Below are 115,343 nucleotides of genomic sequence, written 5' to 3'. Positions count from 1 at the left end.
TCGGTGAGGTAGTCGCCGCGTACATCGACATCCATCACTTCATCGTTGCGACTGAAACGCCAACTGTTATAAGGCCGACCGTTGCGCAGGTAGAGCAGGGCGCTGTGCTCGCTGAGGTCCGCCGGGGATTTCGGCGTGCCGCTACGTGCGAGGTATTCAGGACTGGCGCAGGCCAAACGACGATGACCGGGCAGAATCGGCACGCCACCAGCGTCGAATCGCTGGGCACGCCGAAACGCAACGCGACGTCGATGGTTTCGCGGAAGATATCGGAGTGACGGTCATTGAGCAGCAACTGAAGCTGGATATTAGGGTGCTCGCGCTTGAAATCATCCAGCCACGGCAGCAACACATTGCGCCCGAAGTCCGACGGTGCAGCCAGTTGCAACACGCCGCTCAAGCCTTGGGTTTGATGCTTGAGCGCTTGTTCACCTTCCGCCAGCGCGGCCAGGGCCACACGCACACTTTCCAGATAACGCCGGCCTTCTTCGGTCAGGCGCAAGCTGCGCGTCAACGCGCGAACAAGCGGCTGCCGAGGCGGGGTTCGAGGCGTTTGAGGGCAATGCTGGCGGCGGCGGGGGTGAGCTCCAGAGAGCGGGCGGCGGCGGAAATGCTGCCGGAATCGGCGGTGCGGACGAAGGTCTCCAGATCGAGGATCGAGCTCATTGGTAATAATCCTTTAAAGATCTGTCGGTTTTGCCGGGGTTTTTTGTTGATTGGCAAGGATTTGAGTAGAAGACGAGGTGGCGCGTTGCTCTTTGTTGGGGCTACCACTTGTCGGAAACGCTGTCCTACCTGTTATTTCTGACAGTAGCTAACACCCACGCTGCACGCCTTAAATGACCCCGTCGCCCAGCCCATTCGACAGGAGTCTCTCTCATGACCCGCCAACCCCCGATCTCCACGGACGCCGCGCTCATCCTGCGCGAGCTGGACATTCCCGGCCGCACCGGCCCCTACTTGGACAAATGGGGCATCAACATTGCCGCCGTCCGCGACAACTTCCCGCGTCAGGGCCTGCAATGCCGTGCGGGTCCGTGGGGCGTCATGGGGGTGGGCGACCTGCTGAAGATTTTCTGGGGCGACGGCAATCAGGTGCTGCAGAAGAGCGTTGGTCCGGATGAGAAAGACAAGCAGCTGACGCTGTTCATCCCGGCGGCACTGATCACCGACGGGCAATATAACGTTTCGTACAGTGTCACCCGCCTGGGCGGTACGCCCGAGCCGTCCGAGGTCATGAAGGTCTTCGTCAAACTCACCCGGCCCGGCGGCCAGGACCAGAATGGCGACACGCCCGGCCATTCCGAGCTGCACATGGTGATTCCTCAGGAGATTCTCGACGGCGGCATCGACAAGGACAACGTCGCCGCCGGCGTGGCCATCACCATCTTGCCTTATCCATACATGGCCGTCGGCGATGTGATCCAGGTGACCTGGGGCGGCCTGTTCGTGCTCAGCGACCCTCTGACCGAGGCGCAGGTCTCGGACCCGGCGAACAACCCCATCGTCGTCTGGATCAAGGAAGCCATCCTGCGTGCCGCGGGGGATTCGGACGGCAACGGCCTGGGGGTGGCCTTCGAAGTCTACGACGTGGTCGACAACCGCTCCGAAGACTGGAGCGCCGAGCAACGGGTGGTGGTGGCCGTTGACCAGACGCGACTTGAGGCGCCCATCCTCGATGAGGCCATCAACAACGTGCTGGATCTGGACAAGCTGGGCGACGCGGATGCCATTGCCAAAGTCTGGGCCGCGGGCGCCAACTTCAAACCGGGCGACATTATCGTCCTCCGGGTCCGGGGCACCCCGGTGGAGGGCCCGCCGATCGATATCGAGATCTCCAGCGAGCCGCTCGTCAGTGTTCCAAGTGTCCCTGAGGTGAGCGTGCCCAACGCGATGCTCAGGCAACTGGCCAAGGCCCAGGTGGCGGTTTCCTTTCGCCTGAAAAAAGCCGATGGCAGCGCCGACCTGCAGTCCAAGGGCCAGTTCGTGCGGGTCATCGGCGAGATCCAGCGCCTCAAGGCGCCCAACGCCGAAGACGCCGATAAAGACGCCATCGACCCGGCGCTGACACGCACGCGCATCGAAATCCCCTTCGATCCTTCGTTCGCCGCCGGCCAGGCCATCAAATTGTTCTGGCTCGGCAGCCGGCACGATTTCAGCATCTACCTGCCTGACCTGGGGCTGCACCCGATCACCAACGGCGATATCGAGGCCGGTGTGTCGCTGTGGATCACGGTCGCGGGCGAACACCTCGCGGCCATCAACGGCGGCAAGCTGGAGCTGTATTACCAGCTGTGGATCGACGATACGGTGCTGGCCAGCTGCAACCGGGTCAACTCCACCCATGCCATCCGCGAATCGATCCACGCGGATACGCTGAATGTCGGCAAATCGCGCAAGGAACTGCCGGCGCCCAAGGTGGGTGATGTCATCGACGGCTTTCTCGACCCGGACCTGTCGGGCACCACACTGATCGTGGAGTACTTGCAGACAGTTAAAAATGACGAGGTGGTCTATGAGTGGGTGGGCTCCAAGACCGGCACGGCCAGCGATTCGGTCACGCTGAATGCGTTCACCGCCGGCCAACCGGTGGTGTTCACCATCAAGGCGGAACTGATCAAGGGCAATGAGGGGGGGACGGTCAAGGCCTCGTATTTCATCAAACGGGCGGTGGGTGGGATCAGTTATTCGGACACGCTGGAATTCAGCGTGGGGGCGGCGCTGGAGTTGAAGTCGCCGACGCTGGTTGCTCCTGCCATCAACCCCATCGACGCGCTGAACTATCCACTCGGCGTCAGCGTACGGGTCGAGTTTCCAGAGGCGCTGCCAGGCGACGAGGCTCAGTTGTTCCTGCGTAACCCGTTCCCGAACTCACCGGCATTTGCGGCACTGCCGCTCGATCAGACATTCGCCACGTTCATCCTGGACGCAACGTTTCTCGGTCGATGGCATGGCCACGCTGCACAATTAAGCTGGAAGTTGATTCGGGGCGGGCAGTCGGTGGCTGAGTCGGAGCCGTTGGTATTGACGGTGAATCGGATAGCGGATGGCGATGAGCGGTTGCCGATATCGACGATCGATGGCGCGACAGAGGGGGAAGTCCTGAATGTAGCCGAGATGCAGGACAGTGCTCAGTTGAGAGTGGCCGCGTGGCCGCTTCAGGTGTCCGGACACTGTGTGTCGCTGCGCTATGACGGGTTCGATAAAACGGGTCAGCCGACGGACAAGGTAGTCTGGGAAGGGGCGCCACATGCATCGGCTTCGGGGCTGATCACGGCCGCGGCCAAGGCGTGGCTGCAAACTCTTGGCGACGGCTCGAAGGTGACCATCACGTTTGGTGTCAACTTTGGCAAGGAGCCTGATGCGGTCATGATGGTGAGGTTTCCGTTGCAGGTGTACACCATTCAGGTGCTGGTAGATCTGAAACCGGAGATTACTTCGGTTACCGGTTTACCCAGCGGGGAGGAAATCCCCAATGGCGATACGACCACCGAAACCAGCGTGACCCTGACCGGCACCGCCAGCGCAGGTCAGAAAGTCGAGATCTTTGACGGTGCGACCAGTAAAGGCACCGCAGACGTGGGAAGCAATGGTATCTGGACGTACCCGGTGACCGGACTGTCGGTGGCATCGCACAGCTTCACCGCCAAAGCGTTGTATGGCAGTGGCCAGACCTCGGTCGCGCGGACTTTGACCGTGACCGCCGTGGTCGCCCCGACCATCAGTTCGGTCAAAGGCTCGTCGAGTGGAATTGAGATCCCCAATGGCGGCACTACGGTCGAAACCAGCGTGACCCTGACCGGCACCGCCAGCAAAGGTCAGAAAGTCGAGATCTTTGATGGTGCGACCAGTAAAGGCGCCGCAGACGTGGGAAGCAATGGTATCTGGACGTACCCGGTGACCGGACTGTCGGTGGCATCGCACAGCTTCACCGCCAAAGCGTTGTATGGCAGTGGCCAGACCTCGGTCGCGCGGACTTTGACCGTGACCGCCGTGGTCGCCCCGACCATCAGTTCGGTCAAAGGCTCGTCGAGTGGAATCGAGATCCCCAATGGCGGCACTACGGTCGAAACCAGCGTGACCCTGACCGGCACCGCCAGCAAAGGTCAGAAAGTCGAGATCTTTGATGGTGCGACCAGTAAAGGCGCCGCAGACGTGGGCAGCAATGGTATCTGGACGTACCCGGTGACCGGACTGTCGGTGGCATCGCACAGCTTCACCGCCAAAGCGTTGTATGGCAATGGTCAGGTCTCCACCCCCCCACGGACCTTGACGGTTGCAAGGGAACTGATTCTGGATCCGACCCCAATGGTTCTCAACGGCTTAAACATTTCTATCGCAGGCACCGGGCTAAATTGGGCCCTCACCGGCAGTGACCCAGCCGGCACCGCCAACAACCGCGTCCCTACCGGGGGCACGCCGCCATACACCTACGGGTCCTCCAACCCCAACATCGCATCAGTCGATAGCAATGGCCGGGTACGCAGTGAAAGAAATGGACAGGCCACTATTTACGTATCCGACCAACATCAAACCAAGGAGTACCAAGTCACCACCTCCAACGTGATTACCTATCTTCATAATCACGTCCTCATGAATCATACCGAGTACCTCAACTGGGTCAGCCACGTCGGCGGTTTCCCCATCACCAGAAACGACTTCCCCACACACATCGACACGCTCACCCACAAATACAGACCCAACAACCCGTTTGTCCTACGGGCCACTGACATCCAGACTACCGTACCCCCGAACACCCCCGGCCACACAGGAATCCAAGTGGTATCACCAACGTATTTCTTTTACTCAAAGGGGCTCCTCGACACCGAAACCCTGAGCGGCATCTGCATCTCCCCACGGTGACCTTGACTCGCACCATGGGTTAGTACGAAAAAACGTTAATCCACCTCAGCCACTTCCCTGTTAGGGGCAGTGGCTGAGGCTTACTCCTACAAGCAGGGGGTGAATTTTCAATGTTAGAGCTGGTATTCGAGGCTAGTGGCGGAGTGCTTCGCCAGCTCGCTCGAAGAAAAACTTAACTTCGTATCCGGGACTAGTTGACCACTACAATATGGTGAAACTTTGTGGAGAGGCTCGGCTAGTCCTTCGTTCATTTGAGTACAAAACCAAACCCACGGAGTAGAAAAATGCCTATTTCAGATTCAGACATCACAGCAGCAGTGCCCGGCAACGTCGATTTGACATTTGGCCAAAACGGTTGCGTAACCATCCAGGTGCCTGGAGCAACGGAATCAGAGGTACGGTGTGTTGTCAGCAGTTAAGGGGACAGATCTATTTACGCGCCTTCGCCGTCAAAACTGATCTGAAATGGAGAATTAAACGGAGATGTTTAACGGACATCTCCAGACACTCTCTCAGGCTACACATCCTTGCGCCGTTGCCTACGACTGCGCCAGAATCGGCCGGCTTGTGCGCCTTGGGCCTGGGTTTTATCGTTTCCCCGTCGCTGAAAAACAGCGATGGGGTTTGGTAGCCCCGGGGTTGATCGTAAGGTGCTAAGCATCATGATTCGCAGTGTTTGTTCGACTCTGCTTTATGGTGGTCATGCACAGGGCGCTTTCGGGCGCGCCGGTTTCTTACGTCCCGGTCTACCAACCTGAGCATGGCCGCCACCTATTCGTTTGGTAGCGAGAGTGATGGCCTTAATTTAAATGACGTAAGAGGTTTTCATCTATGTTCAAACCAACACCAAACCCACCCGAAGCGGACGACGTTTCCCCCTACGAAACCGCCGATTCCAAAAAACTCAACGAGGCAGCCGAGCGTGCGCTCGACTTTCACTTCCCGTCGAATGCCGACATCAAAGCCACCCCGCGAACCCGCAGTACCCTGTTTTCCGTGGACCCAGAGGCCACGACCGAAACCCTGGCGGTTTATCTGGTCGAGACACTGGCCTCGGTCGATGTGATGGTGCATCAGTTGGTGGATCATCTGGAGGGTGAGTCGCGTTATGCGCTTTTGGGCATTTCGAACAGCATCATGGTGGCGGAGATTGCGGCTAATAGGGTGCTGGATAACGTTGGGCCGCAGGGTTAAAGCAGATTCAGAAGAGAGCACGACCTGTGGCGAGGGAGCTTGCCGGAACGCCGCACCGTCCCGCTCGGCTGCGCAGCAGTCGTAAACCGGATTACGCGGTGTGCCTGAAAGCTCGCGGTTGCAGCTTTTGGGACTGCTTCGCAGACCAGCGGGAGCAAGCTCCCTCGCCACAAAAGCTTGGGTGGGCGCAAAAGTGTGTCTGACCACAAAAGCCTGTGCGTACGTGCGAAATAAGAAACGGCCCGAAAGGGCCGTTTTTGCACTGATCGTTCCCACGCGCAGCAAAGGAAATGGGGACGTATTTATTTACTGTTAATTTTGCGCCACCTCCGTGAGGTGGGAAGGCCGGTCAGATGATTCTCACATCTATTTTTCGCATCCCCCCGACCATTCGTCGCCACTGTCAGATCTGACAGTAGCCAGCCCCCCGCCAAACCCTGTGTGATAGCCCCATCGCCCGGCCTCGTCCGCCAGCCCAAGGAGCCTCACCATGACCACCCCGTCCCCCGTCGAACCGAATAAAATCACCGCCGTCCTCCGGTCGCCCTATATTCCGGCCAGGACGGACATGCAGAACCAGCCGCCCTACCACGGCGGTATCCCGGCGCGGGCGCTCGAGGGCGGTCTGCAGGTGATCATCAACGCCTGGGAAACGATGAACATCGGCGATCTGGTCGAGATGTTCTGGGGCAACAGCAGCGCGCCGGTGTGGAGCAAAACCATCGAGCTGGAGAGCGAACTCAACAAGGACGTGGTGTTCCGCATCGCCGAAGGTTTTATCCTCGACGGTGACGCCAGGTCGGTGTTTTACCGCATCACCCGTCCGACCCAAGGGCCGCAGGATTCCACGCCGATCTTGACCCTGCTGGTCAAACGCACTCGTCCCGGCGGCCTCGACGACAGTCCCGAACCGGGGCACGACGGGCTCAAGTACACGTTGACACCGGACATTTCCAACGGCGTCGACCCCGGCATGGCGGAGCAGGGCGTACAGATGCGCATTGAGCCGTACGAAAACATCACGGTGTACGACCGCATCATCGCGCGCTGGGGCAGTCAGGAAGTGATGCATTACCCGGTGACCCCACAGCAGGTCGAAAACTCGGATCCGATCGTCATCACCTTCACCAAAGCCGTGATCGAAGCCGCCGGCGACGGGACGCGGGTGGCGGTAACCTATCAGGTGATCGACCGCTGCAACAACTACCCCGACGAGCGTGCGCCGTGGGCGGCCAGCACCCATGTGCTGGTCGATCTGGGCGGCAACCGCTTGAACGCCCCGCGGGTGCTGGTGGAGGGCAGACCGACCGACACGATCGACCTCGAACTCCTCGGAGAGGCCGATGTCATTGTGCGGGTTTATACACCTGAAACTGACTTTGCCGTCGGCGACAAGATTGTCATGACCTGGTCCGGCACCCCGGCCGAAGGCGGCCCGATTGTGGTCGGGCCGCTGGAGCAAACGGTCGAGTTCGTGCCGTTTCAGTGCGACTTCATCATCCCCAATGCCTCGGTCAAGGCGATCGCCAAGGGCTGGGCGACCGTGTCGTATGTGCGTGTGCGGGACGGCGTGGCCAATCGGCCGTCGAAAAATGCCAGCGTCGATGTGGTGGGCGAGATCAGCCACTTGCTGGCGCCGAGTGTCAAGGAGGCGCCGGGTGGGGCGCTGCCAACGGAAACGCTGTGGGCGACGGTGAATATTCCGTGGTATCCGGGGCGTCAAAGCAGTGATCAGGTGACGCTGATCTGGGAGGCGTCACGCCCTGGCAGTGGAGCGGAGTACTACGAAGATCCGCGGCCGGTCGGTGACGTTCCAGAACACGATCCGATTCTGCGCAGTGTGAGCAATGCCGAGATCCGTCGGTTCGATGGGCTCAACGTGAAGGTCTATTACCGCGTGGCCAACGATAAGGCGTTGGTCAGGAGCGTGCGCGAGTCGAAGCCGTTCTGGATGCAGGTAGGTGATGTGGCGCCGCAATTCGTCCGTCCTGAAGTAGACGAAAAGGAGCCTGACAGCAACGTACTGGACCCGGAAAAGGTGCCATCCAGCGGTGCCACTTTAGAAGTGCCACATTTAGATACGCAGCCCAACGACATTGTGAACTACCGCTGGCGGGGTTCAGCCCTCGATGGCAGTACCAGCGGCTCTGTCGAGCTGACCACGCAAACTTCGGGAAAACCGGTGAAGTTCACCATCGCCAAGTCCTTCGTGATTGCCAACCTGAACGGCACGGTGGTCGCGGACTACACCATCGTGCGCAACGGGGTGACGCTTGGGCAATCGTTTGAGTTGAGATTGGGCATTGGCTACATCGAACCGGAGATTCATTCGGTCAAAGATCTTGCAAATGCTGAAATTCCCCACGGCGGCACTACTCTTGAAACCACCGTGACACTGACCGGTATCGCCAGCAAAGGTCAGAAAGTCGATGTGCTCGATGGTTCTGTTTCCAAAGGACAGGCCACCGCCGACCTGACGACGGGGATCTGGACGCTTCTGGTGACGGCACTGAGCGTGGCAGCCCACAGCTTCACTGCCAAGGCGTTGTACGGTCCGGGGCAGAGCTCCGCGGCACGAACCTTGACCGTGACAGCGGTGGTCGCACCGACTATTTCCTCGGTCAAAGGCAACCCGAGCGGGGTCGAAATTCCCAATGGCGGTGCGACGATCGAAACCAGCATCACGCTGACCGGCACGGCCAGCAAAGGTCAGAAAGTCGATGTGCTCGATGGCGCTGTCTCCAAAGGTCAGGCCACCGCGAACCTGACGACGGGGATCTGGACGCTTCTGGTGACGGTACTGAGCGTGGCAGCCCACAGCTTCACTGCCAAGGCGTTGTACGGTCCGGGGCAGAGTTCCGCGGCACGAACCTTGACCGTGACAGCGGTGATCGCACCGACTATTTCCTCGGTCAAAGGCAACCCGAGCGGGGTCGAAATTCCCAATGGCGGTACGACGATCGAAACCAGCATCACGCTGACCGGCACGGCCAGTAAAGGTCAGAAAGTCGATGTGCTCGATGGCGCGGTCTCCAAAGGTCAGGCCACCGCGAACCTGACGACGGGGATCTGGACGCTTCTGGTGACGGCACTGAGCGTGGCAGCCCACAGCTTCACCGCCAAGGCGTTGTACGGTCCGGGTCAGAGCTCCGCGGCACGAACCTTGACCGTGACAGCGGTGATCGCACCGACTATTTCCTCGGTCAAAGGCAACCCGAGCGGGGTCGAAATTCCCAATGGCGGTACGACGATCGAAACCAGCATCACGCTGACCGGCACGGCCAGTAAAGGTCAGAAAGTCGATGTGCTCGATGGCGCGGTCTCCAAAGGTCAGGCCACCGCGAACCTGACGACGGGGATCTGGACGCTTCTGGTGACGGCACTGAGCGTGGCAGCCCACAGCTTCACCGCCAAGGCGTTGTACGGTCCGGGTCAGAGCTCCGCGGCACGAACCTTGACCGTGCTCCTTGCACTCGAGCTGGATCCGACCCCAATGGTTCTCAACGGCCGCAACATTTCTTTCGCAGGCACAGGAATCGATTTCACATACACAGGAAATGACCCAGTCAACACCGCGGAAAGACGTACCCCTTTCGGTGGCACCCCTCCATACAGTTACAAGTCATCTAATCCTTCAGTCGCCACAGTCGACAGTGCCGGCATAGTACGCAGCGAGGGGAATGGCACGGCTACCATCTCGGTATCCGACCAAAACGGATCATCAAAATCATATCAAGTCAACGTTTCTAACGTCAGCCAGTGCCTTTACCGACGCGACCTTATGACATACTCGGCCTACGTCCAATGGGCTTCCAGCGCAGGCGGACGCCTTCCGGCTTACAACGAAATCTATGAGAACTACAAGCTCATCGACGAAAAATACCGTTTTAACCTAGGATCCACAAACATCACAGCATGGTTTGGGGCACTTCGCAGCGACGGCAGGGCCCAGTGGCTCTATATCAAATCGACCAACACTAGCCATGGTTCCGGTCCTAACGAGATCCATGGCCCTAATGGCGGCCTCGCGTTTAGGAACTCATGACCGGCTCCGAGGGTACGAAAAAAAGTTCATCCGCCTCAGCCATTTCCCCGTCCGGGGAAGTGGCTGGACGGATAAGGGGACGTATTTATTTAGTCGATCTACCTATCCACCCCTTCGTGGCTGAGTTCTGGCCGGTTTAAACGAAGGTGTTTAGCACAGATCTCCGGAGAGAAAAGGAGAGAAAAGGGGACGTATTTATTTATCCGCCGTGTGCTCTGGTGAATAAGCTTTGGATGAAAATTAAACGAAGGTGTTTAACACACATCTCCAGACACTCTCTCAGGCTACACATCCTTGCGCCGTTGCCTACGACTGCGCCAGAATCGGCCGGCTTGTGCGCCTTGGGCCTGGGTTTTATCGTTTCCCCGTCGCTGAAGAACAGCGATGGGGTTTGGTAGCCCGGATTTTCACAAGAGTGCAACGCACCATCAATTGAGGCGTCTTTCGTCTCAGCTTTTATGGTGGTCATGCACAGGGCGTCTTCGGACGCGCCGGTATCCTTGTGCCCGGTCTACCAACCTGAGCATGGCCACCACCCTTCGTTTGGTAGCGAGGGTGATGGCTCCTTTTTGGTAGCACAAGGAGTTTCATCTATGTTCAAACCAACACCAAACCCACCCGAAGCGGACGACGTTTCCCCCTACGAAACCGCCGATTCCAAAAAACTCAACGAGGCAGCCGAGCGTGCGCTCGACTTTCACTTCCCGTCGAATGCCGACATCAAAGCCGCCCCGCGAACCCGCAGTACCCTGTTTTCCGTGGACCCAGAGGCTACGACCGAAACCCTGGCGGTTTATCTGGTCGAGACGCTGGCCTCGGTCGATGTGATGGTGCATCAGTTGGTGGATCATCTGGAGGGTGAGTCGCGTTATGCGCTTTTGGGCATTTCGAACAGCATCATGGTGGCGGAGATTGCGGCGAATCGGGTGCTGGATAACGTTGGGCCGCAGGGTTAAAGCAGATTCAGAAGAGAGCACGACCTGTGGCGAGGGAGCTTGTCGGAACGCCGCACCGTCCCGCTCGGCTGCGCAGCAGTCGTAAACCGGATTACGCGGTGTGCCTGAAAGCTCGCGGTTGCAGCTTTTGGGACTGCTTCGCTGCCCAGCGGGAGCAAGCTCCCTCGCCACAAAAGCTTGGGTGGGCGCAAAAGTGTGTCTGACCACAAAAGCCTGTGTGTAGGTGCGAAATAAGAAACGGCCCGAAAGGGCCGTTTTTGCACTGATCGTTCTCATGCGCAGCAATGGAATGCTTCTAGGGACGCTACGCGTTCCAGCTCAGGAAAGGGACGCGGAGCGTCCCGGGCTGCATTCCCACGCGGAGCGTAGGAACGATCATTAAACGATCATTAAACGATCATTACACCCGCAACGTCCGCGTCATACGCAGCGCCAAGATGCTCCCGCAAACAATCACACCCGCCAGCAAATAAAGCGCCGCATCAGTCGACCCGGTGCTGTCCTTGACCCAACCCACCAGGTACGGGCTCAGGAAACCCGCCATCTGCCCCATGGAGTTGATCAATGCCAGACCACCCGCTGCCGCGCCTGCGCTCAGCATTGCTGTTGGCACTGGCCAGAACATCGGCAGGCCGGTGAGGGCGCCCATGGTGGCGATGGTCAAACCGAGGATCGCAATGGCCGGCGTGGTCGCGAAGTTCACGGCAATCAGCAGACCGACCGCGCCCATCAGCATCGGCACCACCAAGTGCCAGCGGCGTTCTTTGCGCAAGTCCGCCGAGCGACCGACCATCAACATGAACAGCGCCGCCAGCAGATAAGGGATCGCACTCAACCAGCCGATCACCAGGTTATCGCTAAAGCCCAGGTTCTTGATGATTGACGGCAACCAGAAGTTGATCGCGTAGACGCCGCTCTGGATGCAGAAGTAGATCAATCCGAACGCCCAGATCGCCGGGTTTTTGAACACGGCCAGCAGCGAGTCGGTGGTGGTTTTCGGTTTGTTGGCAAGGTCTTCGGCGTGGTCGGCTTCCAGCACCGAACGCTCGAATGGCGTGAGCCATTTGGCGTTGGCGTAACTGTCGCTCAGCAGGAAATAGGCGAGGGCGCCAAGGATCACGGTTGGAATGCCTTGCAGCAGGAACATCCACTGCCAGCCGGCCAAACCGCCCTGGCCGGCGGCGAAGTGGTTGAGGATCCAGCCGGAAAACGGGCTGCCGAGCAGGCCGGACACCGGGATCGCCGACATGAACAGCGCCATGATGCGGCCACGGCGGAAGGTCGGGAACCACTGCGAAAGATAAAGCACCACGCCCGGAAAGAACCCGGCTTCGGCCGCGCCGGTGAACAGGCGCAGGGTGTAGAACTCGGTCGGGGTGGTGACGAACAGCAGGCAGGTCGAGAGCGTGCCCCAGACGATCATCATCAGCGCGATCCAGCGCCGTGGGCCGAATTTGGTCAGGGCCAGGTTGCTTGGCACACCGCACAACACGTAGCCGATAAAGAATATTCCGGCCCCGAGGCCGTACACGGTTTCGCTGAATTTCAGTGCGTCGAGCATCTGCAGTTTGGCGAATCCAACGTTGACCCGGTCGAGGTAGTTGAACAGGTAGCAGATGAAGATGAAGGGGATCAAACGCAGGGTAATGCGTTTGTAGACGGCGTTTTTGTCGTCAACGATGGCCTGGGTAGCGGCGGCGCTTTGTGACATGGCGGGCTCTCTCTTTATTATGATTTTTTGCGATGCGCAGGGTAACGTTGATCGCCCAGAGAGTCTCGGCCACCCTCGGGGTTGCTGTCTTTGTGCCTGAGCACAGGGTTTGCAACCAAGCCCTGTGCGGGTGAACAACCCCGTCCCATCACGCTTTCAAGGATCCCGATATGTTCGAACTCGATCACGACCTGGCCCAGGACATCGTCGACCGGGCGATGGCCATCCTGCCGTACAACGTCAACGTCATGGACAGCCAGGGCTTGATCCTCGGCAGCGGTGAGCCGGAGCGCATCAACACCCGCCATGAAGGCGCGCAATTGGTGCTGGCGAACGGGCGGGTGGTGGAAATCGACGCGCAGACGGCGATTCATCTCAAAGGCGTGCAGCCGGGGATCAACCTGCCGCTGTTGCTCGATCAGCGCTTGATCGGCGTGCTGGGGATTACCGGTGAACCCGAGCAATTGCGCACCTATGCCGAACTGGTGCGGATGACCGCCGAGATGTTGGTGGGCCAGCGCAATCAGCAGGCCGAGCAGCAATGGCGGCGTCAGCGTTGCGATGATCTGCTGGCGTTGCTGCTGAGCGAGGCGGGGGATTCGCCGCGCTTGCTGGACGAAGCGCAGCAGTTGGGCCTGAAGCCGCAGATGACGCGGGTGCCGTATCTGTTTGAGTTGGGCATGGAGCACGGTCCGGGGCAAACCGTCGATGCGCTCAGTGCCTGGCTGACGTCACGTTACCCGGACAGTTGGTGCGTGAGTTCGGCCAAGTCGTCGTTGCTCTGGTGCCGCCCGGCGAGTCAGGCGATCGAGAATGATCGACTGCTGGAAAAACTAGACGGTCTGGGCTGGAACATTTTGCGCATTGCCGTGGGCGGGCAGGCGGATGGATTGTCCGGGCTGCGTCGGTGTTATCGACGGGTCGGCGACTTACTGGCCTATGGGCGCGATGTGTTGCCGCGTTCGCGGTTGCTGACGCTCAACCGTTATCGACTGCCGGTGATGCTGTGGCGCCACCGCAACGATGACGCGCTGGATGAGCTGCTCAAGCCGCTGCGCAAAGTCATCGCCAAGGACGGCAACGGCCAACTGCTGGCGACCTTGCGCAGTTGGTGCGAACACGACGGGCAGAGCCAGGCGTGTGCCGATGCGTTGGGGATTCATCGCAACAGTTTGCGTTATCGGATGGAGCGGATTGCCGAGTTGAGTGGGGTTGATCCGCTGAAGCTTGATGGGATGCTCGCCTTGTACCTAGGCGTCCAGCTCCTCCCGCAAACCGACTGAGCTCCCCCAATCCCGTAGCAGCTGCCGAGCAGCGCGAGGCTGCGTTCGGCGGCGAAGCCGTCGTGAAACCATCCGCTGCGGTGAATCAGACGAACCGCATATACCGGATTTGCGAGGACTTCGTCCTCGAACGCAGCCTCGCGCTGCTCGGCAGCTGCTACAAACAAGTGTATTGGTCGGGTTTTGTGGAAATGAACAATAAACGCCACCCCCGCTTGTGCAGCGGACCGGCGTTATTGTTCGGGGCTGCTGGCAGCATGGAACGCATTGGAACTGGAGAATTCGCATGAAAATCGTCATCGCCCCCGATTCGTTCAAGGACAGCCTGAGTGCCCAGGGTGTGGCCGACGCCATCGCCCTCGGTTTGGCGCAGGTCTGGCCCGATGCGCAACTTGTCAAATGCCCGATGGCCGACGGTGGCGAAGGCACGGTCGAGTCGATTCTGGCGGCGTGTGAAGGTGAGTTGCGCAGGACGCAAGTTCGCGGTCCGCTCGGCGTCACCGTCGATGCCGCTTGGGGATGGTTGCCGCACAACCACACCGCGATCATCGAAATGGCCGAGGCCAGCGGCTTGCAATTGGTTCCGCCGGGGCAGCGCGACGCGTGCGTCAGCAGCACCTTTGGCACCGGCGAGCTGATTCACGCGGCGCTGGATGCCGGGGCGCAACGGGTGATCCTGGCGATTGGCGGCAGCGCCACCAACGACGGCGGTGCCGGGGCGATGCAGGCGCTGGGCGTGAAGTTGCTGGACGCCCAAGGGCAAACGCTGGCACCGGGCGGTTTGGCATTGGCGCAACTGGCTCGGATCGATCTGAGTGAAATCGATCCGCGCTTGGCCAACGTGCGCTTCGACATCGCGGCCGACGTCAATAATCCCCTGTGCGGTCCTCACGGCGCTTCAGCGATTTTTGGTCCGCAGAAAGGTGCATCGCCCGATCAGGTTCAACAATTGGATGCCGCCCTTGGACACTTCGCCGGGCTGTGCGCTCAGGCGTTGGGCAAAGACGTCAAGGACGAGCCGGGAAGCGGTGCGGCGGGTGGTCTGGGGTTTGCGGCCAAGGCGTTTCTGGATGCTCAATTCAAGGCCGGCGTGGAAGTCGTTGCCGAGTTGGTCGGGTTGGCAGAGGCGGTCAAGGGCGCCGACCTGGTGATCACTGGCGAAGGACGTTTCGACGCCCAGACCTTGCGCGGCAAGACGCCGTTCGGCGTGGCGCGGATTGCCCGGGAACAGGGCGTGCCGGTGATTGTGATCGCGGGGACGTTGGGCGAGGGGTATCAGGATTTGTACGAACATGGCATCGATGCGGCGTTTGCCTTGGCCAGTGGCCCTATGACCCTGGAACAGGCGTGTGCCGAGGCACCGCGACTGTTGCAAGATCGGGCGAGTGATATTGCGCGGGTTTGGCGAATCGCCGCTCGCAAATCCTGAAGTTCAATCCATTCCTGTAGCAGCTGCCGAGCCTGCGAGGCTGCGTTCGAGGACGCAGTCCTCGCCAATCCGAAACATGCGGTTTGCCTGAATGACCGCGTTGTCTGGTTTTACGACTGCTTCGCAGCCGAACGCAGCCTCGCAGGCTCGACAGCTGCTACAGGGATTGGTGTTTCAAGGTTGAAACACCTGCAGCCCCGCGAAATATTTTTCTCAATTCCCCGCATAAAACCTCATCCCCAGCCGATACCCCCAATAGGCGCACACAAACCTATTACAACACCGGCGCCAAGCTGACCCCGCGCGCCCTAACGCCCGCCAATCAGCAATCCCCGCAAGGACGCTCGCCGCCTCAATCACCCGAGTATCGTCCTATGTCCCTGCGTAATCTGAATATCGCGCCTCGAGCTTTCCTGGGTTTTGCCTTCATTGCCTTGCTCGTCATCGTGCTGGGTGTGTTTGCGGTGAATCGCATGTCGATCATTCGCCAGTCCTCGATCGACATGGGCAGCACCCAACTGCCCAGCGTCAGCTACCTGGGCAATGTCACCGAAAACATCCTGCGTATGCGCATCCTGTCGTTCCGGATTCTGGTCAACCGCGAGCCAGCCAGTTTGCAGGAGGCTGAAACCCGCATCGGCGTGCTCACCGACAAGGCGCGCAAGGCGCAGGCCAGCTATGCCGAGTTGCCGGCAGGCCCTGACGAAGCGGCGCTGTATAAGGTGTTCAGCGCGACGCTGGACAATTACATGCAAGCGCAGCGCGAGATGATGGACCTGTCGCGCCAGAACAAGGTGGATGAGATGCGCACCTTGATCAACACGCGGATCAAGGAAGGCACCGACCTGATGGGCGAACAGCTCAATAAACTGGTGGCGTACAACAATGATGGCGCGAAAGCGGCCGGTATTATCGCTGAAGAAAACTACAACACCGCCGTGAACGGAATCATTGCGGTGTCGGTGGTGGCTTCGCTCATGACCGTGCTGCTGGCCTGGCTGTTGACCCGCAGCATCGTCACGCCGCTGAATCGCGCCGTGCAGGCAGCCGAAACCATTGCCAGCGGCAACCTGACCAAAGCTATTGAAGTCGACGGCAAGGACGAACCGGCGAAGTTGCTCGGCGCCTTGTCCGTCATGCAGGCCAACCTGCGCAAAACCATCGAACAGATCGCCGGTTCCGCCACGCAACTGGGTGCCGCCGCTGAAGAATTGAGCACCGTGACCCAGGAAGCGTCTCGAGGCCTGCAACAACAGAACAACGAAATCGAACAGGCCGCAACAGCGGTCAACGAAATGACCGCCGCCGTGGAAGAAGTCGCGCGCAACGCCGTGTCGACCTCCGAAGCCTCGAACCAGTCGACCCAGGCCGCCCGCGAAGGCCGCGACCGCGTGGTGGAAACGGTCGACGCGATCCAGACCATGACACACGACGTGCAAAACACTTCGTTGATGATCGAAGGCCTGGCCGCTCAGGGCCGCGACATCGGCAAAGTGCTGGACGTGATCCGCGCCATCGCCGAGCAAACCAACCTGCTGGCCCTCAACGCTGCGATTGAAGCGGCCCGTGCCGGTGAAGCCGGACGGGGTTTTGCCGTGGTCGCGGACGAAGTCCGGGCCCTGGCCCATCGCACCGCACAATCGACCCAGGAAATCGAAAAAATGGTCGCCGGCATCCAGAACGGCACCGGCGAGGCCGTCTCGTCGATGCAGCAAAGCAATCAACGCACACAGAGCACCCTGGAAATGGCTCGAGCCGCCGGTGTGGCGCTGGAGCAGATCACCCAGTCGATTCACTTGATCAACGAACGCAACCTGGTGATCGCCAGTGCCTCCGAAGAACAGGCCCAGGTGTCCCGCGAAGTCGACCGCAACCTGGTGAACATCCGCGACCTCGCCACCCAGTCCGCCGCGGGTGCCAATCAGACCAGCGCCGCGACGCACGAACTGTCGCGTCTGGCGGTAGATTTGAATGCGATGGTGGCGCGGTTTGTGATTTGAAGCAGGGATATTTCCGAACTCGCTTAAGCGTGCTTAGTGAGCCAAACGAAAACTGAAGCGGTTAAGCGCTTCAGTTTTCGTAAAGAGGAGTGCTCTAATGCCTCTCGCGTGCAGGGCGCTCTTCATCAAAGCAAGATATCAATGCGTAGAGGTTGTGACGAGGGTCCGACGTTACCGGCTCGATCGGCGAGGGTGTGGAATGCTAAACGCGCGCCGCTACCTACAGCGCGAACAATATCGCCACTGATGATTAAAGTAGTTGCCGAGTCGGCGTCGTGAACCTTTTTAATCAGAACAGGATCACTGACAACGTCACCCAGGAAGAAGCGGATCAGATCACCTGGTTGTTGATCCAGATATCGCTCTACGGTGACTACCACCTCATCGTTGTGGGCGGCCAAGTAGGCAGAGGTAATGCCTTTTTTCATAATCTCTTCTGGCCACACTGCGCGAGGAGGAGGCTGGCCTGCGTTCGGCGCAGTGCGATCGACTGTGAAGTGATTAGTTTGCGACGGGCCGCTCGTGTTTCCGCCAATGATCAGTTGGTAAAAGACTTCGTATACCCCTTCTGCATGAAAACGAGCGGGTTCGATTTGAACGGGAAAGGGAAACAGAGCGGGATCAATGGGAGTTTCAAAAGCATAGGTACTGGCAGGCGACGACGGTAACCCCACCATTCCAATGTGCAGTTGGAGAACTACTTCCATGTGGTCCGGAAGGGAAGGAAATTGCGGAACAGCCAACTTAAGCGGTTTGTAAAGCGCCTCAAGCGGCAATATATTGGGCTGGCCGCCTGGAATGTTTGGCAACGCGTCAACGATGTAAAGATGCGCGAGTTTCTGGCGTTGTTCGTTGAGATTCGACATTTCAAAAATCCTTCATTGATTGAGTTCAACAGGAAACGGCATCAATAAAACGAAATTCCTCGGTCTATTGAGCAAGCCCCGTGCCGCCTCCGTCTACTGTCAAACCTGACAGCTAGACACCCCATAAAAAGTCAGCCACATTGCAATCTTCCCCGCGATCGCCTCGCCGTAATACCAAACAACTGGCGCGTTTCGTGATTTGAGATAGGGTTGAGTCTGGAAGTCCGCGCGCGACAGGAGAAACACATGCGCTATTCAGCCTTGACCCAACGAATCGCCGGCGACGGAGCGGCAGCCTGGCAGATTCATGACCGAGCGCTGGAAATGCGCGAACAAGGAATCGATGTGCTGCTGTTGTCCATCGGCGATCCGGATTTCGACACGCCGCCGCCCATCGTGCAGGCCGCCATCGACAGCTTGCGGGCCGGCGACACGCATTACCCGGAAGTGCGCGGCAGCCGCGGGCTGCGCAATAGCGTTGCGCGGCGCCATCGACAGCGCAGTGGTCAGGCGGTGGACGCCGATCATGTGATCGTGTTTCCGGGGGCGCAATGTGCGGTGTATTCGGTTGCGCAATGCCTGCTCGATCCGGGCGATGAAGTGATCGTCGCCGAGCCGATGTACGTGACCTACGAAGGCGTGTTCGGCGCCTGCGCCGCAAAAGTGGTGCCAGTGGCGGTGCGGCCGGAGAACGGCTTTCGCGTTGATCCGGCGGATGTTGCGGCGCTGATCACGCCGAAGACCCGCGTCCTGTTGCTCAACAGCCCCAACAACCCCTCCGGCGCCAGCCTGTCCTTGAAGACCTGGCAAGCGCTGGCCGCGTTGTGCGTGCGCCATGATCTGTGGCTGATCAGCGACGAGGTCTACAGCGATCTGTTGTTCGAGGGCGAACACATCAGCCCGGCGAGCCTGCCGGGCATGGCCGAACGCACTGCGACGATCAACAGCCTGTCCAAATCCCACGCCATGAGCGGCTGGCGCGTCGGTTGGTCGATCGGCCCGAAAATGCTGGCCGAACACCTGGTGCATTTGTCGTTGTGCATGCTGTTCGGCATCCCTGATTTTGTGCAGAAAGCCGCGCAAGTGGCGCTGGATGAAGACCTGCCGGAAGTGGCGCTGATGCGTGAGGAATATCGCCAGCGTCGCGATCTGGTGTGCGCGCGCTTGAGCAATTGCGCGGGGATTCGCCCGATCCGGCCGGATGGCGGGATGTTTGTGATGGTGGACGTGCGCCCGACCGGGTTGTGCGCCCAGGCGTTCGCCGAGCGCTTGCTGGAGGGTTACGGCGTGTCGGTGCTCGCCGGTGAGGCGTTCGGACCGAGTGCGGCGGGGCACATCCGGATCGGGTTGGTGGTGGATCAAGTGAAACTGGCGGATGCGTGCCGGCGGATTGCCTTGTGTGCGGCGGACCTTCTGGAGGCCCGGCGAGCCTGATAGCTTTGTGTTGTTTGTGCTGGCCCCTTCGCGGGCAAGCCTCGCTCCTACAAGGATTTTGTGAACACCACAAATCCAGTGTAGGAGCGAGGCTTGCCCGCGAAGGCTGCCTGACAGACGACGAAAATCTTACGCCTCGGACCACGCCCCAACATTCACCAAATTTGCAGGCCGCTCCCCAGCCAACGCGGCCAGCAGATTATCCACCGCGCACCGGGCCATCGCCTCCCGCGTCTCATGCGTCGCCGACCCCATGTGCGGCGTCGCCACCACGTTGTTCAACGCCAACAACGGCGAATCAACATTCAGCGGTTCACGCTCAAACACATCCAGCCCGGCCGCGCGAATCTGCCCTGTGCGCAACGCTTCGATCAATGCCGGCTCATCCACCACCTTTCCCCGGGAAATATTGATGAAAATGCTCTCCGGGCGCATCAAGGCGAATTCCTCAGCGCCAATCAACCCTTCGGTCTCAGCCGTCAGCGGCAAAGTCAGGCAAATAAAATCCGCCTGCTGCAATAGCTCGTTCAGGCTGCGGTACTCAGCATTAAACCGTTGTTCAACCGCCGGTTTTGGCGAATGACTGTGATAGATCACCGGCATGCCAAAGCCGAAATGCCCACGTTGCGCCAACGCCTCGCCAATGCGCCCCATACCAATGATGCCCAACGTCTTGCCGTGCACATCGGTGCCGAAATGCACCGGGCCGATGTTGCGGTTCCAATGACCGGCACGCACCATATTGGCCAGTTCCACCACCCGCCGGGCCGTCGCCAGAATCAACGCAAACCCCGTGTCAGCCGTGGTTTCGGTCAGCACGTCCGGTGTGTTGCTGAGCAGGATGCGCCGCTCGGTCAGGTAGTCGATGTCGTAGTTGTCGACGCCCACGGAGACGCTGGCGATGGCCTGCAGATTCGGCGCCCGGTCGAGTAATTCGGCGTCCAGTTTCAGGCTCGCGCCGAGCAAGCCGTGGGCCCGGGGCAGGGCGTCGCGCAGTTGTTCGATACCCTCCGGGCTGAGGTTGTCGATCAGTGTCACGTCGGTGTGCTCATGCAGGCGAGCCATCAACAGCGGCGAGAGTTTCTTGTACAGCACGACCTGCTTTTTCATCGTCATCATCTCAACTTCAATTCAAGGGTGAGCCGTCACTGGCCGTTGCGCAGCGGCCTTGGCCACGACCCGGTCACTGGCGCCGGGCTTGAGGAAAATCGTCAGCACCACCGAGAGCATCAACGCGCCGCTCATCAACAAATACGAAGCGCCGGGCGACCCGGTGGAGCTGTTCAGGTAACCGACCAGATACGAACCGCCAAACGAACCCAGCGCGCCCATGCTGTTGATCAGTGCCATGGCACCTCCGGCAACGTTGGCCGGGAGGATTTCCGGGACGATGGCAAAAAACGGTCCGTAAGGCGCATACATGCAGGCACCGGCGATCACCAGCAGGGTGTAGGACCACCAGAAATGTTCGGCGCCCAAGGCGTAGGAGCCGTAGAACGCAATGGAGGCAATCAGCAGCGGCGGCCAGACGAAGCGTTTGCGTTTCTGCAATTTGTCCGAGCCCCAGGACACCAAGAGCATGCCGATGACCGCGGCCAGGTAGGGCAGCGCCGAGAGCCAGCCGGCTTCGATCATGTCCATCTGCGCGCCGGCCTTGAGGATCGACGGCAGCCACAACACAAAACCGTAGACCCCAATGCTCCAGCAGAAAAACTGCAACGCCAGGATGATCACTTTCGGCGAACGAAAGGCTTCGGCGTAGTTCTTCACCGCTTTGATGCCGACCTGTTCAGCGGCGAGGGCGCTTTCCAGATCCTGCTTCTCCTGGTCGGTCAGCCACTTGGCCTGGGCCGGACGGTCATCGGCCAGACGCCACCAGATAAACGCCCACAGCACCGCTGGCAAACCTTCGATGATGAACATCCAGCGCCAGCTGTAATGCTGCACCAGATAACCCGACACCACCGACATCCAGAGCATGGTCACCGGGTTGCCAAGGATCAGAAAGGTATTGGCCCGCGAGCGTTCGGCACGGGTGAACCAGTGGCACAGGTACACCAGCATCGCAGGCATCACTGCGGCTTCGACCACGCCAAGCATGAAGCGTATGACGATCAGCCAGTAGGCGTTGGAGACGATGCCGGTCAGTGTCGCCAGGCCGCCCCAGAGGATCAGGCTGACGAAGATCAGCTTCTTCACGCTGTGCTTCTGCGCATAGATCGCGCCCGGCACCTGGAAGAAAAAGTAACCGAGGAAGAACAGCGCGCCGAGCATCGACGACAGGCCCGGCGTGATCATCAAGTCGGCGGCCATCCCGGAGGCGGCGGCGAACCCGTAATTGGCGCGGTCCAGATACGCCAGGCTGTAGGTGATGAAGACGATGGGCATGATGTACCACCAGCGGCGGGTGGCGAGTGAGGCGGTTTTCATGGTGGTGCTCCTGAGCTTGTTGTTTTTGTCGCAGCAGGTAACGGGTCAAAGATCTTCAGTGACTGTGCGGGCCTCATCGCGAGCAAGCCTCGCTCCTACGGGTACCGCGTGATCCTGTAGGAGCGAGGCTTGCCCGCGAACAGCGGTCTCAAATTCGGCAAACATCTCGGCTCGGGTAGGCAACCCCTCCATATCCCCCCGACTCTGCACCGCACGGCTACCAATCCAGTTGGCCCGCTGCACGGCATCGGCAAAGCTGTGGTTTTCCAGCAAGGCGCTGATCATGCCGACGGCAAAGCTATCGCCGGCCCCAACCGTGTCAACCACCGTTGCCACCGGCACACCGGCGACAAACCCCTCATCCTGATGCGTGCGGTAATACGCACCATGCGGCCCGAGCTTGATGGCCACCGCTTCTGCACCCTGATCGAGATAAAACGCCGCGATATCCGCCGGGTCTTCAAAGCCAGTCAGTAACCGGCCTTCACTCAACCCCGGCAGTACCCAATGGGCGAGGGCGGCGAGGCGATTGATTTCGCGGATCATCAGTTGCTCACTGGCCCACAGGCTCGGGCGCAGGTTCGGGTCGAAGGACACGCTACGCCCGGCCTTGCGCATGCGGGTCATCAGTTCAAACGACATTTCCCGGGCCGACGCCGACAGCGCTGGAGGAATACCGGTGGCGTGCAAATGCCGAGCGTTGAGCAATGCCGGGGAGATCGACTGCACCGACAAATGACTGGCCGCCGAACCGCGACGGAAATACTCGACCGCCGGATCGCTGCCATCCTCAGTGCGGGACTTGAGCTGAAACCCGGTCGGGTGCGCCGGGTCGATGGCGACGTGGGTGCAATCCAGGCGTTCTTTTTCCAACGTGTCGACGACAAACCGCCCCAGCGAATCAGCACCGACACGGCTCAACCACGCCACGTTGAAACCCAGCCGCGACAGGCCAATCGCGACGTTGCTGTCCGCCCCGGCAATGCGCTTGTGGAATTGGCTGACGGCCGCCAGATCACCGTTCTGCTCGGCGACAAACATCGCCATGGTTTCGCCGAACGAAAGGATGTCGAACTCAGACATGAGCATTCTCCAGGCGGGATTGGCCGAGGCGGGCGAGGGTGGCGACGTGGTCGGTGGTCAACTGCACCAGGTCATCGCCTTGCAGCGGATATTCCGCTGCCCGCATAACGCCTTGGGCCATGTGCCGCAGCAGCTGTTCCCACAGATGCACATCGCTGGCAGCCGGCGGCACGGCGACCAGTTTGCCGTCGGCCCGGCGTGCAACGGCTTTGCAATGCACATAGCCGACATGCCGGCCGAGCAACCGCGCAGCGCTGGCGGCGGACTGGTCCTGCCATTGCCAGTTGCCGATGTCGAAGGTCATTTTGATCGGCAGATTGTGCTGCTCAACATCGCCGAAGAAGCGTTGAAACGGTTCGATCCGGCCCCCGTGCAAGGTCTGGTCGTTTTCTACCAGCAGTTGCACCGGGCTTTGCGCGAGGATTCGGCTCAAGGCCTGTAGATCGTTGTTGTCGGTGAAGTAACCCAGGGAGACTTTCAGCCATTTTGCGCCGAACGTTTCGGCGCGCTGGAGGGTGGTGATCAGCTCCGCATTGGGCTTCGACTGGCCGGCCAGCCACAGTTCCATCGGCGAGGAATAGATGCTTTCCAGACCGTGGGATTGGGTAGCGTCGGCCAGTTGCGACGGGTTTTCATGGGTCATCAATTCTTCACGCCATTCAATGCCCGTGGCACCGGCCGCGGCCAATACCTCGATAAAACTGCCTTGGCCGCGTTGACGGACCAGGTCGGCGCCGTAGCTCGACAGGCTAATGGAGACGGGTGGTTTATTCATTGCTGTGCACCTCTGAAACCGGTTTCATTTTTGTTCAAAAAAAATGGCTGCTTAAATTATGTGGTGCTTTTCAGGGCCTCTTCGCGGGCAAGCCTCGCTCCTACAGGGGTATGCGGTGCTCTTGTAGGAGCGAGGCTTGCCCGCGAAGGCGTCCTCAAACTGAAACACACAACGCGGTCGACCCTCGCACAATCAACTGCGCCGAAAAATCCATCGTCCGCACCGGCCCGTCATCCCCGCGCAACCGCTTGAGCAAACACTCAAACGCACGCGCGCCAATCTCCGCCGTCGGCTGGGCAAGCGCCGTAATCCCGCTACCCACCAGCGGATACCAATCCAGATCATCCAAAGCGATCAGCCCGATATCCTCAAACAGATTGCACTGCAACTCACGCAACGAATGAGTCGCGGCCAACGCCGCAATGCCATTGGCACAGAACAACGCTTTCGGACCAGGGCCAGGTGTGTCGAGGAAGGTTTTCAGCTGCGCAGTCAGCTCACTACCGGTTTCCACCACCGTGCCGGCCAGCGTTGGCCGCTGCGCGATCTGCGCCTTGAAACTGCTGACCCGCTCAATCCGCGAACTGGTGCCGTCAAACGGTTCAGTCACCATCAATACGTCGCGATAACCGCGTTCCTGCAAATGGGCGATGGCCATTTCCACGGCGGCCGGGTTGTCCAGACCGACCAGATCACTCTCAAGCTGCTCGACCTTGCGATCCACCAGCACCATCGGCATTTCCCGATGCAGTTCTCGCAACTCATCGCGGTGGTGGCCCAGGGTGTTCACGATCAAGCCTTCGATGTTGTACGAGCGCAGCAACGCCAGATGCTGGCGTTCCTGCTCGTCATCGCGATCGGTGTTGCACACCACCAGGCTGTAACCGTGCTGACGGCAGGCGGTTTCCACGCCGTGCATCACGGCAATCGAATAAGGGTTACGGATATCGGCCACCAGCATGCCGATCAGGCGAGTGCGTCCACGTTTCAGGCCGCGGGCCATCTGGTTGGGTCGGTAGCCGAGTTGGGCAATGGCTTGCTCGATGCGCAAGGCAATGGCATCGGAGAGCAGGGCGCGGTCGTCGCCGATGAAGCGCGAGACGCTGGCCTTGGAAACGCCGGCGTGTTCGGCCACGTCGAGCATGGTGACGCGGCTGCGCTGGGCGGCGGAGAAATCATTCACGGTCTGAAACCTTCTTATTGGGTTTATACGGTTAAGTGCCAAGCACTGAAACCGGTTTCAGAAGACACCAGAAACGAATACGCCGTCAAGTAGTGAATGGGCGATGAGCCGATGAGCGCCGACGGATGGAGGTCACACCCAGACACTCAACCAGGCCGATACCAGCAGCAATAAAGCCATGCAGCGGTTGAAACGTTGCATCGCTCGCGGCGAGCGTAACCAGCGTGTGGAGCCTGCGCCAAGCAATGCCCACGCGCCAAGGCAAGGCAGGGAAATCAGGAAAAATGCCAGTGACAGATACGCCACATGCGTCAGCCGATGTTCCCTCGAACCGGCAAACACGCTGACGACGGCAAGCGCCAGCATCCAGGTTTTCGGGTTGATCAATTGCAGGCCGGCGGCGCCCAACAAACCAAGTCGCGCCTCGGTGTCCTGCGTGGCAAGGGCTTGTGCCGGGGTGCTGAAAATTTGCCACGCGAGGTAGCTCAGCCACGTCACGCCGATCCATTGCATGGCGGTTTGCACGGCGGGCAAAGCGCTCAGCGAAGAACCGGCTCCGGTGCCGACCACCAAAACAAGGGTGGCGGCGCTGGCACAGGCACCGAGGATGATCGGCAGGGCGGCCGTGAATCCGTATCGGGCGCTGTTACTCAGCACCAGAATGTTGGTCGGACCGGGCGTGATCGAGGCCACGAAAGCAAACAACAGGAAGGGCAGGAATGTCGGGAAAGAGGGCAGCATCGCGGGCAAACTCCGGAGAAGATCGGTGATGACGATCTTCACAATCGGCGCGTTACCTGTCTGGAAGATTTGAGCAGCGCTTGCGGTACAGCGCGGGAGTCAATCCATAGGCGCGGACAAACCAGCGGCCCAGATGACTTTGATCGGCAAATCCCAATTCCATGGCAACCGTGGCCGGTAGTTCACCGCGGGCCAGCAGGCGACGCGCCGTGGCCAGGCGTAATTGCACCAGATAAGCATGAGGCGCCATGCCGTAAGCCGCCTTGAACGCGCGGGTCAAACGGAAGCGGTCGACGCCCGTAACGGCGGCCAGTTGGTCGAGACCGATGTCGTGTCGAGCGTTGGCGTGCATGTACTCCCGAGCTTTCTGCGCCACCAGCGGCAGGCGCGGGTCTTCGCCGTAACGGGTGCGCCAGTGCAAGTGACTGGTCAGGCGTTCGAGCAAGCCGTCGATTGCGGTCTGGCGGACGATTTTCAGTTCGCCGCCATGTAAGGCTTGAAAGGCGAGGCTGGTGGCGTGAGCCAGTCTTTCATCACTGGCCAGCGTGTTGGCGAAACTCAATTGGCTGTTGTCTGGCGCATTGTCGAACACTGCGCTGAGTTCGCGCTTCAGCCACTGCGGATCGAGGTACAGCATGCGGTAGGTGAATCCGTCCTCGGTGGGTGCTTCACCGTCATGAATGTCCCCCGGTTCGAGCAGGAACACCTTGCCCGGCGTGCTCTGGTGCTTCGCCCGCCGGCAATTGAATTGCTGAACGCCTTGCTCGGTCACACCCACCAGATAACTGTCGTGCCAGTGTGGATCGTAAGCATGGCCTTCGAAATGCGCGCGCAGGGTCTCGATGCCGGTGTCGGCGTCCTGGGCCAAATCGAGCCAGTTGTGAGTGGTCATGCTGCACCTGCGAGACGGATTGCCGACTTATTTAACGCCCATGCCGGGAACAATGACTAGAACGTTTGTGCAGCGGTCAGCCAAATAACCCTGCCGCGATGTTGATCGAGAACCCGAGAATTGCCGTGTTGAACAGGAAGCCGATCAATGATTGCGCCAGCACAATCTTGCGCATGCTCCGTGTGGCCACGCCCACATCCGAAGTCTGCACCGCCACGCCGATGGTGAAAGAGAAATACAGAAAGTCCCAGTAATTGGGGGTTTCCAGGCCTTCAGCAAAGCGCAGCGCCAGGTCCTTGCCATCCCAGGTGTAGAACAGACGAGCGTAGTGCACGCTGAAAATCACCCCGATCAACAACCACGACCCGATGACGGTCAGCGCGGTGTAGCCGTAATGCAGCAGTTTGATATTGGTTTCCAGCTCTTTGCTGCCGGCCAGCTCGAAGGTGATGGTTGCGAGGCTGGCAATCGCGGCGATGCACACCACGAACAACACCAGCCCGGCGTTTTCGTCTTCGACCTCGGCAATGCGTTTCACGTCAGGCGCCTTGGCGCGCGCGGCGAGCCAGAGCATCAGGATCAGGTAGGTCCAGACCCCGACATTCCAGCCAATGAGGATTTTGCTGATGACCGAATCGGCCGGCGCCAGAATGCCTGCCGCAACACCAAGGGTAGCGGCGGCGGACAGACGAGGGTGGGTGCGGGCGAGGAAGGGCATGATTGCTCGATGGGCCAAGGTGATGCCAATACCTTAGCCCAGCGTCATGCGTTGTGGCCATAACGTTCAGGCCGACGATAGACACTGTAGGAGCGAGGCTTGCCCGCGAAGAGGGAATGTCAGTCGACCTCCAGGCTGAATGTAACGACCTCTTCGCGGGCAAGCCTCGCTCCTACAAGGGATGTGTGTTGTTTAGGTGACTTTATGGCGTTTACGGACCAGCTTCATTACCACCACAAAAAACACCGGCACAAACACCACCGCCAGCGTCGCCGTGATCATCCCGCCAATCACCCCCGTACCAATCGCTTGCTGGCTGGCCGAACTGGCGCCCGTGGCAATCGCCAATGGCACCACGCCAAGAATGAACGCCAGCGACGTCATCACAATCGGCCGCAACCGCAGGCGCGCGGCTTGCAGTGTGGCGTCGATTAAGTCATGGCCTTCGTCGTAAAGGCTCTTGGCGAATTCGATGATCAGGATCGCGTTCTTCGCCGACAGGCCGATGATGGTGATCAGCCCGACCTTGAAGAACACGTCGTTGGGCATTCCGCGAAACGTCACCGCCAGCACGGCGCCGAGCACACCCAGTGGCACCACCAGCAACACCGAGGTCGGAATCGACCAGCTTTCATACAACGCTGCCAGACACAGGAACACGATCAACAGCGACAACCCGAGCAGAATCGGCGCCTGGCTGCCGGATAAACGTTCCTGCAACGACAACCCGGTCCACTCCTGGCCTAACCCGGCAGGTCCCAGTGCAACCAACCGCTCGATTTCGGCCATGGCTTCACCGGTGCTGTAACCGGGCGACGGCTCGCCGGAAATGCTGATCGCCGGATACCCATTGTACCGGGTCAACTGCGCCGGGCCCTGGGTCCATTTCGCTTGAACGAAGGCCGACAACGGCACCATTTTTCCGGCTTCGTTACGCACGTGGATCTTCAGCAGATCAGCGACCTGACTGCGCTGATCGCCTTCAGCCTGGACCACCACCCGCTGCATCCGCCCCTGATTGGGGAAGTCGTTGATGTATGAGGAACCGACCGCCGTAGACAGCACATTACCAATGTCGGCAAAGGACACGCCTAGCGCGTTGGCCTGTTTGCGGTCGACTTCCAGCTGCACTTGCGGCGCTTCGGCCAGCGCGCTTTCGCGCACGTTCATCAGGATCGGGCTTTTTTCGGCGGCGGCGAGCAACTCACTGCGCGCTTTCATCAGCGTGGCATGACCGAGGCCGCCACGGTCCTGCAAGCGGAATTCGAAGCCGCTGGACGTGCCGAGACCGTCAACCGGCGGCGGCAGCACCGAGAAGGCCACGGCGTCCTTGATCTGGCTCAGCGCGATGTTGGCACGGTCGGCAATCGAACTGGCCGAGTCATCGCTGCCCCGATCCGACCAATCCTTCAGCGTGGTAAACGCCAGCGCCGCGTTCTGTCCGCTGCCGGAAAAACTGAAACCGAGGATCACCGTGCTGTCGCCAACACCCGGTTCCGTGGCGTTGTGGGCTTCAATTTGCTCCACGACCTGCACCGTGCGGTTTTTACTCGCACCCGGTGGTAGCTGAATGTCGGTGATGGTGTAGCCCTGATCCTCAACCGGCAGGAACGAGGACGGCAGGCGACTGAAACACAGGCCCAGACCGATCAACAGCACGCCGTAGATCAGCAGATAACGACCGGTGCGTTTCAGCGCATAGGCGACCCAGCCTTGATAACGCGCGGTCAATCGTTCGAAACCACGGTTGAACCAGCCGAAGAAACCGGTTCTCTCGTGATGGTCGCCCTTGGCAATCGGCTTGAGCAGCGTCGCGCACAACGCCGGGGTCAAGGTGAGCGCCAGGAACGCCGAGAACAGGATCGAAGTGGCCATCGACAGCGAGAACTGGCGGTAAATCACCCCGACCGAACCCTGCATGAACGCCATCGGAATGAACACCGCCACCAGCACCAGGGTGATGCCGATGATCGCCCCGGTAATCTGTTTCATGGCCTTGCGTGTCGCCTCTTTGGGCGACAGGCCTTCGGTGGCCATGATCCGCTCGACGTTTTCCACCACCACGATGGCGTCGTCCACCAGAATGCCGATGGCCAGCACCATGCCGAACATGGTCAGCACGTTGATCGAGAAGCCCAGCGCCAACATAGTCGCAAACGTGCCCATCAGCGCCACCGGCACCACCAGGGTGGGGATCAGCGTGTAGCGGATGTTCTGCAGGAACAGGAACATCACCGCAAACACCAGCAGCATCGCTTCGCCAAGGGTGTAAACCACTTTGGTGATCGAGACTTTGACGAAAGGCGAGGTGTCGTACGGGATCTTGTATTCGACGCCCGCCGGGAAGTAGCGCGCCAGTTCATCCATCTTCGCGCGCACCAGGGTCGCGGTGCTGAGCGCATTGGCGCCCGGCGCCAACTGCACGCTGACGGCGGTGGAAGGCTTGCCGTTCAGGCGCGTGCCGAACTGGTATTGCTCGCTGCCGATCTCGACCCGCGCCACGTCCTTGATGCGCACACTGGAACCGTCGGGATTGGCCTTGAGGACGATCTCGGCGAATTCTTCCGGGGTCGACAATTGGCCTTTGACCAGAATGGTCGCGGTGATTTCCTGGGTGGTGCGCGTCGGCAAATCGCCGATGCTGCCGGCCGAGACTTGAGCGTTCTGCGCGACGATGGCGGCGTTGACATCGGCCGGCGTCAGGTTGAAACCGATCAGCTTCTGCGGGTCGATCCAGATGCGCATCGCTCGTTCGGCGCCGTACAACTGGGCCTTGCCGACACCGTCCAGGCGCTTGATCTCGTTCATCACGTTGCGCGCCAGGTAATCACTGAGCGCCACATCGTCGAGCTTGCCATCGCTGGAGGTCAGGGTGATCAGCAACAGGAAACCGGCAGAGACTTTCTCCACCTGCAAGCCTTGCTGATTGACCGCTTGCGGCAGACGCGATTCCACCACTTTCAGGCGGTTTTGCACGTCGACCTGAGCCATCTCCGGGTTGGTGCCCGGCTGAAAGGTGGCTTTGATGGTGGCGCTGCCAAGGCTGCTTTGCGATTCGAAATACAGCAGATGATCGGCGCCGTTGAGCTCTTCCTCGATCAGACTGACTACGCTCTCGTCGATGGTTTGCGCCGAGGCACCGGGGTACACGGCATAGATTTCGATCTGCGGCGGAGCGACATCGGGGTATTGCGCCACCGGCAACTGTGGAATGGCCAACGCGCCGGCCAGCAGGATGAACAGGGCAACCACCCAGGCGAATACCGGGCGATCGATAAAGAACTGCGGCATAAAAAGCGTCCTGCTTACTGACCAGAAACCTGGGCAAGTGGAAGAGGGGTGTTGTCGATCTGGACTTTTTCACCGGGCTTGGCATGTTGCAGGCCTTCGGTGACGATGCGGTCGCCGGGTTTCAGGCCTCCGATGACGATCCAGCGATCGTTCTGCACCGCGCCCAGTTCTACCGGTTGCTGGCCGATGCGCTGCTCGGCGTCGAGCACCAGCACTTGAGCAATACCGGCGCTGTCACGTTGAATGGCCCGCTGCGGCACGCTGATGCCTTGCTGATTCACCGCTTGCTCCAGGCGCACCCGCACAAAGCTGCCGGGCAGCAAGTCGAGGTCCGGGTTGGGGAACTCGCTGCGCACGATGATCTGGCCGGTGCCCGGGTCGACGGTGATGTCGGTGAACAGCAACTTGCCCGGCAGCGGGTAGAGGCTGCCGTCATCCTGAATCAGCGTGGCTTTGGCCTGACCCTGACCCACCTCCTTTAACTCACCGGAGCGGAAGGCGCGGCGCAAGTCGTTGAGTTCGCGGGTCGATTGGGTCAGGTCGGCATGAATCGGGTTGAGTTGCTGAATCAGTGCCAGTGGCGTGGTTTCGTTCTGCCCGACCAGCGCCCCTTCAGTCACCAGCGCACGGCCGATGCGTCCGGAAATCGGCGCAGTGACAGTGGCGTAACCGAGGTTGAGTTTCGCCCGGTCCACAGCGGCTTTGCTGGCGGCTACATCGGCGGCGGTTTGCCGGGCACTGGCCCGAGCGTTGTCGTAATCCTGGCCGCTGATGGCGTTGCCTTCGATCAACTGGGCGTAACGCTGTTCTTGCAGTTTGGCCTGGAACGCATTGGCTTCAGCCTTGCGCAGCGCGGCTTCGGCGCTGTCCAGGTCTGCCTTGAACGGCGCCGGGTCGATACGGAACAGCACATCGCCTTTTTTCACGTCGCTGCCTTCGCGAAAGGCGCGCTGCAACACCACGCCGGCCACCCGGGCGCGGACTTCGGCAATCCGTGGTGCCGCAATCCGCCCGCTCAATTCGCTGGTGATCGACAGGGGCCGGGCTTCGACGGTTTCGACGCGAACCGTGGCCAGAGGCGCTTGTTCTTCAGCGTTCGAGGACTTGTCACAAGCGCTCAGCGTCAACGCCAAAGCCATCAGGCTGAGCTTGGCAAGCAGGTTCTTTGACATGTAAATACCCCAATAATGACTGCCCGCATCCTACGGGGAGGCGAGGAGAGTAGCGGTGAAGCTTTGTTGGTGCTGTGTGAAATTGTGTAAGGGTTTTACTCACGGGCGTGTGTGGGCGTATATCCTTCGCAGCTTGAAACTTTTTGCGACGGTCAGCCCGCCATCGCTAGTAGGCTAGCTCCCACAGGGGTTTGATGTGAGCACAGATGTTGTGAACATCCCCAATCTACTGTGGGAGCTAGCCTGCTAGCGATGGCGGCATGACAGTCGCCACTGCACTTTCTGGAAACACCCCATGCCCAACATCCTCCTGGTCGAAGACGACACCGCGCTCTCCGAACTGATTGCCAGCTACCTGGAACGCAATGGCTACTCAGTCAGTGTGATCAGCCGTGGCGACCACGTGCGTGAGCGGGCGCGGGTCAATCCGCCGGACCTGGTGATCCTCGACCTGATGCTGCCGGGGCTCGATGGCCTGCAGGTCTGCCGCTTGCTGCGCACGGATTCGGCGACGCTGCCGATCCTGATGCTCACCGCCCGCGACGACAGCCACGACCAGGTGCTGGGCCTGGAAATGGGCGCCGACGACTACGTCACCAAACCCTGCGAGCCCCGCGTGTTGCTGGCCCGGGTGCGCACGCTGTTGCGCCGCAGCAGCCTCAGCGAACCGCAGACCGCCAACGACCGCATCCTCATGGGCAACCTGTGCATCGACCTGTCTGAGCGCACCGTGACCTGGCGCGAGCAACTGGTGGAACTGTCCAGCGGCGAATACAACCTGCTGGTGGTGCTGGCCCGGCATGCCGGCGAAGTGCTGAGCCGCGACCAGATCCTGCAACGCCTGCGCGGCATCGAATTCAACGGCACCGACCGCTCGGTGGACGTGGCGATTTCCAAGTTGCGGCGCAAGTTCGACGATCACGCGGGCGAGGCGCGAAAAATCAAAACCGTATGGGGCAAGGGCTACCTGTTCAGCCGCTCCGAGTGGGAATGCTGAGACGATGTTCAGGATCCTGTTTCGCCTGTACCTGGTGATGATCGTCTCGTACAGCGCGGCGATTTACCTGGTGCCTGACCTGGTGATCAAGGTTTTCCATGAGCGGTTCGTCACCTACAACCTCGATTATTCGCGCGGGCTGCAAACCCTCATCGTCAAACAGTTCCACGCCGTGCTCGAAGCGCAGTGGCCGGCGCTGGCGACCGAGATGGACAAGGAGTTCGACCCGCTGCGCATTGTCCTGACCCGCAATGACGACCCTGATTTCACCCTCGATGAACAAGAACGTTTGCAGCGCGGCGAGAAGGTCGTGCGCATTGGTGACTGGGGCTGGCGCACCCTGGCAGTCGCACCGTTGAACAAAACGACGGTCGTGCAAATGGTCGTTCCGCCGGACCCGATGGACGTTAGCCTGTTGTACTGGAGCATCAACGTGCTGATCGGTGCGACCATGCTCGCCTGCCTGTTGCTGTGGCTGCGCCCGCACTGGCGCGACCTGGAACGCCTTAAAGGCGCCGCCGAGCGTTTCGGCAAAGGCCACCTCGGCGAGCGCACGCAGATTTCCCCGCATTCCAACATCGGCAGCCTGGCCAATGTCTTCGACACTATGGCCGGCGACATCGAAAACCTGCTCAACCAGCAGCGCGACCTGCTCAACGCCGTGTCCCACGAACTGCGCACACCGCTGACGCGTCTGGATTTCGGCCTGGCCCTGGCGCTGTCCGACGACTTGCCGGCCGCCAGCCGCGAGCGGTTGCTAGGGCTGGTCGCGCACATTCGGGAACTGGATGAATTGGTCTTGGAGCTGCTGTCCTACAGCCGATTGCAGAACCCGGCACGCTCGCCCGAACAGGTCGAAGTGTCGCTGGATGAATTTATCGACAGCATTCTGGGTAGCGTCGATGAAGAGCTGGAGTCGCCGGACATCGTGATCGACGTGCTGCTGCATGGGCAGCTTGAACGCTTTGTGCTGGACCCGCGACTGACCGCTCGCGCGATTCAGAACCTGCTGCGCAATGCCATGCGCTATTGCGAAAAGCGCATTCAGATTGGCGTACAGGTTTGCCCTAAAGGCTGCGAAATCTGGGTCGATGACGACGGCATTGGCATTCCCGATGATGAGCGCGAACGGATCTTTGAACCGTTCTATCGGCTGGACCGCAGCCGGGATCGGGCCACGGGTGGGTTTGGTCTGGGGCTGGCGATCAGCCGTCGCGCACTGGAAGCGCAGGGTGGCACGTTGACCGTTGAGGCATCGCCCTTGGGCGGGGCGCGGTTCAAATTATGGTTACCGACAACCGCCATCGCTTGAGGCAGGTTCGCCTAGCATTCCGGACCAACGGTCGCCATTCAAGCTGACTGAGTGGCTTTACCTGTCAGATCTGACAGTAGCGGTCATTGGTTGGGCGGTGTTGAATGAAAAGGGCGTGCTCCTTTCCCATCCAGCCACCGGAGCCCGGTCTTACAGGGACTTTCCAATGAATACGATGACCGCGTTGACACTCGATAAACCCGTCATTCCTGGATCGAAAGATCATATTCCGGGACCGGACGGCGCCGAAGTCGCTCTGCCACTGGCGCTGACCTACTTGTATCCGGAAGGGGTCAAAGTGTTCATCGAACCTTCGGCCAGTGCACAGGCGGGTGACACCTTCCGGTTGCGGCTGAACGGTGATGAGGTGGCCACACACCTTGTCGTGGTAGGTGAAGAGGACCAGCGTGCGGCGGTTTATGTGCAAACCAGGCACTGGAAGGACGGCATCAACACGCTCGACTACGTGCTTGATCGCACAGGCACCGAGATCGACACTTCGGCGCCGTTGCGAGTGTTGTTTCACGCACAGCGCCCGGGCCTGGTGGACCTGTTTCCCGGCGAGGAGGGGCATTCAGAGCTATTGCTCGACGTCGACAAAGAAGTGCTGGATCAAGGCGTGGACCCTGAGCGGGCGCGCCTGGGTGTTGCCGTCACTCTGTCCTATCCATTGATGAGGTCGTTTGACCAGATCCGTCTCGATTGCCATTCCATTGTGCTGAACCACACGGTGACCCAGGCTGAAGTCGATCAGGGTCGCATCGAGATGACGATCGACGAAGCGACATTCGTTGCAGCTGGCGACAATCCCCGTTTCGCCCTCCAGTACACGGTGATCGATCGCGCGGGTAACGGGCCGGATGTCAACAGCCCGTACTCGGCCAGTCTGTACCTGTACGTCAACCTGAACGGCACGTGGTATGACCCGCCGATCGTCAGCGAAGACCCGGCCAATGCCGAAGATGACCCCAAGACCATCGTTCTGAAACTGCTGGCCGGCAAACCGGCCACGGCACAGATTTACGTGCCGCGAGGTTGGATGAAAGATGACGAAATCCACCTGACGTGTCGCTTCCGCAGTGCCGACGCATCGGAACCGGAAGACGTGTTGACGCTCATTGAAAAAATCAGGAATGTCCCGTTCATGTATTCGCTGTTCGTTCCATACGAACGATTCGCCCGGGTAGCGGGCGGGACTGCCGTGTTCAGTTACACCCGCATGAGTCAGGGCAATATGTTTGATCGCTCGCTTTCATTGAAGGTCGACGTCATAGGTGAGGCCGCCTCCCTGCTGCATTCTCCAACGCTCGTTGGGGCCGGCACGACACTGGACCCGCTGGGCTTTCCTAACGGTGTGACCGCTCGTGTGGAATATCTTGAGCATCTTCCCGAAGATAAGGCCCGGCTGGTGGTCGAGGGCAAACCCGGTCTCGGCTCGCCAGCGTTTGCTGCCATGGCTTTCAACAAAAATCATCGGGCAAACTTTCTCATCAAGCAGCAGGTATTGATGGCCAATCATGGCAAAGTCATGAGCCTGTCCTGGGAGTTGCTGCGCGATACCCCGGCGCAATCCAGCGACGCACTGGACGTGACGATCGAGCGCACAACTGACAAAGATCCGCGCTTGCCGACGCCGTCGATCCCTCAAGCCGTCGACAACAAGGTGCTGGACCTCGGCTCATTCACGGGCCCCGCGCAGGCGAAATGCGTGCCATGGCCAGGGATCGCGGTTGGTCAACTGCGATGGTTTCGTGTACACGGTGTTGATATGGATGGCGCCGAATACGTTATCCCTCTCGCCCAGGGCGCTCCTGTCACAGACGTGGAACTAAGGGGCCTCGACAATACGCTGCCCCGGGATCTGCTGCTGAAGTTCAAACCCGGCAGTAAGCTGCGGGTGGTGTTGAAAGTGGCGTTCGACGGCAAGGACGACGAAAGCGCTGCCGTGGTATTTGCCACCCGGGAACTGACGGTACTGAACCTGCCCGCTCAGTTACTGGAGGATTTTGACGGTGTACCCACCCAAACAGTGCGGCAGGGCGGTGCCATCAATCTGTCCAGCATGCAGATCACGTTCAAGTCGGGAGAAGGCGAGGTGGCCGTGACCCCTCGCACTGAAATTGGCGAATCGTTTCCCGGGCAGGTGGAAGAGCAGGTGTTGAGCATCGGCCGCGAGTCGTCCGGCGCAGCGCCGGTGGACGTCGAATTGAAGCTCAAGAACAGCTGCTCACGGATCAGCTTCTGGCATGTCAGTTCCAATTACGACAACAGCACGGTGTCGTACTACACCGCCACAGGATCCTTCCTGGGCACACAGTACCTGGGGACATCGTATGGTGGACCGGTGAATGTTTCGTTCAGTGCGCCGGGTATCGCCCTCCTGCTTTTTCATTGCCCGACACCGGACTGGCTCTCCATGGATAATTTCAGGGTGGCTGATTAGCGTGTAGATCGGAACGGGGCGGACTTATTTCCAACAGGTGTAGCAGCTGTCGAGCCTGCGAGGCTGCGTTCGAGGACGCAGTCCTCGCAAATCCTGTGTACGTGGTTTTTCTGAAAGAACCGGTTGCCTGGTTTTACGAGTGCTACGCACTCGAACGCAGCCTCGCAAGCTCGACAGCTGCTACAGGGGTTAGCCTTGTAATTCGGTGGAGGGAATCAACCCCACCCCGGCTACCTGCATCCGCTCGATCGCCGCGGCCAACGATCCGTCCAGGTCAATCGCCCGGCACGCATCCATCACCACATGTTCTATCGGCTGGACCGCAGCCGGGATCGGGCGACGGGAGGCTTTGGTCTGGGGCTGGCGATCAGCCGTCGAGCGCTGGAAGCGCAGGGTGGCACGCTGACCGTGGAAGCGTCGCCATTGGGCGGCGCGCGATTCCGGTTGTGGCTGCCCACCGCCTGATCCAACACAGAACCTGTGGCGAGGGCGCTTGCACAACGAACGCCCCCCGATGTCCATTGATCAAATGAAACAGATCGGCCAATCTCGCAGGAAGTGATTCTTCAGGGCTTATAAAAAGAGAAAGATGAACACAAAAAATGCCCGATGTGGTGCATCGGGCAAAGAAGTAATACTTAAATAAAATGTAAAAATAGGATGTTTTTATCGTTTATTTTCTCATTAATACCACCCATCCGAGGCCACCAGTTTTAACTTTTAATTCTGGAGACTTAAAATCAATCTCATCGCCCTTAACTGTCATCTCAGTATCATTTGACTTGACGGTTAACGTATCCTCCTTCTTGTCAATTGATTGGATGATCCCTTCTACTAAGTTCCCATTTTTAAGCTTGAGATGGACTTCTTGACTAACGGAAAATTTAGACAAGTTTTCAGTGCTCATTTTGGTGTACTCCTTTACGAATTTTATCCTGAGTGGAACGTGGTTATTGTGTAGCTACTACACAGTTGTATCAGACTGCGTAAAAAGAATAATTGATTTTCTTGGTAGGTGTACCTGTTAAATCTGACAGTTTTTTATACTGTTTTGGGATAGGTGATATGCCGTTACAGCCAGCACCGTTCTGGCAGCTAGCTGCTCCAAAGAAACGCGGCGCCGCAAAAAAAACGGGAGGGATTTATCAACAACTTGACCTGACCCCACGCCGTCTCTGTGGCGAGGGCGGTTCCCTCGCCACAGGCTTTCACTAGCCAAAGACTCAGTTCAGGCTTCAGCCCTGCGCCCGAATCTGCCGACCCAACACATCCATCACATCACACCCATCGCGCAGCAACATCGCCGCTGCGTGAGCAATCTGCTGTGCGTCTGCGCCACTGGCACTGGCACTGGTGATGTCGAGGTTGGCCAGACTTTCCATCATCTGCGTCACAGCCAGAAACCGTGTGGCCGCGTTGCTGTGCAACACATCCAGCGGCGCTTGAGTGGCGACCAGCAACACAGGGATGTCGCAGTCATTGTTGGTCATCGGCATATGCGTGTTCATACATCACCTCCAGCTTGGGTCGCGTGCATCCCGTCGATGGATGCTTGAACCAACGAGCGCGCAGTACCGAGCATTTGCTGGCTGGTCCAGCGTAATGAAGCTTTATGTTCAGGGCGGGTGGCGGTGGGGGCTTGATGGGCGAGGGCTTCGGCGCAGCTGAGGTAGACCGAGGCGTGTTCGAGGGCGTCGAGAAGCGGGATGTCGGGTTGTACCGCGAAGAGGTGGTGGTCGACGTGGTCGCAGCGGGCGAAGGGGGTGGATTTTGTGGTTGCGTTGGTCATCGGCGTAGCTCCGTAAGATTCAGAAGAGCTGCCACGAAATCGCCGTCAAACGAAATAGGGTGGCAACTGTACGTAGGTTGACGGACCGGCTCTCACGTACACCGGCGCACCCGAAGGTGCCCCACGCACAGTTACCATAAATGCTGCGGGCATAAGAATGCACGAGCAGAGAAAGGCTATGCGCGATGTGAGAAAAACCCGAGCCGTCAAACCCGATCACGAATGAGTCGTGACAGGCGCGAGGATAGGGAGTGAGGTAAAGGCAGTCAACAGGCTGAACGCCTGAAACAGGTGGTTCGCTTGTAGGTTTTTTCTGAACCTGAGCGGCGGCCCTGACACCCGTAACACCTGTGGCGAGGGGACTTGTCCCCGTTCGGCTGCGAAGCAGTCGTAAATCCGTACAACTCGGTGTGTATGAACGGACGCTGGGGGCCGCTTCGCAGCCCAACGGGGACAAGTCCCCTCGCCACAACGGCAGCTGCAGGGGTTAGCCTTGTAATTCGGTGGAGGGAATCAACCCCACCCCGGCTACCTGCATCCGTTCAATCGCCGCTGCCATTGATCCGTCCAGATCAATCGCCCGGCACGCATCCATCACCACATACGCATTGAACCCCGCGGCCCGTGCATCCAGCGCCGAAAACATGACACAAAAATCCAGCGCCAGCCCGACCAGGTAAACGGTGTCGATGCCGCGCTCTTTCAAATAGCCGGCCAGCCCGGTGGTCGTGGTCCGATCCGCTTCCAGAAACGCCGAATAGCTGTCGATGTCCGGATTGCAGCCCTTGCGGATGATCAGTTGTGCGTGGGGCAGGTCCAGATCCTTGTGCAACTCGGCTCCGGCCGTCGCACGCACGCAATGATCCGGCCACAGCGTTTGTGCGCCGTAAGGCAGCTGAATGACATCGTAAGGCTCGCGGCCGGGGTGGCTGGAAGCGAAGGAGGCGTGGCCGGGCGGGTGCCAGTCCTGGGCGATGATGACCTGTTTGAACTGACCGCCGAGGCGATTGATCAAGGGCACGATCAGGTCACCCTCAGGCACCGGCAGCTGGCCACCGGGAATGAAGTCGTTCTGTACATCGATGACCAGCAGGGCTGTGCGCGAAGCAAGGGGCATGGGTAGTTTCCTCCTTGGAAAAACAGACGCCAAGCATAGGTCAACTTCACTCAAGCGCTAAGTCGGCTTCGCAATGACTTCGCCATGACCTCCAGTTCCGCCGCCGGGTTATGCCCGATCAGCATCCAGGCATGTTCCATGTCCGCCCAATAAACCACATTCATCCTGTGTCGAACCTCATGGGCAAAATGCCGGCTGCCGCTGTTGGAACGCTTGGCGCACAAGGCAATCGGACCGTGTGCCGGGTCCAGATAGGTAATCTGCGCGATCGGCATGCCGTCGTATTCGAGGATTTGCGCGCGCTTCAATTCGGACCGTGGCAGGGCCAGTTGCGCAGGTGTCAGGCTCAGGCCCAAACGCGCGTCGATGGTGCGCAATTGCGCCCGTTGCGAAGTTTCATCGACGGGCAAGTGCTCCAGGGTCTGCGGCACGTACAGCGACATATAGTCGGCGACCAGGCCCCGCCAGTTGCTTTTTTCCTGACTCAATTGCCAGCCGAGGAACAATCGATCCGCCACCACACCGCCCACTACCAGACTTGCTGCAGCGGCGACAAACCAGCGCCGATTCATGGCCGGGCGTTCAGGCGAAGGCAAAGTGTCGAGCATCGATTGCAAGCGGTCCACGGGCGCTTGTTGCGCCAGTTCGTCGTAGGCTTCTTTGAACGGCAGGCTGCTGCGGGCCAGCCATTGCAGGCGCAGGTTGAGTGTCGAGTCTTCGGCAATGGCCGCGTCGATGCGGGTGCGCTGGTCGACATCGAGTTGATCGTCGAGGTACGCCACCAGTTGCTCGTCCGACGGTGTCGCGCGTTCGTTCATCGACGTTCTCCCGTGAAAGGGTTCGGTACCGTGTGCAGTGGCGGGTATTCGGCCAGTTTCACCCGGGCAGCGGCGAGGCGGCTCATCACGGTGCCGATGGGCACTTGCAATACATCGGCGACTTCGCGATACGACAGGCCTTCGACGTAAGCCAGGTACACCGTTTCCCGCTGCGCTTCGGGCAGGGCGTCGACGCGGCGGATAACCTGGGCGGCGAACACATGGGTCTGCGCCGCGGATTCTCCGTCAAACGACAACTGGCTCTCGGCGTCGACCAGGCCTTGGCCCTGGCGCACCCGTCGGGCGCGCACTTCGTTGAGCCAGATCGAATGCAGAATGCTCAGCAGCCAGCGGTCGATGCGGGTGCCGGGGACAAACTGGCCGGCACGCTCAAGTGCCCGCACACAGGTGGCTTGCACCAAGTCTTCGGCCACATGCCGTTGCCGGGACAGCAGCAGGCCGTAACGCCATAAACGCGCCAAATGCTGGCCCAGCTCTGCTCGTATTGCCTGATCGCTGGCGATAGCGACCTCCGTCTGTTCGGCGTGTCAGGTTTTCGATGAATCGTTGATGGCTTCGGCCAGGTCCTGGTATTCCTCGCACGTGCTGCCACAGATAGATTTGATCTGCTGCAACTGCTCTTGCGCCAGGTCCAGTCGACCTTTGATCACATAGGCCTCGCCGAGGTATTCACGCACTTGCGCATACTGCGGGTCGAGTTTGACCGATTGCAGGTAATAACCGATGCCTTCGTCGGTACGCCCCAGTTTACGCGTAGCGTAGCCGCGGTAGTTCAGAGCCTTGGCGGTATTCGGATTCTTGAGCGTGTCGAGCAGCGCCAAGGCTTCTTCGTAACGACCGTCCTTGGCCAGGCGATAAGCGTAGTCGGTGCGGTCGGCGTCCGGGACCAGGCTGCTGGTTTGCATCAGGCACTTCTGTTGCTTGCTGTCCCAGACCTGGCCTTTGGGGCAATTGGGTTTGGCCGGTTCTTCTTCGTCACCATCTGCCCAGGCGAGCGAACCGGACAAAGCGACGGCGAGCAGCAGCGGAGCGGTGAAAACAGCAATACGGATGTTCATGAGCAATTCTCCGCAGTTGAATTCGTTTCAGTTCGAACCACGCCCCGGCAGCATCCGGCGTAAGGTGTCGTCCCGCAGGCCGTAATGGTGAACCAGCGCGATGACCGCATGCAGGCCGGCCAGAATCACGATGGCCCAGGCCACTTGTTCGTGCAGGCCGCCGAAGACCGAACGCATGCTTTTATCGAACGTCAGCAACGTTGGGACATCGAACAGACCGAAAAAGTTGAAAGGTTCTGCCTGAGCCCAGCGAAACACAAAACCCAGCACAATCTGGCTCAGCAGCAAGACATAAAGCGCCCAGTGCGCGGACTTCGCCAGCACATTCATCACGCCCTGATTGGCGGGGGGCAAACGACGCCCGCGAGACAGGCGCCAGAGCAGTCGGCCGATCACGATCACGGCCAGCAGGATGCCGCAGGAAATGTGCAGCGACTGCAATTCCTTGCGCAGCGGCGTGCCTTTTTCCAGTTGTTGCCAGACCTGTGCGCTGGCGAACATGCCAATCACCAGCAGGGCGGTCAGCCAGTGCAGGGTCATGGTGAGGCGGTCATAACGTGGCGGTGAATCGACGTTCAGGTTGTTCACGGACAATACTCATGGGGCGTTGATTGGAGAACACCGCAGGGTGAACAATTATTCATTTCTTTCTGGCGATCTTTGCAGGGAAAGCCCAAATCCAGGCGCTATGCTCGACAGCATTCGTTGTGGGAGCACTGCCATGAAAGATCAGGTCCATCACTCTGCGGCTGCGGGCTATAGAGTCGCCGCCGACACCTATGTTCTCGGCCGTCCGGACTATCCGCCGCAAGTGGCCGAGTGGCTGAGCGCAACCCTTACGTTGAACGCGGACAAAACCGCCATCGATCTGGGGGCGGGCACCGGTAAATTCACCGGGCGACTGGTGGCGACCGGGGCACAGGTGATTGCCGTGGAGCCGGTGCCGCAAATGCTTGAAAAGTTGTCCGCCGCATTCATGTGGTGACGGTGCCTTATGAAACCGTGGCGTTTGTGGCGGTGAAGGGCAGTTGATTCGGCGTTGAGGCCTTCGCGGGCAAGCCTCGCTCCTACAGGGTATGTGGTGCCTTTGTAGGAGCGAGGCTTGCCCGCGAAGAGGCCGGACGTGACACTAGATATTCTGAAACCAGTCCCGCTTTTGGCCGAACCACTGCCTTACTCCCTCAGGCAATGCCTTGTTATAGTCCGGCCCTCATTTTCTACCCCGGTAAAGGATCACTGCCATGTCTCAGTACACCGCGTTCACCGTTGAACTGGCCGATAAAATCGCCCATGTGCAGATCAACCGTCCGGAAAAGATCAATTCGATGAACGCCGCGTTCTGGAGCGAGATCATCGAGATTTTCCAGTGGATCGATGACACCGATGAAGCGCGGGTGGTGGTCCTCAGCGGCGCCGGCAAGCACTTTTCCTCCGGCATCGACTTGATGATGTTGGCCGGGGTGGCCAATGAACTGGGCAAGGACGTCGGCCGTAATGCCCGCCTGCTGCGCCGCAAGATTCTTGCCCTGCAAGCCTCGTTCAACGCCGTCGATAATTGCCGCAAGCCCGTGCTGGCAGCGATTCAGGGTTATTGCCTGGGCGGCGCCATCGACCTGATTGCCGCGTGCGACATGCGTTACGCCGCCGAGGATGCGCAATTCTCAATCAAGGAAATCGACATCGGCATGGCCGCCGATGTTGGCACTCTGCAACGCTTGCCGCGGATCATCGGTGACGGCATGCTGCGTGAACTGGCTTACACTGGTCGCACCTTCGGCGCCGAGGAAGCGCGCAGCATCGGCCTGGTCAATCGCGTTTACAGCGACAATGCCAGCCTGCTGGAAGGAGTGATGGGCATTGCCCGCGAAATCGCCAGCAAGTCGCCGATTGCGGTCACCGGCACCAAAGAGATGATCAGCTACATGCGCGACCACCGCATCGACGACGGCCTCGAATACGTCGCCACCTGGAACGCCGCCATGCTGCAATCCACCGATTTGCGCGTGGCCATGGCCGCCCATATGAGCAAACAGAAACCCGAATTTCTGGATTGATTAAAAATGATTTCACGCTGGACCACCGCAGTACTGGACACCGATCAACCCGGCGGCTGGGCCGTAGCTCGCAGCCCCGAAGGCTTTCTGTTCGATGACAATGGCGCGCTGTTCCCTCGCGAATGGCTCAAGCGTCAGGACCTGTCGATCCTCGCCGAACATGGCATCGGTCACCTGGATGGCGAACCGGTCTACTTGCTGGAACTGCGCAGCCACAGCGACGTACCGGGCTGCAACTGGAAGGGCTTGCGGGCGTTCATGCTCGAGGGCGATCACACGGTCTACAAGGTGCTCGGTTATGCCGCGCAAATCGGGACGTGGTATCGCGAGCACCGCTTCTGCGGCAATTGCGGTCAGGCAACCCATCAGGTGCCGCGTGAGCGGGCGATGTACTGCGAGCCGTGTGATTTGCGTTATTACCCGCGCATCTCGCCGAGCATGATCGTGCTGGTGACCCGTGGTGACGAGATTCTGCTGGGTCGTTCGCCGCGCTTTGTGCCTGGGGTCTACAGCACGTTGGCGGGATTCGCCGAGCCGGGTGAGTCAGCCGAGGACTGCCTGATTCGCGAGGTTCGCGAGGAAGTGCAGATCGAGGTCAAAAACATCCAGTACCTGGGCAGCCAGTGCTGGCCGTTCCCGCATTCGATGATGCTCGGTTTTCACGCCGAGTACGCCGGGGGCGAGATTGTCTGCCAGGAAGACGAGATCGAAGACGCCCAGTGGTTCAACGTTCACGCGTTACCGCCCTTGCCGGCGTCACGCTCGATTGCCCGTTACCTCATCGACGTCTACGTGGCGCGGCGCTTAGGCCACGCTGAACCAGTGTTGCCAGGCTAACCGCACGGTCAAGCCCAGCACCACGGTGATGAACACCGGGCGGATGAACTTCGCACCGCCGCTGATGGCGGTGCGAGCCCCGAAAAACGCGCCGACCATCACCGACAGGCCCATGCTCAGGCCGATGATCCAGTCCACCTGCCCGGAAAACACGAACACCGACAGCGCCGCAATGTTGCTGACGAAGTTCATGCTGCGCGCTACGCCGCTGGCCTTCACCAGGTCAATGGGATACATCAGCATACTGCTGACGGTCCAGAACGCGCCGGTACCCGGGCCGGCCACACCGTCGTAGAAACCGAGGCTGAAGCCTTGGGTCGATTGCCACTTTTTCTTGATCGGTGCATCGCTGTCCAGCGGCGCTTTCGGCGTGCCGCCAAATAGCAGATAGAGACCGCAGGCAAAAACGATCACCGGCAGCATCTTGTTCAGCCATTCGGCCGGCAGGTAATGCGCGACGACGGCGCCGGTCAGCGCACCGACGAGCGTGCCGACGATGGCGTGCACCCACTGCCGTGGATGGAACAGCTTGCGCCGGTAGAAGGTGAAACTGGCGGTGGCAGAGCCGAAGGTCGAACTCAGTTTGTTGGTGCCCAATACCAGGTGCGGCGGCAGGCCGGCAGTCAACAGCGCCGGAGTGGTCAGCAGACCGCCACCGCCGGCAATGGCGTCGATGAAACCGGCGATGAAGGCAACGACGGCCAGAATGGCCAGGGTGGTGAGGTCAACGCTGAGTTCGAAGGGCATGGAAATCGGCTTATTCGGCGGGGAGCAGCAAGGGGCTGCGGGGAAGGGCCGATATCTTACCTATATCCAGACTTTGCGGCGACCCGTCTGGCCTCATCGCGAGCAGGCTCGCTCCTACAGTTGAAATGCATTCCCCCTGTGGGAGGTTCCTTGGAACGGCAGTGGATGCCAAGGGGATTGCACGGTCCATGCCTGGCGCTTCTGGCGAGGTTTTGCGCGGTGTGGTCGATTTCCAGGTGTGCCCAACTGTTGCTCAGCCAACAGCGCATCCGCAAATTGCCTCAGACACACCGACATCTGTGGCGAGGGAGCTTGCTCCCGCTGGGCTGCGCAGCGGCCCCAGAATTTTTGTGAGCGCTGCGCACTCAAGCGGGAGCAAGCTCCCTCGCCACAGGTCTCTCGCAAGTAACCAGCACTGGCACGGTTGCTGCTCTGACCCTGGGACTTCCCAACGTCCCGAGGACATGCCAATGAGTCAGCAAACCGTCAAATTTGCCTACTGGGTACCGAACGTCAGCGGCGGGCTGGTGGTCAGCAAGATCGAACAACGCACCCATTGGGGCATCGACTACAACCGCAAACTGGCGCAACTGGCCGAAGAGGCCGGGTTTGAATACGCCCTGACCCAGATTCGTTTCACCGCCGGTTACGGTGCCGAGTTCCAGCACGAATCGGTCGCCTTCAGCCATGCGTTGCTGGCCGCTACGACCAAACTGAAAGTGATCGCGGCGATCCTGCCGGGGCCTTGGCAGCCAGCGTTGGCGGCCAAGCAACTGGCGACCATCGATCAGCTGACTAACGGCCGGGTGGCGGTGAATATCGTCAGCGGCTGGTTCAAGGGTGAATTTCAGGCGATTGGCGAACACTGGCTGGAACACGACGAGCGTTATCGCCGTTCAGAGGAGTTCATCCGCTCGCTCAAAGGCATCTGGAGCCAGGACAATTTCACGTTCCGCGGTGATTTCTACCGATTCGACAACTACAGCCTCAAGCCCAAACCGCTGGGCCAGCCGGAAATCTTCCAGGGCGGCAGTTCGCGCGCAGCCCGGGACATGGCGGCGCGGGTGTCGGACTGGTACTTCACCAACGGCAACACGCCTGAAGGCATCAAGGCCCAGGTCGACGACATTCGCGTCAAGGCTGCAGCCAACAATCATTCGGTGAAGATCGGGGTGAACGCATTTGTCATCGCTCGGGATACGGAAGAAGAGGCGCGGGCCGTGTTGGCGCAAATTATCGACCAGGCCGATCCAGAAGCGGTGAATGCCTTTGGTGATGCGGCTAAGCAAGCGGGCAGGGCATCGCCAGAGGGTGAGGGCAACTGGGCCAAGTCGACGTTTGAGGACCTGGTGCAATACAACGACGGCTTTAAGACCAACTTGATCGGCACGCCGCAACAGATTGCCGAGCGCATCGTGGCGTTGAAAGCAGTGGGTGTGGACCTGGTGCTGGCGGGGTTCCTGCACTTTCAGGAAGAGGTGGAGTATTTCGGCAAGCGGGTGTTGCCGTTGGTGCGGGAGCTGGAAGCAAAAGCAGCGGCCAAACCTCAGACTGCGGTCGCCTGAACACCCAGCCCCTGTAGGAGCGAGCGGTGCGGCGATCCGACTTGCCCGCGAAGGCTGACTCACAGTCAACAAATAAGTTGCCTGATACATCGCCTTCGCGGGCAAGTCGGATCGCCGCACCGCTCGCTCCTACAGGGGACTGTGTTTACAGACCCAGGTCCGACAGGCTCGGATGATCGTCAGGGCGACGACCCAGCGGCCAGTGGAACTTACGGTCGCTTTCCTTGATCGGCATGTCGTTGATGCAGGCAAACCGGTTGGCCATCAACCCGTTCTCGGCGAACTCCCAGTTTTCGTTGCCGTAGGAACGGAACCAGTTGCCCGAGTCGTCGTGCCATTCATAGGCGTAACGCACGGCGATGCGGTTGTCGGTGAAGGCCCAGAGTTCCTTGATCAAGCGGTAATCCAGTTCCTTGGCCCATTTGCGGGTCAGGAAACCTTTTGCCTCTTCACGGTTGTAAGCGAACTCGGCGCGGTTACGCCACTTGGTGTCCAGGGTGTAGGCCAGCGACACGCGTTCCGGGTCGCGGGAGTTCCAGCCGTCTTCGGCCAGGCGAACTTTTTCGATGGCCGATTCACGGGTGAAGGGCGGCAATGGCGGACGAACTTCGGTGTTGGACATTTAAAGTCTCCCTCTCAAATTAAAGTTCAAGCAAGTTGTCGGGCTTGGTTTAAGTGTTACAGGTCCAATAACTTTCGCGCCATGCATTGCGCATTATCGGCGGCACTGTGATCACCCATGACAAGCGCCACGGTGATGGCTCCGTCGATCAGGATCAGCAGCTGTTTGGCCACTTTCTCCGGGTCGGCAGCGCCATGTTCGGTGCAGAGTTCGCGCACGTAGTCGAGCAGCTTTTGTTTATGGTCTTTGGCGACCAGGCGAACCGGGTCTTGCGGGTCACCGGTTTCACCGCTGGTGTTAATGAACGCGCAGCCGCGGAAGCCTTCGGAGGCGAACCACGCCTTGAGCACGGTAAACAGGTTGAGCAAGCGGTCAGCCGGGGTTTCAGCCTGGTCGACCTCGCTTTTGTACCAGTGCATCCAGCGCACGTCGCGGCGTTGCAGCGCGGCGACGGTCAGCTCCTCCTTGTTGGCGAAGTAGCGATAGATACTTTTTCTGGAGACGCCGGCGGTTTTCACCAGAAGATCCATTCCGGTGGCCGCGATGCCACTTTTGTAGATCAACTTTTCAGTGACATCCAGAATGATGTCGCGTGTGTCGTTGCTAGTGATTTCGTTCATGCTGCGAACAGTAGAACGATCGTTCTCCTTGGTCAAGCAGATATTTTCTTGTTGATTGGAAAGCCATCGCCAGCAGGCTAGCTCCCACATTTGAAATGCATTCCCCTGTGGGAGCTAGCCTGCTAGCGATGGGGGCAGTACAGACGCCAACAAGACCCAAGCTGATCCATGGTGTAAGCTCTCGGGCTATTCGGAATTGACCCTTTGCGAGCCCTATGCCGTCGCTTTTCAAACGCTCTCTGCTGCCTAAACTGCGCAGTTTTCCGCTGACCGCCGATGCCGTCACCATTCTTTCCGGCGCTGCCGAGTTCCGTCGTTGCCTGCTGGAAAAAATCGCCAGTGCCACTCAGCGCATCTATATCGTCGCGCTGTACCTGCAACAGGACGAGGCCGGTCAGGAAATCCTTGATGCCTTACACGCCGCCAAACTGGCGCGTCCGCAACTGGACGTGGTCGTGGTGGTGGACTGGCTGCGCGCCCAGCGCGGCTTGATCGGTGCCGGCAAACAACCGGGCAACTCGGCCTGGTATCAAGAGGCAACGCGCACCCACGCAAGTGAAGTGCCGGTGTACGGCGTGCCGGTGCAGACCCGCGAGCTGTTCGGCGTGCTGCATCTGAAAGGCTTCGTGATCGACGACTGCGTGATCTATAGCGGCGCGAGCCTGAACAACGTTTACCTGCACAAATTCGACAAATATCGCTACGACCGTTATCACCTGCTGCAGAACCACGCGCTGGCCGATTCCATGCAGCACCTGATTCAGCATGGCCTGGTCGCCTCCAAAGCGGTGCATCGCCTCGATCTGCCGAATCTGCCGACCACCCGCAGCCTGCGCAACGACATCGGCGATTTGCGCAGCCGCCTCAAGCACGCGACGTACGACACCACGGCCGGCAGCACGGCGAAGGGCGGTTTGTCGGTGAGCCCGTTGCTGGGCGTGGGCAAGAACAACCCGTTAAGCCGGGTGATCTGCGAATTGATCGCCAGCGCCCAGCATCAGCTGACCATCTGCACGCCGTACTTCAACCTGCCGCTGGCGGTGACCCGGGAAATCAACCGGGCGCTGGGCCGTGGCGTGAAGATCGATATCGTGGTGGGCGACAAGACCGCCAATGACTTCTTCATCCCGCCGAGCGAGCCGTTCAAGGTGATCGCGGCGCTGCCGTATCTCTACGAGATCAGCCTGCGGCGCTTTGCCAAACGCCATCAGCACAGCATCGACAGCGGCAAGCTGAACCTGCATTTGTGGAAGGACGGTGACAACACCTATCACCTCAAAGGCATGTGGATCGACAAGCGCTACACCTTGCTGACCGGTAATAACCTCAATCCACGGGCGTTCCGTCTCGATCTGGAAAACGCGCTGCTGATCGACGATCCGAAGGGCGAACTGCTGGAACCGCGCAGTAAAGAACTGGGCGAAATTTTCCAGAACACCACGCGCATCCAGCGTTATCAGGATCTGGAAACCCTGCTGGAATACCCGGCGGCGGTGGCCAAGTTCCTCAAGCGCGTCAGTCGGGTGCGGATCGAGCGGTTGCTCTATCGGATTCTGTAAGGCTCAGTGCTGCCGGGGCTGTGGCCATACCGCCACCAGCAGCAATAGCCCGGCAGCCACCAGATAGGGCAGGCGCGGTTCGATGTCGTAGATCAACGTCGCCGCCAACGGTCCGATGACCACGCCAAAGCCCTGCGCGGCGCCAATGGAACCGGCGGTGGCGCCTTGTTCCGAGGCGTCGACCGCGTTGGCGGCCAGGGCGGCGAACGACGGAAAGATCAGCCCCATCCCGCCCGCCGACACGAAAAAGCACAGCCACAAACCCCACGCGGTATCCGCCAGGATGCTGCCGGCAAAACCCACGGCCGCCACTAGTGCGCCCGCGCGGATCAGCCGCAGCGGCGGCCATTCGAGCCGACGCACCACCAATTGCGAACAGATCAGTGCGAAACCGACCATGGTCAAGGCGATGCCAGCGGTTTGCGCGGCGTCGGCCGGGCTCATGCCTAATCTGTCGAGGGCAAAGAAACCGACCGTGATCTGCGCAATCGAGACGCACAGCATCGCCACGAACGCGACCGCCATCGGCCGACGCAGTCGTGGATCGTTCAGATGAACCTTGCGCGGCGCTTGTCGCAGGTGCAGTTCCTGACCTTTGAGCTTGTAGCGCAGCACCACGAAGGCCAGTAAGGGCAAGATCGCCATGGCATAGAACGGCAGGCTCAGGCTGAAGCGCGACAACAACGCCGCGATCGCCGGGCCGATCACCAGGCCACAGGCGTTGGCCGCGCCCAGGGCGGCCATGGCTTTGGCGCGGTGTTGCGGCTCGATGTTGTCGGCGATCAGCGCATTGCCACCCACCGGAATCGCGGCATAGAACACGCCGATCAGGCCGCGTCCGATCATCAACCCGATAAACCCCAGCAGCGCCGATGGCAGAAACCGCAACGAGGCGTCGATGAACAGGCACAAGGCCCAGTAGGCGAGAGTAAAACCGGCCGTGGCGATCAGCAGAATCCGTCTCCGGCCATAGCGATCACTGGCCTGGCCCCAAGGGCGGGCGAGCAACATCCAGATCACCCCGGACACCGTCACCGCCGCCCCGGCCTGCCAGGTGGCCAGGCCCAACACCCGGGCGATAGGCCCGATCAGGGAAACGAACGCCATCATCGACATGGAACAGGCCATGTTGGCAACCATGAGTGGGCGCAGGTCGAAGGCAGGGGTGGTCATGGGCGAGTCTTCCGTGAGCTTTTGTTATTGGCGGGGGATGTTAGCGCGAGTCGGGTGAGCCAGGAGGAATATTGGTAACTGTGATAATGCCTTCGCGGGCAAGCCTCGCTCCTACAGGTCGGAGAGATCCGTAGGAGCGAGGCTTGCCCGCGAAGAGGTCCGCACAGACGCTAAAAAAACGTCAATTCAAACCCAGCTTCCCACGCAACGTAGAAAGGTCTTCAGCCAACGTATTCACCGGCCCAACCAACGCCTTGCGGTCGTTTTCCTTCACCTTGTCATACGTCTCAAACCCACCGTCCCTGGTTTTGTACTTGGCCAGAATCTTGTTCACGCTGGCGAAGTTCTTGTCGACCTTGGCAATAAACGCCGCGTCCTGCTTCTCGATCTGCGGACGGAACAGGTCGACGATTTTCTTCGCGCCGTCGATGTTGCCCTGGAAGTCATACAGGTCGGTGTGGCTGTAGCGATCTTCTTCACCGGAGATCTTGGTGGCCGCCACTTCTTCCAGCAACGCGGCAGCGCCGCCCACCACTTTCTCAGGCGGGAAGGTCAGGCCGGCCACGCGGGTTTGCAGGTCTTTGACGTCCTTGTTCAAACCATCGGCCAGTTCATCGAGGCCCTTGGTGCTGTTTTCCGAGAACAGCGAATATTCGATGCGGTGGAAACCGGTGAAATCTTCGGCTTTCACACCTTTTTCGTGGTCATCAACGCGCGAATCAATGGAGGCGTCGAGGTCACTGAACAGCTCGGCAATCGGCTCGATCGACTCGTAGTAAACCCGGGTCGGCGCATAGAGTTTTTTGGCGGTGGCCAGGTCACCTTTTTTCACCGCATCGGTGAACTGCTGGGTGTGGCTGGCCAGCTCATCCAGTTGCTCGGTGACGTAGATTTTGTAGTCCGAAATCGGCTGCACCAGCTCCAGCGGCGCCGTCGCCGCGAAAGCCGAAAGCGGGGTATTGAGCAAGCCAAGAGTCAGCAATAACGCGAGTGGCGACTTTTTCATGGGACGGTTCCGTATGGGGGTTGGTCAGGTGTTTGTTTTTGGTGAGGTAGCGTCAAGCAGCGAGCGACCGATGAAGTCCTTGTCGCCCGTCACACCCGGCAGGGTGAAGAAGTAACCGCCACCGACCGGCTTGAGGTATTCCTCCAACGGCTCGCCGTTGAGTCGGGTCTGCACGGTGATAAAGCCTTTTTCCAGATCGGCCTGGTAGCAGATGAACAACAGGCCCATGTCCAACTGGCCGTTCTTGTTCACGCCGTTGGAATAGTTGAACGGCCGGCGCAGGATCAGGTTGGCCTGGGTCGCGGCCGTGCGCGGGTTGGCCAGACGGATATGCGCGTCAAGTTTGGTCAGCTTGCCTTCCGGGTCCTTGGCGTAGTCCGGGACCTGGGTTTCATGCGCTCCGCCCATGGGCGCGCCGGTACTTTTGAGGCGGCCGAGAATGCTTTCCTGTTCCTGCAAGGGCGTGCGGTCCCAGCGCTCGACGAAGTTGCGGATGATCCGCACTGCCTGGTAGCTGCCATGGGCGGCCCACGCCGGTTCGTCGCTGCCGGGTTGCACCCAGACGAGGCTGTCCATGGCCTTGGCGTCGTTGGAATCCGGATTCGCCGAGCCATCGCGAAAACCGAGGAAATTACGCGCGCTCTGCGCCGGCACCCCGGGTTTCGCCGGGGCCTGGGGCGGTACGCTGCCTTCCTGTTTCCAGCGCACCAGCAGCAGGTCCGGCAGGTTTTTTACGATGTCGCGCAGGGCGTGGATGTTGGTGTCGGTGGTGTTGGAGCAGAACTGCAGGCTCAGGTCGCCGTGACAGCAATCGGCTTCCAGTGCGTCGTTGGGAAAACCGACCATGCGCATCAGACGCTTCGGTTTTGCACCCGCCAGGCCGAAGCGCTCGTCGAACAGCGACTCGCCCACCGACACGGTGATGGTCAGGTTGTCCGGCGTGACCACCGGGCCGAGGATGCCCGAATCCACCGGCGGCAATTTCGGATCAACCTGAGCCACCGGACCGCCCTGCATCAGGAACGCAATGCGTTCGTTGAGGGTGCGAAACAGACGCTCCAGGTCTTCGCGGTCACTGGCCAGTACATCAAACGACACCAGCATGCCCGACGCCGGGCGCGGAGTGACGATGCCGGTCTGGTGCTGGCCGTGGAACGCGTGGCGGTCTTCGGTCTGGTCGCTGCTCGGCGCTTCGGTGACTTGCGCGGGGCTCGCGGCCATCGCCGGGCAACTCAGTGCGGAGCCTGCCAGCGCGACACCGGCGGCGCCCATGCCCATCAATACGCGGCGACGCTGGAGGTTGAAGTGTTCTGAATCGTTCATCGGTTTGAGTCTTCTGTGCTTAAAGGCCGGACAGGCCGAGGGCGGGATCGATTCCATCGAGTGCATCGGCCAGCGCCTTGGCCTTGTCGGCGATCTGTTTGCGCTGCTCGGCGCTCACCGTGTCGTAACTCGCGTAGCCATCCTTGACCTTGAAACCATTAAGTTCGGCGTCAAGGGCAGTGATCGCGCTGTCTATCTTCGGCAGCAACTCGGCGGCAGACTTGGTCAGCAACGGGCGCAACAGGTCGACGACTTTGCGCGCAGCAAAGAGGTTGGCGGCGAAACCGTTCAGGTCGGTGTGGCTGTAGCGCTCTTCTTCACCGCTGCTGGCGCGCACATCGGCGAGGCTGTGGAGATTGCGCGTGACAATGCTCACCAGTTGCTCCGGTGGCAGCGACTGGGCGAGCAGTTGCTGCTTAAGCGTGGTGACATCGCTGCTCAGGTGCTGGGCAATCGGCGCCAGACCGTCGAGGTTGCGTTGCTGGAACAGCGCGTATTCGATCCGGTGGAAACCGCTGAAGGCCGGATCCTGTTCGCGTTTCTCGAAGTAATCGGCGCGGGCGTTGATCGCATTGTCCAGTTCAGCCAGACGCTGGGCGGCGGGGGCGATCCGTTGATAGGCCGCGCGAGCAGGCACATACAACGCTTGTGCCTGGCTCAGGTCGCCGGAATTGATCGCTTGCTCAAGGGCGCTGACGGCTTTGATCAGCGCGCTGCCCTGGCTGCTCAGGTACACCCGGAATTCCGACAACGGCCCCACGAAAGCGACCAGCGACGGTTTGGCCCTGGCCGCCGCCTCGGAGGCGGCAGTCGGGGTCACGTGCAAGGTGCCGCGCGGATTGCTCAGCAGTCCGCAGGTGATCGCGTAGTCGCCGGGCAGCAGGTTGGCATTGATCACCTGACTCAGGCCCGGCGCGATGTTTTCCCGTTCTTCGACCACCAGCACTCCGTCGAGGATTTCCCATTCCACCGCCCGGTCCGAGCGATTGACGATGCGGAAACTAGAGCGGCCTGCCGGAACGGTCAGCGCATTCGGCTCGCAGCTGTGCGAGTGAATGGTCACCAGCACTTCGTCATGATTGGTCTGGCGCTTGGCCGCGGCCATTTTCGAGGCGTAAAAGAACAGGCCACCGGCGGCGATCATCACGATCACCGAACCGGCCACCGCCCAGCGCAAGGCGCGGGGAGGCGAGGCCTGGGGAGGGGCTTGATTTGGCATGGGTGCCCTTACTGGCTGGAAACGGAGGAAGGTTGTTTAGCGGGGGCGGGCGCGGGAAGAAAAAACATCACCAGCGCCACCACCAGATAAATCAGATACGCGCCGAGGGTACTGACCGTCGGCGCGTCCTGGTAACCGAACATGCCGGCCAGCACCGAGCCCACCGGGCCGTCCATCGGCAGCGTCGCACTGAAGTCGAACAGCACGGTTTGCAGGTGGTTCCAGACCCCGGCTTCATGCAGTGCCTGCACCGAGTTGGCAAGAATGCCGGCCGCCACCACCAGAATGAAAAGACCGGTCCAGCGGAAGAACGCGCCGAGGTTCAAGCGCATGCTGCCGGTGTAGATGAGGAAGCCGACGATGATCGCCAGGATCAGGCCGAGGAGGGCGCCGATCGGTGCCGCCGGGCCTTCGCTCTGCTGGAACACGGCGAGCAGGAAGAACACCGTTTCCAGGCCTTCCCGGGCCACGGCGAAAAACACCATGGCGATCAGCGCGGTCACTTGATGTTTGGAGCCGGTGAGCGCGTGATCGAGGGACACGTGCAGCGAGTGCTTGATCGAACGCGCCACTTTGCGCATCCAGAACACCATGGAGCTGAGAATGCCGACGGCCACCAGGCCGACCACGCCTTCAAACAGTTCCTGTTGTTTCTGCGGGAACTCGGCGCTGACCAACTCCAGACCACCGCCTACCAGCAAGGCCAGCGCAACGGCAAGGAACACACCGATCCACACGGCCGGCATCCACTGGCCACGGCCGGTCTGCTTGAGGTAGCTGGCGATGATGCCAACGATCAACGCGGCTTCAATGCCTTCGCGCAGCATGATCAGAAAAGGAACAAGCATTCAGCACCGTCGCGGAATTAGATAGGGTGCTAATTTGTAACATAATGACACTCATTCCCAAATGGCATTCATTGGCATTTGCCTGAACCTAACCTGAACAACACTGAAGATCACATTAATCCCTGTGGGAGCGGGCTTGCCCGCGATGACGGCTGCACATTCAAGATATATGTCGACTGACACTCCGCCATCGCGGGCAAGCCCGCTCCCACAGGGATTTTGGCTGCCCATAGGATCTGCATTGGGCTGACGGCTGCGCTAAGATGCCAGCACTCAAACAAGAACAAGGCCCACCCCGCTCAATGTCGGAAAAAGACACCATCGCCATTCAACTGGTGCGCGAAGCACTGTTGCAGAGCTGCGCCCCCGGAGCCGCCACCGATGAGGTGTTGAACAAGGTCGGTATCGATCCGGCGCTGCTGCAAACCAACAATGCCCGGGTTCCGGCCACCGCCTATGCACGCTTATGGCGTTTGCTGGCCCGGCGCGGGGATGATGAATTTTTTGGCATGGACCCGCGCAAGCTCAAATCCGGCAGTCTTGAGTTTCTCTGTCGCAGCTCGATGATCCAGCCGAGCCTGGCGGCCGGCCTGACGTCTGGCCTGAGCTTTCTGTCGTTGATGCTCGAACGCATGCCCGCGCAGTTGGTTCGTCAGCAAAGCCTGGCGGAGATTGTGTTGCTGGAAGACGATCAGGACCCGCGCCGCGCCTTCACTTATTTCACCTACTGGATGATCGTTCACGGTGTTGCCTGTTGGCTGGCAGGGCGGCGCATACCGATTCTCGCCATCGAGTTGCGCTGCCCAGCGCCGGACTTCTGCGATGACTATCAAGTGATGTTCTCCGAGAACCTGCGTTTCGACCGGCCACGCACGCGGATGATTTTTTCGGCGGATTGCCTGGACCTGTCGATCAAACGCAGCCCGGAAGAGCTCAAGCGGTTCCTGGCCCATGCGCCGGCGAATATTCTGGTCAAGTACCGCGACCTCGAGAGCCTGGCGAGCCGGATCAAGCATGATTTGCGCCAGTTACCCGCCGAACAGTGGCCGGAGACCGAACCTTTGGCGCAGCAACTGTGCATGTCGGCTTCGACCTTGCGCCGGCGGCTGGCGGAAGAAGGGCAGACCTACCAAGGGCTCAAGGACAGCGTGCGCAAGGAGTTGGCGATTGTGTGGTTGGCCGAGCCGCACATCAGCTTTGCTGAAATCGCTACGCGGTTGGGATTTGCTGATGCCAGTTCGTTTTATAAGGCGTTTCGCAAGTGGTCGGGGTCCAATCCTGGGCATTACCGGAGTTTGATCCTTAACGAGGCCCACTGATCCGGGGATTGTGTTGATAGGGCGGGCCTCTTCGCGGGCAAGCCTCGCTCCTACAAGGGGTTGTGCGGTTTGTAGTGAACGACACAAAGCATGTAGGAGCGAGGCTTGCCCGCGAAGAGGCCCGCCCAGACGACAAATCCTTTGAACCTTGGCCAAACCAGTCAGACAACTTGATAGCTTTGACCATTGCCCCGATCCCCGCGCGGGGCGAGTATTTCTGTGGTTTTTACGGTTCCCCCAACCTAATAAAAATACAGAGGGATTCTGGCAATGCGCGATTACTTGTCTGCCACGTCACAGTTCGATTATCAGCACACCGTCGACGCCGCACTCGCGGGTGATTTGACCGCCCTCAACGCCTGCGTCGAGTGTTGCGACCGCCACGCCTTGCCGGGGCGCATTGCGCTGTTCTGGGAAGGCCGCGACGGTGCCAGCGCGACGTACACCTTCAGCGACCTGCAGGACAAAGCCGCGCGTTTCGCCAATTTCCTCCTGGCCCAGGGCGTGAAGAAAGGCGACAAGGTCGCCGGCCTGCTGCCACGCAACATCGAATTATTGATCACCGTATTCGCCACCTGGCGCATCGGCGCGGTCTATCAGCCACTGTTCACCGCCTTCGGCCCGAAAGCCATCGAACACCGCTTGAGCTGTTCCGGCGCCAAAGTGGTGGTCACCGACGCGGTCAATCGCTCCAAACTCACCGAAGTCGCCGACTGCCCGACCCTCGTCACTGTCGCCGGTCCAAAGGGCCAAGGCATCGTCCGTGGCGATTACAGTTTCTGGGCCGAACTGGCCAATTATTCCCCCGAGTGCGAACCGGTGTTGCTGACCGGCGAAGACCCGTTCCTGCTGATGTTCACCTCGGGAACCACTGGCCCATCGAAAGCCTTGTCCGTTCCGCTCAAGGCCATCGTCGCCTTCCAGAGCTACACCCGCGACGCCGTGGACCTGCGTCCCGAAGACGCGTTCTGGAACGTGGCGGATCCGGGCTGGGCCTACGGCATCTATTTTGGCGTCACCGGGCCGATGGCGATGGGGCATCCGATCACTTTTTACGACGGCCCGTTCACCCTCGAAAGTACCTGCCGGGTGATCAACAAATACGGGATCACCAACCTCACCGGTTCACCGACCGCGTACCGCCTGTTGATTGCCGGGGGTGACGAATTCGCCCGCTCGATCAAGGGCAAACTGCGCATTGTCAGCAGCGCCGGCGAGCCGCTGAACCCGGAAGTGATCCGCTGGTTTGCCGACAACCTCGGCGTGGTCATTCACGACCATTACGGCCAGACCGAACTGGGCATGGTCCTGTGCAATCACCACGGCATCGAACACCCGATCCACATGGGCGCTGCCGGTTTTGCTTCACCAGGCCACCGCATCGTGGTGCTCGACGACGAATACCAAGAACTCGGCGTCGGCCAGCCAGGCATCCTGGCCATCGACCGCACCCAGTCGCCAATGTGCTGGTTCGCCGGTTATGAAGGCGCTCCAACCAAAGCGTTCGTCGGCAACTATTACCTGAGCGGGGACACCGTCGAGTGGAACCCGGACGGCAGCATAAGCTTCGTCGGCCGTAGCGATGACGTGATCACCACTTCCGGCTACCGCGTGGGCCCGTTCGACGTGGAAAGCGCGCTGATCGAGCACCCGGCGGTGGTCGAAGCGGCCGTGGTCGGCAAGCCCGATCCGGAGCGCACAGAGTTGGTCAAAGCCTTTGTCGTGCTCAGCGCGCAATACCGCGCCGCGCCGGAACTGGCCGAAGAGCTACGCCAACACGTGCGCAAGCGTCTGGCCGCGCATTCATACCCGCGTGAAATCGAATTTGTCAGCGAGTTGCCGAAAACCCCAAGCGGCAAATTGCAGCGCTTTATCTTGCGCAACCAGGAAATCGCCAAGGCTCAAGAGGCCGCCGCGAAGAACGTTCAAGCTTGAATCAAGGACACAATGATGCAGATTGAAAACAAGGTTTTTCTCGTCACCGGCGGTGCGTCGGGCCTCGGTGCAGCCACCGCTGAAGTGCTGGTCGCAGCCGGCGCCAAAGTGATGCTGGTGGACATGAACGCCGAAGCCGTTGCGGCCCAGGCTGAACGCCTCGGCGCGCAAAGCGTGGTGGCCGACATCAGCGACGAAGCCGCCGCCGAAGCTGCGGTGCAGGCGACGGTGAAAGCCTTCGGCGGCCTCAACGGGCTGGTCAACTGCGCCGGCATCGTGCGTGGCGAGAAGATTCTCGGCAAGAATGGCCCGCACGCACTGGCCAGTTTCAGCCAGGTGATCAACGTCAACCTGATCGGCAGCTTCAATATGCTGCGTCTGGCTTCCGCGGCCATCGCCGAAACCGAAGCGGATGCCGACGGCGAGCGCGGCGTGATCATCAACACCGCCTCGGCGGCGGCGTACGATGGCCAGATCGGCCAGGCTGCCTACGCCGCGTCGAAAGGCGCGATCGTCAGCCTTACCTTGCCCGCCGCCCGTGAACTGGCGCGCTTCGGTATCCGCGTGATGACCATCGCTCCGGGCATTTTCGAAACCCCGATGATGGCCGGCATGACCCCGGAAGTCCGCGCGTCCCTGGCGGCCGGCGTGCCCTTTCCGCCGCGCCTGGGCAAACCGGGAGAGTATGCCGCGCTCGTCAGGCATATCATTGAAAACAGCATGCTCAATGGCGAGGTGATCCGTCTCGACGGTGCCTTGCGCATGGCCGCCAAGTAAGGAGATTTGTCATGACTATTGCCAACGATCCAATCGTAATCGTCAGCGCCGTCCGCACCCCGATGGGCGCTTTCCAGGGCGAACTGAAAAGCCTGACCGCACCGCAACTCGGTGCGGCGGCGATTAAAGCAGCGGTCGAACGCGCCGGCATTGCGCCTGAGTCGGTCGAAGAAGTGCTGTTTGGCTGCGTGCTGCCCGCCGGCCTCGGTCAGGCACCGGCACGGCAAGCCGCGTTGGGTGCGGGGCTGGATAAATCGACCCGCTGCACCACCCTGAACAAAATGTGCGGCTCGGGCATGGAAGCGGCGATTCTGGCCCACGACATGCTGGTTGCCGGCAGCGCCGACGTGGTCGTCGCGGGCGGCATGGAAAGCATGTCCAACGCGCCGTATCTGCTGGACCGCGCCCGCAGCGGTTACCGCATGGGCCATGGCCGCGTGCTCGATTCAATGTTCCTCGACGGCCTGGAAGATGCCTACGACAAGGGCCGCCTGATGGGCACCTTCGCCGAGGATTGCGCCGAAACCAACGGTTTCAGCCGCGAAGCCCAGGACGCGTTCGCCATTGCCTCGACCACCCGCGCGCAGCAAGCGATCAACGATGGCAGCTTCAAGGACGAGATCGTGCCGCTCACTGTGACCGTCGGCAAAGAGCAGGTGCTGATCAGCAACGACGAACAGCCGCCGAAAGCCAAACTGGACAAAATCGCCTCGTTGAAACCGGCGTTCCGTGAAGGCGGTACCGTGACAGCGGCCAATTCCAGTTCGATCTCCGACGGTGCGGCGGCATTGGTGCTGATGCGCCGCTCTGAAGCACAGAAACAAGGTTTGAAACCGCTGGCGGTGATTCATGGCCATGCCGCGTTTGCCGATACCCCGGGCCTGTTCCCGGTGGCGCCGGTGGGTGCGATCAAGAAGCTGATGAAGAAAACCGGCTGGTCCGTGGACGAAGTCGAGTTATTTGAAGTCAACGAAGCGTTCGCCGTTGTCAGCCTCGTGACCATGACCAAACTGGAAATCCCCCACGAGAAGATCAACGTTCACGGCGGCGCATGCGCCTTGGGCCATCCGATTGGTGCATCTGGCGCTCGGATCCTTGTGACCTTGCTCTCGGCCCTGCGCCAGAAAGGCCTGAAACGCGGCGTTGCAGCAATCTGCATCGGCGGCGGTGAAGCCACGGCCATGGCCGTGGAATGCCTTTACTAGGCCAACCTCACCCCTGTGGGAGCCAGCCTGCTGGCGATGGCGTCGTGTCAGTCAATGTCTACTTTTATGACACACCGCCATCGCCAGCAGGCTGGCTCCCACAGAGTTCTGTGTCGTACCCCGGATTTTAAGGACTTGGCATGATTCCCAATGACGAACAACTTCAGATCAGCGACGCCGCCCGGCAATTCGCCCAGGAACGGCTGAAACCGTTCGCCGCCGAGTGGGACCGCGAGCATCGCTTCCCCAAGGAAGCCATCGGCGAGATGGCCGAGCTGGGCTTCTTCGGCATGCTGGTACCAGAAGAGTGGGGCGGTTGCGACACCGGTTACCTGGCCTACGCCATGGCCCTGGAAGAGATCGCGGCCGGTGACGGCGCCTGCTCGACCATCATGAGCGTGCACAACTCGGTGGGTTGCGTGCCGATCCTCAAGTACGGCAACGACGATCAGAAAGAACGCTTCCTCAAGCCCCTGGCCAGCGGCGCAATGCTCGGGGCCTTTGCCCTGACCGAACCGCAGGCCGGCTCCGACGCCAGCGGCTTGAAAACCCGCGCGCGTCTGGAAGGCGATCATTACGTGCTCAACGGCTGCAAACAGTTCATCACCTCCGGACAGAATGCCGGGGTGGTGATCGTGTTCGCCGTCACCGACCCGAGCGCCGGCAAGCGGGGTATCACGGCGCTGATCGTGCCGACCGATTCGCCGGGCTACAAAGTCGCACGGGTCGAAGACAAACTCGGTCAGCACGCCTCCGACACCTGTCAGATCCTCTTTGAAGACGTGAAAGTCCCGGTGGCCAATCGATTGGGTGAGGAGGGCGAAGGTTACCGGATCGCCCTGGCTAACCTCGAAGGCGGCCGTGTCGGCATCGCCTCGCAATCGGTGGGCATGGCCCGCGCCGCGTTTGAAGCGGCCCGCGACTACGCCCGTGAGCGCGAGAGCTTCGGCAAACCGATCATCGAACACCAGGCGGTCGCATTCCGCCTGGCAGACATGGCGACCCAGATCGCCGTCGCCCGGCAAATGGTGCATTACGCCGCCGCGCTGCGTGACAGCGGCAAACCGGCACTGGTCGAAGCGTCCATGGCCAAACTGTTCGCCTCGGAAATGGCCGAGAAGGTCTGCTCCTCAGCGTTGCAAACCCTCGGCGGTTACGGTTACCTGAACGACTTCCCACTGGAGCGGATCTACCGCGACGTGCGGGTGTGCCAGATCTACGAAGGCACCAGCGATATTCAGCGCATGGTTATTTCGCGCAATCTTTAAAAGGAACCTACTTGTGAGCTACGAAACGATTTTGCTGGAAACCCACGGTCGTGTTGGCCTGATCACCCTCAACCGTCCGCAAGCACTGAACGCATTGAATGCGCAGATCGTCAGCGAACTGAACCACGCCCTCGATGGTCTGGAAGCCGACTCGAACATCGGTTGCATCGTGCTGACCGGCTCGAAAAAAGCCTTTGCCGCCGGTGCTGACATCAAGGAAATGGCCGAGCTGACCTACCCGCAGATCTATCTCGATGACCTGTTCAGCGACAGCGATCGCGTGGCCAATCGCCGCAAGCCGATCATTGCCGCGGTCAACGGTTTTGCGTTGGGCGGTGGCTGTGAACTGGCGCTGATGTGCGATTTCATCCTCGCCGGCGACAAGGCGAAATTCGGCCAGCCGGAAATCAACCTCGGCGTGTTGCCGGGCATGGGCGGCACCCAGCGCCTGACCCGCGCCGTGGGCAAGGCCAAGGCCATGGAAATGTGCCTGAGCGGGCGTTTGATTGATGCGGTAGAAGCCGAGCGCTGCGGGATTGTTGCGCGGATCGTGCCGGCGGATGAATTGCTGGAAGAAGCGCTGAAAGTCGCCGCGCTGATTGCCAAGAAGTCGTTGCCGATTGCGATGATGGTCAAGGAAAGCGTCAACCGCGCGTTTGAAGTGAGCTTGTCGGAAGGCGTGCGCTTCGAGCGCCGGGTGTTTCATGCGGCGTTTGCGACGCAGGATCAGAAGGAAGGGATGGCGGCGTTTATTGCCAAGCGCGAAGCCGAGTTCACCGGTAAGTAATGCGGCGTTCTCAATGACGCCATCGCGGGCAAGCCCGCTCCCACAGGTTTCGGGGTGTACATGATATTTGTGACCGACCGAGAACCCTGTGGGAGCGGGCTTGCCCGCGATGCTTTTAAAGGTCACACAAGATAGTTTTTCAACTCGCGGGCTATCACCATCCGCTGTATCTCGCTTGACCCTTCATAAATCTGCGTGATCCGCGCATCCCGGTAATAGCGCTCCACCGGGTAATCCTCCAGATACCCATACCCGCCATGAATCTGCATCGCCGACGAGCAGACCTTCTCGGCCATCTCCGACGCAAACAGCTTCGCCTGCGAAGCCTCGGACAGACACGGCTTACCGGCGCTGCGTAACCGCGCAGCGTGCAGGATCAACAAACGCGCGGCGTTCAGCCGGGTGTGCATATCGGCCAGCAGGTTGGCAATGCTCTGGTGCTCGATGATCGGCTTGTCGAACTGTACCCGATCCCGCGAATAAGCCAGTGCGGCTTCGAACGCCGCCCGGGCAATCCCCAACGCCTGCGCAGCGATGCCGATGCGGCCGCCTTCGAGGTTGGACAGGGCGATGGCCAAACCCTTGCCGCGGTCACCCAGCAGGTTGGCTTCCGGAATCGTGCAGTTGTTCAACGTAACCGCGCAGGTGTCGGAGGCGCGAATGCCCATTTTGTGTTCGGTGCGGTCGACGATGAAACCGGCCGTATCGGTCGGCACCAGGAACGCCGAGATGCCGCGTTTGCCCAGGTCCGGATCGGTCACGGCAAAGACAATCGCCAGTTTCGCCCGTTTGCCATTGCTGACAAATTGCTTGGCGCCGTTGATCACCCATTGGCCGTCGCGCAGTTCGGCGCGGGTGCGCAGGTTGTGCGCTTCGGAACCGGCTTGCGGTTCGGTCAGGCAAAAGCAGCCGATCGCCTGACCGCTGGCCAGGTCCGGCAGCCAGGTTTGTTTCTGTTCTTCGGTGCCGTAGTTCAGGACTGGGCCGCAGCCTACGGAGTTGTGGATGCTCATCAATGCGCCCGTGGCACCGTCACCGGCCGAAATCTCTTCCACTGCCAGGGCGTAGGCGACGTAGTCGACATAAGTGCCGCCCCATTCTTCAGGCACCACCATGCCCAACAGGCCGAGTTCGCCCATCTTCGCCACCAGACCGTCATCGATCCAGCCCGCCTTCTCCCAGGCTTGCGCATGAGGTGCGATTTCGCCGCGGGCAAAGTCCCGGGCCATGTCGCGGATCATGACTTGTTCTTCGCTCAATTCGATATCGTGCATGGCTCAGCTCCCGCTCTGGTCAAAACCGCTGAAGAAACTCGCAACGTGCTCGGCGTCCAGCGCCTGCAAGGTTGGCGGGTTCCAGCGCGGCTTCTTGTCTTTATCGATCAGCAAGGCGCGCACGCCTTCGATCAGGTCGCCGCGCTCGAACCACTGACGGTCCAGGTGCAGCTCAAGGGCGAAGCAGTCTTCCAGACTCAAGTGCCGACCACGGCGCAGCATTTCCAGGGTGACGCCCATCGCCAGCGGTGAGCGGCTTTCCAGCAGGTCGGCAGTGGTCGTCGCCCATTCATGGCTGTCGGCGACCGTCACTTCACGCAGTTGCTCAACAATACTCGGCACATCGGGCAGGGCGAAGAAGTGATCGATGGCCGGGCGCAGCGCTTTCAATGGTGCATCGGTGAGTTGTTGCACCGCGAATTTCGCCAGCAAGCCCTGAAGGTCCTTGAGCGGCGTGTCGCGCCATTCGAGCTGATCGAGTTGCTCGTCGAGGGTGCCCAGCTTGTCGCTTTCCAGGTACCAGTCAGCCAGACCGCAATAGAGCGCATCGGCCGCACGGATCTGCACACCGCTGACGCCGAGATAAATCCCCAGTTCACCGGGGACCCGTGGCAGGAAGTGACTGCCACCGACGTCCGGGAAATAACCGATGGCCACTTCCGGCATCGCCAGACGGCTCTTCTCGGTAACCACCCGCAAGTCAGCGCCTTGCACCAGGCCCATGCCGCCGCCCAGGACAAAGCCGTCCATCAAGGCCAGCACCGGTTTGCGGTAGTGGTGAATGGCGAGGTCGAGGGCATATTCCTCGACGAAAAAATCTTTGTGCAGCGAGTCGCCGCTTTTGAAACTGTCATACAGCGAGCGGATATCGCCGCCGGCACAGAACGCCTTCTCGCCAGCACCGCGCAAGACCACGGCGTGAACCTGCGGATCCTGTGCCCAGACGTCGAGCTGGCGCTGAAGGAGGCGGACCATGTCGAGGGTAATGGCGTTGAGACCGGCGGGGCGATTGAGGGTCAGGTGACCGATGTGGTTGCGAACCTCGGCCAGCACTTCGTTTTGTGTGGCATACATGGACGAAGTCCCCTTCGATGAAACCTGAGCAGTCATCACTAACTCCCTGCTTTTATTGTTCTTTATAGAGAAGCTCGCGCGCGAGCGATCCCGGATCGTACCAGTGCAAATTTGTGATGTACAACCGGGATATATGCAGGCTCAGTTTGCGTTTTTGCCTTATGACGGAATCAACTCTTGTTTTTCGAACAAATGCGTTTGCAGCACTTGAGCGCACAACAACAGCGCGTGTTTTGCCTCATCGTAACGAGCCGGGTAATTGACGAAACCATGAGGCATCCCGATGTACTCCTTGTGCTGAACCGGGACATCAGCCTGCGTGAGTCGACGCGCATACTCCCGGCCTTCGTCCCGCAACACATCACACTCGGCGGTGATGATCAATGCACGCGGCAAGCCTCGCAGGTTTTCATGGCGCACTGGCGAAAGCCTCGGGTCCACGCGAGATACATCGGGCGGCACGTAGTGTGCGATGTACCATTCGAGCATTTCAGCCGTCAGCCCGTGTCCTTCAGCGAATTCGCTGTGGGAAGGGTTGTCCGCCACGCAATCGAGCAAGGGATAGAGCAGCAGTTGAAACACGATCCGTGGTGAGCCCCGCTCAAGGGCCCACTGGCAAATGACGGCCGCCAGTCCGCCACCCGAGCCGCCACCAGCCACCGCCATTCGCGAAGGATTCAGCCCCATGGCCGGGCCGTGGTCGACAACCCATTCGGTCGCTACGCAGCAATCTTCTACCGCAGCAGGAAACACGTGCTCCGGTGGCCGTGCGTAGTCCACAGCCACCACCGCGCAGCCTGCCCACTCGCACATGTGTCGGCAAAAGCCGTCGTGGGTGTCCAGATCGCCGGTGACCCAGCCGCCGCCATGGAAAAACATCAGCACCGGGAAGGGACCAGGGCCAGCAGGGGTGTAAAGCCGCAACGGCAGTGATCGTCCATGGCTTTGGATCGACAGGTTGCGAACGCTGACGACCATTAACTTGCGCAACGCAGTTCTGGCACTTTCCACGCCGGGCCCTGAATCTTGCTTTTGGACCGTCATAGCTCTATCTCGCAGGCTGTTGCCTCGGTGGTGAGCTCAACCACATATTCTTTACTGATCAAATCGCTGACCGCCAGGCACATCAACGTCGGCGGGTGCCCCTTGAAAAACTTCTTGTGCGCTTTGGCAATGTCCGGCCAGAACTTCATGCTGGTGGTGTAGATGCGGATCCCGATGATGCTTCGCCGATCGACGCCAAGCTGTTTGATGGAGTTTTCAATGATCTCCAGGCAACGCAGGGTCTGCTTATACGCATTACCCGGTTTAAAGGGTTTTCCCTTTTCATCGAACGCCACGGTGCCTCCCATCAAAATGCGCTCACCGACCCGAATTGCCCTGCAGTACCCGGCAATTTTTTCCCACGGCGCTTGTGAAAAAACGCGTTGAATTTTCATTGCCCATCTCCTTTGCCCAGATCGATGGGCAGTGATTTCAGTCCACGAAATTGCAGGTTGTTGTCACGCCAGATCGCAGGTTTGTCTGCCATCAGGCTCAACTCGGGAAAACGCTCGAACAGCGAGGTGAACAGCACTTCGGCTTCAAGCCTGAACAACGCCGTTCCCATGCAGAAGTGCTCACCACGTCCAAACGCCAGGTGATCGTTAGGCTTGCGACAGATATCGAAAAGGTCGGGAAAGCGGAACTTCGAACGATCACGATTGGCGGAGGCGCGCATCAGGTAAACCAGATCGCCTCGTTTCATCGTGACGCCGTGGAGCGTGACGTCTTCGTTGAGCACCCGATGGCTGAATGAGCCTGCAGAATCGAAACGCAACATCTCTTCAATGGCCGGTTTGATCAGGTTCAGATCTGCCTTCAGCGCTTCAAACTGATCGGGATGCTCAAGCAGGTGCAATAACCCGATGCACAGCTGATCTGCGCTGGTGGTGTAGCCCGCGACGAGGATGAAGACAATCTGCGCCAGCACCTGATCGGTGCTCGAATCGCTCTCCAGGCTGGCCTCGAGTACCCGGCTGATCAGGTCATCTTCAGGCTGTTTTCGACGTTGCTCGATGACCTCGGCGAAATAGGCGTACATCTCTTCAACGCCTTTCAGCGCCTGTTCAGGCCCGAAGTCGGGGTCCAGGCTGCCGACCAGAAAGATCAGGATGCAATCCGTCCAGCGCCTGAGCTTCAGCGCGTCTTCGCGAGGGATGCCATAGAGATGGGCGAGGATCAGCGCCGGAACGCGGTTGAACAGGTTCGCCATCAAATCCGTCTGCGGTTCGAGACCGGACAGCTCTCTAACGGTGATCGTCTGAATGGTTTGACGCAAGGACTCCATGGCGCGCGGCGTGAAGGCTTTACCCAGCAGGTGGCGGCTGTCCATGTGCGCTTTGCCATCCTGCGAGTACATCCATGCGGACGCGAGTTTGACGAACGTGGCCAGTTGCGCGCGTTTTTCCGGCCGCACCTGGGCATCGACCAGCTGTTGCATGCGGTTCGAGGAGTAGCGTTCGGTGTCGGCCTGCGCGGCGAACACATCGCTGTATCGAGTCAGAAACCAGGCCTGGAAGTGCGAACACCAATAGACCGGGTGATGCTCTCGCAGCCAGGCGTAGGCCTCATAAGGGGCACGAACGGTTTCGCGACGGGTGAAATCGAGGAGCAATTCAATGTCCATTTCACTGCTCCTCGTACAAAGCAGCAGTGAATTGCTGGAGGTAGTCCGGATTATCAATCGGCGCGCTGACCAGTTCCGGCGGCGGCTCCAACATCGTGGCCAGCAAGGCAAGCCGGGGTTCGGTGGCGTGAGCAATCAAATCAGCGCTGTCAGCAGCCAGTCCTCCTTCGCTCAACGACGTTGCAAACACGCTGATAACGTCATCGAGTATTTCCCGCGATACAGGCTGATTGCTCTCGACCTCTACGATGATCAGATCAAGGGCCCGGGCATAGGTCAGTGCCAATGCCTGGCGATGTGAAACTTCGCTCGGACTACCGCACTGCTCGACAATTTTCTTTTCAATGCGCTGGGCAATGTTGCCCGTGGGCCGCGAGGCAAACCGTGGCCGGGTCACAGCGTCCCTGGCAACCTGGTAGGCCATGACACTGTTGTCGCCAGCAAACGTGATGCTGATTTCGCAGTCCATGCACAGCGTGACAATCTGGTTGTAATGGTGAAAACCTTGGGAGCCGCAGAGCTCGCGGCACATGCGCATGACGTCCAGCCCCATCCAGGTGCCGATACTTTTGGCGATGGCTGCAAGAATATGCAGCTCTTTGCGTTTGTCCGGCTGATCCCACGTGGCTTCGAAGCGCGACAGGATTGCCTGCTCCAAAAGCTTTAGCGCGAGTGCTTTCAGCTGTTCGACGTACAGCCGTTGCCGAATCAGCGGTTTGGCCAGTAGAGGCTCGTCGGCCTTCGCGTTTTTGACCCGTCGATTGCTGACAAAGCGATACGCCAGATGAGTGCACAACTGCGCGCCGCCGCGAGCCGCCGCCAGCAGAAACAGGCGCTCCTGAATGAATGTCTCCATGGCGCGGGTCGCGCGCTGGTCTCTGGGAACGTCGCTGATAAACTGACCGTCAGCGGTGAAACGGGCATGCCGTTGCAGCATCGCGTCCAGCGGCAGCCTCATCTCGCAGAAACGAATGCCGGCCACTTGATTGGCGTGGATTCCGCCTTTGGGGTCGCAAGCCATGACCTTGACACCGGGCAGCAGCGGGCCATTTTCCTGCTCGCGGATCACCACCCGGAACCAGTGCAATCCCTCGTCCTCGCCATTGACGATCAAACGCGCCAACACCATGACGACCTGTGCCGCGTGCAATGCATTGCCGATCCAGAATTTGCAGGCGGCGGGAGAGGGTGTATGCAGCGTCAGGCACTGACTCAGAGCGTCAAAGGTGACGGTGGTTTGCAGGTTGCGCACATCGGAGCCGCTACTGATTTCGGTACAGCCAAAGGCGTAGACCGCGCTCATCTCGATGATTTCCTGCCGGTAGCGCGCGACCTGCAACGCATCGCCCTGAGCGAACAGCGCATTGCCGGCGATCATGTGGTCGACAATCGAGGAAAACAGCGCGTAGTCAAAAGCGCCTACCGTGGCGGCGCGCTCCAGCATCTGTCGGAAGTCTGACTGACAGACCTGACCGAGCCACATGTCATTGGTGATCAAGCCGGCCTGGACGATTTCGCGCATGCGCGCGATGGTCAGATCCATATACTCGCGCAGTGGCAGGTGATGGCGGGTCCGTGCGTCGAACAGGGGGTGCCGCAGCATTTTCAGCAGTGGGTCGCTCATGAGACTTCCCTCTCGTAGATTTCGAAAAAAACGGTTTCGAAACCACCAGAGCCAGAAGGCTGGCAAAGCAGAGAACAACAGGATCCTTCGAGTGCGAACCACGTACCCGGAGCATTCGCGAACAGCGAGATGCATGAAGGATTGTGTGTTGTTTTTTCTGGGAGATGCGGTTCTGTCAAAGCGCGAAGGCAGCGTCGCCACTCAACAATGTCGAGTGTTTCTCCATAGCCAGACTTCTTCCATGTCATCGCTACTGGACATTACGGCGTGCCAGACTTCGTAGTGAAAGGCAGACAACTCTATGCGGTACATTTTGACTTTAGCAGATTGTCCGAGAGGTGCTGCCCTGACCGTTGGCCGCCCCTAGACACTACGGGACAGGACTTCACCAATACTGCGACGTTTGGCGTGCAACTCACTGATATGGATCAGTTGTTCAAGGTCTTCCGGCGTGACATCGAAGAACGCTTCCATCTCCGCCAACGCCAGTTTCAAGTCCTGCACGGTGATGGCCTGGCTGTCGATCGGCGGATGATCGGCCGGCACCACGGCCATCGGTTCGGCGGCGCGTTTGGGGTATCGAATGCGCGTCAGATTGTTATAGGCCAAGGCGCTGAGCAGCATGGTCATTGCTGCGAGCATCACCGCGCCGAGGGCTTTCCAGTCCAGCGCGATGGTCACAGGGTCTGCCAATACCAACAGCAGCGCCAGCGCCCCGGCCGGCGGGTGCAAGCAACGCAGCCAGCACATCAGCATCAGCGCCATGCCGGCCGCCAGGCAAGCGCTGCCGAGGGTTCGTCCGAGTACGTGTGCGACCAGCAGCGACACGACGCCGGCGCTAAAGTATCCGCCCAGAATCGACCACGGCTGGGCGAGGGCGCCGGAGGACACCGCGAACAACAACACGGCCGATGCGCCCAACGGCCCGATCAAATGCTGGGCCACTTCCATGCCGAACACCTGCGCGCAAATCCAGACGCTGAACATCGTGCCCAGGGACATGCCGATGGCGGCGCGGCTCCACTCGGAAGGACGGGTGTTGATGGCGGCAGGTAACCAGCGAGCGAGCATGAGGCAAACGATCCGTTGGCAAAAAGTTATGCAAAAAAAAAAGGCTTAGCTGGGAAACCCAGAAAGCCCTTGAAGTTGTTCCAACAATTGGGGGAGGAACGGGGCACAGTGTGCCGTTCATTGCCGATGCTGACAAATTCATATTAATGCTGCTTTAGTGCATTATTTTTGCTGTAAGGCGACTCGGCGACCACTCATGAAACACAGGAACCCACCCATGGCTGTCAGCGCGCTCAGGGCATAAAACATGGTGGGCGCCGGTGTGTGCATCAGCAGGAATCCGCAAATCACCGGGCTTAGCGCACCGCCGAGGGCTGCGAGGTTCTGTGCGCCGTAGTAACTGCCGCGCAGTTCTTCCGGGGCCAGCGTGTCGACGAAGAGGAACTCGGCGGGGTAAATGATCATTTCGCCGAGGGTGAAGAGGAACATCGCCACGCACCAGCTCACCAGGCTGTCGGCCAGACTGAAGCCGATCAGCCCGACGATAAACAGGCTGGTGCCGCCCGCGATCCAGTAGCGCAGTTGTTCACGTTTGAGGAAACGGCCGATCTGGTATTGCAGCAGGATCACGCTGATGGCGTTGCACGCGAGCAGGGCGGCCATGGTTTCCAGCGCACGCTTGGAATCGTGGGTCACCAGCAGGTACTGCGACAGGTACAGGGTGAAACGGCCGTGGACCACGGTGCTGAGCAGGCAGCCGCAGGTGAACATGATCAGCGTGCGGTCGTTCTTCAGGGTGATCAGCGTCTTGAGAAAACTCTGGGGCTGGCCGATAGCGGGTGTCGGGGCCGAGTCCTTGGGGATCCCTATCATCAGGAAAATACTGAAGAAGGCGATGCCGCCGGCAATCAGGAACGGCGCGATCGGGTACACGCCGGCAATCACCACGCCGAGCATCGGGCCGGTGGCGTAGCCGATGTTGGTCAAGGTGTAGCGCAGCGAAAACGCCTTGGCGCGCTGGCCCATGGGCAGGTTTTCGCTGAGGATCGCTTTCGAGCCGATCAGGAACAGCGCCGAAGCGGTTTCGGTGATCACCAGGGTGGCAGTCGTCAGGTAGAGGTTTTCGGCGAAGGTCAGCAATACGAAGCCGATGGCGCTGGAGAGCATGGCAAGGATCAGCAGCCGACGCTTCTCGAGGCGGTCGATGATGTAGCCACCGTAGAGTGCGAGCAGGGTGGCGATGAACACCGCGATGCCCAGCAGCAAACCGACATCCTGTTGGTTGAGGCCGAGCTTGTTGCTCAGGAACAACGTGAGCAGCGGGCTGGTGATGGCGCGACTGACGACGATGGTCAGCGAAACGATCATCAACCGGCGGATTACGAGCGAGTAAGTGGCCACGGTGAGGCAAATGTCCTTATTTAGATTTTGTAGTGTTCGACACGGGACCGAGTTGCGGCCATCGCGAGCAGGCTCGCTCCCACATTTGGAACGCATTCCCCTGTGGGAGCGAGCCTGCTCGCGATGGGGCCCGCAATGAAAACACAAGATTCAAGTCAGCCACCGATCCAGCGAGCGAACCGATTCCAGCGCATCCAGCCGCCACAATTGCCCGAGCAATTCCCCAGCTTGCGCCCGCGACATCACCCGCATCGCCAGACTGAAAAACTTCTCCTCCAGCGCCTCATCGCTCAACGGATTCCCCGGTGCGCCCAGTGGCACCTCAACACAAAGGCTGACGCGTCGACCATCCACGGTCCGCACGCTGACGACGGGCTCGCCATCCTCTGACAGTTGCGGATCCACTTCAAGGCGAATGCGCGACATCCAGTGAGCAATCCGCGGATCGCTCCGTTGTGCATCGTCATAAGCCTCCAGCCGACAATGGCCATGAACCAGCCGGGCGGCGAGGGCATACGGCAAACTCATCTGCGACGCCGCCAGTGTGCTGACATCCTGGCCGCCGCACATGTCCAGAAGAAACCCGCACAACGAGACTTCAATGTCTTCAATTTGATCGGTGTCGACTTGCAGTTGATCCAGCAGCACCCCCAACGCATCGATCGCCGAATGAGTCCCCCGGCACGCGGCGTAGGTTTGATCGAACAGCGGGCGAGTTTGACCCCCGTTGTTCGAGGTGCCCGACGAACAACTCGGGGGGGATGTGCTAAAGCAATACGAATGGGTCAACCACCGTTACGCAATCCACCGGGACAAGCTCAATTTTGCCGCCTACGGCAGCTTCTCGGCCTCAGCCACCCAAGTTGAAGCCGTGGCGCTGTTGGTCAAGACCGGACGCTTCCTCGGTTTTCTCCCACAGCATTACGCCGCCGCCATGGTCGCCCAGGGGCAACTGCGAGCGCTGCGTCCGACATCGATTCACTTCGACACTCCGTTTAATTTGATCCTGCGTCATAACACCGTGCGCAGTCCGTTGGTGAAGGCGTTTGCACAAGCGTTGAAGGTTGATTTGAGGGTAGTTGGTTGAGCGACTGCAATGTTATCTCCCTTCAAGTTTTCGGAGTTCTTTCGGTGCGACTTTTAGGACGTATATAAGGACAGTGATAAAGCAAATAATGATTACCGCCCTGGTTGCAAAAATACCCAGCTCAAAAAAATGAGCTATCAACAGAGATATCCACGCCGTATGAAACCCGGAGCAGGCAACAATGAAGCAATACATTCTCACTTCGGAAATCATCTTGTTGAGAGCAAACATTTTACCGTCCGTATAATTAAAAACAGATTGGTTTTGATCAATCTGATTTATTTTTACAGTACCTTCTCGAGTTTTTTTGGGAAGGCTATCAAAAAATAAATTGATAATCCGACAAAACAAGTCCCGCCCATTATTCTGAGAACAATATAATCAATATCCGCAAAGTAAGTAATTACGGAAAAAATAATCATAGTGTGGAAGCCGGCGCAAGAAATGATCAATAAGTAAATTCTTGCTAAAAATATTATTCTTTTGAGCTTGGCGGTGATCATTGATCGCTCCTGCCTTTGTCGCTCCACTCTTTATGTATTCCGTTTATAGTCATTGCATCGGCGCTTCGCTCTAGTATTAATACAGAGGTGGGTGTATTTTTGTATGCGCGAACATAATCTGTCCGAACATATCTGAACAATCGCCAGGAATCAGCCTTTAAAACAAGTCTTCCAGCGCCGTATATCGACAATCCCACATCGAAGGAACCATAAGCAATGTTCCCTTCGCGCTCCGTATACTTAAATGACTTGGCCATTGCTTGATATCCTTTTCTCACCGGGCCTTCCGTATCAGTTCGGTTCTTCAAGATATTACGACCGCTCTCATAAATATTGTTTGCACCATGGGCCATCATTGGCGCTCCGAAAAAAAGACATAGCGTACCCGCCGAACCGTAGCAAACTCCTGCCCCTGTTGCGATTTGAAGTGCCCCGGCAATCGCTCCAACACTTTTCATTGCAATCTCTGACGCCTGACTCAGCAAACTACTCTGTTCGCTCTTAATCTCTTTCAAACCCTGATCAGCGCTCTTTCGCCCCTGCGCCACATCATTAACAATCCCCCTCGCGTAGTAAGACACCTCACGATTGAACTGCAAACGTAACGTCCCATCTTTGATATGGCGGGCAGACAGCGTGCAGGCCTGACTCGTCAAGTTACCCGCCGCTTTACTGACTGCCCAATAATCACAACTACCCGTTTCGCAGCGATCCTTTAGCTGTCCCATTCGTTATTCCCCCATGAACCGTGCCCACTCGTTCCCGCGAGATGGTGTCGCCATGTGATTTCGCGATAACGAATAGCAACGTGTTCTTGGGGTTCGACGTCGTTCTGTAAAACGACATGAGGCATATCAAGTGTCAGGTCGGCAATGATGCCGCCTTCGATTTCGACAGTGAAAAACTTTTCTTGAAAGCCATAGGCGGAAACACGATAGAAGCTGATTGCACAGCTAATCTCTTCTCTGCTTGAGAGCGCTTGAGCGAGTAACGGAGACGACTTATCGACATTTTTCGTGATGATGAGCGGGCTGTGTGTAGGCTTGTTGATATTTCCGATATTGGCCATGTTATGGCTGTACGAAAGCACCATGATCTCGTCGGTGTGTCCCGACTGACATTTATTGCCAATTGACTCTTGAGTTGAACAGCCTGCCGAGATCAGTCCTTGGGTTTTGCCTGTGATGGTCATGTAGCCGTGATTGGCCATGTAGGTGCCACTCCTTTCGTCGGAGGGGCACCTTATTGAAATCGCCGAAGCGCAGATGTAGGGGGTTTCCGAGTATCAGGTAGGATGCGGGTGTTTTTATTTGTTTGATGCAATCACCATGAGCATCAGTCCAGAGCCACGGCGCGGGTTTTCGTCATGAAAGGCTCGATCAAAGCCTGAAACGCATTGCACACCGCCGCTCACCGGGTAAACCGTGGGCGATTTCATCGTTCAATACAGTGTGACACGAGGGTTGATTTCAGCCGGGCTCAATGTTTCAAAGCCCATACGCTGATAAAACGCTTCATTCCACGGCACATCGCGAAACGTGGTCAGGGTCAGACCATAGAGTTCTCGATCCCGGGCACACTCAATGGCCGCTAACAGCAACTTCCGTCCAGCGCCGCGACCCTGGAAGTGTTGGCTGACGGACAGTTCCTCAATATGCAGTTCGTTGTCGACCTCAACCGCACTGACAAACCCCATAAGTGCACCATCGATCGATTGCGCAACCCAAACGGCATCCGTCTCGATCGCCCGTAGATGGTGCTTGGCATCGGGCACCGCAGCATCGGCGAGCCAGGCCAGCGAAGGGTCACAGCGAAAGAGCTCAGCCGCCGAACGCTCGATGGCGGGGAGGGCGGTGGCATCAACAGATTGGGCACGTCGGACAATAAAATTCATGCGCACGACTGTAGCAGCTGTCGAGCCTGCGAGGCTGCGTTCGGCTGCAAAGCAGTCGTAAATCCTGAGTCCACGGTTTACCTGAAAAACCGCGTCGCCTGATTTCACGACTGCTGCGCAGCCGAACGCAGCCTCGCGTTGCTCGGCAGCTGCTACAAGGGATCGGTGTGCGTCAGCACCTCGGTGTCAAATCAAGCGACAACTTGAGCCGCCGGCCATTGCTGATGCGGAATCGGCAGTTTGCGCGATTCACCACGGCCCATCGGGAAGTACAGGAAACCATTGCGGGCCAGGCGTTCGGCGTCGTACAGGTTGCGTCCGTCGAAGATCACCGGCGCCTTCAACCGTTGCTGAATACGGCCGAAATCCGGCGCCTTGAATTGCTGCCATTCGGTGCAAATGATCAACGCGTCGGCACCGGCCAATACCGATTCCGGTGTGCCCATCAGCATCAACTTCGACTCGTCGGGATACAAATGCTGGGTTTCCTGCATGGCTTCCGGATCGAACGCCCGCACGCTGGCGCCGGCGGCCCACAGCGATTCCAGCAGGACACGGCTCGGCGCATCACGCATGTCATCGGTGTTGGGTTTGAAGGCCAGCCCCCACACAGCGAAGGTCTTGCCGCGCAAGTCGCCCTTGTAGAACGCATTGATGCGCTCGAACAGCTTGTGCTTCTGCCGCTGATTGATCGCTTCCACCGCTTGCAGCAGGTCGCTGGAACAGTGTGCCTCTTCAGCGCTGTGGATCAGCGCGCGCATGTCTTTCGGGAAACACGAGCCGCCATAACCGCAGCCGGGGTAGATGAAGTGGTAACCAATGCGCGAGTCGGCACCGATGCCCAGGCGCACCGATTCAATGTCGGCACCCAAGTGTTCGGCCAGTTCGGCGATCTGGTTGATGAAGCTGATCTTGGTCGCCAGCATGCAATTGGCGGCGTACTTGGTCAGCTCGGCGCTGCGCAGGTCCATGAACATGAGGCGGTCGTGGTTGCGGTTGAACGGCGCGTAGAGGTCGCGCATCACATCGCGCACGTCATCGCTTTCACAGCCGATGACGATGCGGTCCGGGCGCCGGCAATCCGCCACAGCGGAGCCTTCTTTCAAAAACTCGGGGTTGGAGACGATATCGAACTGCAGCAACCGGCCAACCTTGATCAGGCACTTGTCGATATGCGCGCGCAAGGTGTCGCCCGTGCCCACCGGCACCGTGGATTTCTCTACCAGAATCACTGGTTGCTCACGATGCCGCGCCACCGCTTCACCCACCGACAGCACGTAACGCAGGTCCGCCGAGCCATCGTCCCGGGACGGTGTGCCAACCGCGATAAACAATACCTGGCCATGCTGCACCGCGAGTTTTTCATCGGTGGTGAACTGCAGGCGTCTGGCTTCCAGGCTTTCGCGCACCAGGCTGGCTAGCCCCGGTTCGAAAATGCTCACGTGGCCTTGCTGCAGCAACTCGACTTTCTTCTCGTCAATGTCCATGCAGACCACGTCGTGGCCGACTTCAGCCAGGACGGCGGCTTGCACCAGGCCAACGTAACCGCTACCAAATACACTGATTTTCATGAGGCACTCCTGAGTTCGGGCGCGCGAGCTGGACGTGAATTGATGGTGATGACCCCGAGCATGACCAAGGCCACCCCAAGGGTTTTGGAAAGGCTGAACGCTTCGTTGAACAGTGGCAGACTGGCGGCCAGCAGATACACCAGCGCATAGCTGATGCTCAGCAGCGAATAGGCCCGGCCCAGCGGCACATCGCGCAGGGCGGCCAGCCAGCAAACCATTGAAAGGACGTAGGCCACGATCGCGCCCAGCACCACGGCGACGGCTGTCGGGTCGATGCTGGAAGTCAGTAAATGTTCGGGTGACGGCAGGCGCGTCATGCTCCAGCGCATGCCCAATTGCGCCGCGCTGCCGAGCAGCACGCTGCCCATGGCGAAGGTGATTCCACGACGCAAGCTCATGCGTGCTGCCCCAGCAGCATCACGCCGCCGATCACCAACGCCACGCCCAGCCAGTGCTGACGGTCGATGGGTTCGTGAAAGACAAACCGGGCGATCAGCGTGATGAGCACGAAATTCAGGCTCAGCATCGGGTAGGCGATGCCGACTTCAAGACGCTGCAACACCAGCAGCCAGAACAGCAAACCCGCGCCCAGTGCAGCGAGTGCCAGCCAGAGCCACGGCGAGCGCAGTTTCTCGCCCCAGGCCGACGGCTTCGCGCGCCAGCTCTCGACGGCGTACTTCTGGGCGATCTGGCCCAGGCAGGTCAGCAGGCACGCGGCCAACAGCAGAAGCAGGCTCATGACGCACCCTGAGGAAAGATCAGAATCACCAGATTGCCTTGTTCATAGCGTTTGCCATCCTTGGGCAGGCGTTCGATTTCTTGCAGCTCGTCCTCACCCTTGACCCGCATCACCACACCGACCGAGCCGTTCTGGCGGGCGTTGCGCATCCACTGTTGAACCTGATCGGGATCGACGCGCTGCTGCACCGAGTCAGGATAAGCAAGGCCATATTTCAGTTCGCCTATCGTGTTGTACAACGCCACGTCCGGGCGTTTCAGGCGCCAGGACAGGGCGGCCGCGGCGCCGAGATCGTTGCTCAGCAGTCGGTCGGTCTGGCCGAGTTCCTGGGCATGTTCGAGGATGAATTGGTCGGGCATCTTGTTGGCCACCACCGAATTGGGCAGCCCCGCGGGCAGCAGACCGATCAGCAACAGACTGCCGAACGCCGGTGCCGCCCAGCATTGCAGGGGTCTGAAGGCTTGCAGCAGGTTGGCGATGATCCAGCCGATCAGGCCGATGAACACCAAGACCAGGTTGTGCAGTTCATGGTCGTAGAGAGGCTTTTTCAGTTGCAGATAGACCAGGGCAAGCAGGGTGGTCAGGCCCAGTATCAGGTTCAGTAAACCGTTGATGCCCAGGACTCGGCCTTGCTCCAGCTTGAGCCGTTCGGCCAGGAAGTGGCCCAGCAGCAAGGCCAATGGCAGCAGGCAGGGCAGGATGTAACTTGGCAATTTGCCGTTGCTCAGGCTGAAAAACAGCAGCGGCATCAGCAGCCACAGCAGCAGAAAACCGCTGCTGGCCTGGCCACGGCTTTTCCACGCCTGCGTAAGCGCCGACGGCAGTAACGCCGCCCACGGCAGACTGAACGCCACCAGCAACGGCAAATAGAACCACCACGGCGCGTCATGCTGGGCATCGTCGCCGGCAAAGCGACGGATGTGTTCGTGCCAGAAGAAGAACCGCCAGTAATCCGGTTCCTGGGCGTGAACCGCCAACGCCCACGGCAGACTCACCGCGATGGCCACGACAATCGCCACCGGGCCGTAGACCAGCAGCTCACGCCAGCGTTTTTGCCAAACCATGAAGGGCAGGGCGATCAGCACCGGCAGCAACCAGGCCAGAAAACCCTTGGTCAGGAAACCCATGCCGCACGCCAGTCCCAGCACCGCCCAACCGATCAGGCGCGGGCCACGGCGGACGCTGTCCAACGCAAACCACAAAGCGACCAGACTCAGATTGACCCAAAAAGTAAATTGCGGATCCAGGTTGGCGTAGCCCGCAGCGCCGGCGATGACGGTGAAACTCATGTACAGCAGCGCACAGGCAAAGCTCTTGCGCGGCTCGTTCCACAATCGACGGGCGATCAGGAAGCACAGCATCACACTCAGGCCGGTGCTCAGGGCCGAGGCAAAACGCACACCAAACGGATTCTGGCCAAACAGCGCTTGGCCGGCGGCGATCATCCAGTAACCAGCCGCCGGTTTTTCGAAATAGCGCAGGCTCATGAAGTGCGGCGACACCCAGTCGCCGCTCAGGAGCATGCCTTGGCTGATCTGCGCGTAGCGGGTTTCGTCGGGGATCCATAAGCCATGGCTGCCCAATGGCAACAGGTACGCCAACAAGACAATCCCCAGCAACAGCGGCAGTGCCCAGCGTTTACTCATACACCTTGCACTCCCAGCCAGCCTTCCCGGCCTGCGAGCGTGCCGCGCACGACACGGCCCGTTGGCAAGGTGCCGATGGCTTCGGGCAGCAGATCGCCCAAGGGTTTGAAACCGATGCCACGCTGGCGCGCATCGGCCAGCAGTCGGCGGAAATCGTTGGCCATCAGAATCCCTTCTACTTCGGCGTGGATCGTATAGACGTTGAGTTTGTCGGGGGTGAATCGATCAAGAATGAAGGCATTGAAGTCCTTGGCCGCGACAGCTGGGCCAACCACTTCATCGAAGGTCGGCAGGTCCACCGGAATCTGCGGCGCCCCCAACCCACCCCCGGCCAGGGTCGGTTGGAACAGGCTATGGCCGCGACAATCACTGTTGTAGCGAAAGCCGAACGCCTGCTTGGCCTCGATCACACGCTCGTCCGCGCGCCAACCGGCAGACGCCGAGCACTGGATTTTTTGCCCAAGGATGTCGCTGAGGGTGTCCACGCCCTGGCGGATTTGTTCGATCAGCTGCGCGTCGCTCCAACGCCCGGCATTCGCCTGCCAGCCATGGTGATCCCAGGCGTGCAGGCCGACTTCATGGCCTGCATCCCATGCCTGACGCATCAGGTAACTAAGATCGCGACCAATGGGTTTGCCCGGCCAGGCAGTGCCGGCCAGCAGAATGTCCAAGCCATACAGGCCGGCGGCGTTGGAGCGCAGCATCTTCCAGAGGAATTGCGGACGGATCAGGCGCCACAGATGGCGGCCCATGTTGTCCGGCCCGACGCTGAAGAAAAACGTCGCCTTGACCTGTGCTTCATCGAGGATTTCCAGCAGCCGCGGCACCCCCTCACGGGTGCCTCGGTAAGTGTCGACATCGATTCGAAGGCCTGCCTGCATCAGCATGCTTCTTCTGTAGCGTGCTCCGCGATTTCGAGCATGGCTTCACGCAGGAAAAAATCCAGGGTGTTGCCGATGGTCTGGCTCATTTCCACCGTGGGCGTCCAGTCCAGCAGACGCTTGGCGTTGGCGATGCTCGGTTTGCGGTGGGACACGTCCTGATACCCGGTGCCGTAGAACGCCTTGCTTTCCACGTCGCGGAAACCGGCGAATGGCGGGAAGTTGTCGCGCAGCGGATGCGCTTCGAACTGGCGCAACAGCTCTTCGCCCAACTGACGAATGCTGGCCTCGTTGTCCGGGTTGCCGATGTTGATGATCTGGCCATTGCAGGCATCGTTGTCGTTGTCGATGATCCGGGCCAGCGCTTCGACGCCGTCGGCGATGTCAGTAAAGCAGCGTTTTTGCTCGCCGCCGTCAAACAAGCGAATCGGCGTGCCTTCCACCAGGTTGAGGATCAATTGAGTGATCGCCCGGGAGCTGCCGATCCGCGCCGAGTCCAGACGGTCCAGGCGCGGGCCCATCCAGTTGAAAGGACGGAACAGCGTGAAATTCAGGCCTTTCTGGCCGTAGGCCCAGATCACCCGGTCGAGCAATTGCTTGGAGATCGAATAAATCCAGCGCTGCTTGTTGATCGGGCCGACGACGAGGTTGGAGGTGTCTTCGTCGAAATTCTGGTCCTGGCACATGCCATACACTTCGGAGGTCGACGGGAAGATCACGCGCTTGTTGTACTTGACGCAGTAACGAACCAGTTTCAGGTTCTCTTCGAAGTCCAGCTCGAACACCCGCAGCGGGTTGCGGGTGTATTCGATCGGCGTGGCAATCGCCACCAGCGGCAGGATCACGTCGCACTTCTTGATGTGGTACTCGATCCACTCGGAGTGGATGCTGATATCACCCTCAACGAAGTGAAAACGCGGATGGTTGCGCAGGCGGTCGATGGCGTCCGAACCGATGTCGAGGCCGTAGACCTCGTATCGGTCGTCACGCAGCAGGCGCTCGGACAAGTGATTGCCGATAAAGCCGTTGACGCCAAGGATCAGCACACGAGTGCGACGCGGCGCGCGGCCAGACTCCGCGCCACGCAAAGCCGAACCCTCGACCAGCCCGAGTTCATTGGCCAGTTGCGGTCCGCTCAGGAAAAAGCCGTTGTCGTTGCGTTGGCCAGCGGTGATCACCAACGAGTCTTCGCCACAGGCAATGCGCAGCGGATCGACGCTGATGACCTGGCCCGGTGCCTGGCCTTCATTGCCCTTGGCAACGTCTGCACTCCAGACAATCAATTTGTGATCACCCACGGCGCAGAACGCGCCCGGATACGGCTGGGTGACGGCACGCACCAGGTTGAACAGTTCTTCGGCGGGGCGCTTCCACACAAGCTTGCCGTCGGCCGGGGTGCGACGGCCAAATACCGTGGCTTTTGATTCGTCCTGCGGGGTTTCGCTGACTTGACCGGCGAGCAACGCCGGCAAGGCATCGCGCAGCAGGTCGGTGGCGGCCACGCGCAATTTGCCGTGTAGGCTCAGTGCCGTGTCGCTGCGGTCAATGGCCACCCGTTGCTGGGCGAGGATCGCGCCGGCGTCGGCACGTTTGACCATGCGGTGCAGGGTCACGCCGGTTTCGGTTTCACCGTTGACCAGCACCCAGTTGGCCGGTGCGCGACCGCGGTAGCGCGGCAGCAACGAGCCGTGCAGGTTGAACGCGCCTTTGCGTGCCGTGGCCAACAGTGGTTCGCTCAGCAGGTGGCGGTAGTAGAACGAGAACAGGTAATCGGGATTGAGCTTGCTGATGCGCTCGATCCACAGCGGATGGTTGGCATCTTCCGGGGCGTGAACCGGAATGCCCTTGCTCGCGCACAGTTGCGCCACGGAGCCGTAAAAGGCGTTTTCCTTCGGATCATCGGCGTGGGTAAACACCGCGGCGATATCAAAGCCCGAGTTGAGCAGGGTTTCGATGCCGGCACAGCCAATATCGTGATAGGCGAAGACAACAGCTTGTGCGCTCATGAGAGAACCTGATCGGAAGAAGTGGAAGTGAGGCCGTCGACGGTGACAACGGGCGCCGGGGTGGCGGGCTGGCTACGCAAAACCTTCTCGACGAAAAACCGGGGACGGGCGCGGACGTCGCTGTACATGCGGCCCAGGTACTCGCCCAACAGGCCCATGCCGATGAATTGCCCGCCGGTGAACACGAACAGCACGGCGAACAAGACGAACGTGCCGTCGCCGGCCCATTGCGCGCCGAAGGCCAGGCGCAAGACGATCAACGCGGTGGCGAACGCCACACCGAGGCCGGCCATGGCGAAACCGACGATGCTCAGCAGCCGCAGCGGCGTGGTGGTCATGCAGGTAATCAGGTCAAACATCAGGTTGACCAGACGCATGGGGCTGTACCTGGATTCGCCGTGTTCACGTTCGGCATGCATCACCAGGATTTCCGTGGTGTGCCGGGCAAAGCTGTTGGCCAGGATCGGGATGAAGGTGCTGCGTTCGCGGCAGGCGAGCATCGCGTCGACGATGCTGCGGCGGTAGGCGCGGAGCATGCAGCCGTAATCGCTCATGGCCACGCCGGTGGAACGCTGTACGGCGAGGTTGATCAGCTTCGATGGCCAGCGGCGTAGCGCGGAGTCCTGGCGGTTGCTGCGCACCGTGGCGACCACGTCATAGCCAAGCTCGGCCTGCGCCACCAACCGAGGGATTTCTTCCGGCGGGTTTTGCAAGTCGGCGTCGAGGGTGATCACCACGTCGCCTTTGCACTGCTCGAAACCGGCCATGATTGCCGCGTGCTGGCCGTAGTTGCGGTTGAGAATGACCGCCACCACCGGGCTGCACTCGCGATTGGCGGCGTCCTCGAGGATTTGCGCCGAGTTGTCACGGCTGCCGTCATCCACCAGCACGATTTCGTAGTCATGGTGCAGTTGCTGGCACGCCGCTTCGGTGCGCCGCAGTAATTCGGGCAGGCTGTCTTGCTCGTTATAGACCGGGATGACGATCGACACGCAATGGATCGGATAGGGTTTCACAGGCTTCTGTCCAGGGTGTGTTCAATGGCATCGACAACGCGATTGACGTCATCGGTGGTCATGTCGGGGAACAACGGAATCGAGCACAGGCGCGCCGAGTTCCATTCGGTGTTGGGCAGGTAAATGTTGGGGAAACGGCGGCGGTAGTACGTGTGCAGGTGCGTGGCGATGAAATGAATGCCGGTGCCGATGTTCTGTTCCTGCAAGGCTCTCATGAACGCTTCGCGGTCGAGCCCGCAGCGCTCGGCGTCGATGCGCAGGATGAACAGGTGCCAGGCGTGCCGCTGCGGGTACGTCGGAATGGCCAGCGGTTGCACCGTTGAACCTTCGAGGCGTTGCAGGTAGGTACGCGCCAGCGCGGCGCGCTTGGCGTTGATCGCGTCCAGGCGCTCCAGCTGCACCAGGGCGATGGCGGCATTGATGTCGGCCAGGTTGTATTTGAAACCCGGCTCCATCACTTGCGCCTGAGGTTTACGGCCGTGGGTCATGCGGTCGTAGGCATCGACGCCCAGACCATGAAACTTGAGCATGCGCACCCGGTTGGCCAGCGCTTCGTCGTCGCTGACGAACATCGCGCCCTCGGCGCAGGTCATGTTCTTGATCGCGTGGAACGAGAAGATCGCCGTGCCTTTCGCGCCGACATGCCGACCTTTATAGAAGGTGCCTGCCGCATGGGCGGCGTCTTCGATGACGGGGATGCCGTGTTTGTCCGCCAAGGCGTAGAGCGGATCGAGGTCGAAGGCTGCACCGGCGTAATGCACTGGAATGATTGCCCGGGTGCGCGGCGTGATCGCCGCTTCAATGCTTGCCAGGTCGCTCATCAGCGTGTCGCGGTCTACGTCGACGAAGACCGGTCTGGCACCCAGCAGGCAAATCATGTTGGCGGTGGACACCCACGTCTGCGACGGTGTAATGACTTCGTCGCCCGGACCGATTCCCAATGCCAGTAATGCGATGTGCATACCGCCGGTGGCCGACGAAAGTGCAACGGCATGACGGCAGCCGACATAGTTGGCGAATTGCTCTTCCAGTTGCTGGTTTTTCGGACCGGTAGTGATCCAGCCTGAACGCAATACTTGTTCTGCGGCAACGATTTCTTCATCGCCGATAGTGGGGCGGGAGAAGGGGAGAAATGCCTCACTCATTAGAATCTCCGGGCGAACGCCGCCCTTCAGCGAAATCGCCGAAAGAAGCGTGTTTTCAAGGGTTTAACCGCCAGAGCAGGAAGCCATCAATTGACTTTCCGGGTCGCGACCGGCAGCGTGACGACCCACAAGGGTTCGTCGGGTTGATTGAAGGTTATGCCCGATTTTGTGAAAGGAACATGAAAAACCGGTCTTCAAATCGTTTATCTGGAAGTCATACAGCCACTGTTCAGACTTCTACCGTTTATCGCGATTTGCAGAAGAAAAGTCCCACCGAAGTGTTCCGCTTTATATGAAGAATGTTTCAATCCTTAGTTGTCTTTACTGAATTGTTTCCACTCAAGGCCGTTTCGTTTGATTGACTTACCTGATACCGATCCTGTTGCGTCGAAAGCCAACCCGATGACCGTTTACCTGGCCCGACTGGCGCCGTCCAGCCAGCTGACCATGCGTTACGTTTTGCAGGATGCGGCCGACCGTCTGGGTTTCGAAGACATGAACGTCGAGGAGATTCCCTGGCATCAACTCCAGCCCGACAATGTCATCGCGCTGGTCGCAGCCCTGCGCGAAGACGGGTACGCGCCGAATACTTCTTCGCTCTACGTCAACGCCGTGCGCGGAGTGATGAACGAAGCGTGGCGCATGAGCCTGATCAGCCAGGAACACCTGCTGAAAATGCGTACGGTGAAGGGGATTGCCGGCACGCGGTTGTCCCAGGGCCGGAACCTGCGGCGCTCGCTGATTCAGGAAATGATGGCGGTGTGTGCCGCTGACCCGCGTCCGCAAGGGTTGAGAGACGCGGCGATCATCGGGATTTTGTACGGCTCGGGGATGCGCAAATCCGAGTCGGTGAACCTCGACCTGTCACAGGTGGATTTCAGCGAGCGCAGCTTGCGGGTCACCGCCAAGGGCAACAAGCAGTTGATCAAATACGCCCCGGCCTGGGCCTTTGAAAAACTGCAGGCCTGGCTGGAACTGCGCCGTTCGCACCTCAAGGAAGGCGAGGTGGACGACCCGTTCCTGTTCAACCGTATTCGTCGTGGCAGCCACATCACCCGCGAGCGCATCACCAAACACGCGATCTACTACATCGCCCGACAGCGCGGCGCGCAGGTCGGGGTGAAAATCATGCCCCACGATTTCCGGCGCTCGTTCATTACCCGGGTGATCGAAGAGCACGACCTGTCGATCGCGCAGAAGCTTGCTCATCACAGCAACATCCAGACGACGGCCAACTACGATGTGCGCGACGACAACGAGCGGCGGCGGGCGGTGGATCGTTTCGATCTCTGAGGTTCACGGTTCGCTCAGCACATGGGCATGGCCGATGGTCGAGACGTGAACCGCGCTGCCAGCGGGTGGCGCGTACATGCCGGAGCTGCGCACCATCAATGATCGACCGTGCGGGTCGCCGGCGACGGTAGGCTGCAACTCCACGGTCAAGGTGCAAGTGTTGCCGCTGAAATCCCGCTCGGTCACCACGGCGCGGCACCCGGCGACCTCGGTCGGACTGGGCTGGATGCTGACCAGTTGCAACTGCTCGGGGCGCAGCATGATCTGCGCCGCTTTGTTGTTACGGTGATTGTTGACCGGTATGCGCCCCAGATCGCAATGGGCCCAGCCGGCCTCGATCCGGGCGGGCATGACCACGGCGTCGCCGAGAAACAGCGCGGTTTCTTCATCGTCGGGATAGCGGTAAAGGTCCAGCGGATGCCCCGACTGCACCAGCCGACCGTCGCGCATCACCGCCAGCTGATCGGCGAACGACAACGCTTCACTCTGGTCATGGGTCACCAGAATGGTGGTGACGCCGGCGTCGCTCAGCAGCCGCGCGACCATTTTGCGCATGTCGCCCCGAAGGCCGGTGTCGAGTGCCGAAAACGGCTCGTCCAGCAACATCAAGCGCGGCTGCTGTGCCAGGGCCCGGGCCAGCGCCACACGCTGTTGCTGGCCGCCGGAAAGCTCATGGGGCCAACGTCTGGCCATGCTCGAATCGAGGGCGACGCTGTCCATCAACTCGGCGATTCGCTGGTGCTTGGCGTCACCCTTGGTCGAAAGCCCGAACCCGATATTGGCGGCCACGGTCATGTGCGGGAACAGGGCGCCGTCCTGGGGGACATAGCCAATCAAGCGCTGATGTGCCGGGACTTCATGAGTGTCGTCGATTAGCGTCTGGCCATTGAGCGACAGCTTGCCGGTGTCCGGGAACTCGAAGCCGGCGATCATCCGCAGCAACGTGGTTTTGCCGGAGCCGGAAGGGCCGACGATCACCGTTCGGCTGCCGGTGGGCACCGACAGACTGATGTTCTCCAGGGCTTTATGAGGGCCGTAGGATTTGTAGATCGAATCGAGTTCAAGAGCGTTCATCGGCCAGCCGTTCGTTTGGATTGGTGATAAAGAAGTCCGGTCAACGGAAGCGACAGCAAAATCATCAGCAAGGCATAAGGCGCCGCGGCGGCGTAGTCGATTTCGCTGGTCAGTGCCCAGAAACCGGTGGCCAGGGTACGCGTGCCGTTGGGGGCGAGCAGCAGGGTCGCGGTCAGCTCATTGGTGATCGCCAGAAACACCAGCGCAGCGCCGGCAGCAGCACCGGGCGCAGCCAGGCGCAGGGTGATCAGCCACAACGCCCGCGCAGGCGAGCGCCCGAGACTGCGCGCCATGTTCTCCAGTTCGATCGGCGCCTGCGCAATGCCTGCACGCAAACTCACCAGCGCACGGGGCAGAAACATCAGCAGGTACGCCAGCAGCACCATGACCGTGGTCTGGTAAATCGGCCGGGCGAAATGGATGGTGATGGTGACCAAGGCCAGGGCCACGACGATCCCGGGCAACGAGCTGGTGATGTAGTTGCAGCTTTCCAGCAATCGTTGCAGCCGGCCCGGTGAGCGGATCGACAGCCAGGCAATCGGGATGGCGGCGCAGGTGGTGAGGACTGCGCCGCAAATCCCCAGCAGCAGGGTTTGTTCCAGCGCCGGCATCAACTCCGCCAGGTCCCAGACTTGCGTGCCGCCTGCGATCAGCCATTTGCCCAAAGTGATCAGCGGCACACCCAGTGCCAGGGCGCAGGTGGTGATTTGCAGCATCAGTCCAAGCATGGTGGCTTGAGCGCCCAGACGCACCAGCCGCTGCTCACGGGCGCTGCCGGAGCCCACGCGGGCATAACGGGCCGTACCGCGAGCGGCGGATTCGGCGGTCAGCATGACCAGGCAACACAGGGCGAGCACGCTGGCCAGCATGTGGGCGGCGGGGCCGTTGAAGGTGGATTTGAACTGATCGAAGATCGCGGTGGTGAAGGTGTCGAAGCGGATCATCGCGTACAGGCCATATTCGGCCAGCAAGTGCAGGCCTACCAGCAAGGCACCGCCGCAGATGGCCAGGCGCAGTTGCGGCAACACCACACGGAAAAAGATCGCCCAGGGCTTGAGCCCCAGGGATTCGGCGACGTCTTCGATGGCCGGATCGAGCCGGCGCAGGGTGGCGGCGATAGGCAGGTACAGGAAAGGGAAGTAGGCGATCACCGAGACCAGCACTCCGGCAAACAACCCATGAATCGGTGGAACCAGGCTGACCCACGCATAGCTATGAACAAACGCCGGCACCGCCAGCGGCGCCGTGGCCAGCAACGACCAGCCACGTCGACCCGGCAGGTTGGTGCGTTCTGTCAGCCAGGCCAGGGCCAGGCCAAGCGCAACGCACAGGGGAATCGTGATCACCACCAGCAACACGGTGTTGATCAATAGCTCGCCGACCCGAGGACGGAATACCAGCGGCACCAGCGTGGCCCAGCCGGTTTGTATCGACACGCCGATGACGAAGGCAATCGGCATCAGCGCCAGCAATGAAACCAGCACCGACAAACCGATCACCCACGCGCCACCGCGACCGGCGAAGACGCCACGGGCGCGCCGTCGCAGGTTATCGGGTATCGCCGTGGGGATACCCGTTGGCAGGGTTTCAGGCATCACTTAAAGCAGTCCCGCCTGAGTCATCAGTTCCACGGCTTTTTTGCTGTCGAGTTTTGAAGCATCGACTGCAGGGGCGTCGAGCTGCTGCAAAGGCACCAGTTTCGGGTTGGATTGTGCGTTTTTGCCCACGGCGTATTCGAACGATTTGCCGGTCTTGAGGATTTCCTGGCCGTCCTTGCCGGTGATCCATTTCAGCAATGCCTGGGCCTGTTCCTTGTGTTGGCTGGACGCGAGAACGCCGCCCCCCGAGACACTGACAAACGCACCGGGGTCCTTGTGCTTGAAGTAGTGCAGGGCGGTGTTCTTGCTGTTTTCGCCGGTCTTGGCCTGATCGCCGAAGCTGTAATAGTGATAGATCACGCCGCTGTCGACCTGCCCGGCATTCACCGCTTTGAGCACCGAACTGTTGCCGCGATAGGCGCTGAAGTTGGTTTTCATCCCTTTGAGCCACTCCAGCGTTGCCGCTTCACCCTTGAGTTCCAGTACGGCCGCGACGATCGCCTGGAAGTCGGCCCCGGCCGGCGAAGCGCCCCAGCGACCTTTCCAGGCAGGGGTTGCGAGGTCCATCAGCGATTTTGGCAAGTCGGCTTCGGGCAGTTTGCTCGGGTTATAGACAAACACTGTGGAGCGCGCGGCGATCCCGACCCATTTGCCGTGGGCCGGACGATAGGCGGCATCGACCTGTTCCAGAGTGGTCGGCGCAACCGGTGCAAACAGCCCCGCGTTGTCTACCAGCACCATGGCCGGGGAGTTCTCGGTCAGGAATACATCGGCCGGAGAAGCGGCGCCTTCCTGCACGATCTGGTTACCCATCTCGCTATCGTCGCCATTGCGCACGGTGACCTTGATGCCGGTTTCCTTGGTGAAGCCTTCGACCCAGGCTTTGGTCAGGCTTTCGTGTTGCGCGTTGTAGACCACGATACCGTCGGTATCCGCTGCAAACACGTGTCCGGCGCTGAGCAGGGCGGTGGCCAGCAAAGCCGTTTTGAGGAATGAGGGGGTAGGGGTGATCATTCTGTCGGCAGCTCCAGTTCTTTTTAGAAGGCATGCACGTCAATTCGCGGGCAAATCGATGCGAACCGTTTGCATGGTGCAAGTTGCAGGGAATGTAGAGCGCAAAATGAGAAAATAACGTCAAAGAGACAGTTAATACATGTCATTTTCATTCAGATTAGCAGCGACTCGGCCCCCTGCCCGATGGATCTGAATCAAACGATGTCTTCATTGAGTCGATGGGCAGCCTCTCGACGTTCCACCGGCAGCCCGACTGATCGCAGCGGCCAAACGCTTTACGTTGTTCTGATGAGCCGCCACCAATTCATCAACGCTGGGCCCTGAAGGTGTCTGCAGCGTGCTGCGGCAGGTCACCAGGGTGGTATCGCTTTCGCCGAGGTTGCGCAGGCGCCATTTGACGTCGATCAATGCGTATTGCCCTGGAATCGAGTCGAAGCGCTGCACATCCAGTCGCACCGACAGTTTGCGCGCAGGATTGCTGTTGACCAGTTGATCGACCATGGCGCTGCGCAATTCATCCACCAGACTGGCAGCCCACCATTCGGTTTCCAGAATCGCCAGGCCGCTGTTGCCCTGGCGGATCACGATCTGCGGACGATCGACCTGGGGCGGAACGCTGATGCCTTCAATCTGAATCTCCGCCGCACCGCTCCTCGAATTGGCGCTGACTTGCGCCGGAATCAGCGTGTGAAACTGGATCGGATCACTGCGGCAAGCGGTGAGCAGTAACAGCGCGGTGACCAAGGTGATCTTCAGCGAAAAAGCCATGGGTGTTGCTCCTGTGGTCAATTGCGCGGTGGCGCTTGCAGGTCCATCGGTGCGGCGTTGTTGGGTCGGCCGCGAATCAGCGATTCCGGATGCCGCCCGAGGTAATCCGAGAGTTCACGCAAGGAGCGCGACATGCGCCCGAGTTCGTCCAGGGTCTGGGTCAACTGTTCCCGCTGCGGCGAGTCTTCGGCGAGCGTCGAACTGGCCGATTGCAACGTCTTGCTGACGTCGGCCAGTGTGGTTTGCACGCCCGGCAGGGTTTTGGCATTGAACTGGGTCAGGCCTTTGCGCAGTTCGACGAGGTTGCTGTCCAGATTGCCGGCAATCCGCCCGATCGGCAGTTGATTGATCTTGTCGACCATGCCTTCAAGTTTTTCCTGCAACTGTTCGAGGCTGCCGGGAACGGTCGGAATACTGACCGGACGGGCGCTCGGATCGAACGCGACTTTTTCGGCCTTGGGGTAGAAATCCAGTGAGATATACAGCTGGCCGGTCAGCAGATTGCCGCTGCGGGCCTGGGCGCGCAGACCGTTCTCGACGAAAGTGCCCATCAACCGCACACCCGCGGCTTCATCATTGGGATCATGATTCAGCGCCTGGAGCATTTTGGTGTGGGCCTGACCCAGGCGCTGCGGGTAGATCATGATTCCAACGTTGACCGGAAAGGTGCGTTTTTTCGCATCGAAATCCAGATTGATCGACACCACTTTGCCAAACTCCACGCCGAGGAACTCCACCGGGGCATCGACCTTGAGGCCGCGCAGGGCCTGGTCGAAACGCAGGCTCAGGTATTGCCCTTTGCCACTGGGCGGGGCGAGGGCGGTTTGCTGGTCGGGGAACAGTTCGTACGCATACTCTTCAGCCGCCGGTTTATCGTTGGGGCTGTACTCCGGCGCGCGGAAGGCGATGCCGCCCACCAGCAGCGATGACAACGACTCGGTCTTCACCGCAAAACCATTGGCGCCGACGCTGACATCGATGCCGCTGGCGTTCCAGAACCGGGTGTTTTCGGTGACATAGGCGTCATTGGGCGAGTGAATGAACAAGTCGATGTTCACGCCTTTGCCGTCAGGGTCGAGGGCGTAGGCAACCACCTGGCCGACCGGGATTTTTCGGTAGTAAACCGGTGAGCCGATGTCCAGTGACCCGAGGTCCTGGGTATGCAAGGTAAAGCGCTTGCCCGGCTCGCCATAGGTAATCGGTGGCGGGTTTTCCAGCCCTTTGAAGTTCTTCGCGCGGTTGTTGGCCTGGCCGATATCGGCTCCGATGTAGTCACCAGAGAGCAGGGTATCGATGCCCGACACGCCGCCGGCACCGATTCGCGGACGCACCACCCAGAATTGCGAGTCTTCACGAGTGAAGCTTTCAGCCTGTTTGGCCAGTTTGATCGTGGCGTTGACACTCTTCTGGTCGTTGCTCAGCTCCACGTCCGAGACATGCCCGATCACCACATTGCGGTATTTGACCTCGGTCTTGTTGGCGGTGAGGCCGTTGCCGGTCTTGAACGTGACCGTGATGGTCGGGCCTTCCTGCATCATGCTGTGGACCACCAGGGAAATCCCCACCAGTACCGCGACGATGGGCACGATCCAGACCAATGAGACGCTGAAACGACGAGTCTTGATTGGGGCCTGTCCAGGGGCCTGTGCCCCTTCAGTGGCTTGCGACTTCATCCATGGTCTCCTCGTTGTGGGGTTTATCCGACGGCTCTTTATCCCAGATCATTCGCGGATCGAAGCTCATCGCTGACAGCATGGTGAACACCACCACCAGACCAAAAAACAGAATGCCCAGGCGAGGTTCGATATCGGCCAAGGCTTGAAACTTCACCAGTGAAGCCACCAGAGCCACCACGATCACGTCGAGCATGGACCAGTAACCGATGACCTCGACGAAACGGTAAAGCGTCGACCGTTCCTTGCGCGCCCACAGGCTGTCGCGGTGCACCGTGACCAGCAGCAGTATCAGGGCGACGAACTTGACGCCCGGCACCGCGATGCTGGCGATAAAAATGATCAGGGCAATGTCCCAGGCGCCGTGCTGCCAGAAATCGAGTACGCCGGCCATGATGGTGCTATCGGCGCCGTTGCCGACCATCTTGGTGTTCATCACCGGCAACAGATTGGCCGGGATGTAAAACACCAACGAGGCCAGCAGGTAGGCCCAGGTCCGGGCCAGTGAGTTGATTTTGCGCCGGTGCAGCGGCGCGCCGCAGCGCTCGCATTCGTGGGGTTCCTGGGTCATGTCGCAGGCCAGTCCGCAGCTGTGACACAGGCACAGGTTGAGTTCGCTGGCGACCGGAGGCCTTGTCATAAGGTGTCCCACAGATCACGGACATCGCGCCCGGCGATACGGATCATCATCAGGCTGAGCACGGCCAGGGCGAACAGGCCGATGCCGGGCAGCACATCCAGCAAACCGGCGAGTTTAATGACGGCGACCATCGCCCCCAGCAGGCAGACTTCGAGCATGCTCCAAGGCCGCAGGGTTTCCAGCCAGCGCATGCAGAATTTGAAACCGGGTGAGCGGCGGGAGGCGAGGGCGTAGCTCAGCACCCAGATCAGCAGCAACAGCTGGAAAATCGGCGCGATGATCATCGCGATCGCGGCCACCATGGCGATGAAGGTGATCGGCCCCAGGCTCAAGGCCAATACCGAATCCCAGAGGGTTGCGCTGTTTTTCAGGCCTTTGAGGCTGATGCTCATGACCGGGTAGAAATTGGCGAAAATCCACAGCATCAACGCGGTATACGTCAACGCCAGGCGTTGCTCCACCGTCAGGCCGTTATAGCGCTGAAGCACGCCGCCGCAGCGTGTGCACAGGGTTTTTTGATGTTTGGCGAGCGTGACTTTTTCATACACACAGTCGCAGTGCTCGCAGATGATCAGTTGGTCAGTCGTAGCCATAGGCCGCACTCGCCAGGACGCAGGAAAGTCAGAGCACCTCCTCAATATAGAAGTGCCTCGCGATTGAGCAAATCGAAAGGGCAAATGCCTGATAGACCGTGTCATCGTTCATCGCGGGCAAGCCCGCTCCCACAGGATTTTCGGTGATCACTACATTTGTGAACGACGAGGATCCTTGTGGGAGCGGGCTTGCCCGCGATAGCGGTGGGTCAGCTACGAAGATTTCTAGCCAAACATTTCGCGCAAGCGATACCAGAACATCCCAAGCGCCAGCAAAGGCGAACGCAGCATCGGCCCGCCCGGAAAAGTCATATGCGGCACCGCGCTGAACACATCGAACCCTTTACTGTGCCCGGCATGGATCGCTTCGCCCAACAGCTTCGCGCACCAATGCGTCACGTTCAGCCCATGCCCGGAGTAACCCTGGGCATAAAACACGTTCGGGTGCTGACTCAAGCGGCCGACCTGCGGGAAACGATTGGCGGAGATGCCAATCCTGCCGCCCCATTGATAGTCGATGCGCACATCGCGCAGTTGCGGGAAGACCTTGAGCATCTGCGGGCGCATGTACGCGGTGATGTCGGCCGGATCGCGCCCGGAATAATGGCAGGCTCCGCCGAACAGCAAGCGCCGGTCCGCCGAGAGCCGGTAGTAGTCCAGGCCGACTTTCTGGTCGCACAACGCCAGGTTTTGCGGGATCAACTGCGCTGCAACCCCAGGCGCCAACGGCTCGGTGGCGATGATGTAGCTGCCGGCTGGGAGCACTTTGCCACTGAGTTTCGGTTCAAGCTCTTCAAGGTGTGCGTTGCAGGCCAGCACCAGACTGCCGGCGCGCACCGTGCCGCCGGCACAACGAACCTGCACCGTGCTGCCATGGATCAACTCCAGCACCGGGCTCTGTTCGAAGATCTGCACGCCAAGGGATTGCGCCAATCTTGCTTCGCCCAGCACCAGATTGAGCGGATGCAAATGGCCCGAACCCATGTCGACCAGACCGCCGGCATAGACGCCTGAATTCACCACTTGCTCGCGGATCTGCTCCGGCCCGACCAGGCGGGTTTCATGGACGTAACCTGACTCGGCCAGACCTTCCTGCTCCGCCTTGAACGCCGCGAACTGCGCCTTGGTGTTGGCCAGTTCGCAGAACCCCCAGCGCAGGTCGCACTCAATCCCGTGTTCACGGATGCGATTGCCCACCAGTTCCACCGATTCGATACCCGCACGCTCCAGATAGCGCACGCCATCCTCACCGACGTAACGGGTGAAACCGCTGACGTCATGTCCGATGCCGCGGATCAGTTGCCCGCCATTGCGCCCGCTGGCGCCCCAGCCGATCCGCCGGGCCTCCAGGAGAATTACCGAGAGCCCGCGTTGAGCCAGCTCGATCGCCGTGTTGACGCCGGTGAACCCGCCGCCGATCACGCAGACATCGGCCACAAGGTCCGAGGCCAGCGTGGGGTAGGGCGTCAGGCTCTTGGCTGTCGCCGCGTAATAGGAATGTGCGTGTTCGTTATTCATTTGTTGGACTTCACTTTGCTCCAGGAACGGGTCATCAGTCGCATGATCGCCTGGGGCGGGGTGGTGGAAATGTAGAGTTTGTCGAGGACTTCCTGGGGTGGATAAACCTCAGGGTTATTCACCAGCTCCGCGTCCATGTATTGCTTGGCGGCCGGGTTCGGGTTGGCGTAACCGACCGAGGCGCTGACCTTGGCAATTACTTGGGGATCGAGCAGGTAGTTGATGAAAGCGTGGGCGTCCTTCGGGTTGCCGGCATCAGCGGGAATCGCCAGCAGGTCAAACCACAAGTTACTGCCTTCCTTCGGAATGGCGTAGGCGATGTTCACGCCGTTCTTGGCTTCCTTGGCCCGGTTCGCGGCCTGGAACACGTCACCGGAATAGCCGAAGGCCACGCAGATATCGCCGTTGGCCAGGTCCGAGACGTACTTGGACGAGTGGAAATAGGTGATGTAAGGCCGGATGCTCAACAGCTTGGCTTCGGCTTTTTTAAAGTCCTCGGGGTTCTCGCTGCGCGGGTCCATGCCCATGTAATTGAGAATTGCCGGGAACACTTCATCCGCCGAGTCCATCATCGACACGCCGCACTGGCTGAGCTTCTTGATGTTTTCCGGTTCGAACAACACGGCCCAGGAATCGATGCGGTCGAGGCCGAGCACTTGCTTGACCTTGTCGACGTTGTAGCCAATGCCGTTGGTGCCCCACAGGTACGGCACGGAATGCGCGTTACCCGGATCGTTTTTCTCCAGCAACGCCAACAGTTTAGGGTCGAGGTTCTTGAAGTTGGGTAACTGTGCGCGGTCCAGCTTGAGGAACGCACCGGCCTTCACCTGACGGGCGAGGAAGTGGTTGGACGGCACGACCACGTCATACCCGGTGCGGCCGGCGAGCAATTTGCCCTCAAGGGTTTCGTTGGAATCGAAGACGTCGTAGATCACCTTGATCCCGGTCTTGGCCTGAAAGTCGACGAGGGTGGTTTCGCCAATGTAATCGGTCCAGTTGTAGACGCTGACGGTGGGCTGAGCCTGGGCAACGGCACTGAACAGCGCGGCCAGCGCGGCCGGAACCATGGATTTCAATAGACGCATAACGACACCTCTTTTGTTATTAGACTGTGTAGGAGCGAGGCTTGCCCGCGAAGGCGGACTGACTGTCAACGGTGATGTTGAATGTACCGGCCTCTTCGCGGGCAAGCCTCGCTCCTACAGGGGAACGCGTGATTTCGCGTGGTTTTCAGACACTAAGCATCAAAAACTCACGCTCCCAGGAGCTGATCACCCGTTTAAAGTTCTCGTGTTCGGCACGCTTGACCGCCACGTAACCGCGCACGAATTTATCGCCCAGATACCGCCCGATGGTTTCGCATTCTTCCATCTGCGTCAGCGCATCTTCTATGGTGATTGGCAGGCGCAGGTTGCGGCGCTCGTAGGCTCGACCTTGCACCGCCGCACTCGGTTCGATGCGTTCAACCATGCCCAGGTAACCGCACAACAAACTGGCCGCGATCGCCAGGTACGGGTTGGCGTCAGCCCCCGGCAAGCGGTTTTCCACGCGCATCGAATCCGGCGTGGAGGTCGGCACACGCAGGCCGACGGTGCGGTTTTCTTCGCCCCATTCGACGTTGACCGGTGCCGAAGTGTCCGGCAGGAATCGGCGGAACGAGTTGACGTTGGGCGCGAACATCGGCAGCACTTTCGGGATGTACTTTTGCAAGCCGCCGATGTGGTGCAGGAACAGCTCGCTCATCGTGCCGTCGGCATTGGCGAAAATCGGCTGCCCGGTGGCGATGTCGACCACGCTTTGGTGGATGTGCATGGCGCTGCCGGGCTCATCGCCAATCGGCTTGGCCATGAAGGTCGCCGCAACGTTGTGCTTGAGCGCCGCTTCACGCATGGTGCGTTTGAACACGGTGATCTGGTCGGCCAGGTCCAGCGCATCGCCATGCCGAAAGTTGATCTCCATCTGCGCCGGGCCGTCTTCGTGGATCAGCGTGTCGAGGTCCAGGCCTTGCAGTTCGCACCAGTCGTAGACGTCTTCGAAGAGCGGATCGAACTCATTGGCCGCATCGATGGAAAACGACTGACGACCGCTTTCCGCACGGCCCGAACGACCCAGCGGCGCCTTGAGCGGCAAGTCCGGGTCTTCGCAGCGCTGGGTCAGGTAGAACTCCATTTCCGGCGCGACAATCGGCCGCCAGCCTTTGTCGGTGTACAGCTGCAATACTTTCTTCAGCACGTTGCGCGGCGACAGTTCGATCGGGTTGCCGAACTTGTCGAAGGTGTCGTGGATCACGATGGCGGTCGGCTCGATGGCCCATGGAATCACGTAGACCGCATCCGCGACGGGTTTGCAGACCATGTCGATGTCGGCGGGGTCGAGCAGGTCGTAGTAGATGTCGTCGTCGACAAAGTCCCCGGTTACCGTTTGCAAAAGCACACTTTCCGGCAGGCGCATGCCTCGCTCATGCAGGAACTTGTTAGTGGGTGCAATTTTGCCGCGTGCGATGCCGGTCAAGTCACTGACCACACACTCGACTTCGGTAATCTTGTGATCTTTCAGCCACGTGAACAGCTGATCGAAAGGGACATTCATAAAGACCTCGTTATTGGTTTTATTAACGCCGGGGGAGGGCGGTTTCATCCACCACACACTTCCCCTGAGACGCGTTGACGACTATCTTGGGCGAGCCTTGCGGTTCCATCTATCCACTTTAAGCAGCACCAAAACGCACCAAACGAGTGCGTAAGGTCTTTCATGTCAGCGTCCAGTCCGATCCAGGTTCAAGCGTTCAACACCGACGATGTCGCCGCGCAAATTCGCGCCACGCCGGGTTGGGTCCAGCATTATCAGCAGATGTCGCCGGGGCATTTCGCCGGGCGCGTGCGCTACCTGGACCTGCAAGGTGTGGAGATTTACGAAGAGCAGATGAACACCCGGGTCGAGCAGAATTTCAGCGCGCCCCAGGGTTCGCTGGCGTTCTGTTTCGATCGCAGCGACAACGCGCTGTACGTGTTGAATGGCGAAAGCCGCAACATCTGGATCACCCCGGAGAACTACCAGGAAATCGCCGTGGTGTTCGGTCCGGAGTTCGTTCAGCGCCACGGCTTGAATGTCGCGCGGCTGGAAGGCTTGTTCATGTCGCCGCTGAACTCGGGGCAGAACGCATTGTTCAGCCGCTGGTTGAGCGGCACCTTGACCCGGCTCGCCGAAACCCTCGACCCGCCCAGCAAAGAAGCGCTGACTCAGCAACTGCTCGAAGACTGCCTGTACATCCTCGACAACGCCTGCGTGTGCCTCGATCGGGGCGGCCTGCAGCGGCGCACCGAAGAACGCGCGGTGATGAAACGCATCGGTGAGTGGGCCGCCGATTCACCGGAAGAAACCCTCAATCTGATGGAGCTTTCCCAGGTGGCCGGGGTTTCTCTGCGTCAGTTGCAGCACGCGTTCAAGGCCTTCACCGGGATGACACCGACCCACTGGCTGCGCCTGCGACGACTCAACAGCGCCCACCGCGAATTGCTCGCTCGAACGCCGAATGACACCACCGTTGCCGAAGTGGCGATGAATTGGTCGTTTTGGCATTTGGGGCGGTTTTCCAGCAGTTATCGAGCGTTGTTCAAAGAGTTGCCGAGCGAAACGCTAAAACGCACGAGTCAGCGCTGATCGCACTAATAAAAAAAGCGGTTATTGCAAACTTGAAATTCTTGTACGAGTTCAGGCGTTTTCTATAATCCGCGTCTGTAGGTCATTTCCTGCAACTGTGGCTCGATGTTTCAGGATTTTTCAATTCTGATATTTATTCGTTCAAGATCAGATGGTTACGCGATCTGTATGGTATTTAGTCTGATTTGAGTCAAGCGCAAAGGTCATCTAGGTTTCTGCTCGTCGATACAAGTCGTGTATCGATTTTAACGAACCGAGGCAAACACAATGACTGTGCTGTTGAATGAATCAGAAACCAGCCATGACCTTCCAAAAGCGGTACTGCAACTTATCTCGGGAGAGTTTCCCGGCGTGGCCCGCAGCGCTGGGATCTTTACCAAAGAAGATGTGATCCAGATAAAACAGTATGTAAAGAAAGGCCTCGCGCTGCCCAGCGAGTTGCCGGAGGTTGAGTCATACCTGAAGTACACCCACGTGGACATCGCCGGGCTGGAACCCAGCGATATCCAGGTGTTGTTCAAGAAAATCAGAATTCATGCCGCCAGCTGGGATGCGGTGGAAAATAAAATCGTCCAGCAAAGTATCGACCTGAGTTCCGCCGCCAAAAACATCGTCAGCAGTGGCAGCGAAATCATTTCCGTCATCAAGGAAATGCCCATCATGGACCGCGTCAGAACGACGCTGGGCGAGATGAGCCAAAACGATCTCGAAGGCATCCGCTATACGTCCGACGACGGAGAAGTGGCTTCTGCCGTGACGGAAATCATCGAGCTGATGAAGGTCGATATCAAACGCCAGCAAAGCGCGACCCAGGAGCTGAAAGATCGCCTGTCCAATTTCAAGATCGAGCTGTCGGGCGGAGAGCTGTCCAGCGGTAAACGCGTCTTTGGCTTGCAGTCCGAAGTGAAGGGCAAGTACGACTTGATGGAGCGCAACAACTTGCTCGAATCCATCGCCAGTACCAAAGAAACGATCAAGGACAAGAAGGAGCGGATCACCCAGCTCGACAAGGATTACGACTATTACGTCGGCATGTCGTTCTCGGGAGGCCTGCCGATTTTCTGGCCGATTTCAGGTTCGATCTTCGGCCCGAAAGCCGAAACCGCCCGTAAAGAGCGCAATGCCCTTAAAACCGAAATCGACGCGCTGGAACTGGCCGTCAGTGGCAAAGAGAACTTGCAGAGCGCCATCGAAAGTTCCATGTCCAACTTCGGTGATATCGGCATCCGCATGGCCGGCGCTGAAGCGGCACTCAATATCTTGAACACGATGTGGCAAACCATTTTGAGCAAGGTTGATTCATCGGCCGACCAGTTCGGACGCATCAACAACGCCTTGCGCCTGACCTCGTTTGTTGCCGAATTCGCGCAGGTGATCGAACCGTGGCGTGACGTGAAGAACACCGCCGGTGACTTGGTGGCGGTGTTTAACGAAGCCCTCGAAGAATACAAAAAAACCTTCAACTGATTTGCCCAGCGGACAAAAGGATTATTGCCATGAGCAGTGTGACGCCGATCGACACCCCGGTTATTCCGGTCATTGACGTAAAAAACATCATTCAAACCATTCGTGATATCTCCAGGCTGGCGAACTTCAGAAATGAACGGCCGGACGTGCTGCAGGAGCGAGCCCACCGTGTGGTCGCGTATTTGAACAATATCGATACCACCCTGCGTGAATCATTCCCGGTCTTGCTGACCGCACTGAACAACGCCTCCGGGCAACAGTGGTTTGAAGTGCTCGATGAATTGAACGGAGCCTTGGCCAGGCATGACCTGACCCCGGAAGATCGGGCGCTGGTGGCCGATGAACTGGCCAATGTCAAAGGCAACATCGAGACGATGCTGGAGGGCGTAGAGGCGAAATTCATTGCGCGTTCGCGGCTGCTTGAGAGCGAAGTCCAAAGCCTTTACAAGATCGAAATCGGTGAGCGCACAGATGAACCGCTGAAGGTCGCGCGCGACCGCAAAGCCAGGATTCTGGCCCAGCTCAATGATCACCACCTCAATAAAGCGACGTGCGTGGAGCAGCGGGACACGTTGATCAAGGCACAGGACGTGATTCGCGAGTTCAACCTGGCCGACATGTACAAGAATTACATTCCGGACGGAAAAATATTGGACGGTCTGGACATGGCCAATCCGAAAAAGGAAGCCGTCAAACAAGGCATTGAGCTGGTCAGGAAGGTGTTGGGGGTAGTCTCTGACGGCATCAAATACACTCAGCTCGCGACCTCACGCAACAATCTGGACCTGGAGATCGAGTCGATTACGCGGTTGGTCGAAGGCCTTAATAACGAGCTTCAGAGCGCCGAAGACCTCTTTTCCGATATCAGCGCCGTCGCGGAAGTAGGCCGCCGACGCAGGACCGCGGGTGAAGAGATCATTGTCGTGGCGGGGGTGTGGCGGGGGTTTTCAATGCACCTTGAGACGCTGAAAAACCTGGAATACAACCAGGCCGGGCTGTCCAGATTGCTGACGCGATACAAGCATCATCTTGAGGGGCTGACGGGGGACTACAACAGCACGATGATCAACTAGACCATTCAACGCAGCCACGTTTCACTCGACAGCTGCTACAGGTGTGCACGTTCCCTGTAGGCGCTGTCGAGTGAAACGAGGCTGCGATCTTTTGATCTCATACCGTAGACGCCGGTTTCGCCAGTTCAATACCCGCCGCACCCAACCGCTTGAGGATTTCAAACAGCAGATCACTCTTGGTCGTGCCGACGATTCTCGGGCTGCTGACGTAACCGGTGACCGTCAGCGTGATGCCATCGGGGCTCAGTTTGCTGAATCGAACGAAGGGCGCCGGTTTATCGAGGATGGTTTCGTGTTCGGCGTAGGTGCTGTAAAGCAGGTTTTGTACTTGCTCGGGATCGATGTCCAATGGGAACACCAGTTCAAGTGTCGCCACCCCTTGTGCACTGCCGCCGAGGGTGACGTTGCGCAGGTTTTGCGAAATCAGTTGGGAGTTGGGCACGATGACGATCGAGCGGTCACTGAGTTGTATTTCGGTGGCCCTGACGTTGATGCGGCGGATGTCGCCTTCGACACCGCTGATGCTGATCAGGTCGCCGACCTTGACCGGGCGTTCGGTCAGGAGAATCAGCCCTGAGACGAAATTCTTGACGATTTCCTGCAAACCGAAACCGATCCCCACCGACAAGGCGCTGACGATCCACGCCAGGTTGGTCCACTTGATGCCCAGGGATGACAACGTCATCAGAATCACCAAGGCGTAGCCGATATTGGCGAACAGTGTGCTGAGGGAGGCACACATGCCGGGGTCCATATCGGTTTTCGGCAGAAACTCGTTATCCAGCCATCGGCGCAGTGAGCGAATCAAGTAGATACCGATGAACAGGGCCAGCAGCGCATTCACCAAGTGGCCCGGGATGATATTGAATTTGCGCAAGCCGTCGCCGCCGAGAATGGCAAACATCTGAGTGAATAGTTGGCCGAGCGTTGTGCCGACGCCACCCACAAACAGTGAAATGACGCCCAGCAGCATTAAAGCGGCGCGACCGACTCCGGACAAAATGACCGACACTTGCTCAAGGCGCACATCGCCAATCCCGAGCAACTGTTTGAACGCCTTGCCGCTGGCGCTCTTGGGTGAAAACAGGTACTCACAGCTGTCTTTGAGTAACTGAATCAGCAAATAAAAGCCCGAGAGGATGATAAATCCCCAGACCAGTTGGTAAGTGATGAACCTTGCCAGGGAGATATAGCCGATCAGCAGCGCAAGCATCGCGACAAAAATGGCAATGCCGGCAAACGAATAGATCAGGCCGGCGATGGTGGTACTCGATTCGGGTGCTTCACCGGTGGCCACCACGGCTCTTCGGGCTTTGCTGGCACGCCGGAACAACGCACCGATAATCAGGGTGACCACGAACGCGATCACCCCTCGGCCAAAGAGTATCGCGGAGGGGCTCATGCCGGTGACGTTGGTGATTTGTGCCAGACCTACCAGAATCAGCAGCGTGACGGCCAATATTCTGGGGAAGGGCTCGATCGCCAAGGCCACGGGATCGGCGATTGCCGGCAACCGCCAGGATGGATGTTTGGTCGATAACAACGCCCGGCTCAAACCGGTAATCAGGATGCAGACATAGATGAGTTTTTCGAATTCATCGGCAAAGTTCTGAATCATCGGTGTCAACGGCAGTTGTCGAGTGAGCGCATAAAACAGCAGGTGCATCGCACACGCGGTGGTCAATAGCGTGGCCACGACAGAAGCCAGTGCGAGCGAACTTCGCCGCAAACGGCCTTCAGGCATTCGATGAATGCAAAGCCAGGCCAGCCCGCGCTCCGCGATTCTTCGGCCCCAGGACCAAATACCCACGGCCAGCACGATCAGCAAGACGGCAAACAGGCGCTCGCCGGGTTGCCAGGCGGCCTTGATTGCGCTGGAGGCCTGCTGGATGAAATCACTCAGCCGTTGGCGGTCCTCCTTGAGGGGACTAAACAACGGCGCCCAAAACGACGGCCCTAGAATACTGCCGCTACGCAGCGTGACTTCGGTTTCCAGCAGGCTGCGTCGAATACCGGCAATTTGAGTGATGAGGCCGGCAGCATTATTTCTAAGCGCCGTCAGGGTTTTCAGGTTGGCGTCGACTTTGGTCTTTTGCTCGGACAGATAGGCTCTTTGCGTCGCGATATCCGACTTCTCTGATGCGACATCCTCCACCGATACCGGGCCCAGTACATCAAGTTGGGCCTGCAACTGCTTCTGTTCGGGCAGCAGGGACGACTGCAGGCTATCCACATCACTGATAAACAACTGCACGGAATCTTGCAGGCCGACCATCTGGGTCAGGTTATTAGCCAGCGAAATCTGTTGCTTGATTCGGTCAAGGCGGATTTGCAGGTCTTGCAGCTCGCTTGCAGAGATGGCAACAGGCACAGTGCCTGACATAGGGGTTGGCATTGCCGGCAAGTCGGCGGCCGACAGCGCTCCACCACTGGTTCCAAGCAGCGTGAGCACGGCGAAAATCATTAACTTCAATGCATTACGCATAGGAGTGCTCGACTCTGTTGTGGGTCGCTTAACCTATGAGGTTAGGCCATCACGCCAAAACGATCGAAAAGAATCCTGTTCGCCGTCCGGATCAGGCAGCACCGCGCTGAGCGTGAGTGCCGCGTGATCTACACTCTTTGTTGCTGAATCAAGCCTGGGATCAGTTATCAGCGGTCCAACCACCCTGGGTTCTTGCTGAGTGACGGGCTGCTTTGGAGGTCATTATGAGCAAGGTGTCATCCATCAGCCTGAGCATCGCATTGGCGGTTGCCTGTACCCAGGGTTGGGCGGCGACGGTCGTACCGATGAAAGGGCAGACTTCGCAACAGACCCAACTGGACATCAATGAATGCAATAGCATCGCGTCCAGTCAGGCCGCGTCGACCGCGCAGCCTGCTTCGGGAGGGCGAGTGCGCGGTGCTGCTGCGGGTGCCGCCGCCGGAGCGGCCGGGGCACAAGTGCGCGGACGTCAGCATGACGAGTTTTATGATCGCGTCGATGATGATACGAAGCAGGACTATCGGCAGAATCGTGCCAAAGAGACGGCGGTAGCAGGCGCCGTGGTGGGCGGTTCGCGTCAGCGTCAGGAGCGTCGGGCACAAGAGAAAACCAGTGCTGCGACCACTTCAACGGCGTACAGCAGTTGTCTGCAGGGCAAGGGCTATCAGGTTAATCCCTGAGTTTGTTTCGGCCGCTGCTCAAGCAGATAAACCATCAGGCAGGCATACAACGTGACGGCGAGGAACAAACCCATGCGCACGGCAAACGCCGTGTACACGTCCTTGCCGGCAGCGCTGTCCTGAACTGACTGGCCCAACAGGATGATCAGAGTGATCAGGGTGTTGAGCCAGAACCCCGGGCTGAACCGGGTCGGGCTCAGGGCGTAGAGCTTGCGCGCCAGCACCAGGCTGAACAACAGCATCCACAAATAGAACATCCACAGGTGCACAAACAGGCTGAGGGCACTCCAGAACAGGATCGCCAACAAACCGGCGAGCAAGGTCGACCCGACGAGTTCACGACCGGCGTTGTGGGCGTTTGTGGTTGAGCTTTGCTGACCGAGGCTAACGGCCTTGAGGATGATCGGCAAATAGCCGGCGGGGTCGACCAGCGCCAGCAGAAACGTCGGCAATACAATCAGGGTTGCACGTAGCGCCACCCGGCTGACTTCTTCGGCGGGCAGGGGTGGGGCGGGCGGCGGGGAAGGGGCATTCGCCGGATCGGGGAATAGCCCGTGACTGAGCGCCACGACCGCAACGGCGAGCATTAGCCCCTTGACCAGGGCACCGATAACCATCGCCGCCAGATCGAATTCGGCGACGCCGGCCGAGGAAATCATGGTCAGACCAATCACCAGAAAGGTCACGATCAGGGCATTGCCGCCGCGCAGACCGAAACGGAACACCAGGAACAGACTCAGGCCGATCAGCAGTACGCCGCTGACGGGGTAATAGCGCAGGATCGGGATCAACAACAGGCCGAGGCCCGTGGTTAACATCGCGGCCAGAGCGAGCACCACGGCAGCCTTGAACGGTAGCGGACGATTGATCGAGGCCAGCAGGATCAGGCACAGCACCGGCGCCAGAAAGGGGATCGGCAAACCGAGGCCGAAGCTCGCGGCCAGGCACAACGCCGTGCCGGTAGCGAGTCGCAATGCGCGCTGTTCCCGGGGCGTGTGTTTAGTAGGCATACGAAAGCCAGCTCATAAACCCCACAAACACGCGACCCAGCGGGTTCAGCGGGTTGCCTTGGGTGGGAAAGGCCATGACTTCAGCCTGCCCGCCGGCACGGATGGCGCGGCTGTCGCGCAAGGTTTTCCGGGCATCCTCGGAGAACTCGATAATCACTGGAAACCGCTGGGCCGGCCGCAGCCAGTCGCGGCTGTTTTGCACGCTGGGCAAGGTGCCAGGCGCGGGCGTCTGTCCGACACTGACCCCGTAACCGACACTTCGCACCCGTCCCTCGAACACTTCGCCCGGTAGCGCATCCAGGACGATCGCCACTGGCGTATCGACTTTCACCAGACCGAGGTTGTTTTCGGTCATGTCCGCGCTGATCCACACGTCATGGATGGCAATCAGGGTCATGACCGCGCCACCAGCCGCGGCAAACTGCCCGGCGTCGGTGCGCAGATCGGTGATCAGCCCCGCCGAGCGGGCGCGAATCTGCGTGTTGGACAAATCCAGTTCGGCTTTTGACAGCGCCGTGGCGGCGCTGCGCAACAGGGCGTTGTCTTCCTCGTTGCCGCCTTCTTGCTCGCGCGCCCGTTGCACTTCGGCGCGGGCGGCAGCGACTTGACTGACCGCCTGTTCACGGTTGGCGCGAGACACTTCGAGCAAGCGTACGGAAATGGTGCCAGGGTCCTCGCGGTACAAGCCTTCCAGACGTTGGTTGTCCTGTTTCGCCTTGAGTTCGTTGGCCTGCGCGGCCCGCAAGTTGGCTTGCGCCGAGGCGATACCGGCGGTGCTGGCGCCGATCTGTCGACGGGTCGATTCAAGGTCTGCGCGCGCCCGGTCCACGGCAATCTGGTACGGCTGCGGATCCACCTCGAACAGCACGTCGCCGGCCTGGACGTCCTGATTGTTGCGCACGTTGACGCGGATCACCCGGCCGGCGACTTCCGAGGCGACCGGAATGACGAAGGCCCCCACCCGTGCCTGTTGCGTATAGGGCGTGAAGCGGTCGGCCAGCAGGTGCCACGCCAGGCTCAGGAGAATCAGGAGCAGCACCCATTTGATGCCTTTTTTCGCCGGGTCGGCGGCAGGCGGGGGAGGCGCTGGAGGTGTAGGTGCGGGCGCCTCGGGGACAGGCTGCACGGCTTCACTCATGGCTGTTTACCTTGTGGGGCAGAGGGGCGGCGGGCTCGGTCAGCAGGTCGCCCCAATCGGTGCGTTTTTCCATCTGCTGGCGGGTGGCTTGATCAACTTTGGGCTGGGCGCTGTACCAACCGCCGCCCAGGGATTTGTACAGGGCAATCAGATTGCTCACGGCGTTGCTGCGGGCAACCAGGTAGTTGTCCTGTTGTTCGAGCAGTGCGCGCTGCGCATCCAGCACGCGCTGAAAGTCCGAATAACCTTCGCGGTATTGCGCGCTGGCCAGCACCAGCGAGCGTTTGGCAGCGACTTCGGCCTCGCTCAGGATGCGTTCGCGCTCCAGCGATTTGATCAGGCCAGTGGCGGCATCGTCAGCCTCGCGCGCAGCCTGGCGGACTTTGTCGCGATACGTCTCGATCAGTTGCTGCAACCGCGCATCCTGGACGCGCACGTTGTTGCTGATCTGGCCATGGTCGAACAGGTTCCAGCGCAGGCTGGGGCCGCCGATCAGGTCCAGGCTTCTGGACGTCCCGTTGAGGGTGTCAGCCGACCAGACGATGCTGCCGAGCAAGGTCAGCGACGGATAGAAATCACTTTCAGCCACGCCAATCAATGCCGACTGGGCGGCGACATTCAGCTCGGCGGCACGCACATCGGGCCGGCGTAGCAGCAGATTGGCCGGAACATCCTGGAGCACGACGCGATCGACCAACGGGATCAGCCCTTGGTTTTCCGCCACCTGCGGCAATGTGCCGGGCGGTTGCCCGATCAGCACGGCCAAGGCATTGCGGGTTCGTTGCAGCTGGTCTTCGAAATTGGGGATGGTACTCAGCGTGCCGAGGTATTGGGTTTTGGCTTGTTGCAGGTCGAGTTCGGCTTGCTGGCCGCTGTTGAACAGTTTTTCGGTGATTTCGAAATTGCGCTTTTGCTGTTTGGCGTTCTCCCGGGCGACGCGCAATCGCGCCTCGGTGGTGCGCAACGAGAAGTAAGTGTCTGCGACCTGGGCGCGCAGCAACACCAGCACATCTTCATAGTTGGCCTGGGCCGAAAAGTAACTGGCGTCGGACGATTCGATGGCTCGGCTGAAACGGCCCCAGAAGTCCAGCTCCCAACCGACATCAAAGCCGGCACTGTATTGCCAGAAATGGCTGTCCTGTGGATTGGTGCCACCCGATTGGCGGCGGTTGAAGTACAGACTGTCAGCACTGGCTTGCTGCAATTGCGGATAGAGCCCGCTTTGCGCAATGCCCAACTGGGCACGGGCTTCCATCACGCGCAGGCCGGCGATCTTCAGGCTGGAGTTATGGGCATCGGACGCGGCGATCAGCTGATTAAGCAGCGGATCGTTGAAGACTTGCCACCACTGACGAATATCCGGGTTTGTCCCGCGTTGGCTGGCGTGTTCAAGGGCGGCGGTGTTCCACTGTTCGACCCAAGGCTCGCCCGGCGGCTGGAAGTCCGGCCCCAGCCGCACGCAGCCACTCAGGCCAAGTGCGCCGAGCAAGAGGAGGTGGCCTGGCAGCCTCAGCAGGGAACGGCCTCGATGCATTGGGTATCGTCCAACCAGGGAAGGTCACTGGAGCATAGCCGTCCAAATGAGCAACCGGCTGCTAAGCTTCTCAAGCACCCTCAAACCTTCTGCGATCACTTATAGGCAGGACACTCATGAGTAACCCCCAAGGTCAGGCTGAACCTCATTCCGCTGGTTGGCGCTTCAAAGTGGGTATCGCCATTATTTGCTTGATGTTGGGCTCGTGGCTGATGGTGCCGATCGCCGCGGCGCTCGACATTCCAGGCTCAAGAATCGCCGCGCTGACCGGCGTTTTGTTCATCAGCAATAAAGTCCTGCTGATCGTCGTCATTGCTGTCATGGGCAAGGCCGGGTTCCAGCAGTTGAAAAGCAAAGTATTCGGTTACGTGTCCGGGATTGCGCCGTCAGTCGATGCCGAAGTAGGGCCGATTCGTCATCGAATCGGTATCGTGATGTTTTGTCTGCCGCTGATCTCGGCCTTTCTTGAACCCTACGTCGACACGTTCTGGCCTGGTTTCAGACCGAACCTGTGGCAGTTGCAGGTGCTGGGCGACGCCATGCTGATCGGCAGCTTTTTTGTGCTGGGGGGCAATTTCTGGGACAAGGTGCGGGCGTTGTTTATCCGCACGGCAAAGGTCGTCAATCCAGGGACGGTGTGAGGCTGTTCGCTAGCGCGAAATGATCCCGTGATCGATCGCGTATTTGACCAGGGCCGCGGGTTTGTCGATGTTGAGTTTGCGACGGATGCTCAGGCGATGGGTTTCCACCGTACGCACACTAATGTCCAGCTCGCGGGCCATTTCCTTGTTGTTCAGCCCCTGCGCCATCTTGTACAACACCTGGCTCTCGCGGGGTGTCAGCTCGTTGTCGGTGCTTTTGTCGGCAATCAGCCGCTGGGCGATTTCGGCGCTGTAGAACGTACCGCCACTGGCGATGGCCTCGATGGCTGCAATGATTTCCCGCGACGGTGAATTCTTCAGCACATAGCCGCTGGCGCCCGCGCGAACCGATTCACTCACGTATTCATAATTGTCGTACATGCTCAATACCAGCACCTTCAGCGCCGGATACTGGTTACGCAGCACGCGAGTCAGCTCAAGCCCGTTCATGTCACGCAGGCTGATGTCGACCAGCAACAAGTCTGGCTGGCAGTGCCCGACCATCTCGATGGCATCCGCGCCACTCTCGGCTTCGCCCACCACTTCCAGGGGCGCCATGACCGCGAGCAGCGCTTTGATCCCGTCGCGGACCAGGGAATGATCGTCGACCAGGGCAACGCGGATCGGATAGGGCAGGTTCATCGCGGGTATTCACTCTTGTTGTAATGGGGCTGAGTCAGCGTTTTGCGCCGGGCATTTTCATCGGCAGCAACACGTCCAGCTCACTTCTTCCGGGGATCGATATCAGGTCAAAACGTCCGCCAAAATGTTCGACACGCTCACGGATATTACGCAGGCCGATGCCCGCGTGGCGACGTTCGACCTGGGCGACGTTGAAACCGACACCGTCGTCGACCACCGTCAGCCGCACAGTTTCTTCCGACCCGTGCAGGGTAATCGAAACGTTTTTAGCCTGCGCGTGGCGTTCGATGTTGGTCAGGCCTTCTTGCACAATCCGGAACAGCGAAACCGCCGCGCCATCGACCAGGTCACAGTCGAATTCATTGTCGTCGTAGGTCACGGTGAGGCCGCTGCGCTGCTCGAATTCTGCGGCGAGTTGGCCGATCGCCGCCGGCAGGCCAAGGGTATCGAGCAGTGACGAACGCAGGTCGTGAGAGAGGCTGCGTACCTCGCCAATCGCGTCGCCGAGGCGCGTCGTGGCGTCTTTTAGCGTGCTCAGACCCTTGTCTTGCGCCTGGTCATTCTCCAGCAGCAGGCTGGCCAGTTCGAACTGAAACTTGATGGAGACGAGCACCTGACTGATGCCGTCGTGCAGCTCCCGGGAAACCCGTGATCGCTCTTCTTCCTGGAGGCTGACGATCCGCTGGGTCAGGCGCTGAAGCTTTTTGTCCGCCAGGCGATGCTCGCTGACGTTGAGCGTCATGCCGCTGGCGAAGACAAACAGCACGGCCACGAGGGCCACCGCAGCAATCGCCAGCATGGTCTTGCGAATGCCTTGCGCAACTTCGTCGCGCGCCTGTTGAGTGGCGCGTTCAACGTCTTCCAAGTAGATGCCGGTGCCGAGCATCCAGCCCCAACGATCCAGCATCACCACATAGGCGAGCTTGTCGGTCACCTGGCCGGAGGAGGGCTTGTTCCAGGCGTAGCGCTGAAAACCTTCGCCTGATTGCGCGCTTTTGAGCAACGCCTGAATCACCGGTAAACCGTGAGGGTCCTTCATGTCCCACAGGTATTTGCCCACCAGTTCGGACTGGCGAGCGTGCATCAGGCTGCGACCCTCGCGGTCGTAGACGAAGAAGTAGCCATTGATGCCGAAGCTGAGTTTGCGCAGTTCTTCCAGCACTTGTTGTTGAGCGTGCGCGTCACCGTGGCCGTCGTCGTACAGCGGCGCAATCAGGCTTTGCGCCATTTCCACGTAGTTTTTCAGCTCGGCACGCTTGCTGGCCAGAATGCTGTCTTCGATCAGCTGCGCCTGTTGATCGCCGAGTTGGCGATTCAGGGAAATCACCAGCGCGCAGATCACGGCGATCGCCAACACCAGCGGCAGAATCCCGAGCGCGACGATTTTGTGTTTGAGCTGCATCTTGGCTCCTGACCGGACCGAGGGAAGGCGAAGGCCCGGCATCATATGCCAAAGATACGCGCGTCCAGTAGCGGTGCTGGACGGAATGACCTGCGGCTGTGCAGTCCGCCAATTGAAATACAAACCCCTGTGGGAGCCAGCCTGCTGGCGATAGCGGACTGACATTCACCATTGATGTTGACTGTGCCACCGCCATCGCCAGCAGGCTGGCTCCCACAGGGGTTTTTCAATTCAGCTGACAGGTCAGTCGCATCTACGTAGAACTACGTAGATGCCACGTACGTAGTAACGCGGATTTATTTGTAGACGGCATGCGGGGATATTGGGCCAGCTCCGCACCGCGGACACAATTATAAAAATTACCGCCGCAGTCACTGGCTGTCGGCAGGAGACACGCTATGCCCCGTCTGGCTAAACACCTCGCCTGGTTTGCCGTGGCTGTCCTGGGAGCGTTTGCGCTAAGTGTCGTGGCCCTGCGCCGCGGCGAAGCGATCAATGCCCTGTGGATCGTAGTCGCAGCAGTCGCTATCTACCTCGTCGCATACCGCTACTACAGCCTGTTCATCGCCACCAAGGTGATGCAACTCGACCCCAATCGTGCCACGCCCGCCGTCATCAATAATGATGGCCTGGACTACGTGCCGACCAACAAACACGTACTTTTCGGTCACCACTTCGCCGCCATCGCTGGCGCGGGGCCGCTGGTCGGTCCGGTATTGGCGGCACAGATGGGCTATCTGCCCGGCACACTGTGGCTGATTGCCGGCGTGGTGCTGGCCGGTGCGGTTCAGGACTTCATGGTCCTGTTCATGTCCACCCGCCGCAACGGTCGCTCGCTGGGCGACATGGTCCGTGAAGAAATGGGCCGCATCCCCGGGACCATCGCCCTGTTTGGCTGCTTCCTGATCATGATCATCATCCTCGCGGTGCTGGCGCTGATCGTCGTGAAAGCCCTGGCCGAGAGCCCGTGGGGGATGTTCACGGTGATGGCAACCATCCCGATCGCGATGTTCATGGGCATCTACATGCGCTACATCCGCCCGGGCCGCATTGGTGAAATCTCCATTGTCGGTGTGTTGTTGCTGTTGGGTTCGATCTGGCTCGGTGGGCAGATTGCCGCTGATCCGGTCTGGGCCAAAGCCTTTACCTTCAGTGGCGTACAGATCACCTGGATGTTGATCGGCTACGGTTTTGTCGCCGCGGTATTGCCGGTATGGCTGATTCTGGCCCCGCGTGATTACCTGTCGACCTTCCTGAAGATCGGCACCATCGTGGCCTTGGCGATCGGCATTCTGGTCACCATGCCCGACCTGAAAATGCCGGCCCTGACCCAGTTCATCGACGGCACTGGCCCTGTGTGGAAAGGCGGGTTGTTCCCGTTCCTGTTCATCACCATCGCCTGCGGCGCGGTCTCCGGTTTCCACGCGCTGATTGCTTCCGGCACCACGCCGAAACTGTTGGCCAGCGAAGGCCATGCCCGTTACATCGGTTACGGCGGCATGTTGATGGAATCCTTCGTCGCCATCATGGCGATGGTCGCGGCTTCGGTGATCGAGCCGGGCGTGTACTTTGCGATGAACAGCCCGGCAGCGCTGGTGGGCTCCGATGCTGTTTCGGTTGCTCAGACGGTCAGCAGCTGGGGTTTTGCAATCACCCCGGAAGCGCTGCAAGCAGTGGCCAAGGACATCGGTGAAACCACCATTCTGGCCCGTGCCGGTGGCGCACCAACGTTGGCGGTCGGCATCGCGCAGATCCTGCACCACGTTCTGCCGGGTGAAAACACCATGGCGTTCTGGTACCACTTCGCGATTCTGTTTGAAGCGCTGTTCATCCTGACCGCGGTCGACGCCGGTACCCGTGCCGGACGTTTCATGCTGCAGGATTTGCTCGGCTCGTTCGTGCCATCCCTGAAGCGCACCGAGTCCTGGACTGCCAACCTGATCGCAACCGCCGGTTGTGTGGCGATGTGGGGTTATCTGTTGTACCAGGGCGTGATCGACCCATTGGGCGGCATTAACACCTTGTGGCCATTGTTCGGCATCTCCAACCAGATGCTGGCCGGTATCGCGCTGATGTTGGCGACCGTTGTGCTGATCAAAATGAAACGCCAGCGTTATGTCTGGGTGACCATGCTGCCAGCGGTATGGCTGCTGATCTGCACCACCACCGCAGGCTTTATCAAGCTGTTCGATGCCAACCCGGCGATCGGTTTCCTGGCCCTGGCCAAAAAATACAGCGACGCGCTGGCCAACGGTCAGATCCTCGCTCCGGCGAAGAGCATCGACCAGATGCATCACGTGATTTACAACGCCTACACCAACGCAACGCTGACGGCGCTGTTCCTGCTGGTGGTCTTCAGCATCCTGTTCTTTGCGCTCAAGGTCGGCATTGCCGCCTGGGGCACCAAGGAGCGTACGGATAAAGAAGCACCGTACCAGGCGCTGCCGCAACAAGCGTGACGGAGGAGGGCGCCCATGTTCAATGACTTGAGTCGTCTCGGCAAATACCTCGGTCAGGCCGCGCGCCTGATGGTGGGCATGCCGGACTACGACACCTACGTCGAACATATGCAGAGCAAACATCCGGACAAACCGGTGATGAGCTACGAAGTGTTCTTTCGGGAACGCCAGGAAGCACGTTACGGCAGCAAGGCTGGACCGAAGTGTTGTTGAATAATGGCACTTAGGTAACGGGTCGCTCTTGGAGCCCGGATGACCAGCGATAGCGATCTCAAGATCGTCATCGCGGGTCATCCGGGCTTTTTCTTTGCCTTCGCCGTCGTTGCACGACCTGATTGCTCTGCGGCGAGGCATACGCTTTCACCAGCGGCTATGCTGTTTTTCAGCCATTCAATGCGCGGATGCCGTGCCTTCAATTCATCGGGTTGCCCAACAGGGGGCCACCGAGCTATGAGCGACTCCAATGTTTCGCCCCCAGTCCCGGAACCGGGGCGTATTGCACCGCGGGTGAAGGCGGGCGATCAGACCGGTTGGGGCCGCTGGATGCCGGGACTGCTGACGTTGCGCGGATACCCGATTGCCGGGCTGCGGCACGACATCATGGCCGGGCTGGTGCTGACCACGATGTTGGTGCCGGTCGGCATCGCCTACGCGCAGGCATCAGGCCTGCCCGGCATTTATGGTCTTTACGCGACCATCATCCCGCTACTCGCTTACGCGTTGTTCGGGCCTAGCCGGATTCTCGTATTGGGCCCGGACTCCTCATTGGTTGCGGTCATCCTCGCCGTCGTCCTGCCACTCTCCGGCGGTGATCCGCAGCGCGCAGTCGCCCTGGCGGGCATGATGGCCATCGTGTCGGGGACGGTCTGCGTCCTGGCGGGGATCGCGCGCCTTGGTTTCGTCACCGAGTTGCTGTCCAAACCGATCCGCTACGGGTACATGAACGGGATCGCCCTGACCGTATTGATCAGCCAACTGCCGAAACTCTTCGGCTTTTCGATCGAAGCTGACGGACCGCTGAGAAACCTGTGGGCCATCGCCACGGCGGTCATGGAGGGCGAGACCAACTGGACCGTGTTCACGGTCGGCCTGTCCACCCTGGCAGTCATCCTGCTACTCAAGGGCCAGAAGCGCGTGCCGGGCATTCTGATTGCCGTGGTCGGCGCGACCGTCGCCGTGGGTGTGCTGGACCTCGCCGAGCGGGCAAATGTATCGATCCTCGGCTCCCTCCCGCAGGGTTTGCCTTCTTTTGCCATCCCCTGGATCACGACCGCCGATATCGTCCCCGTGCTGATCGGTGGCTGCGCCGTGGCCCTCATCTCGTTCGCCGACACCAGCGTGCTTTCCCGTGTCTATGCCGCCAAGACTCGCACGTATGTCGACCCGAACCAGGAAATGGTCGGGCTTGGCATAGCCAATCTCGCCGCCGGGTTCTTTCAGGGGTTTCCCGTGTCCAGCAGTTCGTCGCGCACTCCCGTGGCAGAGGCCGCCGGTGCCAGAACCCAGCTGACCGGCGTCGTCGGCGCGCTGTGTGTCGCCTTGCTGCTGATGGTGGCGCCGAACTTGCTGCAGCATTTACCCACCAGTGCACTGGCGGCTGTCGTCATTGCATCGGCCATCGGCTTGATCGAGGTCAGCGACTTGCGGCGCATTTATCGCATGCAACGCTGGGAGTTCTGGCTGTCGATCGCCTGCACCGTGGGCGTGGCCGTGTTCGGAGCGATTGAGGGCATTGGCCTGGCAATCGTGATTGCCGTCATCGAATTCCTGTGGGATGGCTGGCGTCCGTATTCTGCAGTGCTCGGACGCGTGGAAGGTCTCAAGGGCTACCATGATATTCAGCGCTATCCGGATGCGCGCCTTATCCCCGGGCTGGTCCTGTTTCGCTGGGATGCACCGCTGTTTTTCGCCAATGCCGAACAGTTCCAGGACCGGGTGCTGAATGCCTTGGCTGCATCGCCGACGCCAGTGCGTTGGCTGGTCGTGACCGCGGAACCGGTTACCAGCGTGGACGTGACCTCTGCTGACATGCTGGTTGAACTGACCGAAACGTTGCACGCCGCGGGCATCGAGCTGTGTATTGCCGAAATGAAAGACCCGGTCAAGGACAAGCTCAAGCGATTCGGGCTCTTCGAGCAGTTGGGCGAACAGGCGTTTTTTCCAACAATAGGCGCCGCCGTCGACAGCTATTTGCTGACCCATCAGGTGGATCGGCAAGAAAAGGCTCGATGACGGTAGACAGTTGCGCCATGGACTAGACTGACGCGGTTGGTTCACGGCGATAAACGTATGAGGCACTCGTGAGGTCTTGGTGATGGCAAAGGATAAGAAAAGCGCCAAAAAAAGCGACGACAGCGTAAAGATGTCAAACAAGGACTACCTGAGCGAACTGCGCCGACTGCATGTCGAAATAGTGAAGCTGCAGGAGTGGGTCAAGCACAAGGGCATCAAGATCTGCATTGTCTTCGAGGGCCGCGACGGGGCGGGCAAGGGCGGAACGATCAAGGCGCTGACCGAACGGGTCAGCCCGCGGATCTTCCGGGTGGTGGCGTTGCCTGCACCGACCGACCGGGAAAAAAGCCAGATGTATGTGCAGCGCTACCTGCCGTACCTGCCGGCGGCGGGCGAAGTGGTGATCTTCGATCGCAGTTGGTACAACCGTGCGGGTGTCGAGCGGGTGATGGGGTTCTGTACCAAAGAGCAGGTCGCCGGTTTCCTCAAGGCCATCCCCCTGGTGGAGCGCGCCATCGTCGACTCGGGCGTCATCCTGCTCAAGTATTGGCTGGAAGTAAGCCCTGAAGAACAGACTCGCCGGCTTGAGGAACGCATCAAGGATGGGCGCAAGATCTGGAAACTCACCGACATGGACCTGAAGTCCTACAGCCGCTGGTATGACTACTCCCGCGCACGCGATGACATGTTCAAGTCGACGGATACCGGACATGCCCCCTGGCTG

The 115,343-nt window shown here is 59.6% G+C and carries 95 protein-coding genes and 8 pseudogenes (2 of these 103 cut by a window edge); 35 read left to right on the top strand and 68 right to left on the bottom strand.

All coding sequences use genetic code 11. The features are described from left to right. The 3 genes and pseudogenes from ACYZT6_RS13345 to ACYZT6_RS13335 all read right to left on the bottom strand — a co-directional run. Window positions 1-203, bottom strand: the beginning of a protein-coding gene (locus ACYZT6_RS13345; RefSeq protein ID WP_462027292.1) for a substrate binding domain-containing protein. 271 nt of this gene lie to the left of the window's left edge; 203 of the gene's 474 nt are visible here — the first part of the coding sequence; the start codon lies at window positions 201-203; the stop codon falls past the left edge of the window. A gap of 44 nt (window positions 204-247) precedes the next feature. Then, window positions 248-352: pseudogene (locus tag ACYZT6_RS13340) on the bottom strand (LysR family transcriptional regulator); the annotation flags it as partial. A 158-nt stretch (window positions 353-510) separates the two neighbouring features. Next, window positions 511-666 carry a helix-turn-helix domain-containing protein gene (locus ACYZT6_RS13335; RefSeq protein WP_462027291.1) on the bottom strand — a complete coding sequence of 52 codons (156 nt, stop codon included), beginning with the start codon at window positions 664-666 and terminating at the stop codon, window positions 511-513. Between the two features lie 213 nt (window positions 667-879). Between ACYZT6_RS13335 and ACYZT6_RS13330 the strand changes: the two genes are divergently transcribed. The 4 genes from ACYZT6_RS13330 to ACYZT6_RS13315 all read left to right on the top strand — a co-directional run bounded on the left by ACYZT6_RS13330 (window position 880) and on the right by ACYZT6_RS13315 (window position 11,058). Then, window positions 880-4,863 carry an Ig-like domain-containing protein gene (locus ACYZT6_RS13330; protein ID WP_462027290.1) on the top strand — a complete coding sequence of 1,328 codons (3,984 nt, stop codon included), beginning with the start codon at window positions 880-882 and terminating at the stop codon, window positions 4,861-4,863. Between the two features lie 831 nt (window positions 4,864-5,694). Further along, window positions 5,695-6,057, top strand: a complete 363-nt coding sequence (locus tag ACYZT6_RS13325) for a DUF6124 family protein (RefSeq protein WP_462027289.1) — start codon at window positions 5,695-5,697, stop codon at window positions 6,055-6,057. Between the two features lie 490 nt (window positions 6,058-6,547). Beyond that, entirely contained in the window at window positions 6,548-10,102 is a 3,555-nt protein-coding gene (locus ACYZT6_RS13320) for an Ig-like domain-containing protein (protein ID WP_462027288.1), read from the top strand. A gap of 593 nt (window positions 10,103-10,695) precedes the next feature. Then, on the top strand, window positions 10,696-11,058 hold the full coding sequence (locus ACYZT6_RS13315) for a DUF6124 family protein (RefSeq protein ID WP_462027287.1): 363 nt from the start codon (window positions 10,696-10,698) through the stop codon (window positions 11,056-11,058). A 400-nt stretch (window positions 11,059-11,458) separates the two neighbouring features. Here ACYZT6_RS13315 and ACYZT6_RS13310 read toward each other — a convergent pair whose 3' ends face one another. After that, window positions 11,459-12,769 (bottom strand): MFS transporter, encoded by a 1,311-nt coding sequence (locus ACYZT6_RS13310; RefSeq protein ID WP_462027286.1) that lies wholly within the window; start codon window positions 12,767-12,769, stop codon window positions 11,459-11,461. Window positions 12,770-12,939: 170 nt separating this feature from the next. Between ACYZT6_RS13310 and ACYZT6_RS13305 the strand changes: the two genes are divergently transcribed. The 4 genes and pseudogenes from ACYZT6_RS13305 to ACYZT6_RS13290 all read left to right on the top strand — a co-directional run bounded on the left by ACYZT6_RS13305 (window position 12,940) and on the right by ACYZT6_RS13290 (window position 17,481). Beyond that, entirely contained in the window at window positions 12,940-14,052 is a 1,113-nt protein-coding gene (locus ACYZT6_RS13305) for a sugar diacid recognition domain-containing protein (RefSeq protein WP_462027285.1), read from the top strand. A 286-nt stretch (window positions 14,053-14,338) separates the two neighbouring features. After that, window positions 14,339-15,481, top strand: coding sequence for a glycerate kinase (locus tag ACYZT6_RS13300; RefSeq protein WP_462027284.1), 1,143 nt, complete (start codon window positions 14,339-14,341; stop codon window positions 15,479-15,481). Between the two features lie 374 nt (window positions 15,482-15,855). Continuing rightward, window positions 15,856-16,575: pseudogene (locus ACYZT6_RS13295) on the top strand (MCP four helix bundle domain-containing protein); the annotation flags it as partial. A gap of 42 nt (window positions 16,576-16,617) precedes the next feature. Further along, the gene (locus tag ACYZT6_RS13290) at window positions 16,618-17,481 is read left to right on the top strand and encodes a methyl-accepting chemotaxis protein (protein ID WP_462029947.1); all 864 of its coding nucleotides are present in this window, start codon (window positions 16,618-16,620) and stop codon (window positions 17,479-17,481) included. Window positions 17,482-17,606: 125 nt separating this feature from the next. On the opposite strand, the gene ACYZT6_RS13285 is transcribed toward ACYZT6_RS13290, so the two are convergent. Further along, window positions 17,607-18,347, bottom strand: a complete 741-nt coding sequence (locus ACYZT6_RS13285) for a hypothetical protein (RefSeq protein WP_462027283.1) — start codon at window positions 18,345-18,347, stop codon at window positions 17,607-17,609. A gap of 246 nt (window positions 18,348-18,593) precedes the next feature. Here ACYZT6_RS13285 and ACYZT6_RS13280 point away from each other — a divergent pair, with 246 nt between their 5' ends. Beyond that, complete coding sequence (locus ACYZT6_RS13280; protein WP_462027282.1) at window positions 18,594-19,781, top strand: pyridoxal phosphate-dependent aminotransferase; 1,188 nt, start codon at window positions 18,594-18,596, stop codon at window positions 19,779-19,781. Between the two features lie 129 nt (window positions 19,782-19,910). On the opposite strand, the gene ACYZT6_RS13275 is transcribed toward ACYZT6_RS13280, so the two are convergent. From ACYZT6_RS13275 to ACYZT6_RS13230, 10 genes are all read right to left on the bottom strand, one after another. Next, the gene (locus ACYZT6_RS13275; RefSeq protein WP_462027281.1) at window positions 19,911-20,891 is read right to left on the bottom strand and encodes an NAD(P)-dependent oxidoreductase; all 981 of its coding nucleotides are present in this window, start codon (window positions 20,889-20,891) and stop codon (window positions 19,911-19,913) included. Window positions 20,892-20,912: 21 nt separating this feature from the next. Beyond that, complete coding sequence (locus tag ACYZT6_RS13270; RefSeq protein WP_462027280.1) at window positions 20,913-22,211, bottom strand: MFS transporter; 1,299 nt, start codon at window positions 22,209-22,211, stop codon at window positions 20,913-20,915. A 45-nt stretch (window positions 22,212-22,256) separates the two neighbouring features. Further along, window positions 22,257-23,294: a sugar kinase gene (locus ACYZT6_RS13265; protein WP_462027279.1), complete on the bottom strand. Its 1,038-nt coding sequence runs from the start codon at window positions 23,292-23,294 to the stop codon at window positions 22,257-22,259. Then, the gene (locus ACYZT6_RS13260; protein ID WP_462027278.1) at window positions 23,287-24,069 is read right to left on the bottom strand and encodes a sugar phosphate isomerase/epimerase family protein; all 783 of its coding nucleotides are present in this window, start codon (window positions 24,067-24,069) and stop codon (window positions 23,287-23,289) included. The genes ACYZT6_RS13265 and ACYZT6_RS13260 overlap by 8 nt, the downstream gene beginning before the upstream one ends. Window positions 24,070-24,223: 154 nt before the next feature. After that, entirely contained in the window at window positions 24,224-25,252 is a 1,029-nt protein-coding gene (locus tag ACYZT6_RS13255; RefSeq protein ID WP_462027277.1) for a LacI family DNA-binding transcriptional regulator, read from the bottom strand. 132 nt (window positions 25,253-25,384) lie between these two features. Continuing rightward, window positions 25,385-25,993: a LysE family translocator gene (locus ACYZT6_RS13250; RefSeq protein WP_462027276.1), complete on the bottom strand. Its 609-nt coding sequence runs from the start codon at window positions 25,991-25,993 to the stop codon at window positions 25,385-25,387. Window positions 25,994-26,045: 52 nt separating this feature from the next. Continuing rightward, window positions 26,046-26,885 (bottom strand): AraC family ligand binding domain-containing protein, encoded by an 840-nt coding sequence (locus ACYZT6_RS13245; RefSeq protein ID WP_462027275.1) that lies wholly within the window; start codon window positions 26,883-26,885, stop codon window positions 26,046-26,048. Window positions 26,886-26,961: 76 nt separating this feature from the next. After that, entirely contained in the window at window positions 26,962-27,603 is a 642-nt protein-coding gene (locus ACYZT6_RS13240; protein WP_462027274.1) for a DUF1345 domain-containing protein, read from the bottom strand. A gap of 192 nt (window positions 27,604-27,795) precedes the next feature. Then, entirely contained in the window at window positions 27,796-30,894 is a 3,099-nt protein-coding gene (locus ACYZT6_RS13235; protein WP_462027273.1) for a multidrug efflux RND transporter permease subunit, read from the bottom strand. Between the two features lie 14 nt (window positions 30,895-30,908). After that, a complete protein-coding gene (locus tag ACYZT6_RS13230; protein WP_462027272.1) occupies window positions 30,909-32,066 on the bottom strand; it encodes an efflux RND transporter periplasmic adaptor subunit in 1,158 nt (385 codons plus the stop codon). A gap of 295 nt (window positions 32,067-32,361) precedes the next feature. On the opposite strand from ACYZT6_RS13230, the gene ACYZT6_RS13225 reads away from it, so the two are divergent. From ACYZT6_RS13225 to ACYZT6_RS13215, 3 genes are all read left to right on the top strand, one after another. After that, a complete protein-coding gene (locus ACYZT6_RS13225; protein ID WP_462027271.1) occupies window positions 32,362-33,063 on the top strand; it encodes a response regulator in 702 nt (233 codons plus the stop codon). A gap of 4 nt (window positions 33,064-33,067) precedes the next feature. Then, window positions 33,068-34,375, top strand: a complete 1,308-nt coding sequence (locus ACYZT6_RS13220) for an ATP-binding protein (protein WP_462027270.1) — start codon at window positions 33,068-33,070, stop codon at window positions 34,373-34,375. A gap of 166 nt (window positions 34,376-34,541) precedes the next feature. After that, entirely contained in the window at window positions 34,542-36,818 is a 2,277-nt protein-coding gene (locus ACYZT6_RS13215; protein WP_462027269.1) for a hypothetical protein, read from the top strand. 189 nt (window positions 36,819-37,007) lie between these two features. On the opposite strand, the pseudogene ACYZT6_RS13210 reads toward ACYZT6_RS13215, so the two are convergent. Beyond that, a pseudogene (locus tag ACYZT6_RS13210) lies at window positions 37,008-37,121 on the bottom strand (nicotinamidase); the annotation flags it as partial. 3 nt (window positions 37,122-37,124) lie between these two features. On the opposite strand from ACYZT6_RS13210, the pseudogene ACYZT6_RS13205 reads away from it, so the two are divergent. Next, a pseudogene (locus tag ACYZT6_RS13205) lies at window positions 37,125-37,283 on the top strand (ATP-binding protein); the annotation flags it as partial. 208 nt (window positions 37,284-37,491) lie between these two features. Here the strand turns inward: ACYZT6_RS13205 and ACYZT6_RS13200 are convergent. From ACYZT6_RS13200 to ACYZT6_RS13165, 8 genes are all read right to left on the bottom strand, one after another. Beyond that, entirely contained in the window at window positions 37,492-37,725 is a 234-nt protein-coding gene (locus ACYZT6_RS13200) for a hypothetical protein (protein WP_462027268.1), read from the bottom strand. Between the two features lie 328 nt (window positions 37,726-38,053). Continuing rightward, a complete protein-coding gene (locus ACYZT6_RS13195) occupies window positions 38,054-38,326 on the bottom strand; it encodes a short-chain dehydrogenase (RefSeq protein ID WP_462027267.1) in 273 nt (90 codons plus the stop codon). Next, on the bottom strand, window positions 38,323-38,607 hold the full coding sequence (locus ACYZT6_RS13190) for a DUF3077 domain-containing protein (RefSeq protein ID WP_462027266.1): 285 nt from the start codon (window positions 38,605-38,607) through the stop codon (window positions 38,323-38,325). Before ACYZT6_RS13190 ends, ACYZT6_RS13195 begins: the two co-directional genes overlap by 4 nt. A gap of 487 nt (window positions 38,608-39,094) precedes the next feature. Beyond that, window positions 39,095-39,724 (bottom strand): bifunctional nicotinamidase/pyrazinamidase, encoded by a 630-nt coding sequence (gene pncA, locus ACYZT6_RS13185; protein ID WP_462027265.1) that lies wholly within the window; start codon window positions 39,722-39,724, stop codon window positions 39,095-39,097. A 50-nt stretch (window positions 39,725-39,774) separates the two neighbouring features. Then, window positions 39,775-40,542: an anti-sigma factor family protein gene (locus tag ACYZT6_RS13180; protein ID WP_462027264.1), complete on the bottom strand. Its 768-nt coding sequence runs from the start codon at window positions 40,540-40,542 to the stop codon at window positions 39,775-39,777. Then, window positions 40,539-41,024: an RNA polymerase sigma factor gene (locus tag ACYZT6_RS13175; protein ID WP_462027263.1), complete on the bottom strand. Its 486-nt coding sequence runs from the start codon at window positions 41,022-41,024 to the stop codon at window positions 40,539-40,541. Before ACYZT6_RS13175 ends, ACYZT6_RS13180 begins: the two co-directional genes overlap by 4 nt. 66 nt (window positions 41,025-41,090) lie before the next feature. Continuing rightward, entirely contained in the window at window positions 41,091-41,621 is a 531-nt protein-coding gene (locus ACYZT6_RS13170; RefSeq protein ID WP_462027262.1) for a tetratricopeptide repeat protein, read from the bottom strand. 27 nt (window positions 41,622-41,648) lie between these two features. After that, window positions 41,649-42,209: a cytochrome b gene (locus tag ACYZT6_RS13165; RefSeq protein ID WP_462027261.1), complete on the bottom strand. Its 561-nt coding sequence runs from the start codon at window positions 42,207-42,209 to the stop codon at window positions 41,649-41,651. 133 nt (window positions 42,210-42,342) lie between these two features. Here ACYZT6_RS13165 and ACYZT6_RS13160 point away from each other — a divergent pair. The 3 genes and pseudogenes from ACYZT6_RS13160 to nudC all read left to right on the top strand — a co-directional run. Continuing rightward, window positions 42,343-42,597: pseudogene (locus tag ACYZT6_RS13160) on the top strand (methyltransferase domain-containing protein); the annotation flags it as partial. A 265-nt stretch (window positions 42,598-42,862) separates the two neighbouring features. Then, window positions 42,863-43,675, top strand: coding sequence for a crotonase/enoyl-CoA hydratase family protein (locus ACYZT6_RS13155; protein ID WP_462027260.1), 813 nt, complete (start codon window positions 42,863-42,865; stop codon window positions 43,673-43,675). Between the two features lie 6 nt (window positions 43,676-43,681). Continuing rightward, the gene (gene nudC / locus ACYZT6_RS13150; RefSeq protein WP_461973781.1) at window positions 43,682-44,512 is read left to right on the top strand and encodes an NAD(+) diphosphatase; all 831 of its coding nucleotides are present in this window, start codon (window positions 43,682-43,684) and stop codon (window positions 44,510-44,512) included. Here nudC and ACYZT6_RS13145 read toward each other — a convergent pair. Continuing rightward, complete coding sequence (locus ACYZT6_RS13145; RefSeq protein ID WP_462027259.1) at window positions 44,480-45,259, bottom strand: TSUP family transporter; 780 nt, start codon at window positions 45,257-45,259, stop codon at window positions 44,480-44,482. The two genes, nudC and ACYZT6_RS13145, sit on opposite strands and share 33 nt — an antisense overlap. 470 nt (window positions 45,260-45,729) lie before the next feature. Between ACYZT6_RS13145 and sfnG the strand changes: the two genes are divergently transcribed. Then, window positions 45,730-46,824, top strand: coding sequence for a dimethylsulfone monooxygenase SfnG (sfnG, locus tag ACYZT6_RS13140; RefSeq protein WP_462027258.1), 1,095 nt, complete (start codon window positions 45,730-45,732; stop codon window positions 46,822-46,824). 145 nt (window positions 46,825-46,969) lie between these two features. Here sfnG and ACYZT6_RS13135 read toward each other — a convergent pair whose 3' ends face one another. Continuing rightward, window positions 46,970-47,446: a nuclear transport factor 2 family protein gene (locus ACYZT6_RS13135; RefSeq protein ID WP_462027257.1), complete on the bottom strand. Its 477-nt coding sequence runs from the start codon at window positions 47,444-47,446 to the stop codon at window positions 46,970-46,972. Between the two features lie 56 nt (window positions 47,447-47,502). After that, on the bottom strand, window positions 47,503-48,066 hold the full coding sequence (locus tag ACYZT6_RS13130) for a TetR/AcrR family transcriptional regulator (RefSeq protein ID WP_462027256.1): 564 nt from the start codon (window positions 48,064-48,066) through the stop codon (window positions 47,503-47,505). A 215-nt stretch (window positions 48,067-48,281) separates the two neighbouring features. Here ACYZT6_RS13130 and pssA point away from each other — a divergent pair, with 215 nt between their 5' ends. Beyond that, a complete protein-coding gene (gene pssA / locus ACYZT6_RS13125; protein ID WP_462027255.1) occupies window positions 48,282-49,625 on the top strand; it encodes a CDP-diacylglycerol--serine O-phosphatidyltransferase in 1,344 nt (447 codons plus the stop codon). 3 nt (window positions 49,626-49,628) lie between these two features. Here pssA and ACYZT6_RS13120 read toward each other — a convergent pair whose 3' ends face one another. From ACYZT6_RS13120 to efeU, 5 genes are all read right to left on the bottom strand, one after another. Continuing rightward, window positions 49,629-50,798, bottom strand: coding sequence for an MFS transporter (locus ACYZT6_RS13120; protein ID WP_461973767.1), 1,170 nt, complete (start codon window positions 50,796-50,798; stop codon window positions 49,629-49,631). A gap of 181 nt (window positions 50,799-50,979) precedes the next feature. Then, window positions 50,980-51,804: an iron uptake system protein EfeO gene (efeO, locus tag ACYZT6_RS13115; protein WP_438657743.1), complete on the bottom strand. Its 825-nt coding sequence runs from the start codon at window positions 51,802-51,804 to the stop codon at window positions 50,980-50,982. A 24-nt stretch (window positions 51,805-51,828) separates the two neighbouring features. Further along, window positions 51,829-53,127: an iron uptake transporter deferrochelatase/peroxidase subunit gene (gene efeB, locus ACYZT6_RS13110; protein ID WP_462027254.1), complete on the bottom strand. Its 1,299-nt coding sequence runs from the start codon at window positions 53,125-53,127 to the stop codon at window positions 51,829-51,831. A gap of 19 nt (window positions 53,128-53,146) precedes the next feature. Beyond that, complete coding sequence (gene efeO / locus ACYZT6_RS13105) at window positions 53,147-54,346, bottom strand: iron uptake system protein EfeO (protein WP_462027253.1); 1,200 nt, start codon at window positions 54,344-54,346, stop codon at window positions 53,147-53,149. Between the two features lie 8 nt (window positions 54,347-54,354). Then, complete coding sequence (efeU, locus tag ACYZT6_RS13100; protein WP_462027252.1) at window positions 54,355-55,194, bottom strand: iron uptake transporter permease EfeU; 840 nt, start codon at window positions 55,192-55,194, stop codon at window positions 54,355-54,357. Between the two features lie 302 nt (window positions 55,195-55,496). Between efeU and ACYZT6_RS13095 the strand changes: the two genes are divergently transcribed. The 6 genes from ACYZT6_RS13095 (at window position 55,497) to ACYZT6_RS13070 (ending at window position 62,485) form a co-directional block, all read left to right on the top strand. After that, entirely contained in the window at window positions 55,497-56,513 is a 1,017-nt protein-coding gene (locus tag ACYZT6_RS13095; RefSeq protein WP_462027251.1) for an AraC family transcriptional regulator, read from the top strand. 270 nt (window positions 56,514-56,783) lie between these two features. Then, entirely contained in the window at window positions 56,784-58,448 is a 1,665-nt protein-coding gene (locus ACYZT6_RS13090) for an AMP-binding protein (RefSeq protein WP_462027250.1), read from the top strand. Window positions 58,449-58,463: 15 nt separating this feature from the next. After that, entirely contained in the window at window positions 58,464-59,225 is a 762-nt protein-coding gene (locus ACYZT6_RS13085; protein ID WP_462027249.1) for an SDR family NAD(P)-dependent oxidoreductase, read from the top strand. Window positions 59,226-59,236: 11 nt separating this feature from the next. Then, window positions 59,237-60,430, top strand: a complete 1,194-nt coding sequence (locus ACYZT6_RS13080; protein ID WP_462027248.1) for an acetyl-CoA C-acyltransferase — start codon at window positions 59,237-59,239, stop codon at window positions 60,428-60,430. Window positions 60,431-60,570: 140 nt separating this feature from the next. Beyond that, window positions 60,571-61,698: an acyl-CoA dehydrogenase gene (locus ACYZT6_RS13075; RefSeq protein WP_109631727.1), complete on the top strand. Its 1,128-nt coding sequence runs from the start codon at window positions 60,571-60,573 to the stop codon at window positions 61,696-61,698. Between the two features lie 13 nt (window positions 61,699-61,711). Then, on the top strand, window positions 61,712-62,485 hold the full coding sequence (locus ACYZT6_RS13070) for an enoyl-CoA hydratase (protein WP_462027247.1): 774 nt from the start codon (window positions 61,712-61,714) through the stop codon (window positions 62,483-62,485). A 122-nt stretch (window positions 62,486-62,607) separates the two neighbouring features. Here ACYZT6_RS13070 and ACYZT6_RS13065 read toward each other — a convergent pair whose 3' ends face one another. The 9 genes and pseudogenes from ACYZT6_RS13065 to ACYZT6_RS13025 all read right to left on the bottom strand — a co-directional run. After that, on the bottom strand, window positions 62,608-63,759 hold the full coding sequence (locus ACYZT6_RS13065; protein WP_462027246.1) for an acyl-CoA dehydrogenase family protein: 1,152 nt from the start codon (window positions 63,757-63,759) through the stop codon (window positions 62,608-62,610). A 3-nt stretch (window positions 63,760-63,762) separates the two neighbouring features. Then, window positions 63,763-64,869 carry an enoyl-CoA hydratase/isomerase family protein gene (locus tag ACYZT6_RS13060; protein WP_462027245.1) on the bottom strand — a complete coding sequence of 369 codons (1,107 nt, stop codon included), beginning with the start codon at window positions 64,867-64,869 and terminating at the stop codon, window positions 63,763-63,765. A gap of 123 nt (window positions 64,870-64,992) precedes the next feature. Then, entirely contained in the window at window positions 64,993-65,844 is an 852-nt protein-coding gene (locus ACYZT6_RS13055) for an alpha/beta hydrolase (protein ID WP_462027244.1), read from the bottom strand. A gap of 29 nt (window positions 65,845-65,873) precedes the next feature. After that, on the bottom strand, window positions 65,874-66,272 hold the full coding sequence (locus ACYZT6_RS13050) for a Rid family hydrolase (protein WP_462027243.1): 399 nt from the start codon (window positions 66,270-66,272) through the stop codon (window positions 65,874-65,876). Further along, window positions 66,269-67,501, bottom strand: a complete 1,233-nt coding sequence (locus tag ACYZT6_RS13045) for a cytochrome P450 (protein WP_462027242.1) — start codon at window positions 67,499-67,501, stop codon at window positions 66,269-66,271. The genes ACYZT6_RS13050 and ACYZT6_RS13045 overlap by 4 nt, the downstream gene beginning before the upstream one ends. 1 nt (window position 67,502) lies before the next feature. Further along, complete coding sequence (locus ACYZT6_RS13040) at window positions 67,503-69,125, bottom strand: acyl-CoA dehydrogenase family protein (protein WP_462027241.1); 1,623 nt, start codon at window positions 69,123-69,125, stop codon at window positions 67,503-67,505. Window positions 69,126-69,488: 363 nt separating this feature from the next. Beyond that, entirely contained in the window at window positions 69,489-70,196 is a 708-nt protein-coding gene (locus tag ACYZT6_RS13035; protein WP_462027240.1) for an HPP family protein, read from the bottom strand. 162 nt (window positions 70,197-70,358) lie between these two features. Continuing rightward, window positions 70,359-71,537: an MFS transporter gene (locus tag ACYZT6_RS13030; protein WP_462027239.1), complete on the bottom strand. Its 1,179-nt coding sequence runs from the start codon at window positions 71,535-71,537 to the stop codon at window positions 70,359-70,361. Window positions 71,538-71,687: 150 nt separating this feature from the next. Beyond that, a pseudogene (locus ACYZT6_RS13025) lies at window positions 71,688-72,256 on the bottom strand (MmgE/PrpD family protein); the annotation flags it as partial. A gap of 5 nt (window positions 72,257-72,261) precedes the next feature. Here ACYZT6_RS13025 and ACYZT6_RS13020 point away from each other — a divergent pair. Next, window positions 72,262-72,624: pseudogene (locus tag ACYZT6_RS13020) on the top strand (LysR substrate-binding domain-containing protein); the annotation flags it as partial. A gap of 499 nt (window positions 72,625-73,123) precedes the next feature. Here ACYZT6_RS13020 and ACYZT6_RS13015 read toward each other — a convergent pair. The 11 genes and pseudogenes from ACYZT6_RS13015 to arnB form a co-directional block, all read right to left on the bottom strand. Further along, on the bottom strand, window positions 73,124-73,855 hold the full coding sequence (locus ACYZT6_RS13015; RefSeq protein ID WP_462027238.1) for a DUF4225 domain-containing protein: 732 nt from the start codon (window positions 73,853-73,855) through the stop codon (window positions 73,124-73,126). Further along, window positions 73,843-74,337, bottom strand: coding sequence for an Hcp family type VI secretion system effector (locus ACYZT6_RS13010; protein ID WP_462027237.1), 495 nt, complete (start codon window positions 74,335-74,337; stop codon window positions 73,843-73,845). Before ACYZT6_RS13010 ends, ACYZT6_RS13015 begins: the two co-directional genes overlap by 13 nt. Before the next feature lie 169 nt (window positions 74,338-74,506). After that, a pseudogene (locus ACYZT6_RS13005) lies at window positions 74,507-75,021 on the bottom strand (GNAT family N-acetyltransferase). A 191-nt stretch (window positions 75,022-75,212) separates the two neighbouring features. Continuing rightward, complete coding sequence (locus tag ACYZT6_RS13000) at window positions 75,213-76,592, bottom strand: UDP-glucose dehydrogenase family protein (RefSeq protein ID WP_462027236.1); 1,380 nt, start codon at window positions 76,590-76,592, stop codon at window positions 75,213-75,215. Then, window positions 76,589-76,990 (bottom strand): 4-amino-4-deoxy-L-arabinose-phosphoundecaprenol flippase subunit ArnF, encoded by a 402-nt coding sequence (arnF, locus tag ACYZT6_RS12995; RefSeq protein ID WP_462027235.1) that lies wholly within the window; start codon window positions 76,988-76,990, stop codon window positions 76,589-76,591. The genes ACYZT6_RS13000 and arnF overlap by 4 nt, the downstream gene beginning before the upstream one ends. Continuing rightward, window positions 76,987-77,331: a 4-amino-4-deoxy-L-arabinose-phosphoundecaprenol flippase subunit ArnE gene (gene arnE, locus ACYZT6_RS12990; protein ID WP_462027234.1), complete on the bottom strand. Its 345-nt coding sequence runs from the start codon at window positions 77,329-77,331 to the stop codon at window positions 76,987-76,989. The genes arnF and arnE overlap by 4 nt, the downstream gene beginning before the upstream one ends. Continuing rightward, on the bottom strand, window positions 77,328-78,977 hold the full coding sequence (gene arnT, locus ACYZT6_RS12985) for a lipid IV(A) 4-amino-4-deoxy-L-arabinosyltransferase (protein WP_462027233.1): 1,650 nt from the start codon (window positions 78,975-78,977) through the stop codon (window positions 77,328-77,330). The genes arnE and arnT overlap by 4 nt, the downstream gene beginning before the upstream one ends. Continuing rightward, on the bottom strand, window positions 78,974-79,858 hold the full coding sequence (arnD, locus tag ACYZT6_RS12980) for a 4-deoxy-4-formamido-L-arabinose-phosphoundecaprenol deformylase (RefSeq protein WP_462027232.1): 885 nt from the start codon (window positions 79,856-79,858) through the stop codon (window positions 78,974-78,976). Before arnD ends, arnT begins: the two co-directional genes overlap by 4 nt. Continuing rightward, a complete protein-coding gene (gene arnA, locus ACYZT6_RS12975) occupies window positions 79,858-81,864 on the bottom strand; it encodes a bifunctional UDP-4-amino-4-deoxy-L-arabinose formyltransferase/UDP-glucuronic acid oxidase ArnA (protein ID WP_462027231.1) in 2,007 nt (668 codons plus the stop codon). The genes arnD and arnA overlap by 1 nt, the downstream gene beginning before the upstream one ends. Next, window positions 81,861-82,880, bottom strand: a complete 1,020-nt coding sequence (gene arnC / locus ACYZT6_RS12970; RefSeq protein WP_462027230.1) for an undecaprenyl-phosphate 4-deoxy-4-formamido-L-arabinose transferase — start codon at window positions 82,878-82,880, stop codon at window positions 81,861-81,863. Before arnC ends, arnA begins: the two co-directional genes overlap by 4 nt. Then, the gene (arnB, locus tag ACYZT6_RS12965; RefSeq protein WP_462027229.1) at window positions 82,877-84,025 is read right to left on the bottom strand and encodes a UDP-4-amino-4-deoxy-L-arabinose aminotransferase; all 1,149 of its coding nucleotides are present in this window, start codon (window positions 84,023-84,025) and stop codon (window positions 82,877-82,879) included. The genes arnC and arnB overlap by 4 nt, the downstream gene beginning before the upstream one ends. A gap of 402 nt (window positions 84,026-84,427) precedes the next feature. On the opposite strand from arnB, the gene ACYZT6_RS12960 reads away from it, so the two are divergent. Continuing rightward, complete coding sequence (locus ACYZT6_RS12960; protein ID WP_462029946.1) at window positions 84,428-85,318, top strand: site-specific integrase; 891 nt, start codon at window positions 84,428-84,430, stop codon at window positions 85,316-85,318. A gap of 3 nt (window positions 85,319-85,321) precedes the next feature. Here the strand turns inward: ACYZT6_RS12960 and ACYZT6_RS12955 are convergent, their stop codons facing one another. The 10 genes from ACYZT6_RS12955 to ACYZT6_RS12910 all read right to left on the bottom strand — a co-directional run bounded on the left by ACYZT6_RS12955 (window position 85,322) and on the right by ACYZT6_RS12910 (window position 96,785). Beyond that, window positions 85,322-86,392 carry an ABC transporter ATP-binding protein gene (locus ACYZT6_RS12955; RefSeq protein WP_462027228.1) on the bottom strand — a complete coding sequence of 357 codons (1,071 nt, stop codon included), beginning with the start codon at window positions 86,390-86,392 and terminating at the stop codon, window positions 85,322-85,324. Then, window positions 86,389-87,987 carry an ABC transporter permease gene (locus tag ACYZT6_RS12950; protein ID WP_462027227.1) on the bottom strand — a complete coding sequence of 533 codons (1,599 nt, stop codon included), beginning with the start codon at window positions 87,985-87,987 and terminating at the stop codon, window positions 86,389-86,391. The genes ACYZT6_RS12955 and ACYZT6_RS12950 overlap by 4 nt, the downstream gene beginning before the upstream one ends. A gap of 3 nt (window positions 87,988-87,990) precedes the next feature. Next, the gene (locus ACYZT6_RS12945) at window positions 87,991-89,004 is read right to left on the bottom strand and encodes an iron ABC transporter substrate-binding protein (RefSeq protein WP_462027226.1); all 1,014 of its coding nucleotides are present in this window, start codon (window positions 89,002-89,004) and stop codon (window positions 87,991-87,993) included. A gap of 207 nt (window positions 89,005-89,211) precedes the next feature. Next, window positions 89,212-89,772, bottom strand: a complete 561-nt coding sequence (locus ACYZT6_RS12940; RefSeq protein WP_462027225.1) for a PqiC family protein — start codon at window positions 89,770-89,772, stop codon at window positions 89,212-89,214. A gap of 17 nt (window positions 89,773-89,789) precedes the next feature. Beyond that, a complete protein-coding gene (locus ACYZT6_RS12935; protein WP_462027224.1) occupies window positions 89,790-91,445 on the bottom strand; it encodes a PqiB family protein in 1,656 nt (551 codons plus the stop codon). Continuing rightward, complete coding sequence (locus ACYZT6_RS12930; protein WP_462027223.1) at window positions 91,426-92,085, bottom strand: paraquat-inducible protein A; 660 nt, start codon at window positions 92,083-92,085, stop codon at window positions 91,426-91,428. The genes ACYZT6_RS12935 and ACYZT6_RS12930 overlap by 20 nt, the downstream gene beginning before the upstream one ends. Further along, window positions 92,082-92,678 carry a paraquat-inducible protein A gene (locus ACYZT6_RS12925; protein WP_462027222.1) on the bottom strand — a complete coding sequence of 199 codons (597 nt, stop codon included), beginning with the start codon at window positions 92,676-92,678 and terminating at the stop codon, window positions 92,082-92,084. The genes ACYZT6_RS12930 and ACYZT6_RS12925 overlap by 4 nt, the downstream gene beginning before the upstream one ends. 225 nt (window positions 92,679-92,903) lie before the next feature. Continuing rightward, complete coding sequence (locus ACYZT6_RS12920) at window positions 92,904-94,196, bottom strand: NAD(P)/FAD-dependent oxidoreductase (protein ID WP_462027221.1); 1,293 nt, start codon at window positions 94,194-94,196, stop codon at window positions 92,904-92,906. After that, complete coding sequence (locus ACYZT6_RS12915) at window positions 94,193-95,281, bottom strand: polyamine ABC transporter substrate-binding protein (RefSeq protein WP_462027220.1); 1,089 nt, start codon at window positions 95,279-95,281, stop codon at window positions 94,193-94,195. The genes ACYZT6_RS12920 and ACYZT6_RS12915 overlap by 4 nt, the downstream gene beginning before the upstream one ends. Before the next feature lie 145 nt (window positions 95,282-95,426). Beyond that, window positions 95,427-96,785 (bottom strand): glutamine synthetase family protein, encoded by a 1,359-nt coding sequence (locus ACYZT6_RS12910; protein ID WP_462027219.1) that lies wholly within the window; start codon window positions 96,783-96,785, stop codon window positions 95,427-95,429. A 162-nt stretch (window positions 96,786-96,947) separates the two neighbouring features. On the opposite strand from ACYZT6_RS12910, the gene ACYZT6_RS12905 reads away from it, so the two are divergent. From ACYZT6_RS12905 to ACYZT6_RS12895, 3 genes are all read left to right on the top strand, one after another. Beyond that, window positions 96,948-97,856 (top strand): helix-turn-helix domain-containing protein, encoded by a 909-nt coding sequence (locus tag ACYZT6_RS12905; RefSeq protein WP_462027218.1) that lies wholly within the window; start codon window positions 96,948-96,950, stop codon window positions 97,854-97,856. 267 nt (window positions 97,857-98,123) lie between these two features. Next, window positions 98,124-99,323 carry an alpha-xenorhabdolysin family binary toxin subunit A gene (locus tag ACYZT6_RS12900; protein WP_462027217.1) on the top strand — a complete coding sequence of 400 codons (1,200 nt, stop codon included), beginning with the start codon at window positions 98,124-98,126 and terminating at the stop codon, window positions 99,321-99,323. A gap of 29 nt (window positions 99,324-99,352) precedes the next feature. After that, window positions 99,353-100,396 carry an alpha-xenorhabdolysin family binary toxin subunit B gene (locus tag ACYZT6_RS12895; protein ID WP_462027216.1) on the top strand — a complete coding sequence of 348 codons (1,044 nt, stop codon included), beginning with the start codon at window positions 99,353-99,355 and terminating at the stop codon, window positions 100,394-100,396. Window positions 100,397-100,493: 97 nt separating this feature from the next. Here the strand turns inward: ACYZT6_RS12895 and ACYZT6_RS12890 are convergent, their stop codons facing one another. Then, window positions 100,494-102,881 carry a DUF3772 domain-containing protein gene (locus ACYZT6_RS12890; protein WP_462027215.1) on the bottom strand — a complete coding sequence of 796 codons (2,388 nt, stop codon included), beginning with the start codon at window positions 102,879-102,881 and terminating at the stop codon, window positions 100,494-100,496. A gap of 224 nt (window positions 102,882-103,105) precedes the next feature. On the opposite strand from ACYZT6_RS12890, the gene ACYZT6_RS12885 reads away from it, so the two are divergent. Continuing rightward, on the top strand, window positions 103,106-103,561 hold the full coding sequence (locus ACYZT6_RS12885; RefSeq protein ID WP_462027214.1) for a hypothetical protein: 456 nt from the start codon (window positions 103,106-103,108) through the stop codon (window positions 103,559-103,561). Here ACYZT6_RS12885 and ACYZT6_RS12880 read toward each other — a convergent pair. The 3 genes from ACYZT6_RS12880 to ACYZT6_RS12870 are packed head-to-tail and all read right to left on the bottom strand — an operon-like array spanning window position 103,546 to window position 107,243. After that, on the bottom strand, window positions 103,546-104,571 hold the full coding sequence (locus ACYZT6_RS12880) for a DUF2955 domain-containing protein (protein ID WP_462027213.1): 1,026 nt from the start codon (window positions 104,569-104,571) through the stop codon (window positions 103,546-103,548). The two genes, ACYZT6_RS12885 and ACYZT6_RS12880, sit on opposite strands and share 16 nt — an antisense overlap. Then, the gene (locus ACYZT6_RS12875) at window positions 104,561-105,709 is read right to left on the bottom strand and encodes an HlyD family secretion protein (RefSeq protein WP_462027212.1); all 1,149 of its coding nucleotides are present in this window, start codon (window positions 105,707-105,709) and stop codon (window positions 104,561-104,563) included. Before ACYZT6_RS12875 ends, ACYZT6_RS12880 begins: the two co-directional genes overlap by 11 nt. Continuing rightward, the gene (locus ACYZT6_RS12870; protein WP_462027211.1) at window positions 105,702-107,243 is read right to left on the bottom strand and encodes an efflux transporter outer membrane subunit; all 1,542 of its coding nucleotides are present in this window, start codon (window positions 107,241-107,243) and stop codon (window positions 105,702-105,704) included. The genes ACYZT6_RS12875 and ACYZT6_RS12870 overlap by 8 nt, the downstream gene beginning before the upstream one ends. Before the next feature lie 116 nt (window positions 107,244-107,359). Here ACYZT6_RS12870 and ACYZT6_RS12865 point away from each other — a divergent pair, with 116 nt between their 5' ends. Then, window positions 107,360-107,884 (top strand): transporter suffix domain-containing protein, encoded by a 525-nt coding sequence (locus ACYZT6_RS12865; RefSeq protein WP_462027210.1) that lies wholly within the window; start codon window positions 107,360-107,362, stop codon window positions 107,882-107,884. A 9-nt stretch (window positions 107,885-107,893) separates the two neighbouring features. Here the strand turns inward: ACYZT6_RS12865 and ACYZT6_RS12860 are convergent, their stop codons facing one another. Together ACYZT6_RS12860 and ACYZT6_RS12855 are read right to left on the bottom strand one after the other, a co-directional pair. Beyond that, entirely contained in the window at window positions 107,894-108,526 is a 633-nt protein-coding gene (locus tag ACYZT6_RS12860) for a response regulator (RefSeq protein WP_462027209.1), read from the bottom strand. Between the two features lie 34 nt (window positions 108,527-108,560). Further along, on the bottom strand, window positions 108,561-109,928 hold the full coding sequence (locus tag ACYZT6_RS12855; protein ID WP_462027208.1) for a cache domain-containing protein: 1,368 nt from the start codon (window positions 109,926-109,928) through the stop codon (window positions 108,561-108,563). A gap of 398 nt (window positions 109,929-110,326) precedes the next feature. On the opposite strand from ACYZT6_RS12855, the gene ACYZT6_RS12850 reads away from it, so the two are divergent. From ACYZT6_RS12850 to ppk2, 4 genes are all read left to right on the top strand, one after another. Next, window positions 110,327-112,387 (top strand): carbon starvation CstA family protein, encoded by a 2,061-nt coding sequence (locus ACYZT6_RS12850; protein WP_462027207.1) that lies wholly within the window; start codon window positions 110,327-110,329, stop codon window positions 112,385-112,387. A gap of 15 nt (window positions 112,388-112,402) precedes the next feature. After that, window positions 112,403-112,600 carry a YbdD/YjiX family protein gene (locus ACYZT6_RS12845; protein ID WP_109631600.1) on the top strand — a complete coding sequence of 66 codons (198 nt, stop codon included), beginning with the start codon at window positions 112,403-112,405 and terminating at the stop codon, window positions 112,598-112,600. Between the two features lie 237 nt (window positions 112,601-112,837). Continuing rightward, on the top strand, window positions 112,838-114,619 hold the full coding sequence (locus tag ACYZT6_RS12840; protein WP_462027206.1) for a SulP family inorganic anion transporter: 1,782 nt from the start codon (window positions 112,838-112,840) through the stop codon (window positions 114,617-114,619). An 82-nt stretch (window positions 114,620-114,701) separates the two neighbouring features. Beyond that, on the top strand, window positions 114,702-115,343 hold the 5' portion of the coding sequence (ppk2, locus tag ACYZT6_RS12835) for a polyphosphate kinase 2 (RefSeq protein ID WP_462027205.1). The gene runs 174 nt beyond the window's last position; only the first 642 of its 816 coding nucleotides appear in the window; its start codon is at window positions 114,702-114,704; the stop codon falls past the right edge of the window.

The organism is Pseudomonas sp. RT6P73 (assembly GCF_054897715.1).
The sequence above is the reverse complement of the archived record's forward strand: the minus strand, read 5'-3'. Positions and strand labels throughout refer to the sequence as shown.

Bases quoted from the DNA above. Each gene is read 5' to 3' on its own strand.
- ACYZT6_RS13335 (WP_462027291.1), bottom strand. From the start codon at position 666: ATGAGCTCGATCCTCGATCTGGAGACCTTCGTCCGCACCGCCGATTCC.
- ACYZT6_RS13330 (WP_462027290.1), top strand. From the start codon at position 880: ATGACCCGCCAACCCCCGATCTCCACGGACGCCGCGCTCATCCTGCGC.
- ACYZT6_RS13325 (WP_462027289.1), top strand. From the start codon at position 5,695: ATGTTCAAACCAACACCAAACCCACCCGAAGCGGACGACGTTTCCCCC.
- ACYZT6_RS13320 (WP_462027288.1), top strand. From the start codon at position 6,548: ATGACCACCCCGTCCCCCGTCGAACCGAATAAAATCACCGCCGTCCTC.
- ACYZT6_RS13315 (WP_462027287.1), top strand. From the start codon at position 10,696: ATGTTCAAACCAACACCAAACCCACCCGAAGCGGACGACGTTTCCCCC.
- ACYZT6_RS13310 (WP_462027286.1), bottom strand. From the start codon at position 12,769: ATGTCACAAAGCGCCGCCGCTACCCAGGCCATCGTTGACGACAAAAAC.
- ACYZT6_RS13305 (WP_462027285.1), top strand. From the start codon at position 12,940: ATGTTCGAACTCGATCACGACCTGGCCCAGGACATCGTCGACCGGGCG.
- ACYZT6_RS13300 (WP_462027284.1), top strand. From the start codon at position 14,339: ATGAAAATCGTCATCGCCCCCGATTCGTTCAAGGACAGCCTGAGTGCC.
- ACYZT6_RS13290 (WP_462029947.1), top strand. From the start codon at position 16,618: ATGCAGGCCAACCTGCGCAAAACCATCGAACAGATCGCCGGTTCCGCC.
- ACYZT6_RS13285 (WP_462027283.1), bottom strand. From the start codon at position 18,347: ATGTCGAATCTCAACGAACAACGCCAGAAACTCGCGCATCTTTACATC.
- ACYZT6_RS13280 (WP_462027282.1), top strand. From the start codon at position 18,594: ATGCGCTATTCAGCCTTGACCCAACGAATCGCCGGCGACGGAGCGGCA.
- ACYZT6_RS13275 (WP_462027281.1), bottom strand. From the start codon at position 20,891: ATGAAAAAGCAGGTCGTGCTGTACAAGAAACTCTCGCCGCTGTTGATG.
- ACYZT6_RS13270 (WP_462027280.1), bottom strand. From the start codon at position 22,211: ATGAAAACCGCCTCACTCGCCACCCGCCGCTGGTGGTACATCATGCCC.
- ACYZT6_RS13265 (WP_462027279.1), bottom strand. From the start codon at position 23,294: ATGTCTGAGTTCGACATCCTTTCGTTCGGCGAAACCATGGCGATGTTT.
- ACYZT6_RS13260 (WP_462027278.1), bottom strand. From the start codon at position 24,069: ATGAATAAACCACCCGTCTCCATTAGCCTGTCGAGCTACGGCGCCGAC.
- ACYZT6_RS13250 (WP_462027276.1), bottom strand. From the start codon at position 25,993: ATGCTGCCCTCTTTCCCGACATTCCTGCCCTTCCTGTTGTTTGCTTTC.
- ACYZT6_RS13245 (WP_462027275.1), bottom strand. From the start codon at position 26,885: ATGACCACTCACAACTGGCTCGATTTGGCCCAGGACGCCGACACCGGC.
- ACYZT6_RS13240 (WP_462027274.1), bottom strand. From the start codon at position 27,603: ATGCCCTTCCTCGCCCGCACCCACCCTCGTCTGTCCGCCGCCGCTACC.
- ACYZT6_RS13235 (WP_462027273.1), bottom strand. From the start codon at position 30,894: ATGCCGCAGTTCTTTATCGATCGCCCGGTATTCGCCTGGGTGGTTGCC.
- ACYZT6_RS13230 (WP_462027272.1), bottom strand. From the start codon at position 32,066: ATGTCAAAGAACCTGCTTGCCAAGCTCAGCCTGATGGCTTTGGCGTTG.
- ACYZT6_RS13225 (WP_462027271.1), top strand. From the start codon at position 32,362: ATGCCCAACATCCTCCTGGTCGAAGACGACACCGCGCTCTCCGAACTG.
- ACYZT6_RS13220 (WP_462027270.1), top strand. From the start codon at position 33,068: ATGTTCAGGATCCTGTTTCGCCTGTACCTGGTGATGATCGTCTCGTAC.
- ACYZT6_RS13215 (WP_462027269.1), top strand. From the start codon at position 34,542: ATGAATACGATGACCGCGTTGACACTCGATAAACCCGTCATTCCTGGA.
- ACYZT6_RS13200 (WP_462027268.1), bottom strand. From the start codon at position 37,725: ATGAGCACTGAAAACTTGTCTAAATTTTCCGTTAGTCAAGAAGTCCAT.
- ACYZT6_RS13195 (WP_462027267.1), bottom strand. From the start codon at position 38,326: ATGAACACGCATATGCCGATGACCAACAATGACTGCGACATCCCTGTG.
- ACYZT6_RS13190 (WP_462027266.1), bottom strand. From the start codon at position 38,607: ATGACCAACGCAACCACAAAATCCACCCCCTTCGCCCGCTGCGACCAC.
- pncA (WP_462027265.1), bottom strand. From the start codon at position 39,724: ATGCCCCTTGCTTCGCGCACAGCCCTGCTGGTCATCGATGTACAGAAC.
- ACYZT6_RS13180 (WP_462027264.1), bottom strand. From the start codon at position 40,542: ATGAACGAACGCGCGACACCGTCGGACGAGCAACTGGTGGCGTACCTC.
- ACYZT6_RS13170 (WP_462027262.1), bottom strand. From the start codon at position 41,621: ATGAACATCCGTATTGCTGTTTTCACCGCTCCGCTGCTGCTCGCCGTC.
- ACYZT6_RS13155 (WP_462027260.1), top strand. From the start codon at position 42,863: ATGTCTCAGTACACCGCGTTCACCGTTGAACTGGCCGATAAAATCGCC.
- nudC (WP_461973781.1), top strand. From the start codon at position 43,682: ATGATTTCACGCTGGACCACCGCAGTACTGGACACCGATCAACCCGGC.
- ACYZT6_RS13145 (WP_462027259.1), bottom strand. From the start codon at position 45,259: ATGCCCTTCGAACTCAGCGTTGACCTCACCACCCTGGCCATTCTGGCC.
- sfnG (WP_462027258.1), top strand. From the start codon at position 45,730: ATGAGTCAGCAAACCGTCAAATTTGCCTACTGGGTACCGAACGTCAGC.
- ACYZT6_RS13135 (WP_462027257.1), bottom strand. From the start codon at position 47,446: ATGTCCAACACCGAAGTTCGTCCGCCATTGCCGCCCTTCACCCGTGAA.
- ACYZT6_RS13130 (WP_462027256.1), bottom strand. From the start codon at position 48,066: ATGAACGAAATCACTAGCAACGACACACGCGACATCATTCTGGATGTC.
- pssA (WP_462027255.1), top strand. From the start codon at position 48,282: ATGCCGTCGCTTTTCAAACGCTCTCTGCTGCCTAAACTGCGCAGTTTT.
- ACYZT6_RS13120 (WP_461973767.1), bottom strand. From the start codon at position 50,798: ATGACCACCCCTGCCTTCGACCTGCGCCCACTCATGGTTGCCAACATG.
- efeO (WP_438657743.1), bottom strand. From the start codon at position 51,804: ATGAAAAAGTCGCCACTCGCGTTATTGCTGACTCTTGGCTTGCTCAAT.
- efeB (WP_462027254.1), bottom strand. From the start codon at position 53,127: ATGAACGATTCAGAACACTTCAACCTCCAGCGTCGCCGCGTATTGATG.
- efeO (WP_462027253.1), bottom strand. From the start codon at position 54,346: ATGCCAAATCAAGCCCCTCCCCAGGCCTCGCCTCCCCGCGCCTTGCGC.
- efeU (WP_462027252.1), bottom strand. From the start codon at position 55,194: ATGCTTGTTCCTTTTCTGATCATGCTGCGCGAAGGCATTGAAGCCGCG.
- ACYZT6_RS13095 (WP_462027251.1), top strand. From the start codon at position 55,497: ATGTCGGAAAAAGACACCATCGCCATTCAACTGGTGCGCGAAGCACTG.
- ACYZT6_RS13090 (WP_462027250.1), top strand. From the start codon at position 56,784: ATGCGCGATTACTTGTCTGCCACGTCACAGTTCGATTATCAGCACACC.
- ACYZT6_RS13085 (WP_462027249.1), top strand. From the start codon at position 58,464: ATGCAGATTGAAAACAAGGTTTTTCTCGTCACCGGCGGTGCGTCGGGC.
- ACYZT6_RS13080 (WP_462027248.1), top strand. From the start codon at position 59,237: ATGACTATTGCCAACGATCCAATCGTAATCGTCAGCGCCGTCCGCACC.
- ACYZT6_RS13075 (WP_109631727.1), top strand. From the start codon at position 60,571: ATGATTCCCAATGACGAACAACTTCAGATCAGCGACGCCGCCCGGCAA.
- ACYZT6_RS13065 (WP_462027246.1), bottom strand. From the start codon at position 63,759: ATGCACGATATCGAATTGAGCGAAGAACAAGTCATGATCCGCGACATG.
- ACYZT6_RS13060 (WP_462027245.1), bottom strand. From the start codon at position 64,869: ATGACTGCTCAGGTTTCATCGAAGGGGACTTCGTCCATGTATGCCACA.
- ACYZT6_RS13050 (WP_462027243.1), bottom strand. From the start codon at position 66,272: ATGAAAATTCAACGCGTTTTTTCACAAGCGCCGTGGGAAAAAATTGCC.
- ACYZT6_RS13045 (WP_462027242.1), bottom strand. From the start codon at position 67,501: ATGGACATTGAATTGCTCCTCGATTTCACCCGTCGCGAAACCGTTCGT.
- ACYZT6_RS13040 (WP_462027241.1), bottom strand. From the start codon at position 69,125: ATGAGCGACCCACTGCTGAAAATGCTGCGGCACCCCCTGTTCGACGCA.
- ACYZT6_RS13035 (WP_462027240.1), bottom strand. From the start codon at position 70,196: ATGCTCGCTCGCTGGTTACCTGCCGCCATCAACACCCGTCCTTCCGAG.
- ACYZT6_RS13015 (WP_462027238.1), bottom strand. From the start codon at position 73,855: ATGGGACAGCTAAAGGATCGCTGCGAAACGGGTAGTTGTGATTATTGG.
- ACYZT6_RS13010 (WP_462027237.1), bottom strand. From the start codon at position 74,337: ATGGCCAATCACGGCTACATGACCATCACAGGCAAAACCCAAGGACTG.
- ACYZT6_RS13000 (WP_462027236.1), bottom strand. From the start codon at position 76,592: ATGAAAATCAGTGTATTTGGTAGCGGTTACGTTGGCCTGGTGCAAGCC.
- arnF (WP_462027235.1), bottom strand. From the start codon at position 76,990: ATGAGCTTGCGTCGTGGAATCACCTTCGCCATGGGCAGCGTGCTGCTC.
- arnE (WP_462027234.1), bottom strand. From the start codon at position 77,331: ATGAGCCTGCTTCTGCTGTTGGCCGCGTGCCTGCTGACCTGCCTGGGC.
- arnT (WP_462027233.1), bottom strand. From the start codon at position 78,977: ATGAGTAAACGCTGGGCACTGCCGCTGTTGCTGGGGATTGTCTTGTTG.
- arnD (WP_462027232.1), bottom strand. From the start codon at position 79,858: ATGCAGGCAGGCCTTCGAATCGATGTCGACACTTACCGAGGCACCCGT.
- arnA (WP_462027231.1), bottom strand. From the start codon at position 81,864: ATGAGCGCACAAGCTGTTGTCTTCGCCTATCACGATATTGGCTGTGCC.
- arnB (WP_462027229.1), bottom strand. From the start codon at position 84,025: ATGAGTGAGGCATTTCTCCCCTTCTCCCGCCCCACTATCGGCGATGAA.
- ACYZT6_RS12960 (WP_462029946.1), top strand. From the start codon at position 84,428: ATGACCGTTTACCTGGCCCGACTGGCGCCGTCCAGCCAGCTGACCATG.
- ACYZT6_RS12955 (WP_462027228.1), bottom strand. From the start codon at position 86,392: ATGAACGCTCTTGAACTCGATTCGATCTACAAATCCTACGGCCCTCAT.
- ACYZT6_RS12950 (WP_462027227.1), bottom strand. From the start codon at position 87,987: ATGCCTGAAACCCTGCCAACGGGTATCCCCACGGCGATACCCGATAAC.
- ACYZT6_RS12945 (WP_462027226.1), bottom strand. From the start codon at position 89,004: ATGATCACCCCTACCCCCTCATTCCTCAAAACGGCTTTGCTGGCCACC.
- ACYZT6_RS12940 (WP_462027225.1), bottom strand. From the start codon at position 89,772: ATGGCTTTTTCGCTGAAGATCACCTTGGTCACCGCGCTGTTACTGCTC.
- ACYZT6_RS12935 (WP_462027224.1), bottom strand. From the start codon at position 91,445: ATGAAGTCGCAAGCCACTGAAGGGGCACAGGCCCCTGGACAGGCCCCA.
- ACYZT6_RS12930 (WP_462027223.1), bottom strand. From the start codon at position 92,085: ATGACAAGGCCTCCGGTCGCCAGCGAACTCAACCTGTGCCTGTGTCAC.
- ACYZT6_RS12925 (WP_462027222.1), bottom strand. From the start codon at position 92,678: ATGGCTACGACTGACCAACTGATCATCTGCGAGCACTGCGACTGTGTG.
- ACYZT6_RS12920 (WP_462027221.1), bottom strand. From the start codon at position 94,196: ATGAATAACGAACACGCACATTCCTATTACGCGGCGACAGCCAAGAGC.
- ACYZT6_RS12915 (WP_462027220.1), bottom strand. From the start codon at position 95,281: ATGCGTCTATTGAAATCCATGGTTCCGGCCGCGCTGGCCGCGCTGTTC.
- ACYZT6_RS12910 (WP_462027219.1), bottom strand. From the start codon at position 96,785: ATGAATGTCCCTTTCGATCAGCTGTTCACGTGGCTGAAAGATCACAAG.
- ACYZT6_RS12905 (WP_462027218.1), top strand. From the start codon at position 96,948: ATGTCAGCGTCCAGTCCGATCCAGGTTCAAGCGTTCAACACCGACGAT.
- ACYZT6_RS12900 (WP_462027217.1), top strand. From the start codon at position 98,124: ATGACTGTGCTGTTGAATGAATCAGAAACCAGCCATGACCTTCCAAAA.
- ACYZT6_RS12895 (WP_462027216.1), top strand. From the start codon at position 99,353: ATGAGCAGTGTGACGCCGATCGACACCCCGGTTATTCCGGTCATTGAC.
- ACYZT6_RS12890 (WP_462027215.1), bottom strand. From the start codon at position 102,881: ATGCGTAATGCATTGAAGTTAATGATTTTCGCCGTGCTCACGCTGCTT.
- ACYZT6_RS12885 (WP_462027214.1), top strand. From the start codon at position 103,106: ATGAGCAAGGTGTCATCCATCAGCCTGAGCATCGCATTGGCGGTTGCC.
- ACYZT6_RS12880 (WP_462027213.1), bottom strand. From the start codon at position 104,571: ATGCCTACTAAACACACGCCCCGGGAACAGCGCGCATTGCGACTCGCT.
- ACYZT6_RS12875 (WP_462027212.1), bottom strand. From the start codon at position 105,709: ATGAGTGAAGCCGTGCAGCCTGTCCCCGAGGCGCCCGCACCTACACCT.
- ACYZT6_RS12870 (WP_462027211.1), bottom strand. From the start codon at position 107,243: ATGCATCGAGGCCGTTCCCTGCTGAGGCTGCCAGGCCACCTCCTCTTG.
- ACYZT6_RS12865 (WP_462027210.1), top strand. From the start codon at position 107,360: ATGAGTAACCCCCAAGGTCAGGCTGAACCTCATTCCGCTGGTTGGCGC.
- ACYZT6_RS12860 (WP_462027209.1), bottom strand. From the start codon at position 108,526: ATGAACCTGCCCTATCCGATCCGCGTTGCCCTGGTCGACGATCATTCC.
- ACYZT6_RS12855 (WP_462027208.1), bottom strand. From the start codon at position 109,928: ATGCAGCTCAAACACAAAATCGTCGCGCTCGGGATTCTGCCGCTGGTG.
- ACYZT6_RS12850 (WP_462027207.1), top strand. From the start codon at position 110,327: ATGCCCCGTCTGGCTAAACACCTCGCCTGGTTTGCCGTGGCTGTCCTG.
- ACYZT6_RS12845 (WP_109631600.1), top strand. From the start codon at position 112,403: ATGTTCAATGACTTGAGTCGTCTCGGCAAATACCTCGGTCAGGCCGCG.
- ACYZT6_RS12840 (WP_462027206.1), top strand. From the start codon at position 112,838: ATGAGCGACTCCAATGTTTCGCCCCCAGTCCCGGAACCGGGGCGTATT.